General features: G+C 61.3%; 70 protein-coding genes and 3 pseudogenes. 26 read left to right on the top strand and 47 right to left on the bottom strand.

All coding sequences use genetic code 11. The annotated features are described in order from the left end of the window. Positions 1 to 95: 95 nt before the first annotated feature. From GWC77_RS14115 to GWC77_RS14050, 14 genes are all read right to left on the bottom strand, one after another. On the bottom strand, positions 96 to 620 hold the full coding sequence (locus GWC77_RS14115) for a hypothetical protein (RefSeq protein WP_173257713.1): 525 nt from the start codon (positions 618 to 620) through the stop codon (positions 96 to 98). Positions 621 to 692: 72 nt separating this feature from the next. Next, the gene (locus GWC77_RS14110) at positions 693 to 1,754 is read right to left on the bottom strand and encodes a DUF6708 domain-containing protein (RefSeq protein WP_173257711.1); all 1,062 of its coding nucleotides are present in this window, start codon (positions 1,752 to 1,754) and stop codon (positions 693 to 695) included. Positions 1,755 to 1,906: 152 nt separating this feature from the next. Continuing rightward, positions 1,907 to 2,998, bottom strand: a complete 1,092-nt coding sequence (locus GWC77_RS14105) for a DUF6708 domain-containing protein (RefSeq protein ID WP_173257709.1) — start codon at positions 2,996 to 2,998, stop codon at positions 1,907 to 1,909. 2 nt (positions 2,999 to 3,000) lie between these two features. Beyond that, positions 3,001 to 5,577 (bottom strand): T6SS effector BTH_I2691 family protein, encoded by a 2,577-nt coding sequence (locus GWC77_RS14100; protein ID WP_173257707.1) that lies wholly within the window; start codon positions 5,575 to 5,577, stop codon positions 3,001 to 3,003. Continuing rightward, complete coding sequence (locus GWC77_RS14095) at positions 5,574 to 6,344, bottom strand: DUF4123 domain-containing protein (RefSeq protein WP_254366959.1); 771 nt, start codon at positions 6,342 to 6,344, stop codon at positions 5,574 to 5,576. The genes GWC77_RS14100 and GWC77_RS14095 overlap by 4 nt, the downstream gene beginning before the upstream one ends. A 10-nt stretch (positions 6,345 to 6,354) precedes the next feature. After that, entirely contained in the window at positions 6,355 to 8,856 is a 2,502-nt protein-coding gene (locus GWC77_RS14090; protein WP_173257706.1) for a type VI secretion system Vgr family protein, read from the bottom strand. A gap of 177 nt (positions 8,857 to 9,033) precedes the next feature. Beyond that, a complete protein-coding gene (locus GWC77_RS14085; protein ID WP_173257704.1) occupies positions 9,034 to 10,671 on the bottom strand; it encodes an AMP-binding protein in 1,638 nt (545 codons plus the stop codon). Positions 10,672 to 10,686: 15 nt separating this feature from the next. After that, positions 10,687 to 11,082: a RidA family protein gene (locus GWC77_RS14080; RefSeq protein WP_173257702.1), complete on the bottom strand. Its 396-nt coding sequence runs from the start codon at positions 11,080 to 11,082 to the stop codon at positions 10,687 to 10,689. Continuing rightward, on the bottom strand, positions 11,079 to 11,534 hold the full coding sequence (locus GWC77_RS14075; RefSeq protein WP_173257700.1) for a thioesterase family protein: 456 nt from the start codon (positions 11,532 to 11,534) through the stop codon (positions 11,079 to 11,081). Before GWC77_RS14075 ends, GWC77_RS14080 begins: the two co-directional genes overlap by 4 nt. Beyond that, on the bottom strand, positions 11,531 to 12,715 hold the full coding sequence (locus GWC77_RS14070) for an acyl-CoA dehydrogenase family protein (protein ID WP_173257736.1): 1,185 nt from the start codon (positions 12,713 to 12,715) through the stop codon (positions 11,531 to 11,533). Before GWC77_RS14070 ends, GWC77_RS14075 begins: the two co-directional genes overlap by 4 nt. 25 nt (positions 12,716 to 12,740) lie before the next feature. After that, complete coding sequence (locus tag GWC77_RS14065; protein WP_173257698.1) at positions 12,741 to 13,598, bottom strand: enoyl-CoA hydratase family protein; 858 nt, start codon at positions 13,596 to 13,598, stop codon at positions 12,741 to 12,743. Between the two features lie 63 nt (positions 13,599 to 13,661). Further along, on the bottom strand, positions 13,662 to 14,213 hold the full coding sequence (locus GWC77_RS14060) for a MarR family winged helix-turn-helix transcriptional regulator (protein WP_367949049.1): 552 nt from the start codon (positions 14,211 to 14,213) through the stop codon (positions 13,662 to 13,664). Next, complete coding sequence (locus GWC77_RS14055) at positions 14,210 to 14,989, bottom strand: SDR family NAD(P)-dependent oxidoreductase (protein ID WP_173257696.1); 780 nt, start codon at positions 14,987 to 14,989, stop codon at positions 14,210 to 14,212. Before GWC77_RS14055 ends, GWC77_RS14060 begins: the two co-directional genes overlap by 4 nt. Beyond that, positions 14,986 to 17,328 carry a bifunctional salicylyl-CoA 5-hydroxylase/oxidoreductase gene (locus GWC77_RS14050; RefSeq protein ID WP_173257694.1) on the bottom strand — a complete coding sequence of 781 codons (2,343 nt, stop codon included), beginning with the start codon at positions 17,326 to 17,328 and terminating at the stop codon, positions 14,986 to 14,988. The genes GWC77_RS14055 and GWC77_RS14050 overlap by 4 nt, the downstream gene beginning before the upstream one ends. A gap of 329 nt (positions 17,329 to 17,657) precedes the next feature. Between GWC77_RS14050 and gnd the strand changes: the two genes are divergently transcribed. From gnd to tkt, 5 genes are read left to right on the top strand one after another with little or no spacing between them, the layout of a single operon-like run. Beyond that, positions 17,658 to 18,695, top strand: a complete 1,038-nt coding sequence (gene gnd, locus GWC77_RS14045; protein ID WP_173257692.1) for a phosphogluconate dehydrogenase (NAD(+)-dependent, decarboxylating) — start codon at positions 17,658 to 17,660, stop codon at positions 18,693 to 18,695. A gap of 43 nt (positions 18,696 to 18,738) precedes the next feature. After that, complete coding sequence (locus tag GWC77_RS14040; RefSeq protein ID WP_173257690.1) at positions 18,739 to 19,431, top strand: HAD family hydrolase; 693 nt, start codon at positions 18,739 to 18,741, stop codon at positions 19,429 to 19,431. 15 nt (positions 19,432 to 19,446) lie between these two features. Further along, positions 19,447 to 20,553 carry a transaldolase gene (tal, locus tag GWC77_RS14035; RefSeq protein WP_173257688.1) on the top strand — a complete coding sequence of 369 codons (1,107 nt, stop codon included), beginning with the start codon at positions 19,447 to 19,449 and terminating at the stop codon, positions 20,551 to 20,553. Then, positions 20,550 to 22,205 carry a glucose-6-phosphate isomerase gene (gene pgi / locus GWC77_RS14030; protein WP_367949048.1) on the top strand — a complete coding sequence of 552 codons (1,656 nt, stop codon included), beginning with the start codon at positions 20,550 to 20,552 and terminating at the stop codon, positions 22,203 to 22,205. Before tal ends, pgi begins: the two co-directional genes overlap by 4 nt. Before the next feature lie 43 nt (positions 22,206 to 22,248). Continuing rightward, a complete protein-coding gene (tkt, locus tag GWC77_RS14025; RefSeq protein WP_173257686.1) occupies positions 22,249 to 24,324 on the top strand; it encodes a transketolase in 2,076 nt (691 codons plus the stop codon). A gap of 43 nt (positions 24,325 to 24,367) precedes the next feature. Here tkt and GWC77_RS14020 read toward each other — a convergent pair whose 3' ends face one another. From GWC77_RS14020 to GWC77_RS14000, 5 genes are all read right to left on the bottom strand, one after another. Next, positions 24,368 to 26,101 (bottom strand): molybdopterin-dependent oxidoreductase, encoded by a 1,734-nt coding sequence (locus GWC77_RS14020; RefSeq protein WP_173257684.1) that lies wholly within the window; start codon positions 26,099 to 26,101, stop codon positions 24,368 to 24,370. 159 nt (positions 26,102 to 26,260) lie between these two features. Next, positions 26,261 to 26,578: a chaperone modulator CbpM gene (locus GWC77_RS14015; RefSeq protein WP_173257682.1), complete on the bottom strand. Its 318-nt coding sequence runs from the start codon at positions 26,576 to 26,578 to the stop codon at positions 26,261 to 26,263. Beyond that, positions 26,575 to 27,600, bottom strand: a complete 1,026-nt coding sequence (locus GWC77_RS14010) for a DnaJ C-terminal domain-containing protein (RefSeq protein ID WP_173257680.1) — start codon at positions 27,598 to 27,600, stop codon at positions 26,575 to 26,577. Before GWC77_RS14010 ends, GWC77_RS14015 begins: the two co-directional genes overlap by 4 nt. A gap of 188 nt (positions 27,601 to 27,788) precedes the next feature. Next, positions 27,789 to 28,064, bottom strand: a complete 276-nt coding sequence (locus GWC77_RS30105; protein WP_173257678.1) for a DUF2231 domain-containing protein — start codon at positions 28,062 to 28,064, stop codon at positions 27,789 to 27,791. Positions 28,065 to 28,131: 67 nt separating this feature from the next. Continuing rightward, on the bottom strand, positions 28,132 to 28,347 hold the full coding sequence (locus GWC77_RS14000) for a DUF2945 domain-containing protein (protein ID WP_173257676.1): 216 nt from the start codon (positions 28,345 to 28,347) through the stop codon (positions 28,132 to 28,134). Between the two features lie 309 nt (positions 28,348 to 28,656). Between GWC77_RS14000 and GWC77_RS13995 the strand changes: the two genes are divergently transcribed. The 4 genes and pseudogenes from GWC77_RS13995 (at position 28,657) to GWC77_RS13985 (ending at position 29,820) form a co-directional block, all read left to right on the top strand. Then, positions 28,657 to 29,034 (top strand): carboxymuconolactone decarboxylase family protein, encoded by a 378-nt coding sequence (locus GWC77_RS13995; protein WP_173257674.1) that lies wholly within the window; start codon positions 28,657 to 28,659, stop codon positions 29,032 to 29,034. Further along, positions 29,018 to 29,461 (top strand): hypothetical protein, encoded by a 444-nt coding sequence (locus tag GWC77_RS13990; RefSeq protein ID WP_173257672.1) that lies wholly within the window; start codon positions 29,018 to 29,020, stop codon positions 29,459 to 29,461. The genes GWC77_RS13995 and GWC77_RS13990 overlap by 17 nt, the downstream gene beginning before the upstream one ends. Next, a pseudogene (locus GWC77_RS29595) lies at positions 29,365 to 29,565 on the top strand (cytochrome c oxidase subunit I); the annotation flags it as partial. The gene GWC77_RS13990 and the pseudogene GWC77_RS29595, both read left to right, overlap by 97 nt. Positions 29,566 to 29,619: 54 nt before the next feature. After that, a complete protein-coding gene (locus GWC77_RS13985) occupies positions 29,620 to 29,820 on the top strand; it encodes a heavy-metal-associated domain-containing protein (protein ID WP_173257731.1) in 201 nt (66 codons plus the stop codon). A 491-nt stretch (positions 29,821 to 30,311) separates the two neighbouring features. Here the strand turns inward: GWC77_RS13985 and GWC77_RS13980 are convergent, their stop codons facing one another. The 9 genes and pseudogenes from GWC77_RS13980 to GWC77_RS29590 all read right to left on the bottom strand — a co-directional run. Continuing rightward, entirely contained in the window at positions 30,312 to 31,019 is a 708-nt protein-coding gene (locus GWC77_RS13980) for a succinate dehydrogenase iron-sulfur subunit (protein WP_173257729.1), read from the bottom strand. 120 nt (positions 31,020 to 31,139) lie between these two features. Next, on the bottom strand, positions 31,140 to 33,479 hold the full coding sequence (locus tag GWC77_RS13975) for a glycoside hydrolase family 15 protein (protein ID WP_173257670.1): 2,340 nt from the start codon (positions 33,477 to 33,479) through the stop codon (positions 31,140 to 31,142). 57 nt (positions 33,480 to 33,536) lie between these two features. Then, positions 33,537 to 33,818, bottom strand: coding sequence for a DUF6566 family protein (locus GWC77_RS13970; RefSeq protein ID WP_173257668.1), 282 nt, complete (start codon positions 33,816 to 33,818; stop codon positions 33,537 to 33,539). 478 nt (positions 33,819 to 34,296) lie between these two features. After that, positions 34,297 to 34,707 (bottom strand): ribonucleotide reductase subunit alpha, encoded by a 411-nt coding sequence (locus GWC77_RS13965; RefSeq protein WP_173257727.1) that lies wholly within the window; start codon positions 34,705 to 34,707, stop codon positions 34,297 to 34,299. A 146-nt stretch (positions 34,708 to 34,853) separates the two neighbouring features. Continuing rightward, positions 34,854 to 35,723 carry an ADP-polyphosphate phosphotransferase gene (locus GWC77_RS13960; protein WP_173257666.1) on the bottom strand — a complete coding sequence of 290 codons (870 nt, stop codon included), beginning with the start codon at positions 35,721 to 35,723 and terminating at the stop codon, positions 34,854 to 34,856. A 364-nt stretch (positions 35,724 to 36,087) separates the two neighbouring features. Further along, complete coding sequence (locus GWC77_RS13955; protein ID WP_173257665.1) at positions 36,088 to 36,276, bottom strand: CsbD family protein; 189 nt, start codon at positions 36,274 to 36,276, stop codon at positions 36,088 to 36,090. A gap of 322 nt (positions 36,277 to 36,598) precedes the next feature. Then, a complete protein-coding gene (locus tag GWC77_RS13950; RefSeq protein ID WP_173257663.1) occupies positions 36,599 to 36,994 on the bottom strand; it encodes a PRC-barrel domain-containing protein in 396 nt (131 codons plus the stop codon). 249 nt (positions 36,995 to 37,243) lie between these two features. Continuing rightward, on the bottom strand, positions 37,244 to 38,197 hold the full coding sequence (locus tag GWC77_RS13945; protein ID WP_254366958.1) for a hypothetical protein: 954 nt from the start codon (positions 38,195 to 38,197) through the stop codon (positions 37,244 to 37,246). Positions 38,198 to 38,321: 124 nt separating this feature from the next. After that, a pseudogene (locus GWC77_RS29590) lies at positions 38,322 to 38,438 on the bottom strand (PRC-barrel domain containing protein); the annotation flags it as partial. A 347-nt stretch (positions 38,439 to 38,785) separates the two neighbouring features. On the opposite strand from GWC77_RS29590, the gene GWC77_RS13940 reads away from it, so the two are divergent. From GWC77_RS13940 to mgtA, 5 genes are all read left to right on the top strand, one after another. Further along, positions 38,786 to 38,944, top strand: a complete 159-nt coding sequence (locus GWC77_RS13940) for a DUF3309 family protein (protein ID WP_173257661.1) — start codon at positions 38,786 to 38,788, stop codon at positions 38,942 to 38,944. A 153-nt stretch (positions 38,945 to 39,097) separates the two neighbouring features. After that, the gene (locus tag GWC77_RS13935) at positions 39,098 to 39,409 is read left to right on the top strand and encodes a BON domain-containing protein (protein WP_173257659.1); all 312 of its coding nucleotides are present in this window, start codon (positions 39,098 to 39,100) and stop codon (positions 39,407 to 39,409) included. Positions 39,410 to 39,566: 157 nt separating this feature from the next. Continuing rightward, the gene (locus GWC77_RS13930) at positions 39,567 to 40,631 is read left to right on the top strand and encodes a glycosyltransferase family 4 protein (RefSeq protein WP_173257657.1); all 1,065 of its coding nucleotides are present in this window, start codon (positions 39,567 to 39,569) and stop codon (positions 40,629 to 40,631) included. Positions 40,632 to 41,216: 585 nt separating this feature from the next. Beyond that, positions 41,217 to 42,227 carry a sensor histidine kinase gene (locus GWC77_RS13925; RefSeq protein WP_173257655.1) on the top strand — a complete coding sequence of 337 codons (1,011 nt, stop codon included), beginning with the start codon at positions 41,217 to 41,219 and terminating at the stop codon, positions 42,225 to 42,227. Between the two features lie 422 nt (positions 42,228 to 42,649). Next, positions 42,650 to 45,187, top strand: a complete 2,538-nt coding sequence (mgtA, locus tag GWC77_RS13920; protein WP_173257653.1) for a magnesium-translocating P-type ATPase — start codon at positions 42,650 to 42,652, stop codon at positions 45,185 to 45,187. 21 nt (positions 45,188 to 45,208) lie between these two features. Here the strand turns inward: mgtA and GWC77_RS13915 are convergent, their stop codons facing one another. Together GWC77_RS13915 and GWC77_RS13910 are read right to left on the bottom strand one after the other, a co-directional pair. Beyond that, complete coding sequence (locus GWC77_RS13915) at positions 45,209 to 48,883, bottom strand: autotransporter domain-containing protein (RefSeq protein ID WP_173257651.1); 3,675 nt, start codon at positions 48,881 to 48,883, stop codon at positions 45,209 to 45,211. A 228-nt stretch (positions 48,884 to 49,111) separates the two neighbouring features. After that, positions 49,112 to 50,647, bottom strand: a complete 1,536-nt coding sequence (locus GWC77_RS13910; RefSeq protein ID WP_173257649.1) for an ATP-binding protein — start codon at positions 50,645 to 50,647, stop codon at positions 49,112 to 49,114. A gap of 147 nt (positions 50,648 to 50,794) precedes the next feature. Here GWC77_RS13910 and GWC77_RS13905 point away from each other — a divergent pair, with 147 nt between their 5' ends. Then, positions 50,795 to 51,499 carry a YceH family protein gene (locus tag GWC77_RS13905; RefSeq protein ID WP_173257723.1) on the top strand — a complete coding sequence of 235 codons (705 nt, stop codon included), beginning with the start codon at positions 50,795 to 50,797 and terminating at the stop codon, positions 51,497 to 51,499. A gap of 21 nt (positions 51,500 to 51,520) precedes the next feature. Here the strand turns inward: GWC77_RS13905 and GWC77_RS13900 are convergent, their stop codons facing one another. After that, on the bottom strand, positions 51,521 to 52,780 hold the full coding sequence (locus tag GWC77_RS13900) for an MFS transporter (RefSeq protein WP_173257647.1): 1,260 nt from the start codon (positions 52,778 to 52,780) through the stop codon (positions 51,521 to 51,523). Between the two features lie 189 nt (positions 52,781 to 52,969). Here GWC77_RS13900 and GWC77_RS13895 point away from each other — a divergent pair, with 189 nt between their 5' ends. After that, a complete protein-coding gene (locus tag GWC77_RS13895) occupies positions 52,970 to 53,905 on the top strand; it encodes a CHAD domain-containing protein (protein WP_173257645.1) in 936 nt (311 codons plus the stop codon). Between the two features lie 41 nt (positions 53,906 to 53,946). On the opposite strand, the gene GWC77_RS13890 is transcribed toward GWC77_RS13895, so the two are convergent. Beyond that, positions 53,947 to 56,481, bottom strand: a complete 2,535-nt coding sequence (locus GWC77_RS13890) for a penicillin acylase family protein (RefSeq protein WP_254366957.1) — start codon at positions 56,479 to 56,481, stop codon at positions 53,947 to 53,949. Positions 56,482 to 56,826: 345 nt separating this feature from the next. Here GWC77_RS13890 and GWC77_RS13885 point away from each other — a divergent pair, with 345 nt between their 5' ends. From GWC77_RS13885 to GWC77_RS13870, 4 genes are all read left to right on the top strand, one after another. Beyond that, on the top strand, positions 56,827 to 58,086 hold the full coding sequence (locus tag GWC77_RS13885) for an ABC transporter substrate-binding protein (protein WP_173257643.1): 1,260 nt from the start codon (positions 56,827 to 56,829) through the stop codon (positions 58,084 to 58,086). Beyond that, complete coding sequence (locus GWC77_RS13880; RefSeq protein WP_173257641.1) at positions 58,083 to 61,040, top strand: EAL domain-containing protein; 2,958 nt, start codon at positions 58,083 to 58,085, stop codon at positions 61,038 to 61,040. The genes GWC77_RS13885 and GWC77_RS13880 overlap by 4 nt, the downstream gene beginning before the upstream one ends. Positions 61,041 to 61,134: 94 nt before the next feature. Next, complete coding sequence (locus tag GWC77_RS13875; RefSeq protein ID WP_173257639.1) at positions 61,135 to 61,779, top strand: DUF1326 domain-containing protein; 645 nt, start codon at positions 61,135 to 61,137, stop codon at positions 61,777 to 61,779. Continuing rightward, a complete protein-coding gene (locus GWC77_RS13870) occupies positions 61,776 to 62,567 on the top strand; it encodes a DUF2182 domain-containing protein (RefSeq protein WP_173257637.1) in 792 nt (263 codons plus the stop codon). The genes GWC77_RS13875 and GWC77_RS13870 overlap by 4 nt, the downstream gene beginning before the upstream one ends. Before the next feature lie 44 nt (positions 62,568 to 62,611). Here the strand turns inward: GWC77_RS13870 and GWC77_RS13865 are convergent, their stop codons facing one another. The 14 genes from GWC77_RS13865 to GWC77_RS13800 all read right to left on the bottom strand — a co-directional run bounded on the left by GWC77_RS13865 (position 62,612) and on the right by GWC77_RS13800 (position 81,430). Further along, positions 62,612 to 63,961, bottom strand: a complete 1,350-nt coding sequence (locus GWC77_RS13865; RefSeq protein ID WP_173257635.1) for a leucine-rich repeat-containing protein kinase family protein — start codon at positions 63,959 to 63,961, stop codon at positions 62,612 to 62,614. Between the two features lie 102 nt (positions 63,962 to 64,063). Next, positions 64,064 to 65,521: an aspartate/glutamate racemase family protein gene (locus tag GWC77_RS13860; protein WP_173257633.1), complete on the bottom strand. Its 1,458-nt coding sequence runs from the start codon at positions 65,519 to 65,521 to the stop codon at positions 64,064 to 64,066. Further along, positions 65,518 to 66,795 (bottom strand): dicarboxylate/amino acid:cation symporter, encoded by a 1,278-nt coding sequence (locus GWC77_RS13855; RefSeq protein ID WP_173257631.1) that lies wholly within the window; start codon positions 66,793 to 66,795, stop codon positions 65,518 to 65,520. The genes GWC77_RS13860 and GWC77_RS13855 overlap by 4 nt, the downstream gene beginning before the upstream one ends. Before the next feature lie 180 nt (positions 66,796 to 66,975). Beyond that, on the bottom strand, positions 66,976 to 67,890 hold the full coding sequence (locus GWC77_RS13850) for a LysR substrate-binding domain-containing protein (protein WP_173257628.1): 915 nt from the start codon (positions 67,888 to 67,890) through the stop codon (positions 66,976 to 66,978). A 103-nt stretch (positions 67,891 to 67,993) separates the two neighbouring features. Then, the gene (locus GWC77_RS13845) at positions 67,994 to 69,004 is read right to left on the bottom strand and encodes a hypothetical protein (protein WP_217283276.1); all 1,011 of its coding nucleotides are present in this window, start codon (positions 69,002 to 69,004) and stop codon (positions 67,994 to 67,996) included. A gap of 58 nt (positions 69,005 to 69,062) precedes the next feature. Further along, entirely contained in the window at positions 69,063 to 70,295 is a 1,233-nt protein-coding gene (locus GWC77_RS13840; RefSeq protein ID WP_254366956.1) for a S53 family peptidase, read from the bottom strand. An 86-nt stretch (positions 70,296 to 70,381) separates the two neighbouring features. Further along, complete coding sequence (locus GWC77_RS13835; RefSeq protein ID WP_173257624.1) at positions 70,382 to 72,520, bottom strand: hypothetical protein; 2,139 nt, start codon at positions 72,518 to 72,520, stop codon at positions 70,382 to 70,384. Between the two features lie 81 nt (positions 72,521 to 72,601). Continuing rightward, the gene (locus GWC77_RS13830; protein ID WP_173257622.1) at positions 72,602 to 73,381 is read right to left on the bottom strand and encodes a hypothetical protein; all 780 of its coding nucleotides are present in this window, start codon (positions 73,379 to 73,381) and stop codon (positions 72,602 to 72,604) included. A gap of 8 nt (positions 73,382 to 73,389) precedes the next feature. Beyond that, on the bottom strand, positions 73,390 to 74,352 hold the full coding sequence (locus GWC77_RS13825) for a YaiO family outer membrane beta-barrel protein (protein ID WP_173257620.1): 963 nt from the start codon (positions 74,350 to 74,352) through the stop codon (positions 73,390 to 73,392). Continuing rightward, the gene (locus GWC77_RS13820; RefSeq protein ID WP_173257619.1) at positions 74,343 to 75,152 is read right to left on the bottom strand and encodes a polymer-forming cytoskeletal protein; all 810 of its coding nucleotides are present in this window, start codon (positions 75,150 to 75,152) and stop codon (positions 74,343 to 74,345) included. Before GWC77_RS13820 ends, GWC77_RS13825 begins: the two co-directional genes overlap by 10 nt. Positions 75,153 to 75,155: 3 nt before the next feature. Next, entirely contained in the window at positions 75,156 to 76,808 is a 1,653-nt protein-coding gene (locus GWC77_RS13815; RefSeq protein WP_254366955.1) for a glycosyltransferase, read from the bottom strand. 29 nt (positions 76,809 to 76,837) lie between these two features. Further along, positions 76,838 to 78,052 (bottom strand): non-hydrolyzing UDP-N-acetylglucosamine 2-epimerase, encoded by a 1,215-nt coding sequence (wecB, locus tag GWC77_RS13810; protein ID WP_173257617.1) that lies wholly within the window; start codon positions 78,050 to 78,052, stop codon positions 76,838 to 76,840. A 573-nt stretch (positions 78,053 to 78,625) separates the two neighbouring features. Continuing rightward, on the bottom strand, positions 78,626 to 80,437 hold the full coding sequence (locus GWC77_RS13805) for a chloride channel protein (RefSeq protein WP_173257615.1): 1,812 nt from the start codon (positions 80,435 to 80,437) through the stop codon (positions 78,626 to 78,628). Between the two features lie 96 nt (positions 80,438 to 80,533). Beyond that, positions 80,534 to 81,430, bottom strand: coding sequence for a LysR family transcriptional regulator (locus GWC77_RS13800; protein ID WP_173257613.1), 897 nt, complete (start codon positions 81,428 to 81,430; stop codon positions 80,534 to 80,536). 149 nt (positions 81,431 to 81,579) lie between these two features. On the opposite strand from GWC77_RS13800, the gene GWC77_RS13795 reads away from it, so the two are divergent. Next, positions 81,580 to 83,031 (top strand): M20 family metallopeptidase, encoded by a 1,452-nt coding sequence (locus tag GWC77_RS13795; protein WP_173257611.1) that lies wholly within the window; start codon positions 81,580 to 81,582, stop codon positions 83,029 to 83,031. Continuing rightward, positions 83,028 to 84,338 carry an MFS transporter gene (locus GWC77_RS13790; RefSeq protein WP_173257609.1) on the top strand — a complete coding sequence of 437 codons (1,311 nt, stop codon included), beginning with the start codon at positions 83,028 to 83,030 and terminating at the stop codon, positions 84,336 to 84,338. The genes GWC77_RS13795 and GWC77_RS13790 overlap by 4 nt, the downstream gene beginning before the upstream one ends. Positions 84,339 to 84,807: 469 nt before the next feature. Here GWC77_RS13790 and GWC77_RS13785 read toward each other — a convergent pair whose 3' ends face one another. Further along, positions 84,808 to 85,533 (bottom strand): ABC transporter substrate-binding protein, encoded by a 726-nt coding sequence (locus GWC77_RS13785; RefSeq protein WP_173257607.1) that lies wholly within the window; start codon positions 85,531 to 85,533, stop codon positions 84,808 to 84,810. Between the two features lie 138 nt (positions 85,534 to 85,671). Between GWC77_RS13785 and GWC77_RS13780 the strand changes: the two genes are divergently transcribed. From GWC77_RS13780 to GWC77_RS13765, 4 genes and pseudogenes are all read left to right on the top strand, one after another. After that, complete coding sequence (locus GWC77_RS13780; RefSeq protein WP_173257605.1) at positions 85,672 to 87,477, top strand: methyl-accepting chemotaxis protein; 1,806 nt, start codon at positions 85,672 to 85,674, stop codon at positions 87,475 to 87,477. Between the two features lie 732 nt (positions 87,478 to 88,209). Continuing rightward, a complete protein-coding gene (locus tag GWC77_RS13775) occupies positions 88,210 to 88,947 on the top strand; it encodes a hypothetical protein (RefSeq protein WP_254366954.1) in 738 nt (245 codons plus the stop codon). Positions 88,948 to 89,245: 298 nt separating this feature from the next. After that, positions 89,246 to 90,103 carry an MBL fold metallo-hydrolase gene (locus GWC77_RS13770; RefSeq protein WP_173257603.1) on the top strand — a complete coding sequence of 286 codons (858 nt, stop codon included), beginning with the start codon at positions 89,246 to 89,248 and terminating at the stop codon, positions 90,101 to 90,103. A 158-nt stretch (positions 90,104 to 90,261) separates the two neighbouring features. Further along, positions 90,262 to 90,450: pseudogene (locus tag GWC77_RS13765) on the top strand (sugar O-acetyltransferase); the annotation flags it as partial. Between the last annotated feature and the right edge of the window lie 125 nt (positions 90,451 to 90,575).

The following is a 90,575-nucleotide window of genomic DNA, read 5'->3' as shown; positions in this document are numbered from 1 at the left end:
TCAGGCTGCCAAGCGCAAGGCGCGCGGCTACACGCGCTTCGAAACAATGCGAACCGTGCTGTTCCTCATCGCCGGCAAGCTAGATTTCTCCAGCTTCAACCCGCATGCCTCGTGAGCCGCTTTACCCACTGCATTTTCAAAAGAGCCATATATGGGCTATAGATTCTCGCCTTTTTCAAGCTCATTTCTTTCCGGAAGACGTTATCGGAGAAGCCAGAATCGACGGCTTCGACGATGAGTATGCGATGCAGATCGGCCTTTTGATTCTGCTCTCTTCCGACACCCTCCCGAATGTAGCGTTCCGCAAGTGCCTCAAATTGGGCCCGTGTCAGCAGATTGCTTTCGATCATCCATGCCAGCGCAGCCGCAGGGCCGCCTATGGCTGGCTGCTGGCCCTCTTTCGCAAAATCGGGACGATCGCCTAACCGCTTCTTTGCCTCTTCGTAGAGAGGCTGGTCGATCAGCTCAAGCGTCCAAAGCGTGTTGAGGCACGTGAGGTTATGCGAACCGCCGTTTGCAGTCGCGGCGCGACCAGCCGGATCGGATAAGTCATGAGCCATCTCGTCGGCAGCGCACAACTCTTGCACGCGGCCTGTCTCTCGATTGTTCTCGTCTGTCATCGTGACATTGGCCTATTTAAGTACCGGCGAAGCTGTGGGCCAATTGCCGTTTCAAATATGTTCGGCGTTGCATCATCGACCTGGACTAGTGAGCCAAGCTGCTGCGTGCAATCGCCCATCGGGCTCCCCGGACCATCCGTCAATAGTGCCTTTCGGATCGTTCGGATAATCCCCACGTCGCTGTGCGAGCACGGTCTCTGCCCACCCGACCGGCGTTCCGGGACGCGGCTCCGCATACGGGTCTTGGGGTGCCAGCGTGGAAATCTTTTCGACCGCCTCCGGCCAGACCGGGGCGCGACACGTTGCGTTGGCAAAGATGCGCATCGCAGTAAAAACCAGGATGAACGGCATCATGATGACGCGCCATAACACAGGAGCGCGCATGCCGACGCCATATAGCGAGAACAAGAACGATTCGCGCGGGGTCTCGTTCTGGGTATGGAACAGCAGGGGCTTGGGCAAGTTGTTTGGACCGTCGTTCATGTATTTGCACCAGTAGTTCCATTGCGCGAGCGCCAACTCGACTTCGACTGCGCCGACCCACTCTCGACCGATCGAAAACACCCGAGTCACGTTGCCTTTCTCGTCGACGGTGTAATGACGGATATGGTACACGGTGTTGAACTGGGTCACTTCCTTGTGCAAACAGAAAAGAGACTCCGCAGTCCACGGCGCTTCCCAAACGACATCGCCCTGACCCGACTTTGCAAAGAATCGCCGGGCGCGGATTGCGTACAGCTTGCGCGTTTCGCGATGGAACCTGATCGGCCGGTAACTTAGACCGAAGAACAGACCGCGGCCAAGCTTCCAGACAATCGTTGCAAACACGAGCGAGATAAATGCAGCAAAGATATCCCCCGCTACGCCCCCCGCGTACGGGTAACGGACGTTGGTGAGCCAGTAAACATATGGCCCGATTCCTATGAAAATAAACGCGAGAAAGACACCCGTGATGAACCAGTGTTTCTCCAGAAGCGAAGGTTCCGTCACATCCATGTACGTCGCATTGATCTTGAACACCGTGCCTGTATCCCATATGTCGGGACTAACGGGAAGGTCGGTCGACAGTCGGTGCTCCAGATCCCACTTCGGCACGGGAAGACCGACGCACTTTTTCAATAGTCGTTCGTCCATGCGTCAATTCCCTACCGCCGATTTGAATGCCGCCAATTCGGCGTTTTGTGAGTAGTGCTCGCCGTTGCTGGACGTGCAATTGCGACGTGCGCCAGAAAGAAGACGATCAAGGCAGGCGGGAACGGCCGAAAGAGCCTCCTCATTAATCATCGTTACACACGTGCCGCCGGGTGCGTCATATTGACACGAGGATTCTCGAGCCACGCTGTTGCGTGCGTCCTTCCATCGGGCTCGCCCATCCAGCCGTCAGCTCGTGCCTTCGGATCATTCGGATACTCGCCGCGCTGCTGAGCCAAGACGGTATCGCCCCAGCCGACTGGCGTGCCGGAGCGAGGCTCGGCGTACGGATCGTCGGAAGCGACGGCCGAAATTCGTTCGATCGCATCGGGCCAGACGGGATCGCGACAGGTCGCGTTGGCCAGTGTTCGCATGACCGTGAACACCAGGATCAGCGGCATCATCACCAAACGAATGACAACGGGAGCCCGCATTCCGAAGCTGTACATCGAGAAGAGGAACGACTCGCGCAGCGTCTCCCGCTGTGTGTGGAACAGCATCGGTTTGGGCAACCCATTAGGGCCATCGTTCATGTATGCGCACCAGTAGTTCCACTGTGCGAGCGCCATTTCGACTTGCAGTCTACCGGTCCATTCGCGGCCGATTGAGAACACACGCGTGACATTGCCGTGATCGTCTACCGTATAGTGCCGAATGTGAAAAATCGTGCCGAAGGATGTGATCTCGCGGTGGAGGCAGAAGATTGAATCTTGCGTCCAAGGTGCCTCCCAAACCACGTCACCCGCGCCAGCCTTCGCGAAGAAGCGTCGCGAGCGAATCGCATATAGCTTGCGGGTCTCACGATGAAAGCGAATCGGACGGTAGCGCAAGCCGAAGAACAGACCTCGCCCAAGCCTCCAAGCCATTCCGCCAAACAACACCACGAAGCATAGAGCCATCACATCGGCCACAAACAGATAAAACGCCGAGGAATCACCTGTGTGGGTGTAACTGTACATATAAGGGCCGTATAGGGCGGCCAAAAACAGAACGAACACACCCGTGATGAACCATTGCTTCTCTAGAAAGGACGGTTCAATTACATCCATAAAGACGGAATTGATGTTAAACGTCGAACCGAAGTCTTGAATGTCTGGGCTTACCGGTTGATCGGTCGCTAAGCGATGGGCTAGATCCCACTCCGGAACGGGTCTACCAATGCACTTCTTCATGACGCGTTCGTCCATTCTCAGTCTCCTGCGGCCGAGCTAAAAGCTTTGAGTTCTGCTTCGAGCGAAGCGTAGTGTTCCTCCTTGCTGAATTTGCAGCGGGAGACCCAGTCTTTGAGGGCAGACGCCTTGAAAAACGCGATCGCTATTCCGACCAGAATTGACAAGATCAGGGCTGGCCAGAAAAGTGGGAAACTGAAGAATGCGGCAGCGGCAATATATATGCCGAGAGCTCCGCTTGCGATGTAAAGAATGGAAAGCGCGTCTTCCTTATTGCGGTGTGCCTCGGGTGCATTTTTGAGAAGATCGAAGCCAGCTAATACAATGCCAGCGATCGCTCCCAGCCCCCGCCCGATCTTCGCCCCGAGTTCGGCCCATTCGCTGGCGCCAGCCCACTGTTTCATGATGAATGCCGATAACGGATGAGCTGGTGCCTTCGCCACGGTCTCCGACGCAGTTTCAACGACGGTTCCGACGATTGAAACCACGGCGCCGACTGCCTTGAGCCCGGTTTCCCCTTGATTGAACCGGTCACTGCCAGCCCAGTCCTTAGCCGCGAACGTAAGTGTCGCCATCTGAAAGATCACCGTCACGACACCGAGATTGAACTCTCGGGACGAATTGAGCCACTTCTTTGCAGCGTCCACACCAGGCACTGTGATGGCCTTGATCGCATCGGCGTCCAACTTTCCGTCCTTCACCAGGGCATCCACATCCATCTCATAGGCAACGATATTCGGATCGCGCGGTGGCGCGGCTTTTATGACCTGCTTACCGACTTGAGTCGCCGATGCTCGCTGGTCGGTACGATCGCCGTCCAGTTGGACGCCCGCTGCCCGGGCTTCCCGCAGGACCCAGTCTCGAATTGCAAGCTTGCTGACCTGCGACGGTTTGAGGCGAACGCCCGACTGCATCGCCAAACGAATGGTCACAAAACCGATCGCCGCGCCGCGTGCCGCACTCGTGAGTACGTCGACAATATGATTGGCGGTTGTCACGATGAGCCGATCCCGCAAGCTGGCCGCGTTACCTAGACTCTCGACCTTCTTGAACGCTTCCTTGTATAAGTTCAGGAAGTTCTCGTACTGGATATCGGAACCGTGTACCTGTGCATCCGCTGCTTTTATCATCGCGTCCTGATTGAACAGCAGGGCACGTACGTAGACATTTCGGACATTCGCGGCCTGGCCGTTCAGCCACTCATCTATCACTTTCTTGCATGGTTCGGTACCGGCGGCCGACCCAATTGCCTGTGCACATGACTCACTGTACGCGTAGCCGCTGCGAAGATCCTGCGGGTCGTGATTACCCGCCATCCATTCCGCAAGCAGCTTCGAATTGAGCCAGTCGGCATGCGCTTGCACTAGCGGCTGCCATTTCGGCTTGAACGCTTCGAGCGCTTGCTGATACTCCTGCGGGAAGCGTTTCAGTGCTTCCTCGTCCAAGACGCTGGTCCGCTTGCCATCCGGCCCGACCTTGGTCGACGCGTCTTCCCAAGCCTCGTTGGCTGAAGCCTCTATCGTTGCGGGAAGGTTGGCCATCCGCGCATCTTCTTCCTTCGCGGCTTGTTCAAAGCTACCGGTCTTGAAGACGCCTTTGACCAAACGATAAAGCCCGGTCAAATCGGCCATGGGCGGGGCGTTGTAATTTCCGACTCGCGAATTGAGGTCGTTGACACTTTGGGCCGTCTGAGACATTCGGTAAGACAGCCCAGTCGATGCCTTGGCGTCGGCGCGAATACCGGCTTCGGCTCGCTCCAGCAGCTGTGCCGAAATGTATTTCCAGTAGATCTGTTCGTCGAAGCCGTTGCTCAGATTCGGGACCGTCAATTCCGCGAGATCGTTCGCGATACCGACGGGATCGTTGACCGCGACGATGAAACCCTTCTTGAGTGGCGACTTCGCCATGGCATCGCCGATGCGCTTCGCGACGTTGCGTTGGCGCAAGCGCATTTCGTCCTTGGGCGCGCGATTACTAAAGCCGAACGCATCCTTCATTGCCTGGCCGTCCATCGCGAAATGCGCGACCTTCTCATGAGCGGCCTGAAATTCTCCGGTATCCGCGGCGCCCCCGGCGACCATCGCAGGGATATTGATGCACTGCATGTGCTGCTTGCGCCAGCCCGCGTCGCCGATCTTGTTGTGCACCAGATCCTTGGTCCAGCGGACGTTCGACCAACCGATCCAAAGATTGGTCGCTTCATCGCTATCGCTGCCGGGCGTGTGGTCGACGCTGACGCACCGACCCAGCGATTCGAAATCGGCTTCGCCGCGCGTGATGCAGCTTTGGGTGAGTGCATCCTTCGCACCAGGTGGCGGCGTCGTATCTGGCGGGAAGTACCATAGCGAGCCATCGTCGAGGACCATGTACGCACTTAGCCGCTTGCGCTTCTCATCGTAGGTGTACAGATAGCCTTGGCGCAGCGCACGCAACGTGTATTTGGCTGTGCCGATCGCCTGGGGAGCGCGTCTATCGATCTTGAAGTTGCCGGACAACGCCGGCGCTTTAGCGGCGCCTCGCGGGCAGGCAACTGCATATCGAACAGGGTAGATAAGCAGCGATTGTCGATCGCACAACGGGCATCCCTTGGTTGTCATCGTTTTGATCCCTGAATTTCGGCATCGAGCGCGAGGTCATTGCGTACGCGCTCCGACATGAACTCCACAAGTACATCGACATCTTCGGCTTCGTTGCTTAACGCCACGTCGGAAAACAACAGATCCAGGGCGGCGGGCAGCCGAGCAGCTTGCTCGACGGACATAGCGGGCAGACGGCGCAGGACCCGATCCGCAGCTTCGCTACGATTGACACGTCCCCATTGCTCCGCGCGGGGCCAGCCTGGCTGTCGATCGATCTCCTCAGCGCCGGTGCCAGCGCCCGTGACGCTCCAGCGGTGTCCCGCCCATGCGAACTGCCACAGCTTGACCGGCCCGAGCAACGCCTCCCGCTGCGTCGTATCGAGGATTGCAAGCGTCAACGTCAAGACACGGGGATCGTAGTAACGCCAAAACACCGATTTGCCGTTAGCTCCTGGGCCTACCAAGTAGCGTGCGACATGTGCGCTAACGGCATCGGCGTCGGCATCACTGTCGAGCCATGCGCACACCACGGGCGGGCGCTCGGCGTATATTTCCGCCATCCAGCACTCGGTAGCCAGCGCGCGCGCTTCGTCATCCAATGCGGCGACTTCGATCAACTGCGGCATCAGCTCTTCCCGGTGCGCGAGTGTGCGGTGTGTACACGTACGCATGTCCACCGCGGCCAGTGCGGGCACATGGACAAGCGTAGTGGGTTCGACGAGCAGAAAACCGTGCGTCAATGGTCCAGAAAACTTCGGGGCGGGCTGCAGTTGAGAAATCGTCATCGATGTCCCCTCAGGTTAGCGCGACCGATGCCTGACCGGTCTGCGCGGCAGCGCTTGCGACTTGTCCGCATAGATCGTTGCCCGGGAACTGTGACGGAACGCTCTCCGGCCCGACGCTGTCGTGACTACCCGCATGAATCCTGTTTTCGCCAGGCGTATAGCCGACGATACCTTTGGCGCTGACCTCGAGCTGACTGTTACCCGCCGTCAGCCGAATACCCTGCTTGGCGGTGATATTGATCCAATCCGTTGTACTGATGATCGCAACGACCTTCTTGGCGAGCAATTCGAGGTCGTCGTTTTGCGCTTGAATCTGGACTTTGCCACTGGCTGCAATGAGCTTCATGCCCAGCCGGTGGACGAACACCGAAAACTTGTCCGATACGCTCGCAAAAAGCGATTTGCCCGCGGCGATCGATACGTGCTGGCCAGCCGTAACCCCGACATGCTGGTCGCCCGCGAGATGCGCAGTCGCCGGCGTCGTCATCTCGAGACCGGCCGCCCCTGCAAGCAGCAGGTGCGGTTCGTTGAGTTCCGCGAAAGACCCGTTACCACCGCCTGAGCCCTTGATGCCATCCGTCTGCGATTTCAGTTCATCCGCGACCTGGCTTTGATCGGCGCCTGTGTCCTGGGCATCATGCTTCTGAGCGAGCTTGCCAAGCTGATCGTGCAATGTCTGCGCTTTCGCGAGACGCGTCAACGGCTCGCTCACGTCCGCGATGTGGGACTTACCCAGCGGGCGTCCCTCGGTACTCACCACCATACCTTGAGCCGTGCGGACAGCCCCGACTCCGTCGGTGCGCAACTCGAAGCCCTCGCCGCGCGCATCCTGCCGTCCCTGCCAGTCCTCGATACGCGTGATGCTGCCCAGCGACAATTGACTGGCCTTATGATCGCTGCGCAACTGCGTCTGAATCGCGCCCGCCGTATCGTCGAAAACCAGATGATTGCTGTTGCCTGCGCTCCGGTTGCCGCCATCGCCGAGCAACTCGCGGCTGCGAATGCCGGTCAATGCGCGTTGATGCGGCAACTGCCACGCCGGCGGGTTCGTCGCATTGCCGACCCGGCCCGTGATGATCGGATGGTCCGGATTGCCGTCGAGCCATTGAACGACCACTTCCGAGCCGATTCGCGGCAGCGCGGTCATGCCTTGGCCGCCGCCCGCCCAGCCGCTCGACACGCGGATCCAGGTTGTGTCCTGGCCCTCCCTGTCCCAGTGGAACCGTACAAGGCACCGTCCGTGCTCGTCGGTGAAGATGCTGTCGCCCTTCGCGTCGAGGACGGGTTGCGGCGCGACGACGGTCGCAGTCTGTGGCGCCAGGATGCGCGTATCGACGCTGTTGTATCCGGGCGCTGGCCGCCACCGCTGGTCGCGACGGACACAGACAAAGGCGTTCTCGTAAGTGGCCGGTGCGTTGACGCCTTGGAGATAGTTGTTCGTGGCGACGTGACGTGCAGAAACGATTAGGTATTCGTCTTCATGGCTTTTGCGGCTGATCATGCCGCCGAAGTGATCGGTCAACCGGAACCAGCGGCCCGGCATCACGAAGCGGCAGTGGCCGCGTGCCTCATACTGCCGTGCGTTCGCCCCGAAAGCGTCGATACGCCGCTGCGCCCATCGCTGGCCGTCGTCCGTATTGCGATACCCGTACGCGCCGGCGTACTCGTACCACTCCAACTTTGGATTGCCGCTGTTCTCCCATCCGTCGACCTGCGCATCGGTCACCCCGCCCGACTTGGCTGTGCGCCCGGGATCCTTGAAATCGGCCCGGGCGAGCGCGATGTGCGTCGACGTGATCGTCTGAACGGGCGACCACGACGTAATGCCATCCGCTTCCTGTGAGCCCGCCTCGCTCTGATAGCGAATTTCCGGTGTGCTTCCATCGATCGCCGGCTCGTTGCGCAGAGGATCGGACACGATGAGCTTGTGGGCTGCGGCTGTGTGTTCATACCAGTAGCACAGGCCGAGATGCTCCCAGCGGCGATGCACGTAATTGTGGTCGTGCTCCTCGAACTGGCACGCCATCTTCATCCGCGGGTCGTCCTCCCGAACCGTCCAGTCCCAGACCGCCCGGTAGCCATAATTCTGGAAGATCGCTTCGGTTTGACCGCGTATCGTCAAATCGCAGAACAACCGGTTGTTCTTGCGCAGCGTCAGATAGCGCAACCACGGGCCGACCTCGGCTTCGTAAAACGCAATTCCGCCATCCGTTTTGGTCAAGCGGAATGAAAATACAAAGCCGTTGAAATACCGAAAGCTACCGTCGTTGCGCAGCAATCGTGTGGACAGCAGCTTTCCAACGAAATCCTTCGGGTCCAGCTTTGCGTTGTCCGAAAGTATTTCGACAACGAATCTGAAATCGCGCGACAGGAATTCTTCCGCCTCGAGGCGATTCGCCAGCAAGACATCGTAGGGGGCGTCGCCATCGGGAAACGACAGCGTCAGAAATCGGTTGTTAAGCGCTCCCGCAGCGAGGGTCCGGAGGTCTTGAGCGGACAGGTCAGTATTCATTTTGTGTGCTGACAGATCGCCGATATTCAATAGTCGCGCGATTTTACACACAAACCTATTACGGAAGGTAGAACAGACAATCGATAAGCAGCATAAGGAGATTTTACCGAGCGCAAATGCGCACTCAGGTAATATTTCCTTCAATGCGGAGTCGCTGCTTAGTAGTGGTCTGCGCGTCTACATCGTCCGCAATGCAAATCGCTTCAACTTCCCTGTTTCGGTACGCGGCAATGCCTCGAGGAATCGAATGACGCGCGGATATTTATAAGGCGCGACGTGAGCTTTGACGAAGGCCTGTAATTCGGCGACGAGCGCATCGTTGGGTGTATAACCCGGTCTGATCACGACGAATGCCTTGACGATCTGTCCGCGTTCGTCGTCGGGCACGCCGATCACGCCGCATTCGGCAACGGCCTCGTGCTCGAGCAGCACGCTCTCCACCTCGGGCCCCGAGATGTTGTAGCCGGCGGAAACGATCATGTCGTCGGCGCGTGCCTGGTAGAACACATAGCCGTCCTCATCCAGATAGACCGCATCGCCGGGCAGATTCCAACCGTCGCGGACGAATTTCTTCTGCCTTTCGTCAGCCAGGTAACGGCAGCCGGTGGGCCCGCGCACGGCGAGCTTGCCGACCGTACCGCGCGGCAACGGCTGCATCGCGTCGTCGACGACGGCGATTTCATAGCCCGGCACGGCATTGCCGATAGCATGCTGGCGTATATCCTCGGGTGCGGACGAGATGAAAATATGGATCATTTCCGTGCCGCCGAGTCCATCAATCATCTCGATGCCTGTCGCCTGGCGCCAAAGCGCACGCGTGGCATCGGGTAGCGCTTCGCCGGCCGATACGGTCTTCGCGAGGCTCGACAGATCGAATCGCGCGACATGCGGCGCCATTTGCCGATAGAACGTCGGCGCGGTGAATACGATCGTCGCGCGAAAACGCTCTATCGCGCTCAACAGCGTCTCTGGCGTGAGCTTTTCGATGAGCACGGTCGATGCACCGGCGCGCAGCGGAAAGCAGAGCAGGCCGCCCAAACCGAATGTGAAGGCGAGCGGTGGCGTGCCGCAAAAGACGTCGTCGGCGCTCGGGCGCAGGACATGCCGCGGGAACAAATCGCACATTGCCAGCACATCGCGATGAAAATGCATGCAGCCCTTCGGCGCGCCCGTCGTGCCGCTCGTGAAGGCAATCAGGCAGACATCGTCGGCAGCCGTATCGCAGGCTTCGAAATGTGTAGGCATCGTGGCGGCCCGTGTGTCGAGCGACTCGGGCTCGTCACTATGAAACAGCATCACTTGCGTGAGATCGGCGGCGAAGTATTCGCCGCCGGGCTCGCGGCAACGTGCCAATTCCTCGGCGAGCCGTGCATCGCATAAGGCCGCGCCGATGCGCGCCTTATCGATGATCTGCTTCAATTCCTTCGCCCGTAAAAGCGGCATCGTCGGCACGACGACAAGCCCGGCTTTGAGACTGGCCAGGAACGCCGCGGCCATTTGCAGCGTATTGGGCCCGCGCAGCAGCACGCGATTGCCGGGCTGCAGCGCCAAATCGTCGACGAGCACGTGCGCCCAGCGATCGACCATCTCGCGAAGCTCGCGATAGGTCGTCGCCTGCGGTCGCCCGTCGACTTCCGACCAGATCGCCACGCGTTCACCGTGTCCGGCATCGATTGCGCCATCGAGCAAGACCGCGGCGCAATTGAAGCGCGCGGGATAGGCAAGTTCAGGATCGTCGAGCCGCATTTCGGGCCATTGATCGATCGGGGGCAGGTTGTCGCGGGCGAACGTATCGACATGTGCGGACGGTTCCATGGCATCCCTCCGGGATCAGTCGGGAATGACGGCGGTGGCTTCGATTTCGACCTTGGCCGCGTCTTCGATCAGCGCCGCCACCTGGACTGCGCTCATGGCGATGTCATAGTCGCCGATTACTTCGCGAAAGGCCCGGCCCACTTCCGGCAGCGACGCCAGATATTCGCGCTTGTCGGTCACGTACCATGTCATTCGCACGAGATGTTCCGGCCGGCCACCGGCCGCCTCGAGCACCGTGGCGACGTTGAGCAGCGCTTGACGCGCCTGCGTCGCGAACTCCGTCGAATGGAATTGTTCGTCGGCGTCCCAGCCGATCTGCCCGGCGATATAGACGGACGTGCCGCGCGCGGCTACTGCGTTGGCATAACCGCGCGGCTTCGGCCAGCCCGCCGGCAAGTAGGTGCGTTTCATGGCGAAGGAACCTCGAAGGTCAAAGGCGACGATGCGGCGCACTCGAGCGCAACGCGAATATCGTTGGGAATATCGATCGATTTGTGCGACTCGAGCGATGTGGTTACGAGGACTTGCTTCGAACGGAAGCGGACGCCGTCATCGCGAAGCGCGTCGATACCGAGGCAAATCGAACGCCCTCCGAGCGCATCGAGCGACAAGCGCATCGATAGGGATTCGCCCATGCGGCTCGGCCGGACGAACTCACATTCGAGCTTGACGATCGGCAGGCCGATACGGCGGGTTCCGATCATTGCCGCATAGTCGATACCGAGCCCATCGTTGAACCAATCCTCGACGAGCGCATTCGTAAGCGTCAGATACTGCGGAAAAAATACGATGCCGGCCGGATCGCAGTGCGCGAAGCGGATTTTTACCGGCCGCTCGAAGACGATACCACCAGGTAGGCTCATCGGTCGGCCTCGTTGCGTTCGGCGTAGCGGGCGAGAAGATCGCGCCCGACGATCAATTGCTGTACTTCTGTCGCGCCTTCGTAGATGCGCAGCGCGCGAATCTCGCGATAGAGCGTTTCTACAGTCGTTCCGCTTTGGACGCCTTGGCCGCCCCAGATCTGTACGGCCGCGTCGATGACTTGCTGTGCGCCCTCCGTGGCGTGCCACTTCGCCATCGCGGCTTCGCGCGTGACGCGTTTGCCGTGATCGCGCATCCAGGCCGCGCGGTAGACGAGCAGTGCGGCGCTATCGATCGTCAATGCCATATGCGCAAGTTTCGCCTGCGTCAACGGCAAACCGCCGAGCGTTTGTCCGAACAGATGCCGCGTGCTCGCGCGTTCCAGCGCCTCGGAGAGCGCCCGGCGGGCGAAGCCGAGTGCGGCTGCCGCGACCGAAGTGCGAAAGATGTCGAGCGTGCGCATGGCAAGCTTGAATCCTTCGCCCGGCGCGCCCAGCATGCAGTGTTTGGATACACGTACGCCCTCGAATGCCAGCCGTGCGAGCGGATGCGGCGCGATGACTTCGAGACGCTCGGCGATCGTGAGTCCGGGCGTATCGGCATCGACAACGAATGCGCTGATGCCATGCGCGCCCGGCGCCTCGCCTGTGCGCGCGAACACGACATAGAAGTCCGCAATGCCGCCGTTCGAAATCCAGGTCTTCTCGCCGTCGAGAACGTAGGCGTCGCCGTCATCGCGCGCGCTCAGCGCGAGCGCGGCCACATCCGAGCCGGACGCCGGCTCGGTCAACGCGAACGCGGCAATTGCCGTGCCGCTGGCGACGGCGGGCAGATACCGCTGTTTTTGTGCTTCGGTGCCCGCGAGCGTGATCGCGCCAGAGCCCAGCCCCTGCATGGCCAGCGCGAAGTCGGCGAGACCCGCATGCCGCGCCAACGTCTCGCGCAACAGACAGATCGCGCGTGTATCGATCTGCTCGCCTTCGCCGCCGTAGATGCGTCCGCCGATGCCGTAGCGCAACCACCCGGCCTCGCCCAGCATCCGGACGAGCCGGCGACATCCCTCGTCGACGCGTTCCCGTTCGTGCAACGACGGGCCGAGCGCGGGCAGATGCGCGTTGCACCAGGCATCTATTTCCGCGGCGAGCGCGCGATGCCGTGGTTCGAAGAACGGCCAGTCCAGCATGCTCGATTGGGAATCGGTCGCCACGTCAATCTCCCTTGAATTCCGGACGCGCTTTTGCCGCGAACGCGCGGTAAGCCCGCTCGAAATCTTGTGTGGCCATGCAAATTGCCTGTGCCTGGGCCTCCGCCTCGATGGCCTCGTCGACGCTCATGTTCCATTCCTGGTGCAACATTCGCTTCGTCACGCCGTGCGCGAACGTGGGGCCGCTCGCGAGCGTGCGCGCGAGCTCGCTTGCTTGCGCAACCAACTCGACGGGTTCGCACAGGCGGTTGTAAAAACCCCATGTAAAGGCTTCTTCGCCGCTCGCCGCCCGGCCCGTGAAAAGCAGCTCCGATGCACGGCCCTGACCGATGATGCGCGGCAGGATCGAGCAGGCGCCCATATCGCAGCCTGCTAGTCCGACACGTGTGAACAGGAAAGCGAGTTTGCTGCGCGCGGTGGCATAGCGCAGATCGGCCGCCATGGCGAGGATGGCTCCCGCTCCGGCGCATACGCCGTCGACGGCCGCTACGATCGGCTGCGGGCAGTGGCGCATGGCTTTCACGACGTCGCCCGTCATGCGCGTGAACATGAGCAGCTCGGGCACCGGCAAGCCGATCAATGGCCCGATGATTTCATGTACGTCACCGCCGGAGCAGAAGTTTTCCCCGGCACCGTGAATGACGATCGCTTTGACATCCGTTGCATAGGCGAGCTGGCGGAACAGATCGCGCAGTTCGGCGTACGAATCGAATGTGAGCGGGTTCTTGCGTTCTGGACGGTTCAGGACGATCGTGCCTACGCCGTCGCTAACGGACCAGTCGAAGTGGTGAGCCGCGTAGCCGGCGAGCCGGACGGCGTTGCCTGCGTGAAGCCGCGTGGCGGGTGAGGACGGATGAGTCATGGGCTTGAGTGGTTCGTTGGATCAGCGTTGAATGTCAGTGTCAGCCGTGAACAAGGCGCTGGCTCAGCGCTGAGTACTGTCGATCAAATGCGCTTTCAGTTTGGCTAGACGCTGATGCATCTTCGACTTCTCGTCACGGCCCAGGCCGCCCAACAGCTCCACGACCCATTGCTCGTGTGCCCGCGCCATCTTGTCGAAAGCGAGGCGTCCGGCGGGTGTGAGCCGCACGCTGAAGGCGCGACGGTCGTTCGGGTCCGCATCGCGCGCAACGAAGCCTTCGTTCTCGAGTTGATCGGTGATGCCCGTCACGTTGCCGCCGGTGACCATCAGGCGCCGCGATATTTCGCTCATCTTGAGTCCTTCGGGATGACGTTCGAGTTGGGCCATCAAGTCGAAGCGCGGCAGTGTCGTCCCGAATTCGTCGCGCAGTCGGCGTCGCAGCTCCGCTTGCACGAGGTTCGTGGTGGTCAGCAGCCTCAACCATAGCCGCAGGCTCATATGGCTGTCCGCACCCGTGCGGGCTTCCATGTCGACGACGTTGTCGCCGCGCGTCGGCTTCGGTGTTTGCGCCGGTTGAGGGGCGTCTTTTTTTGCAGGGCGGGCAGGGCGGTTCACATCACTTCTCCACCGGCGATCGAAATCGATTGGCCGGTCATGGCTGACGATTCAGGTTGTACAAGCCAAAGCACGGCGTGTGCGACTTGTTCCGGTGACACGAAACGCTGCTGTGGGTTGGCACGCTCGAGCGCGGCGCGTGCTTCGTCCATGCTTCGGCCCGTCTTGGCGACGACTTGATCGAGCGCGCCGCGCAGCAGTTCGGTTTCGGTATAACCAGGGCATACCGCGTTGACCGTTATGCCTTTCGTCGCCACTTCGAGCGCGAGCGAGCGCGTCAGGCCGATGACGCCATGCTTGGCCGCGCAGTACGCGGCCACATAGGGGTAGCCGATCTGCCCTGCTGTGCTGGCCACGTTGACGATGCGGCCATATCGCCGTTCGAGCATGGCGGGCATCACCGCCTGCGTGCACAGGAAGACCCCTGTCAGGTTGACCTCGAGCATGCGGTTCCACAGCGTCAGATCGGTCGCCGTGAAGGGCGAGGCTTGCGCCTGACCGGCGTTGTTGATCAGGATATCGACCGGCCCCATCGCTTGCGCTGCTGCGGCAAATGCTTGCGCGACCTCGTCCGGTTTCGTCACATCCATCGTGACGCAGCCAACATCGTCAAAGGCGGCGAGCTGTTCGCGTTGCGCGGCAAGCTTCGTGGCATGGCGGCCCGTCAGCGTGACGCGGACGCCCGCTTGTGCGAGTGCGCGCGCAATCGCTGCGCCGATGCCGCTGCCGCCGCCCGTTACTACGGCGTGCTTGCCGCTGAGCGAGTGTTCGTTCATTGCGTCTCCGATGTCGACGAGGATGAGACTTGAGCGCGCTCGCGTTCGGCGTTGCGCTCGAGCTGAGCTTTCGCGGCCGTGTATTGCTTCGGCCAGGCGATGTCGAAGTAGCCGATTCTTGCTGCTTCGGTAAGCGTCCAGGCCGGGTTCGCCAAATGTGGCCGCGCGATGGCGCACAAATCGGCGCGGCCGGCCGCGATGATGCTGTTCGCATGATCGGCTTCCGAAATCGCGCCGACCGCGATCGTCGGGATGCCGGCCTCATTGCGGATGCGATCTGAAAACGGCGTCTGATACATGCGTCCGTAGATCGGCTTTTCGAGCTTGCTGACCTGTCCCGACGAGACGTCGATCATGTCCGCGCCTGCCGTCTTGAATGCGCGCGCGATCTGTACCGCATCGTCCGGCGTGGTACCGCCTGCGACCCAGTCGTGCGCCGAGATGCGCACCGAAATGGGTTTGCTCTGAGGCCATACACGGCGCATGGCGGCGAACACCTGGAGCGGATAGCGCAGCCGATGTTCAAGCGAGCCGCCGTATTCGTCGGTGCGCCGGTTCGTCAGGGGCGAAATGAAGCTGGAAAGAAAGTAGCCGTGCGCGCAGTGCAGTTCGAGCCAATCGAAGCCCGCTTCATCGGCCATCTTTGCCGCCTGCACGAACTGGTTTTCGATTTCGCGCAGGTCGTCGCGGGTGGCTTCGCGCGACCATTGGCTGATGCCTGCCAGATATTGCTGCGGTGAGGCGGAAACGATCGGCCAGTTACCTTTGTCGAGCGGCTGGTCGATGCCGTCCCAGCTGACGCGCGTCGATGCTTTGGCGCCCGCATGGCCGAGCTGCATGCCGATTTTCGCGTCGCTTGCGCTATGGACGAAATCGACGATGCGCTGCCACGCTTGCCGATGTTCGCTCGTATACATGCCCGGACATCCGGGTGTAATCCGGCCTTCGGCACTGACGCACGTCATTTCGGTCATCACCAGTGCCGCGCCGCCCATGGCGCGGGCGCCGAGATGCGTCAGATGGTAGTCGCCGACAGTGCCATCGACTGCCGAGTATTGCGCCATCGGCGAAACGACGATGCGGTTTTTGAGGTGCACGCCGCGCACAGCGAAGGGCGTGAACATCGGGGGAGTCGATCGCGTTTTGACGGGTTGGGGTGCACCCGCGCGCGTGGCCAGCCAGTTTTCGAAGGTGGCCACGTAATGCGCGTCGCGGGCGCGCAGGTTTTCATGCGAGATGCGCTGCGATCGCGTCAGCAGCGAATAGGCGAATTGTTCGGGTTCGAACGCGGCGTATCGGTCGACATGCTCGAACCATTCCGTCGAATTGCGGGCGGCGTTCTGCAGCCGCAGGACATCGACGCTGCGTATGCGTTTGTAACGGTCCAGTGCGGCGGCCAGATCGTCCGGGTGAGCATCGATGCTGTTGGCGAGTTCGATCGCGTCTTCCAGCGCGAGCTTCGTGCCCGAGCCGATGGAAAAGTGTGCTGTATGGGCGGCGTCGCCCATCAAGACGACGGGCGTCGAGCCGCCAGCGGGACGTGGCTTGACGTAAACCCACTCGCGATTGACGACGCGCGGAAAGCGGATCCATTGCGAGGAGCCGCGCAAGTGTGTCGCGTTCGAGATCAGGGAATTACCGTCGAGATACTTCGCGAAAAGACGCTCGCAAAACGCAATGCCTTGTTCCTTGCTCATCTCCTCGAGGCCAGCGGCGCGCCACACGCGCTCGGGCGCTTCGACGATGAATGTCGAGGTGTCCTGATCGAATCGATAGGCATGCGCCTGAAACCAACCCCATTCCGTTTCTTCGAACGCGAACGTGAAGGCGTCGAAGCGCTTTTTCGTGCCTAGCCAGACGAAGCGGCAGTCGCGAAGGTCGATATCGGGTTGGTACGTCGAGGCGTACTTCTGTCGGATGACGCTATTGGCACCGTCGGACGCGATGATGAGGTCGGCGTCGTAGCGATCATCGTCCGTCACGTTCGTTTCGAACACGAGTTCGACACCGAGCGCCTCGCAGCGGGCTTGAAGGATATTGAGCAGACGTTTGCGACCGATGCCGCAGAACCCGTGACCCGACGAACGGATGGTCCGGCCGCGGAAGTTGATTTCGATGTCGTCCCAATGATTGAACGCATCGAGAATCATATCCGCGCTCGTCGGGTCCGCCGCGCGCAGATTGCCGAGCGTTTGATCGGAGAACACTACCCCCCAGCCGAAGGTGTCGTACGGGCGGTTACGCTCGATGACCGATACATGGTGCGCGGGGTTGCGCAGTTTCATCAGGAGGCCGAAGTAGAGGCCGGCTGGGCCCCCTCCGATACAGACGATGCGCATGTTCGATCCTCCTTGGCGATGGAGGAAATTTAGGTTGGAATAGTTTAGATGTCAAGTAAAGCGCATCGGGGCATAGTCGGGCGGAGGGACCTTCATGCGAAATAATAAAGTCCGTGTTGGAAGAAAAAGTCTGTCTTGGGGACGGATGGGCGATGCGTCGCTACGGCCGAGGACTAGATGACCGCCGAGCGCTATGCTTCTCTGCGAGGATTCGTGATCCTTGCCAATAGTCGTCTATATTTAAGCAAGATCGCGCGCGCGAACTGCCTGTTTCGCGTCGCGTTTTCCGCTTGCCGGTCTCGGAGAGGTGTCGCATTAAGGAGGGCAACATGCAGCTCGGCATGATTGGATTGGGACGCATGGGATCCGATATGGTGCGGCGCCTCATCAGGGGCGGCCACGAATGCGTCGTCTACGATGCCCAGCCGGCAGCCATCCAGAAGCTTCTGCAGCATGGGGTCGTGGGTGCGTCTTCACTAGGAGACCTGACCGCACGACTGGCGAAGCCGCGCGCAGTCTGGTTGATGGTGCCCGCGGCGGTGGTCGATTCGACGCTGGGGGGGCTGACGCCGCTTCTCGAATCCGGCGACGTGATCATCGATGGCGGCAACTCGTGGTACCAGGACGATATCCGGCGCGCAGCGGCATTGGCGCCGCGAGAGATTCACTACGTGGATGTCGGGACGAGCGGCGGTGTCGCTGGGCTCGATCGTGGCTATTGCCTGATGATCGGCGGCGAAAAGAATGTCGTGCAGCATCTTGCGCCGATCTTTGCCACGCTGGCCCCCGGCGTCGACGCGGCGCCGCCCACGCCCGGACGCCAGAAGGGCGGCAGCACTGCTGAGCAGGGCTATCTGCACTGTGGTCCGCAAGGTGCAGGCCACTTCGTCAAAATGGTCCACAACGGGATCGAATACGGCCTGATGGCGGCGTATGCCGAAGGGCTCAACATCCTGCACCATGCCGATGCCGGCAAGCGGGCGCGCGACGCGGATGCCGAGACGACGCCGTTGCGCAGCCCCGAGCACTATCAGTACGAACTGGACCTGTCCGAGATTACGGAAGTCTGGCGCCGTGGCAGCGTCATCGGCTCGTGGTTGCTGGATCTCATCGCCACGACATTTCTGAATGACCCCCGACTGAAAAACTTCGAGGGGCGAGTGTCGGATTCCGGCGAGGGGCGCTGGACGCTCTCCGCTGCCGTCGACGAAGGCGTGCCGGCACCGGTCCTCAGCGCTGCGCTCTATCAGCGCTTCAGTTCGCGCGGCGCAGCGGATTTTGCCAACAAGGTGTTGTCTGCCATGCGGCATGATTTCGGCGGGCACGTGGAAAAGACGGCTGATCAACCGGATAAGCAGCAAGGATGAGCCGATGCCCACACCGCAATCCCGGCGCGGAGGAGGCGACTCGATGAGCGCGCCCGATGAAGTGGTGTTTCTACTTGATTGCGACAACACCCTGCTCGACAACGATCGCGTACAGGAGGATCTTCGCGCGCATCTCACGCGCGAGTTTGGTTCCGGGAACAGCGACCGATACTGGGAAATCTTCGAAATCCTGCGCTCCGAGTTGGGTTACGCGGACTACCTGGGTGCGTTGCAACGCTTTCGGCTGGAAAATCTGAGCGATACGCGGCTGCTATTCATGTCCTCGTTCCTGATCGACTACCCGTTTGCAGGTGTGCTATACCCTGGCGCGCTTGACGCCATCCGGCATCTTCGGAGCCGGGGGTTGACCGTGGTTCTTTCCGATGGCGATGTGGTATTTCAGCCGCGCAAGATCGAGCGCTCCGGCCTATGGGCGGCTGTCGATGGCCATGTGTTGATCTATATCCATAAGGAAATGCAACTGGATGCAGTTGCGCGGCGTTACCCGGCCCGGCGCTACGTGATGATCGACGACAAATTGCGCATTCTGGCGGCGATGAAAAAGACATGGAAAGACCGCCTGACAACGGTCTTCCCACGCCAGGGACGTTACGCGCTGGACCCCGCGAATCTCGCCGCATATCCGCCGGCCGACATCACGATCGAGCGCATCGGCGAGCTGGCCGATGCTGATCTGGCCGCGCTGTTCGGCAACGACACTGCGGGCAACGCGTAACAGGAGGAGGCATCGATGAAGCCGACCCGACAACTGCATGACCTCGGCCAAAGCCTTTGGCTCGATAACATCACGCGCGCTCTGCTGACGGACGGCACGCTGCAGCGCTATATCAGCGAGCTCTCAGTGACCGGGTTGACGTCCAACCCGACGATTTTTGATAAAGCCATCACGGAGGCGGATTTCTATGACGCCGCCATCCGGCAACTGACGGCTGAAGGGAAATCAGGAGAGGCGCTGTTTTTTGAATTGGCGCTCGAGGATCTGACCGAGGCCGCCGACCTGTTCCGTCCTATTCACGACAGCACCGATGGAGTTGACGGCTGGGTGTCGCTGGAAGTGTCTCCTTTGCTGGCACACGATACGGCCGGCACCATCGACGCGGCTGCGCAACTGCATCGAGCCGCGCAGCGTCCCAATCTGTTCATCAAGATTCCGGGCACGCCCGAAGGCGTTCCCGCGATCGAGGCGTCGATCTTCGCCGGCGTGCCGGTGAATGTCACGCTGCTGTTTTCGCGCGAGCAATACCTCGCCGCAGCGCAAGCGTACATGCGCGGCATCGAGCGGCGGATCGCCGCGGGACTCGATCCGCACGTCGGTTCCGTCGCGTCGATTTTTGTCAGCCGCTGGGATGTCGCGGTGAAGGACAAGGTCCCCTCACAACTTCGCAACCGCCTCGGGATTGCAATCGCCAAACGCGCGTATCAAGCGTACTGCGAGTTGCTGGCGTCGCCCCGCTGGCAGCAACTCGCAATTGCCGGCGCCCGGCCGCAGCGCCTGCTCTGGGCCAGCACCGGCACCAAGGATCCGGACGCGGCCGACACGCTCTATATCGAGTCGCTCGCGGCCCCTGACACGATCAACACCATGCCCGACAAAACCCTGCACGCCTTCGCCGATCATGGCGAACTGAAGGGCGTATTGCCGGTCGATGGCGGCGACGCCGAGGACGTGCTCGCCGAATTCGAGCGAGCCGGTGTCGACGATGCGGCGCTTGCCGCCCAACTCCAGCGTGAAGGAGCGGAAGCGTTCGACAAGTCGTGGAAAGATCTCATCGGCCGCATCGCCGCGAAGAGCGCCATGCTGGGAAAGGGCGATCCAACGCGTGCGGGACAATCGTGACCACGAAACGCGCCGCTGTGCCTGAGCCGCTGACTGAGCGGCCAGCGTGGAAGGCGCTGGCGGAGCATTACCGGAAGGTGCGTCATCTCCATCTGCGGCAGCTCTTCGCCGACGACCCCCTGCGCGGCGAGCGCCTGAGAGTCGAAGCCGCCGGTCTTTACTTCGACTACTCGAAGAACCGGGTGACCGACGAGACGATCGCGCTCCTCGTGCAGCTGGCCAGCGAATGCAGTCTTGCGCAGCGGATCGACGCCATGTTCAGCGGCGCACCGATCAACGTGACCGAGCGACGGGCTGCGCTCCATGTCGCGCTACGGGCGCCGGAAAACGAGCATATTCTTGTCGACGGCGTCGATGTTGTGCCCGAAGTGCACGCGGTTCTCGGCCGCATGGCCGCCTTCTGCGAAAGCGTCAGGAGCGGCCGCTGGCGCGGTCACACGGATCGGCCCATTCGCAACGTCGTCAATATCGGGATCGGAGGTTCCGATCTCGGCCCGGCGATGGCTTACGAAGCGCTGCGTCATTACAGCCAGCGCGACATGACATTGCGCTTCATCTCGAACGTCGACGGCACGGACTTTGCCGAAGCCACCCGCGATCTCAATCCCGAGGAGACACTGTTTGTCGTCTGTTCGAAAACCTTCACGACGCAGGAGACCCTGACCAACGCTCGCCTCGCCCGCGCCTGGAGCCTGCGCAAGCTGGTTGACGAGCGCGCGATACGCCGGCACTTTGTCGCGGTGTCCACCAACGCCGAGGGCGTCGCCAGTTTCGGCATCGACACCGCCAACATGTTCGGCTTCTGGGACTGGGTGGGCGGCCGCTACTCGATGGATTCCGCGGTGGGGCTGTCGACGATGCTCGCGATCGGACCGCAGCACTTTCGCGCCATGCTAGCTGGCTTTCATGCGATGGACCAGCATTTCCGGAGCGCGCCGTTCGAGCGCAACCTGCCTGTGTTGATGGGGCTGCTTGCGATCTGGCACAGCAATTTCTTCGGCGCACAGACAGTCGCGGTGCTGCCCTACGAGCAATATCTGAAGCGCTTTCCCGCCTATCTGCAGCAGTTGACGATGGAGAGCAACGGCAAGCACGTCACGCTCGATGGCGCGCGCACCAGGTATCAGACAGGCCCCATCTACTGGGGGGAGCCGGGCACCAACGGCCAGCATTCGTTCTACCAGCTCATTCACCAGGGGACCCGCTTCATTCCCTGCGACTTCATCGGCTTCTGCCAGAGCCTGAACCCGCTCGGCGATACGCATGACCTGCTGATGGCGAACCTGTTCGCGCAGACCGAAGCATTGGCGTTCGGCAAGACGCAAGCCGAAGTCGAAGCCGAACGGACGCCGCGCTGGCTCGTACCGCATCGCGTCTTCGAGGGCAATCACCCGACCAGCACTATTCTCGCCGAACGCCTGACCCCGGAAGCGCTGGGGCAGCTCATCGCGCTTTATGAACACAGCGTCTTTACCCAAGGGACAATATGGAATATCGACTCTTTCGATCAGTGGGGTGTCGAGCTGGGCAAGGTGCTGGCGCAACGCATCGCTCCCGAGCTCCAGAGCCCAGACGAGTCCGGGTTTGCGCACGACAGCTCGACCAACGCGCTGATCCGGCGCTACCGCTCTTTGCGCGAGGAGCCGTCATGAGCCTCGGCCGTGCCTCGTTTCGCCAGCAACCAGGAGAGCATGCATGAGACCCGCGGTTTCCGCCCCGATTACGGCTGCGAAGCTGGACGCTCTGTGCGTCGACACGCTGCGTTTTCTGTCCGTCGATGCTGTGCAGAAGGCCGACAGCGGACATCCTGGTCTGCCACTCGGCGCGGCGCCGATGGCCTACGTGCTATGGACCCGCTTTCTCAAACACAACCCGGCAAATCCGGCGTGGCTCGACCGCGATCGCTTTGTGCTGTCTGCCGGCCACGGCTCGATGCTGCTATATAGCCTGCTGCACATGACCGGCTACGATCTATCCCTCGAACAGATCAAACAGTTTCGCCAATGGGGAAGTCTCACGCCCGGCCACCCGGAGCGCGGCCTTACACCCGGTGTCGAAACGACCACCGGGCCGCTCGGTCAGGGCTTCGCCAACGGGGTCGGCATGGCGATGGCTGAGACACATCTCGCCGCACGCTACAATCGCCCGGGCTTCGACATCGTCGACCACTTCACTTACGGCATCGTCAGCGACGGCGATCTGATGGAAGGCGTCGCGTCCGAAGCGGCTTCGCTCGCCGGCCATTTGCAGCTCGGCAAGCTGATCTACCTCTACGACGACAATCAGGTCACGCTTTCTGCGGGCACGGATATCACGTTTTCCGAAGATCGCGCGCGACGTTTCGAGGCTTATGGTTGGCATATCCAGGCCATCGACGACGGCAACGATCTTGCCGCCATCGAGCAGGCGCTGGATAGTGCACGCGCTGAAACGCGCCGCCCCTCGCTGATCCTCGTGCGCACGCATCTCGGCTACGGTTCGCCGAACCGGCAGGACACCTACAAGGCACACGGCTCGCCGCTCGGCGAGGAAGAGGTGCGCCTGACAAAACAGAACCTTGGCTGGCCGACCGAGCCGGCGTTTTATATTCCCGAGGCCGCACAGGCACATTTTCGTCGCGCGCTGGAAGAGGGACTGCACAAAGAGACTGAGTGGAACACCCGTTTCTCCGCCTATACGCAAGCGTTTCCCGAACTCGCGGACGAATTGCTGAACGCGATGCGTGGTGAATTGCCGGCCGGCTGGGACCGGGACATTCCGCTCTTTCCCGCCGACGCCAAAGGCATCTCCACGCGGGTCGCATCGGGCAAGGTGATGAACGCGATCGCGTCGCATTTGCCGTCGCTGATCGGTGGCTCCGCGGATCTCGATCCGTCCACGTTTACCGCACTGTCCGGCCTCGGCGACTTCGAAGCCCCCGGCGCCAGTGCCCGCGACCGGCAAGGTTCGGAGGGAGGCGGCTGGAGTCGTGCCGGCCGCAATCTGCACTTCGGCGTGCGCGAGCATGGCATGGGTGCGATCCTGAACGGTCTGGCCGCTCACGGCGGGACCATCCCGTTCGGCGCGACGTTTCTGATTTTTTCGGACTACATGCGCCCGCCGATCCGGCTCGCCGCGCTCATGCATCTGCGCGTGATCTATGTGTTCACGCACGACAGTCTGGCGCTCGGCGAGGACGGCTCGACGCACCAGCCTGTCGAGCAGCTCGCCAGCCTGCGGGCCGTGCCGAACCTCAACGTCATTCGCCCCGCCGACGCCAACGAAACGGCCGTAGCCTGGCGCGTCGCACTGGAAACGCGTGATCGGCCAACCGCGCTCGTCCTGACGCGCCAGAGCGTGCCGACTTTCGACCGGACCCAGTTCGCTGCCGCCGACGGCCTGCGACGTGGCGGCTACATCCTCGCGGACGCGCCCGGCGGCACGCCGGCGTTGATTCTGATCGCCACCGGCTCGGAAGTCGCGCTTGCAATGGCCGCGCGCGAGCGTCTGTCGGCGCAGAACATAGCGGTGCGCGTAGTCTCGCTGCCGTGCTGGACGCTGTTCGATGCGCAGCCACAATCGTACCGGGATACAGTGCTGCCGCCCTCGGTCAGCGCCCGGCTGGCGGTGGAGGCCGGCGTGCCGCAAGGCTGGCATCGCTATGTCGGCGAACGCGGCGAGGTGCTCGGCATGGAGCGTTTCGGCGCGTCGGCTCCGGCCGATGTCCTGTTGCGCGAGTATGGTTTCACCACGGACAACGTCTGCGCACGTGCGCTGGCGCTGCCCCGTTAGCGATGGAAGGCGAACGCGCGTGTGATCTGTCCATGCAGATTTCTCAGATCGGCACTCGGTAGCCGTAGAATTCGTGATCCTCGTTGTAGCCGCCTTCACCCGCGCCGAGGTCGGCGAAATCATGCACGAACTCGATCGCTGCAATCCACTTGACCATCTTGAAGCCGAGTTCGTTCTCGCAGCGCAGCCGCAACGGCGCGCCATGCAGCACGCTAAGGGGCGCGCCGTTCATCTCGTAGGCGAGGATGGTCAGCTCGTGCCGCATGTTGGCGATGCTGTGCACGTCGTAGTAGCGTCCACCGTCGCCGCCATCGGCCAATGAATAGAACACCGCGTAGCAGGCATCGGTGGTCGGTTTCACCAGATCGAGGAGATGACGCATCGGAACCCCGCCCCACCGGGCGACCCCGGACCATCCCTGAATGCAGAAATGCGTGGTGATCTGTTCCTGCTTCGGCATGGCCTTCAGCTCGGCGTATGAGAACTCTGCCGGCTGTTCGACCAGCCCATCGATTCTCAGCCGGTAATGCGCAAAACTGTCCTTCACGAGCTCGTCGAACTCGGACGACGCCGGCATCGTCCCGTTGGGCCAGAAGTACGGCGAAATGTCCTGTTCGGTAAGCTGGCTCGTCGGATCCCACCACTGCGTCACGCTATTGAACGGCCGGGCCAGGAACGCTCCGATCTGCTGAACCAGGCGCGCATGACGGAGCGTGAACGGAGACGCCAGCCACCAGGTGACGGCGACAAGCGCCATGGCCGGGAGGAAGACCAGCACGCCGCTCCAGGAGTCGCCGTTCACGCCCGCGAACATCATGTTCAGATTAACCCGGGCATCGGTGATGAACACCAGCGTCACATGCGCGAGGATGTAGAACAGAAACCAGCACAGCGCGATGAAATGGATCGAACGGGCCCGCTGCCGGTTTAACGCCCGGCCGACCCAGCCGAGCCGGTTGGAGATCGCCGGGCTCTGCATGAAGCCGGTCACGATGGAGGTGGGCGCGGCGATGAACACCGTGATGAAATAGGTGATCTGTTGCAGGCTGTTGTAGCGCAGCCAGCTGTGATCGGCGGGGAACGTGAGCGACAGGTACTGAAGGGCGGTCGAGGCTGCGTTGGGAATCACTTCCCATGTTGTCGGCACCAGCCGCTGCCACTGGCCGGTCGTGAACAGCAGCGCGTAGAAGACGATGCCGTTGATCATCCACAACAGCGTGATCGAAAAATGCCACCATCGGGCAAGGCCGATGGAGTGACGGATTCCAGGAATACCGAGCCACGCGGGAAGCGTGACCGAATCGTCCTTCGCAGTCCACACCCGGCCGGCGGGCACGGCCTTCTGGAAGCGAAACCATTCCGTGCCGGGCGTGCAGTCGCGTTTCCAGTACAAGCGCGGATGATCGGCGAGAATCTGGAGTCCGGCGCGAATAATGAACGCCATGAAGAAGAGGTTCAGGAAATGCTGCAGCCTGAGCCACGCGGGGAATCCCGTGACGACAGCCACTGCGGATGGCGGGATACCCGGGTAGCGCACGAGGAATTCCTGCACCGCCGGGACTTGCCGCAGTGCCTGTGCGATAGCCACGCCGATAACCAGTAGTACGAAAGCAATCGGCAATGCCCACAGCACGTTGACCCAGCGCTGACCGATCCGGATCCGGGGAACCACGCCCGCTTGCGGCGGTAGCCAGCGATTCAGGCGAACCCGGTCGTCCGCGGGACTCAGACTTGCCTCCACCGGATCATGTGGCGGTGCCGGGTGAATGTGTGACATCGCCTCTCCTTCTTGCAGTCTCGCAACCCGTGCTCCGTCAGTCGCGCCTCAACCGCCGTAATTCAGATTAGCCGGCCAGCCCAACCATGTCTTGGCCGCATAACCTGGGCCTTGATGTCCGGCTCGCCTTTGAGCCGATGAGAAACGCGAAAAACACGCTCAGCGAGCGGACGAGCGCCTGGAACGCGCCCGCAACGCGTTGATTTCATCGAGCAGGTCGAGCGCGAGCGCAATGCCGGGTGCGTTGATCTCGAGATCCTGTGCGAGCCGGCGGGCGGTTCGCACGCGGCGCAGTGCAGCACCACTGAAGCGCCATTCCAGCGGCGTGGTGCCTTGCGGCTCAATGGCGCCTTCTGCGATCCATAACGTCAGCTGCTCTTCGGACGCGCCGCTCGCCCGGCACAATTCAACGAGCGTGAACTCGACGTCTTCCTCGACAATTTCACCTTCCACGAAGACCGTCACCGACTCTTTCATGGTCGATCACCCGTAAAATGCGCGCGCGGATCGAAGTGGAACGCCTGCCGCATCGCTTCGTAGGCCGCCCGCGCGCTGTCGCTGTCGGCCGGTGGCAGCACGATCGTCAATATCACGTACAGGTCGCCCGGCGTCTTCGCCGGAATGCCCTTCCCCTTGAGGCGCAGCCGCCGGCCGCTGGCCGATCCCGCTGGCACGGTCAGCTCGACCGAGCCATCAGGTGTAGGAACGGTTACTTGGGCGCCGAGTGCGGCCTCCCAGGGCGCGACCGGTACATCTAGCGAAACATCGCGTCCGTCGACACGAAAACGCGGATCCTCGCGGAAGGCGATTTCCAGATACAGGTCACCGGCTGGCCCATGTCCCAGGCCGGCGCCGCCCTGACCGGCAAGGCGCAGGTGCTGCCCAGCCCGCACGCCCTTGGGAATGCCGACGTTCAGCGTACGCTGTTGCAGCATGACATGGCCCTGCGCATCGAGGACCGGCATTTGCAGCGAAATGGAGCGCTGCGCGCCGTGATAGGCGTCCACCAGATCGATCGCGACTTTGGCGTGATGGTCCTGTCCGTGGATCGGGCGCTGCGTGCCACGATAGGCAGCATCCAGATCGTCCTCGGTGGCGCCGCCCCGATCGGGGGCCGCGCCATGCCTTTTCGTTTGCCGCGAATCGCTGCCCGCTCGCGCACCGCCGAACATCGCTTCGAAGAATTCGCTGAAATCCGCATTCGTGCTGGTCCCGTTGCCTGCGCCGCTGAACTCGAAGCCCTCGTCCCAGTCGGGCGGCGGCTGAAAATCCTGGCCGTTCTGCCACTGGCGGCCCAAACGATCATAGGCTGCGCGCTTCTCCGTATCCTTGAGGACCTGATAGGCCTCGCCCAGTTCCTTGAAACGGTCCTCGCCGTCAGCCTGCTGGGTGACGTCCGGATGATATTTGCGCGCGAGCTTGCGATACGCGCGCCGGACCTCGTCCTGCGTCGCGGTGCGTGGCAGTCCGAGAACCTCGTAGTAGTCCCTGTATTTCATCCCACAGTCCGCCTGACCCCGAGTCGCGCAGCCATCGCGCTTGCGTTGGCCTTTGCCCGGGACGGTTGTGCTTCCTTCAGTCCACTGTACTCGCATGCCGCCAGTCTGTCGCGGCGATCATCCGCTCGAATTCGCGATGCGCGGCAGGGTCTCACCCGCCACTTCTCAGGACAGATTTGGCAGTGACGCTATTCCCGTCCCTCGACACCGACTCCGTAGACATGCACCATCTGGCCGCCAAGCCAGCCTGAAACAAAGAGCAGTGCGACCCCGACAATCGAAAGCAGAACTGGCGCGCTCAGGCCCGGACTCACGCTCGCGGGGCTCCGCTTGCGCAGCCAGATATTGATCGCATACAGCACGACGACCGTGAGTTCTCGATGGGCGAAGCGGATTGCGGCATCTGCGGTCCCTTGTCCCTGCGCGCATGCCTCACGGTAAGGAACCCGGAATGGCCAATGCACACAGGCTTGCAGCGATAGGGTTTCACGTTCGTTGGCGCCTCATCTGTACGGTAGCAGTCAACGCCTCTCAGGAAGCCATCTTTTTCAGCGCGCCACCTTTGTGCATCGCGATGTGGTCGGTCTTCTCACTCCTGATCTCGTACTGTGGATCGTCCACACTGGCGTGATGGGTGTATCCGTTGTAGTCGGTGTCTCTCGTATGCACCTTGATGATCTTGCCGCTGACATGGCCGGCCTCCGAATTCCACGTCACGTGATCGCCAACCTTGAATCTCGTAGTCATGATGGATGCCCTCCGTTCGGTACCGCGTGCAATGCACTGATGTGAGGACACGCCGGCACTGCCCTGCATTCAACTCACACTTTCATATTGCCCTCTGTGCTTCACTATAGGTCATGTTGTGACATAGTTTAAATTCAATGGAATTGCCGAAGTTCATGATGCACAAGAGACGAGGGCGTCGTACGCATCTGGCGACGCTGGATGAGTTCATCGCGGGGACAGCACCGTGCGGCACGCTTTGTGCGTGCATCGGCTTCACGGCTTATAGCGAGGTGGCGCCGTCATTGAACCAGCATGGGGAGCCAAGCCATGGACAAAGCAATGTATCCGCCGTCGGACCCCGGAATCACAGCAAGGCGCAAGCAACTGGCGCCCGGACCGCTCGCCGCATTCAAGGCATTCAGCGACAGCGTCTTCGCCGACGGCGCGCTGCCCGCGAAGACGAAACAGCTGATTGCCCTTGCCGTCGCCCATGTCACCCAGTGCCCGTATTGCATACGCGGCCACACGGTGGCCGCCCTGAAAAGCGGCGCGACCGAACAGGAGATCATGGAGGCCATCTGGGTCGCGGCCGAGATGCGTGCCGGCGCGGCGTATGCGCATTCGGCATTGGCACTCGACACGATGGCAGAGAAGTCGAGTACGAATCCGAATCCGGACGAGGCGCCCCATGCCCACGGTCATTGAGCGCCTGCAGGCCGAACATGGCAGGCTGGGACGGCTGGTGCAACTGCTCGACGGCGAGCGGTCGCTACGCACCGATCCGGACGCCCCGCACATCGCGCTGCTGGTGGATACGCTTTACTATCTGACACGCTTTCCCGATGTCACCCATCACGCGATCGAGGATCGCATTACGGAGACGCTGCGGGGCAAGAATGCGTTGCCCGACGGGATTGCGCGGGAAATCAAGGCGCAACACGCGACACTGATTTCGCAGGGTCACGAACTTCTCCGGGATCTCGAAGCGGCGGCCCGTGAAGAAAACATGTCACAGGAACTGGTCGAAATCCACGGTCGTCTCTACGCGGAAAGGGATTCAATTGAATTGCCGAAGTTCATGATGCAATCCTGTTTTTCGTTGCATTGCCGGCCTATCGCGGCACTGGCCTAGCAACGGCCGCCGATAAACCCTGGGACGGCGCCCAGGGGCTCGAATGGACGGTGCCGAGTCCGGCGCCGTTCCATACGTTCGGGATACCGCCACAGGTTGAATAGCCGCGGGCAGGCCGATAACCAGAATCGAGGTAGCAGAGCATGCAATTCGAACATATGGAATTCGAGATGGAAAAGATGACCGGTGATGTCGACGCACCGACGCTTGCCCGGGCCATCCGCGCGGTCGACCCTGACGCGAAGGTCGATGTCGACGTTGATGCCGGAATCGTAAAGATCGACTCGTGGATGATGGCCGAGGAATTCCTGGTTGCGTTCGAGGACGCCGGCTACAAGGCGAAGATCAGCAAAGGTTGAACCGGGGATCGGGACGGGTAGTGTCGGATGTGCTGAGTTGTCCGACTCAAGTAGGACGCCGCGTCGGACATCGAAAGACGCATCCTCGGGCCCTAATCGCAGTCGAGACCATCATTGAGGCTCCATCATGCAAACCTCTCGTGAAGTTGAGCGCGCGGCCCGTCAGCGCGCAGATCACATTGAAGCCCTGATCGACGAGGCCGGGGCGGAGAGTTTCCCGGCAAGCGATCCTCCCGCCGTCCATCCTGAACCCAGGCCGGTCACGACGAACGCGGCGACCGGTATTGAGACGACGGGAACACCGTTATAGCTGCGAGAAACGCGTACGTTCGCGGTCGACATCGTCGCACTTAATCAGGCCTGACGTGTCGGTGCTGACGCCGCCAGGAAATAGATGGGCCGCGAAGCCCACGTCACGTCTATCGCCTTTGGCTCGCGAGTTGTCACCCTTGGCATTGCCATATCAGCCTCCCTACGTCAGTTTGTGACACTCAGATTGCTCTGCGCGCAAGCATGCTGCGAATCTCCGCGATTGCCTTTGCCGGATTCAGGCCTTTGGGGCAGACATCCGTGCAATTCAGAATCATCCGGCAGCGCTGAAGACGGTACGGATCATCGAGATTGTCGAGCCGCTCAGCCGTGCCCTCGTCGCGGGAATCGACCAGAAAGCGATAGGCTTGCAGGAGCCCGGCAGGACCGACGTATTTATCTGGATTCCACCAGTACGATGGGCACGCGCTGGAACAGCACGCGCACAAGATGCACTCGTAGAGACCGTCGAGCTGGTCGCGTTCCTCGGGCGTCTGGTGCCTTTCCCGCTCGGGCGGTGGAGTGTCGTTGATCAGATAAGGCTTGATCGAATGGTACTGCTTGAAGAACCCGGTCATGTCCACGATAAGGTCGCGAACGACCGGCAATCCGGGCAGCGGACGCAAAACTGTGTGGCGGGGAAGGTCATTAAGGTTGGTGATGCAGGCGAGCCCGTTCTTGCCGTTGATGTTCATCGCATCTGAGCCGCACACGCCCTCGCGACACGAGCGCCGAAAGCTTAACGTCTCGTCCTGTGCCTTGAGCTGGATAAGTACATCGAGCAGCATCCGGTCAGACGCGGTTACGTCTATCTCGTACGTTTGCATGTACGGCTTGGAATCCCGGTCCGGATCGTAGCGGAAAATTTCAAAGGTTCTTGTGTCACTCACGATGTTCCTCCTCTGTGGAACCGATCTCGTATGCGGCGCGCGTTGTTCCCTACGTCGATCCATTCCTTGCCACCGCAGACCGACCGCATTGCGATACACATTGAATATCGATTGCGTGTTTCATGATCGCGATACTCCCGTTTTGGCATCTCCCAGAAGAACGTGAAAGTCGGCGCCGGCCCAGCGTTGGGACTGAGGGAAATAGAAAGTGAAATCAACGACTGAATGACCGGCAACGTCGGCACGATCGAATCGGACGCTGTGTATCGAAAACGCTCGCACCTGCGAAGGTCTATCAGCAACCTCGCACCACCCGTCGAACCCATAGTGCAGCCAGAAGGGCTCCAGATTTTCGATGAGCAGCGCTCGGCCCGCGGGCAGTGCATCGAACGGCTGCGCTTGACGCCAATGCCAGGTCGCCGCTTCGGGCCGCTGGGCGTGGTAGCGCCGTTCAACGCTCGAAAGCAGTTCGATCGGGCGCCTTTGATGCCGTGCAATCAGCAACTTGAGAAATTCGGCATGTGCCCACACGAGCGGCATGGCGCTGCCGGTCGGCTTGCCAGGCTCGAGGCCGCGCTCGGGTATCGGATCGGCGTCCCACACCTGTTCCGGAATCAGGCCAATTGCTCCGGTCATGCGCGTCATCATCTCGAGGTAGGGCAACGGATCGATTCCCTGCATCAGATCGAGATGTGCTCGCTCGCCGGTCAGCAGGGGCCACAAGCGCCCGACGCCTGTACCATCGAATGGTGCGCCGTCTTCGTGTTCGCCGTAACCATCGCCGTTATAACGCCGGTAAGCGATGCCGTGCGGCGTCTGGACACCCAGTATGCCGTCGATGACTTTCACCGAGTTCAGAATTCGCCGATCGCGTGCATCCCGCAATCCGAGACGAACCAGGTAGAGGCATTCCATACCGATGAGCGCGACAGCGGGCGCGCTGCTGCCTCCCCGATTGGCGATGTCGATTCGACCTCGCAATCCGCCCTTGCATAGCGGTGGCGCAATTCGAACGTAGTAACCGTCGATGCCAAACGCCCCATAAAATGTTCGGTTCTCGACGTAAGTCCAGTCTTCGAGCCGTTCATTCCAATAGTCCGCGAGCGAGAGGACGTACGCGTTCTCTTCTCTCGGCAAATGTTCGGCCGCGCAGACCAGTGCCACGATCTCGATGCCGAGCGTGAACGGCGAAATGCCAGCGTTTTCTTCCCAGCGGTCCTGGGGACTGCCAGGACCATTGCGCGCGATGTAGCCAACGGCACGTGCAATCATTTCGGTCCAGCCTGTCAGTCCGCCCATCGCACCGCCCCCGGCCAGCTTGGCCGCAAGCAGTACAGGAAAGCCCACTTCATCGAGCTGGACGCCGGTCCAGAACGGCCGTCCGTCAGGATAGCTGTTCTGATTCCAACTTCCGTCTGCTCGTTGCGTTGCAATCAGGTAGTCAAGCGTGTGCCGGGTATCTTCCACACAGCCGATCGCTAGCAGCGCGAGGGCGGCTTCGGCGGCGTCGCGCGTCCAGACGAGGTGATACCCGCCGATACTGTCGCTCGTGTTACCCCATGGAATGCTCAGGCTGGCGATCAGCGCGCCGGGATACGTCCGTCCCTCATGAGCTTTCAGCACCGTGGCGGAAAGGTAAGCCTCGTAGCGAACCGGCTCCGGCGTTTCGGGAATAGCGATTTCGGTGGCCCACGCTTGCCAGCCTGCGGCGCACGAATGCTGCACGGCATCGAACCCCTCGGAAAGGCTCGATCGCACGAGCGTGCAAGCGCCTTCCGGCGTCTCGGCAAAACCGAGCGCAAGCACGCCTGTGGAGGCAGCCAGTTCCCCCATCAGGGCTACGTTGCCGTTCACTGCCTCCGCGAAGGTCCAGTCCATGCGCGCATGGTTGGCGAAGTCTTGCCAACCATCGGAATACCCAACGTATCCAGCACTTGCACGTGAGAAGCCGCAATCGGCGGCAAGTTGAAGTGCAACGCTGTCCTTCCATGCCACGAGACCGTCTGCTACCCGCGCATTGTTATGCAGACCGCTGCCGCCTAGGTGGGGCGCGAGCAGGGCATAGAGCTTGATGTCGGTTCCGGTGAGCCGGAAGGCGACGAGCATCACGTCACGAATCGGGTCCGGCGACAGGTTTAGCTCGAGGCGATACCCGTCGCCTTCATGCACAATCCGCGGCAGAGGAATGCAAGGGCTCGGGAGCGATAGCCGGTATCGACCGGCGCGCTTCAGTTCGTGCCAGCCGCCCGGACCGGCGACGATGAAGCCCAGGTCTCGCACTTGAGGTTCGCCGGCCGATGGCCAGTAGACCTCGTTGAGGATGCCATGGCCGATCGACGCCCATACCCGGCTATGGCCTAGCGCGGTCGTCACGAGGTCCTTCGCGCTCGAGGTCCAGGTAGGTGCAATCCCAGGCCAGCCGGGAGCAGCACCCGAAACATCTGCTGCCTGCGTGTCCATGTTGGAGTCGATGAGTCTGAAAAGCTTCACCTCTTGAGCGACTGATGCAAGTCCCCGTCAAGCGGCGCGTTCGCGCAAAGCTGGCGGTTTCTCCAGCACGCCGCTATCGATCAGCTTCACAGCGTATTCCAATGCATCCCGTCGTGCCTCGCCCTCGGACAGCCAACGTTCAGCGAAGAATGGCAGATGCCAATCGGCCAGTACCTCACTGCCTCTCTCGATCCTGATAGTCGCAATGTACCCGTCGGGCACCGCGTCGCGTGCCGTGATGCGGCGAACGGGAAAGGTGCCGATGCGGATTACCCGTTCCTTCCAAGTGTCCTGAGTCACCGCCTGCATTTGAACCTCCTTCCTCGGCTAGCCGGCCAGCTCTTACGCCCCTACCACAGCCGTTTTGCATTCCGGCGTGAGCAACAGGGGTCGCGCACTGGCGAACTCAGCCGGTTGGAGATGCAGGTCGGGGCGATGAAAGGTGCTGAATAACTGCCCCCTGCATTGATGGACCGATGTGGATCGGCAGATCGCCGTGCCGTAGCGGCTGGGCACCCGTGCGGTGTAGGCGGGAGTGTCCTTACCTTACCTTGACGGAACGAGAGAACATTGCCTTAGATCAAGATGTCGAATATATGTCATATTGTGATATTAATTGCCAGTGACCGTCGGGGCTTGATATTGCGGAACGGCCTTTCGCGTTTCCCGAGAGTGGTCCTGCCGGAGCCGGCCGGACGATAGCGTATCGAGCATCCTCACTGGCGAAATGTTTGCGCCGTGAAGCACCGTCATTCGGCGATCCGATTCTGCGAGTAGGGACATCCGTTCACGACGGACCAAATAGCACGGGCTGACCATGTGCATCGAACGGAATGAACGAACCGATGGACCCGGCCTTGATCGATTCCACCATCCTGTTCAACGGCGCTTCGGCGTCTTCAGACCGCGGCACACATCCGTTGTTGCCCGAGAGTGCTGCGACGAAGACTATTGTCCAGTCCTGAAGCACCCGTTGGGATTCTTCGAGCAGATCGCTGAACGTGCCGAGTTCTTCGAGCGTTTTGTCCAAGCACATCAGTGGCGTTAAGGCGCCGCCCTTACCAGCTTCGAAGCGGGCCCGCTGTTCAGGCGTACAGTCGTCGGGCAACTCAACCCTGGTAAATACGAATAACAAACGCTGAGGTTCGGGTTGTTGCCGCGCGACGCGAATCAGGTCATCAAAACTCGAGATACTCATCATCAATCGTCCATGTGGGTCGTGTCGGTAGGGCACTCTATGTCGGCCGTTCATTCGGTGATTGCGGAGCTGTTCCGTCGATGCGCCAAAGCGTCCGTCATGTCCGTTATCCGTTAAGAATTGTCGACTCTCGAAACGCAAGGACATCAAATTTCGAGGCGTCTGCGAATTGCCTGCAGTTCCCGTCGCCGGCTTGCTGTCGATTTGGGGTAAGTCAGCTTAAGAGACTCGAGTGCGTCCAGTATGATCTGAGATACGATCAACCGCGTGTTCTTCTTGTCGTCGGCGGGCACGACGTACCACGGGGCGCAACGGGTACTCGTTGCGGCGAGGCATTGCTCGTATGCCTTCCTGTACTGGTTCCAGAACTTGCGCTCCTCGATATCCGCTGCACTGAATTTCCAGTTCTTGTCCGGATCGTCGATGCGGTCCAGAAAGCGCCTGCGTTGTTCCGCCTTGGAGAGGTGAAGGAAGAACTTTATGATGCGCGTGCCATTTTTCTCGAGGTGGCGCTCCAGATCCACGATCGACCGATACCGGTCGTGCCAGATCGCTTGCTTGTCGAGCGACGCACTCGGCAGCCCTTCGCCAAGCAAAATCTCCGGATGGACGCGGACGATTAGAACTTCCTCATAGTACGACCGGTTGAAGATGCCAATTTGCCCGCGCGCTGGCAAATCCCGTGTGGTGCGCCAGAGAAAATCGTGTTCAAGCTCGGTGGGCGTGGGATGCTTGAAGCTGAAAACCTGGCAACCCTGCGGATTCACGCCCGACATCACATGTTTGATTGCACCGTCCTTGCCGGCCGCGTCCATGGCCTGGAAGATCAGCAGGAGTGCATGGCGGTTCGATGCGTAGAATCGCTGCTGCATCGAACTCAGTCGTGCCACGTGCTCGGTGAGCAGTTCCTTGTAGTGCTCTTTTGAGGTGTACAGGGGATCCACCCTGGTTGGCCATTTTCCAAGACTGACTTCATTGCCCTCTAGCACACGAAAATCTTCCGATCTGGTTTTCATCTCGATCCTGTTCACGGTCGAAGTCACATCAGTCGTCGCCAATCTATCGCGAGCCCTCATATCAACAGAAACAACATGACGTACTACGTGATCCTCAGGTGGGCGAACACGCGAATATTCAGCCCGTCGAGCACGACCGCAAAAACCACCGTTGCCAGGCGAAGATAAAGCGCGCAGGCAAGCAGCATCGCAATGACGCCGCTGCTGAGCGAGATTGCGCACGACAAGCAATACCGACTTCTGCTGCGAACTCACCACGTGTGCAGTGCGGACCAGTTCCGCCCGTGCAGTCGTAGCGAATATCGTGCGCCGACCGGATGCCGCAGCTTCGCGGCATCGCCCTGTCATATGACCTCCGCAGCGATCAATGGGCCTTCTTCACCTGTGCCTTGATCGCTGCCTTGGCGTCGCCGAGCTTCTTTTGCGCGCCTCCGACTGCCTGCTGAACATCGCCCTTGATTTCCTGCTTCGTGTCGCCCGTGGCACGGCCAACCGCCTCGTTGATCTTACCCTTGACCTGTTCTGCGACACCCTTGACTTGATTCTTGTTCATGATGAACGCTCCGTTCGCAACCGCTCGTTGAATGACCCGCCGTCCGCCGCGATCGACAACTCGATGCGATGCACGCGAGCTGGCTGGACTTGAAAGACAGCAATCGCCCGCAGTCATGTGGGCGTAAAAACACGCTTGACTCGAGTCATGTGTCGTAATGGCACGTATGCAGGCTTCGATCGCATGCGCACCCAAGAACGCTGCGGCGATCTTCTACCTTCGTCGTCAGCCGTACCGGCTCCCTGCGCACGAAGACATCAACAATCGACGTGCCCGCAGGACCTTGCCGACAGCATCTCGCGGGGGCTAGCCGTGTTGCCGGTCATGGTGTTGGTGTTGCGTACTTGAATTCTGACATCGCTTTCAGCGAGTCGCTCGTCAAACCCCGCAATCGAAACTGCTTGTCGACGATTTGCAGATCGCTGAAGGGCACCGCAATGAGATGTCTTCCCACGCCCAGAAATCCACCTATCGACAGAATCGCATAGGTGACACTATCTTTTGGACTAACGATCAAGTCGTCGATCTTACCGATCTTGTTTTTGTTTTCATCGTACACAGGCGCGCCCAGCATTTTCGATGCTCGATAGCCAGACGCCAACTGGACTACGTCAGTCCGGTTCGCCGTAATCGACTGTGCCGTTCCTTGTGCATGCGCGGTGGCGGAGGAGAGCACGATTGCCATCGCCACAGTGGGAATAGCAAGCGCGAATTTCATGGAAACCTCGCTATGAACGTGGATGCTTCCAACGAAGTATTGTCCAACAATCCAACTCGCCGTTGATAAACATCAACGTTAGTCCGGAAAGAATTGTTCCAACGAATTGCCCCTTTCACCGGATCGGTGCCCTCGCCGCATGCCCCCACAGCCAGGCATTGACCCGTACGGGGCAGAAGCCATTGCGTTAGATCAAACCGATGCCGCTTTGACTGCAGGCTGAACAGATTGCTCGGCTAAGGCTGCCCCCTATTTCCCGAGCGCCTGCCCTGTCTGCTGGCGCTGGTATTCGTCGAATTTCATCCGCATGTACTCTTGTCGATCCATTTCGTGCAGTTGCAGCGGATATCGTTCGTTTGCGTCGAACCAGTTGGTCAGGCGTTGCACCAGTTGCTTGTCGGGCGGGGCGGACAACGCGCCGAGATAGGCATCGACCGCCAGGTAGTAACGCATGGTGTTGCGCTCCATAAGGCCGCGCATCCCGCCGATATATTCCGGCCGGGCAGCGGACGGATCGACAATCTCGGTGAAGCCGACCTTGCCGTGAGCAAAGGCGGTCAGATAAGCTTTCATGGCAAGACGTCCGATCGCTCCATAGCTATAGGCATACGTGAGATGCAGGAACGTACGGCCGCCGCCAAGCTCTACCGCTTCGACAACGATCTGATAATCCCGGGTGCCCAATGGTCCACGGTCCGCATGGAGCTTCACCTGCAAGTATCCCGGGCCGGCGGTCACCGCGTCGTATTCGAACTGCACCACGTACGTCGTGCCGAGTTCTTCGGCAACTTCCTTCTTGCTGACGTTGACGACCAAAGTATTGCCGCTCTCACCGCTGGTAGCATGACAGTACTTGATATTGGGGTGCAGAATCATGACGTCGCACCAGTTCTTCGAGCCTTGCGTCGGATCGCCGAACACCGCGTTCAAGGTCGCGAACGGATAAGCCATCACCGCGTAGACTTCCCCCTTGAGCGTGGACGGCGACTCCTCCGAAATCAGAGACAACGGACGCTCAAACTGATTGTGCTCAAGCCGGGGCATTAACTTCTGGTACATCTCGCGCAGGTTGGCCGCGTCGTCCGCGCCGTTGGCCGGCGCGCCCGGGCATGGCAAACAGCACGCCACGAGCACCGACGCCATGAGCGCCGCCTTGCGTAGCCTGCGGCTCGCTGGGACTGCGGCAGATGCATGCATGAACATGCTTCGGCTCCTGACGGCAGACGGATAGTGCTGATCGATCGCAACATACTTCGTTCGTCAGCGTCGCTGGCACATGTCCCGGTGCGTTGCGGCTCGCATGCCGGCGTCACGCCAGATAGCGGTGATCTCGGATCGTTCCGATCTTGTGCTTGTTGTCATCGTACACAGCGGCAGCTAGCATCTTCGATGCTCGATAGCCGGAAGCCAACTGAACCACGTCGGTCCGGCTCGCCGTTATTGAGCCAGCGCAACTTTCATGACAACCGCGTTCAGTTCGTGAACGTTGCCATCAAAGTATTGGCTACCGGCCTTGTTCGCCATTGACGCACGTCAAAGTTGCGCCGCTAAGGGCCTATCTGGCGAATTGGCACTTTCACCGGAGGCTGCGATCGCTGCATTCCTCCCAGCCCGGCATTGACCCACGTCGGACGTTCTCATTGCCTTAGATCAAACGGTCCCCATTTTGAGCGCACTACAAAAACATGGGTGTTCGGCAACATACCCTGCCGCCCCCATCTGTGAAGATGGCTCGTAAAGACGCGCCGTTTATGTGGTATTCCGAAATCGGGCCAGTCAAGGAGAAACAACATGTCGCTGGGAACAATTCTTCTGATCGTTTTGGTGCTGCTGCTCATCGGAGTGATTCCGACCTGGCCACACAGCAGGGGATGGGGTTACGGACCGAGCGGCATTCTCGGTGTCATCCTCGTCGTGGTCGTCGTCCTGCTTCTGCTCGGCAGGCTGTGAGCGCGTCGATGTCGTCGAGTCACGCCGCGATGCGCCTGCCCCGGCCGTGATCGCGGACCTTGGATCGGCCGCACCGCAGAATGTGCCACACGTTTGCCAGCGCCTATCGAGCCGAGTTGGCGCGCCAACCCGCGTTTACCGAAGGAGCAAGAAATGACAAAACGCAATCGCATTTACGCATTCTTCATGATGTTTCTGCTGACGTTTTTCCTCGGCTGCGCGGGTTCGCGCACCCATGAAGCAACCGGCGAATACCTCGACGACTCCGTCATCACCACCAAGGTGAAGGCGGCCATGCTGAATGAGCCGTCGCTAAAATCCGCCGAGATCAATGTGGAGACGTTCAAGGGTGTCGTGCAACTGAGTGGCTTTGTCCGCTCGCAGGCCGATATCGATACGGCCGTCGAGGTGGCTCATCGCGTCGGAGGCGTCAAATCCGTCAAGAACGCGATGCGGATCAAGTGACGGGGCGATCGGTCGGACAGCGTCCCGGGTGTCCGAGACGCTGTAGGAAGACGAGCGAATAGATTACCAAGAAAGATGGGCAGATACTGTCTGCGGTCCTGCCCCCCCACGGTTCGCGCTGAATGTCGTTGATTGGCGCGAGAAGGAACCGTAGTCGATGCGTATCGCACAGATCGCTCCGCTGTACGAAGCCGTTCCGCCGAAACTCTATGGCGGAACAGAACGCGTGGTGTCCTACCTCACGGAAGCGCTGGTCGATCTCGGCCACGACGTCACCCTGTTCGCCAGCGGTGACTCGAAAACGACCGCCCATCTTGAACCGGCATGGCCGCAGGCGCTACGCCTCGACCCGACGATGAGTGACACTTTTGCCCCGCATCTCGTGTTGCTTGAAAAGGTGCGCCGCGTCGCTCACGAGTTCGACGTATTGCACTTTCATCTCAGTTACCTGCCTTACCCCTTCTTTTCTGAATCTCGTGTGCCGTTTCTGTCGACGCTGCATGGTCGCCTCGATCTACCTGAACTGGAACCGGTGTTCCATTTGTTCCCACATGTGCCGCTGGTATCCATTTCGAATGCCCAACGCTTGCCGTTACCGCTGGCAAACTGGCTCGCCACGATCCATCATGGCCTGCCCGACAGTCTGCTGACACCGCAACCCGAAACGCAACCAGGATATCTCGCGTTTCTCGGTCGCATCTGTCCGGAGAAGCGCCCCGATCTAGCCATTGAGATCGCGGCGCGCGCCGGTCTGCCGCTAAAAGTTGCCGCCAAGGTGGACAAAGCCGATCAAGCGTACTTCACGACCGTGATCGAGCCTTTGCTGTCGAAACCGCATGTCGAATTCGTCGGGGAGATCGACGAAGCGCAGAAGCGCGCATTTCTGTCAGGCGCCAAGGCGTTGTTGTTTCCGATCGATTGGCCGGAGCCATTTGGCTTGGTGTTGATAGAGGCACTGGCGTGCGGGACCCCGGTTATCGCGTTCAACCGCGGCTCGGTGCCCGAGGTGATCGAACACGGTGTAACGGGCTACATCGTCGAGGATGTTCCTGGGGCCGTCGATGCCCTGACGCGACTCGATGTGCTCTCGCGCCCGGTCATCCGCGAGCATTTCTCCAGCCGGTTCAGTGCACGATTGATGGCACAGCGTTACGTGGACGTTTATGTGCGGCTTCTCCACGCGGCCTCCCGTTATGGGAGCACAACGCGCATCATGCGTTGAAAGATTTATTGGCGCAGGTCATCGATGCGCAGTGATCGATCGCTAAGCTCCAATCATCGCATCGCGTATCATGTTAGCCATAGCAACTCATCGGCCAGAGCATGGCGATCACGGGAGGTCTCTCGGCCGTGACAGATTGCACGGCGATCAATGTTGGCGCTTGTCCTCGTCGCCACGTCCGCCGCCGCGCAATCGGCGGCGTCGGGCAGTGCCAGCACGACGACTTCGAGTGCGCAGCACGATACCAGTCATAAGCAAAGAAACCGCGCCGACGTTGTCGAGCAACGCATCAGCGACATGCACGCTCAATTGAAGATCAAGAGACCTTCATGACACCGCTGCCCGCCTAAACTTGCGAGGCGCATTTCAACGCTTTATGCGGGTGGCGCCTCGGACCGCTACCGTACAGACTCATTTCGGCTCATGTGAGAGCTTGAACGCGGATCGCTGCGAGTGCACGCCGCCTTAACAGGCGGCTCTCGCAGATCGATTTGTCACAGGATAGTCTTATCTGCACGACGTGGCCATTGCATATGCTGCAAGACATCCGCTGCACATAACCGCATAGTCTGCATCGGAATCGACGTGCGTGACTGGTGGTCAACCTTCTTGCAGGCCCGCATCATGAACACTCCAACCGTCGAATGCACGGGATCTAAGCAAGGCGCCTATTCGCTTCGAGCGCATTATTCCTGCAAGACGAGCTGCGATGCTGGGACAAGGAAGCTCAATGGATTCGAACCGTGCGATGAAACCGGGCATGGGCTCTCGCTTTCGTATCAGGATTGCTCGACTTGCTGGACCGATATCCCGACCAAACCGGGGTACGTGCGCTTTAGCATGTTCTTTGCATCGGGAAAGATTTGGCGGGATGCGCTGGAGCGCGATCGTCCGAAGCAATCCGAGCATCTGGGCGAACAACCTGATTCGGCCATCGAATCGACCCGCGAGGAAGAGAAGAAACGTATTGCCCGCGAGTTGCATGACGAACTTGGACAGCAGCTTAGCGCTCTGAAGATGGACTTGGCGGCGCTCGAGGCGGAGCTCCGCGTAGGTGGCACTCAGAAATCAGTCATCTTGCGTATCGGCGAATTGCACCGTGCAATCGATAGGGCGATTTCATCGGTCAGACGAGTCGCGGCGGGTCTGCGACCGGCCGTGCTGGACGATCTGGGATTGCTTCCCGCGCTCGAGTGGCTCGTCGATGACTTCCGCAAGAGTTCGGGCATTTATGCGACGCTGCAGGACCATACGAGCGATATGGAATTCAACGATCCGGCAAGCACGGCGCTCTTCCGAATCGTGCAGGAAGCGCTGACTAATGTAACCCGGCATGCGAAGGATGCAACCGAGGTCAAGGTGGAACTCGCGCGTCATGGGAGCGTTTGTGTGCAGACCATAAGCGATAACGGTATAGCAACCGCGACTGACTATCGCAACACTTCGGATGCGTATCCATCTGGACTCTCCGGCATCCGGGAGCGCGTTCGCCAGTTGGGAGGTACGGTGAGCATGGGAAGGTCGCTCATGCACGATGGTTTCAGTATTGTGGTGTCGGTTCCTGTTCATGCGGTCATACGCGGTCGAGCTCGCTGACCTCGCTTCGTGCAGCGCAACCGGCGATGGACGTTCAATTCACGATCCCGGCAATCAAACTTCCGACCGCCCGACACACCGAGCAAGCTCAACATGCCCACGGATGCGCCTTCGAAGGTTCCGAGGCAGCGCGGCCATCTTCTTGAGCGAGCCGAAGTGCTGGGCAACAAGAACGACGGTAATAAACCCCAACACTCCCATCAGATCATCCAAAGCGAGAGCGCCCAGGCCGCGTGAAGCCGCACCGACTATACCGACGTATTGTGCACGAGGATATGGCGCAGCAGTCATAGGTATGTCGGGGAGTCAATCGGCATGAACTGGCCCAGGCGGACCGCCACGGCCTCTCGTGCTAACGTGTTGACCTCCGCCCGTCCTTGTTCGCCTGGCCGAACGCGCAGTTGCCGCAGAAGGTATACCCAATGGATCGTCCGGAATCCCACTTTTGGAACCAGCCTTTTGCCGCACTCCAGGCACGTTTGGCATCATCGCCGGAGGGCTTAAGCCAGTCGGACGCACGCCAAAGGGCAATGCGGCTCGGCCCCAATATACTGCGATCGCGCGGTGAACGCTCCCAAGTGCTGCAGTATCTGAGTCACTTCAGAAACCCGCTGGTGATGATCCTGCTCGCCGCCAGTGCCGTGTCGGCGCTAACTGGCGAGGTCACCGGATTCGTGGTCATATGGCTCATCGTTCTTGTTAGCGTGACCCTCGATTTCGTTCAAGAGTATCGGGCCGGGCGAGCTGCGGAACAGCTCAAACAAACGGTTGCCGTTCGCGCTAACGTGATACGCGATGGACATCCGCAGGACATGCCGATCGCCACGCTGGTTCCTGGCGATGTCGTTCTGCTTGCCGCTGGCGATCTCATGCCGGCAGATTGCCGCTTGATCGAGGCCAAGGATTTCTTTGTCAACCAGGCATTGCTGACGGGCGAATCCTACCCAGTTGAGAAGCACGCAGCCGATCTTGCCGAGCCGACGGGCGACCTCAGCCAGGCTGCGAACGCTGTCTTCATGGGAACATCCGTGATCAGCGGGATGGCAAAGGCGATGGTGTGCCAGATTGGTGCGAATACAGCCGTTGGCAATGTCGCGGATTCGCTCGTGGCCAAGGCTCCGCCGACGGCTTTTGAGTTGGGTACGCACAGTTTCGGCATGTTGATCATGCGCTTGACCGTGCTGCTGGTGCTTTTTGTGTTTCTGGTCAATGCGCTGTTCCATCGCCCCTTCCTGGAGTCGTTTCTCTTCGCTATCGCGCTTGCGGTTGGGTTGACGCCGGAACTTCTACCGATGGTGGTGACGGTAACGCTCTCGCGCGGCGCACTGCGCATGGCCCGGCAACACGTCATCGTAAAGCAGCTCGCAGCGATTCATAATCTCGGCAGCATGGACGTCCTGTGCACCGACAAGACCGGCACGCTGACCGAGGCACGCATCCATTTGGAACGACATCTGGATGCGCAAGGGCGAGATAGCGAGCAGGTGCTGCAGTTGGCTTACCTCAATAGCTATTTTGAAACCGGCCTCAAAAGCCCTTTGGACGCCGCCATTCTCGAGCACAAGGAGATCGAGGTCGGCCATTGGCGCAAGATCGACGAGGTGCCGTTCGATTTCGAGCGCAGGCGTGTCTCGGTGTTGCTTGACGATGCTCAGCAGCGGTTGCTGGTGGTCAAGGGGGCGCCGGAGGATATTCTCAAACTTTCCACGCAATACGCACGTGGCGAGGCGCTCGGGACGCAGCCTCTGGACGAAGCCGCGCTGGCGACCATCCAAGCATTGCACGACAGTCTTGGGCAAGAAGGCTTCAAAGTGCTTGGCATCGCGTGGCGATCGGTCGCGCCGGACTACCCGCACGCGGTACTGAGTGATGAAACCGAGCTGATCTTCGCCGGCTTTGCGGCCTTCCTCGATCCCCCTAAGCCCAGCGCGGCCAAAGCGCTCAAAGACTTGGCGGAAATCGGCGTGCAAGTCAAGATCGTCACCGGTGATAGCGAGCTGGTCACCCGACACGTGTTTACACAACTTGGCATGCCAGTCGCGGGGGTGCTCACCGGCAACGAGATCCAGCAAATGGACGACACCGCGCTGGCGGCGCAGATAAAGAAGGCCAACCTGTTTTGCCGGGTCACGCCGGCGCAGAAAAACCGCGTCATCCTGAGCCTGAAAGCGCGAGGGCATACCGTCGGCTATCTTGGCGATGGTATCAATGACGCACCCTCGCTTCATTCCGCGGATATCGGCATCTCGGTCGATAGCGCAGTAGACGTGGCCAAGGCGGCGGCGGCGATGATCTTGCTGAGGCAGGACTTGAACGTATTGCGTGCTGGCGTGCTGGAAGGCCGACGGACCTTCGCCAACATCATGAAGTACATCATGATGGGAACCAGCTCGAATTTCGGCAACATGTTCAGCATGGCGGGTGCAACGATGTTTCTCGCCTTCTTGCCGATGCTGCCGGCGCAGATTCTGCTCAATAATCTGCTTTACGATGTTTCGGAGCTGCCTATTCCGATGGATAACGTGGATGACGATTTCCTTACCCATCCCAAGCATTGGGATACGAAGTTCATTCGCAATTTCATGTGGGTGGTCGGCCCAGTGAGTTCGGTCTTCGATTTCTTGACGTTTTTCATCATGCTGAAGGCGTTCAATGCGGGCGAGGCGCTTTTTCATACTGGCTGGTTCATTGAGTCGATTGCCACCCAGGTATTGGTGATATTTATCATTAGAACCCAGGGCAGCCCATTCAAGAGCCGGCCAAGTCGTGTATTGACAATTACTTCGCTCGCGGTCGTGCTAATCGCGGGCGCATTGCCGTTCATGCCGTTTGCTGCGCTTCTCGGATTCGTCGCGCCGCCGCCTCAGTTCTTCCTGATTTTGCTGGCGATGCTGCTCTGCTATTTATTCGCGGTGGAATGGATGAAGCGATTGTTCTACCGCCATTTCGCGGTACATTGATCCGACACAACACCACTGCGCTCAGAACCGGTAGTCGAACCTCGCATAAGCGGACCGCGCCGATGCGTGTCCCACGTTCAGGAGCGCGTCCACGCCAACGGCCACCGCAATGGCCTTTGTCGGGTGGAACCCGACGCTTGCGCCTGTCGTCAGCAAAGCGCGCGGCAAGTCGGTGCCCGGCGCCGAGAACGTCGTCCCGTCTTGCGATGTCACTGCCAAAGCGCGACTGCGGCTCATCGTCTCATAGGCGTAACCCACGCGCCATTGCACGTCGATCGGCTTGATTGCATCGCCGAACGACTTGTCGATCGCCAGCGAGACGAACGGCTGAAGGCTTCGCGCATTGTCGGAATCGACCGATAGATTCTGCCCTTGCGCGCCGCTCTCGCCAAAGCCGTTCCCGCGGAAGTATGCAAAGCGCAGTCCGGCGCGCGGCGTCACCGTCAGGCCGCCCACCGACATCGGCACGCCCGCCTGCAGCGCAGCCGTGAATTCATTGCCGTAGTGATCGCCCTCGGCCGTACCGATCGTGCCGAACGGGCGCTTCTGCGAGAGGAAGTCGAGCCCGTATCCGAGCGTTGCAGCCACGTCGATGGGCCCGAACGAGCGAGCGCCATACAGCGCTACGCGCAGCGTGTCCGCGGCGCTCGAATCGCCGGTCACCGATTCGTCTATCGACGTATGCGAATAACCGGCTGCAACGCCGATCGTGTACGGCCCTTCTCGGCGGTCCAAGCCAGCGAGAAAGCCATACTCCCGCGCGAGGAATCCCGGTCGGCCGTTCGTGCCCGAAACGTTCGTGCTCGTTCCCGTAGCCGAAATCCAGCTGCCGCTGGTCGACGCTGCTGCGCCGCCGGCGCCCGCGCTTCGGCCCAAGCGGCCGAGCAGCGCCTCGTTGACTGATTGCGCGCGGCCCAGCGCCGACGTGCCCTCGGTCGTGTAGATCGTCGTATCTTGCGGCGCGACGACGATCGCCCCGCTTCCGCCCGGCGTGTTGGACGCCGCCGCCGCCAACGCAAGGTCCACTTCGTTCGCGCCATAGGCAAGCGACTGCTGCAGCGAGCCGAGGTCGGCGCCGACGGACGTCGTGCTCGTCACGTTCGAGAAAGTGCCATGCACACCATTCGTGGCCGTGAGCAGCGCATAGCGACGGGCCGTATAAGTACCGGGATCGTAGACGATCTGCAAGACGCCGTTCAGCGTCGCTGTACCGCCCACCCTCAATTGCGAGCCTTGAGTGGGGCTCACTTCGATGGAGAGCGTCCCATTCGCCGCCTGCGCATAGTCGCCGCCCACGGTCAATGTTCCGATCGAGCCGCCCGGCGCCACGACACCGCTGTTCGCGACGTTGCCGGCAACTGTCCCATGGCCGCGCAATGTGGCATTTGCCGCGACTTGCACGTTGCCGCCCAGCAGCGCGGACGGATTGGCGGCATCGCCTACTTCCAGCGTACCGGCAGCCACCGTCGTCGTTCCGGAGAAGGCGTTGCTTGCGCCGTCGAGCGTGAGCATGCCCGTTCCCTGCTTGATGAACGCTCCGGTACCGGACAAAGCGCCGCTGAAAGTCCGATCGGTTGCGTCGCCGACGGTCAGCGAGCTCGCGCCGAGCGCCACGTTCGAGCCCGCAGCGCCGCTCAACGCGGCGATCTGCTGGCTGCCGGCGGCCGACAGATCGAGCGTGGCAGCCGCCGACGCCAGCGTCACCGACGTTGCCGATGACAGCGTGCCAGTACCCGTCAATGCGAGCGTACCGCCGTTGATCGTCGTGGCCCCGGTGTATCCGTTCGCCGATGTCAGCGTCAGGGCGCCGCCGTCCAAAGTGAGGCCCCCCGTGCCCGCGATCGAACCGCCGAAAGTGCCAGAACCGTTGGTGACGGTGAGCGTCTTGCTGCCGAGCGCCACCGTGCCTGTTCCCGAGACAGTGGCGATCGTCGCGCCGTTCGTCGTCGCGGAGATGTCCAGCGTGCCGTTGTCGGCTACGCCACTGGACGCGGAGATGTCTCCCGAGCCCGAGAGCGCGAGCGTGCCGCTGCCGATGGTCGTCGCGCCCCGGTACGTGTTGGTGCCCGTGAGCGTCATGGCTCCGCCGCTGACGGTCAAGCCGCCCGTGCCACCGATCGCGCCGCTGAACGTGCCCGTGCCATTCGTGATCGTCAACGTTCGAGCGCCGAGCGTGACGACGCCCGAGCCCGTCAGGCTCGCAATCGACGCGCCGCTGGTCGTACCGGAGATATCGAACAGCCCGTTGTCGGCCACGCCGCTCGATGCGGCGATGCTGCCGCCCCCGCTCAGCGCGAGTTGGCCGCCGCTGGCAATCGTGGTGCTGCCCGTATAGCTATTGGCGGCGCTCATGGTGATGGGGACGTTCGCGCCGGAAACGGCGACGCTGCCCGCGCCCGTGACAACGCCGGAAACGGTCAGCGGCGCCGTCCTGGCGTCGAACGTGACCGCCGATGCGGCGTCGGTCAGCACGACCGATGGTGTGAGCGACAGCCCGGTGTTTTGCGCGCTAATCTTGGCGGTCGCACCGGCATCGAGCGTGATGGCGCCATTCAGTACCGAGCCCGTCAAGAGTTGGAGGATATTGCCCGTGCCGCCGAACTCGATCGACGATGCGTTCGAGCCGCCGGTGGTCCCGCCGCTAATGGTGCCGGCGTTGACGATGACCGCACTGCCGTATGTCACGACGCCAGCACCGGCCGCCGCGCCGCCGCTAGCGCCGCCCGCAATAGTGCCGACGTTCTCTAGCACGGTGCTCGCGCCGACTAATCGAACCCCTGCGCCGCTATCGCCGGCAGCATTGCCCGTCGCGGATGTGCCGACGCCCGCGCTGCCCCCGATACCCCCGGTCACGTTCCCGGTATTGACGAAGAGAGTGCCTCCCCCGAGCGCGACCATGCCGTCGCCGCCGCCTCCGCCGCCCCCGCCGAATCCTGTCGCCCCGCCGCCACCGCCTGCGCCTCCGGCGCCGCCGACAATGGCGCCGTTGTTGGTGATCGACGCTGCGCCGAGCGTGGAAATGACACCTGCGCCACCTCCGCCGCCGCCTCCGCCGTTCGAGACGACCGCCGACGCGCCGGCGCCGCCCGCGCCACCCGCGCCGCCGGTAACCGTGGCGCCCGGATTGACGGTCAGATCCGTGCCGGTAAAGAAGAGGTCTGCCGCGCCGCCCCCGCCGCCGCTCCCGAAGTTGGTCCCGAGTGAGCCCGGCGAGCCCGCGTTACCGGATTCCGAAACGTTGATTGCGATCGCTCCACTGACCGCGCCGCCGCTGACCCCACCCGCGCCGCCCAAGCCGTCCATCGTCGCCGCACCGGCGCCGCCCGAGCCGTTGGTGGCGCCGGTGCCCACCAGTACATCGGTCGCGCCGGTCCCCGAATTGAAGGTGCTCGCTCCCCCGCCGTCGCCATTGCCTGCGCCACCGCTGCCGGTGCGTGCGGGCACGCCTGAGCCGCCTGCCGCGCTACATGCGGTGGTTGAGGTCGCCGAACACGTCACGGCCGACACGGGAAGCGACATACCAACAAAACTCGCCGCCATGGCAATGGAGGGGATCGCCCGCCGTGTCGCGCGACGCGAGCCACGACGTCGAACGCGTACGCTGCTCGCGCCGCCGCGCGACGCAACGGCGAGTTCGGACGCGACTTGCAACATGCGCCGGACAGGGTTCCAAACGAGTCGATAAATGCGGTTCATTATTTTTATTCCCGAAAGCAGGCCAACCGTGTTTTGAATAGAGCGGGTGGTGGCACTGCAAAGCGTCATTGTTTTAAGGCCCCAGGGGCCTGCGCCACTTTCTGAGATATCGGATATCGCCGGTGCAATCGTTATGCGCGGCGAATATAGCATGCGTGAATGACGGCGGCATACGCAGCCCGCAGCGCGTTCGGGCCTCGCCCCTCGCGCGAAGCGCGTTGTCCGACCTTACTGCCTCGCTCGCAGCGCTTTCGCGAGATCGGCCAGTCGATAGGGCTTCGGCACGAACGTCACGTCGCTCAATTGGCCGTTATCGTCCTGAAGCGGAGCGGGCAGGTACCCCGATGTCAGCACCATCCTGATCATCGGATACTGCGACCGGACCTGACGCGCAAGATCGAGCCCGCTAATGCCGTGGGGCATCGAAATATCGCTGACGACAACGCCGATGTCTGTGCGATCCCTGAGGATTTCCACCGCCTCGGATGCGCTGCTCGCCGGCACCACCTCGTACCCGATGCTCACCAGCAGCTCCGACGCCAAGCCCAACACGTCGGGCTCATCCTCGACCAGCAGAACGGTCTCGGCCTTCGGTGCGGAGGGCACCTTCACCGGTGCCGCCGGCTCCGCGGCCGGCAGATAGAGTTCGACTCGCGTGCCCTTGCCCAATTCGCTCGACAGTTGGACGTCGCCGCCCGATTGCGCGATGAAGCCGTACACCTGGCTGAGCCCGAGCCCCGTCCCCTTGCCGGCCTGCTTCGTTGTAAAAAACGGCTCGAACGCTTGCGCCAGCACATCGCTGTCCATGCCTGTCCCTGTGTCTGTGACCGAGATGCGGACGTAGCGACCGGCAGGCAGTGCCGGGGTCACCCCCGTGCCCGATTCGACTATCTGCGTGCGAATCGTGATCGTGCCGCCGTCAGGCATGGCATCGACCGCGTTGACGACGAGATTGAGCAACGCCGCCTCGAAACGCGCTGCATCGACAATTGCCAGGGCTGGCTGGGCGTCAAGAGAATACTCCAGACGAATGTTGCGATTGCCAGCCCGTGAAAGCATCGGCGCGAAATCGCGAATCAGTGCGTTCAACTCGTGCAACTGCGCCTGCAGCGGCTGTTGCCGCGCGAACGAAAGCAACTGCTGAGTGAGCGATGCGCCGCGGTCGATCGCCCGTCGCATCCCCTCGATCATCTTCCTGTCGATCGGCGTGCGCGACTGGATCGCCAGTACTTCAAGACCGTTGGAAAGCACCGCGAGCAGGTTGTTGAAATCGTGCGCGACGCCGCCCGTCAAGCGCCCGATCGCCTCCATCTTCTGCGACTGGAACAGCGCGGCGTTCGCTTTCTCGAGCGCCAGCGCCGCTTCCTTGCGCTCGGTGATGTCGCGCGTCACTTTTGCGAATCCGACGAGAGAACCGTCATCGTCCCGGATGGCATCTACCACGACGTGCGCCCAAAAGCGGCTACCGTCTTTGCGAACCCGCCATCCTTCGCGTTCGGCGCGGCCTTCGCGTGCCGCGGTGGCCAGAATCTGCGCGGGCACGCCGGCCGCCTTGTCCTCGTCGGTGTAAAAACGCGAGAAATGCTCGCCAACGATTTCCAACTGCTTGTACCCTTTGATCCGTTCCGCCCCGACATTCCAGCTGGTCACGACGCCCGCTGGCGAAAGCATGAAAATCGCGTAGTCCGTGACGCCTTGCACCAGAATTCGGAACTGCTCCTCCGTTTCCCGCGTCGCGTCCTGCCTGCTGTCTGTCTGGCTCATGTTGGCTAATCCAGTGTCGGTGAAGGCATCGCTCTCGAGCAGATTCTACCGCTCGCATTCGCAAAGCTGCCCTCGGCAAACGATCTACAATTGGGTCCCTCGGGCCGGTCGCGAAGCATGCGCACGCATGGCGTCCCGGCGCTGTCCATGTTTACTACCCGCACCTGTCCCATGACCCAAACCCTGCGCGACCTCACTGCCCTAGAAGCCCGTGTCCTCGGCGTCCTGGTCGAAAAGCAGCACACCGTCCCGGACACCTACCCGCTGTCGCTGAACGCGTTGACGGCGGGCTGCAACCAAAAGACTGCGCGTTCGCCCGTCATGAACGTCACCGAATCCGAAGTCCAGACCGCTATCGATGGTCTAAAGCGTTTGAGCCTCGTCATGGAAGCGAGCAGTAGCCGAGTCACGCGGTACGAACACAACATGAATCGCGTCCTCGGCATACCAAGTCAAGCGGCCGCTCTGCTGACCATTCTGCTCCTGCGCGGCCCGCAAACGGCTGCCGAATTGCGACTGAACGCAGCACGTCTGCACGGTTTCGCGGACAACTCCTCGGTCGAGGCGTTCCTCGACGAACTCGCCGCACGCACGCCAGCGCTGGCCATCAAGCTGCCTTGTGCCCCCGGCGAACGCGGAAACCGCTGGATGCATCTGCTGTGCGGCGAGGTGAACATCGACGAAATGGCCGGCGCGCGCGAATTCACCGAATCCTCGATCCCATCCTCCGAGTTCGAGGCGTTGAGAGCCGAACAAAAGCGCCTGGCCAACGAAGTCACCCAACTGCGGGCACTCGTGGAGCGCATGGCAGCCGAGTTGGGCATGCCGATCGACGACCCGGCACACGATTGAATTCCCGTCGCCGAGGCTTGCTCATCGCTGAAACAACGCAGAGACGTCGATGTCCGGGATTCGCTCGAGTTCGTCGCGGCGGCTGTCGCACGCTCGACGGATCGTCGCCCCCGGTAAGACCCACACCATCAGCGAAACGGCCGCGAGGCTTCCCAGTATCACGAACGCCGTCGGAAAACCGAGGCGGCTGGCAAGCCATCCGCCCAGCAGCGGACTCAGGCAGCCGCCGACGGCCTCGACGGTGAACAGCGCGCCCTGGCCCAGATTGACCCGCCCGCTACCGTGTAACAAGTGGACGACCAGCGCCGGTACCGCGACGCTTTGCAGCCCGGAGCCCACGCCATCCAGAATCTGGACCGGCGCAATGCCCCAGGGTGTCGTCAGCCATGCGGCGGTCAGTGCTCTGACCGGCAGCGTGACGAGCGTCGCTAGAATGACCCACCAGAATCCCCAGCGCCGGATGGCGCGATACGCATACACAGCGGCGATCAACATCACCACTTGCGAAATGACGAGATTGGCCGCGGTGAGCTGGCTTGCGAGGCTGTGGTGATCGGCCGCAACGGCAAGACTGTATAGCGGCAGCATCGCGGAGTTGCCTAGGCTGAATGCGGCCAGCGCGATGGCAAGTAGCCGCAGCGGCCGGTTCTGCAACAGAACGCGCACGCTTTGCGCACGCGCTTGCGAGCGATCTTTGTCGTCGGCGTGCGCGAGGCCGCGTGCATAGTGCCGATGGACCGCGCGCGAGGGAATCAGAAGCGCCGATACGATGCACGCAACGCCGAAGACGGCACTGAGCACGAACACATACGAAATACCAAAGCGCCATCCGGCCACACCGGAGAACACGGCTGCCGCGATGTTGCCGGCGTGGTTCGCTACTTGGTTGCGGCCGTATTGCAGATCGAAGTTCTTTCGGCCGACCATCCCGAGTGTCAAGCCGGTCAGCGTTGGCCCCATGACTGAACCCGCAACGGCGGTCGCGATCTGCGCCGACGCGATCGGCCAATACGCGCGCGAGAGCCAGATCACGATCGCGGCGACGATCGTCAGGGCGCTGGCACCCACGACGAGAGCACGCCGATGGGAGATGGCATCGACAAGTGCACCCGCGGGTGTCGTGACGAGCATCGCGACGATCGCGCCCATCGTCAAGACGGAGCCGATCGTATCGGGGCGCCACCCGTGTTCCTGCAGATAAATGCCGAGGAACGGGCCGGCACCCGCCTGGACATCGGCTGCAAAGAAACTGACCGCGAGTAGTGGGATTGTCGGCTTCACTCAAACGATGGGGTTGTGGCGTTACCCCGGTGGAGCATCTATCGTGCCCGCTCGATGGCCCGAACGAATCGGCCGGTACATGGAGTCGCCGCGCTGGCCGCCCGCGGGCTCAATGGCTTCCGGACTAAACTACCGGCAACGGCAAGAATCGCTAACCACCGCCGCCGGTGCGCGGTCTGAGCGAAAGCCATGGAACGGGAGCTTCGCGTGAAGGAACAGAGCCGGGCCGTACATGCGCTTCCTGTCAAGCTCAAGAAAAACGATACGGTCGAGGGCGCGTTTCGGCGCGTTGCCCAGAATTGCCTCGCACAGGTCCACGGTAACGAACGGGGCGTCGTGTCGGGTCACGATCCTTCGAGCGTTCATCAAATGCGCGTGGGCCTGCGGCGTTTGCGTTCCGCATTCGATCTTTTCGAGGGTGTGGTTCCGACGCCATCTTTCTTGCAGGAAGAACTGCGATGGATCGCGGGGGAACTCGGTGCCGCTCGCGACTGGGACGTCATGCTCAATTCGACGCTGCGCATGGCGTTCGCCGGTGCCCCAGGCGATACCGACACGGGTGCGGTGAGGCAAGCGGCCGCGGATATCGGTAAGCTCAATCGCGCGGCTGCGGCGGCGGCAGTCGACTCCGCACGCTACACGCAGCTCGTCACCGAATTGACGCGTTGGGTCGATCAGGCGGGGTGGCGCGACGAAATGGACGGCGACCAGCTCGCCGCACTCGATCGATCGATCGAGGCATTCGCCAGCGAGACGCTGCGCAGGCGCCATCGAAAGCTGATCAAGCGTGGCCGGCACCTGCCGGACCTCGATGCGCAGCGGCGTCACCGCGCGCGCATTGCCGCGAAGAAACTGCGGTATGCCACGGAGTTCTTTGGTTCACTGTATCCGAAGGAGGTGGTGCGCCATTACCTGGAGGCGCTCGGCAAGCTTCAGGACGACCTCGGCTGGCGCAACGATGCGGCGGTGGGAGAGGCCCTCCTCAAAGCACTGGCATCGGACCACGAGCAGACCGCGGCAGGTGTGGCGTATGCGAGAGGCTATCTCGCGTCGCGCGTTGCGGCGGATCACGATTCGCTGAAGAAGTTGTGGAAGCGCTTTCGTCGCTTGTCGCCGCCGCACTGACGCCTGCCGGGCGCTTCAGCTGCGTCTTTCGAATCGAACGGTCATCGAGTCTGTGTAGTCGTCAGCACGAGTCGATGCTCGGCCGGACCGGGCAGCAACGCCTCCGCTTCACCGCGGACCCATGCGCGGTGGCCTGCGAGAAAGTACGGCGACATCGGGTTGCCCGATTGACCGCCGGGCATCTCGAAGAGCGCATCGCGCTCATGCCCGGGCGATATCACGAACCGTTCCGACGCGCCGAACGACGGCGCCTGCACGCGCGGCATATTCGCGTCGCCGGGCAGCGGCTCGCGCGGAGCCATCAGCAGGCCGCGCAGCATCGGCAGCCACGTGGGAATCATCCGCGCGAACGGATGCCCAATCGCCGCGCGGTTGCGCTCGCCCCAGCGCGCATCGGCAAGCCGTGTGCCGTCGCGGGTGACGACCTCGATACTGCGATCGATCCGGTCGAGCACGAATGTGTGCCAGTCGGCAACGCCAGGCGGGAGCCACGCATGATGCTGCGCGAGCGCTTCCATGACCGCGAGCGAGCGCGAGGTCGCGAGCCGATAGCCAAAATTCGGATCGCGCTTGGCGAGCGTCTCGTCGAGGCGGCCGAACCATGCGTCGTACATCGCCGCATGGAGCGCGCGAAGCAGCGTGTAGCCCACCGCGCCGGCATCGGCACGGCCGTTCCATTGCTCGAGCAGGCGTCGATACTCGGCGCGCTGCGGGTGGCCGGCGAGCGCGTTCGCATCGAGTGCGTCGAGGGCGATGCGGCGCCATCGCTCGATCCAGAGCGCGCGATCGTCGATCTGCAGAGCGAGCAGGTCGCGCTCGGCGAAATGCTCGCGCGCAAACAGCGCGTTGCGGATTTGCGTTGCGCGGGCACCGACGTCGCTGCCTGCGTCGCCGATCAACGATTGCGCGGCGCCGCTCAATTGTCGGCTGTTCGCGGTCCATAGCCGCGCTGCATGCGGGTCGATGCGGCGCGGATAGTCGCTCGGATCGAGGTAGCCGTCCCACCCGCGGTACGCATTCGCGCGCACCGGTAAATCCGGCAAAGAGGGCGCTGCGGATGGCGCGGATTCAGATGATGCAACGGCCCGGCGCGGCAACGGCCCGGCGAGCGTCCAGCCGATATGCCCGGCAGCGTCCGCCACGACGATGTTCTGCGTAGGGATTCCGCACGCCGCGGCGGCAGCCAGCGCCGTCGGCACGTCGTCCGCATCGGCGAGCCGGCCGAGACCGAGGTTCACCGCGCGCGCGTCGTGCGCGGCCCAGCGGATCGCGTAGCTGTGCCCATCTGCCTTCAACATCGGCCCCCAGCGCGTATCGGCGACATCGAGTTCGGCGGCCGGCGCGCCGCGCACGTCGATCCGTTCGCGATATACCCGCGCGCGCTCCCAATCGCCGGTCGGTGTCCGGTAGCGCAGCGGGTCGTGCGGATCGACGTCGAGTTCGACGACGTCGATGAAGTTGCCGTAGCTGTTCGTGAAGCCCCATGCGATGCGGCCGTTGCTGCCGGCGACGATGCCCGGCGTGCCGGGCAGGCTGACGCCGGTCAATTGACGAAGTACGCCGTTTCGGTCGGGCGCGCGCAGCACGACGCGGTACCAGATATTCGGCAGCGACAGGCCGAGATGCATATCGTTGGCGACGATCGCCCGGCCGTCGAAGCTTGCGTTCCGATCGATCGCCCAGCTGTTGCTGCCGATCATGGAGGAGTCCAAGCCCGGTGCACCGGGATCGAGCGCAGCCGTGCGTAGTGGCGCCGCACGCAGCCAGTCAGGTGCGGGCGGTGGTGTCGGCAACGCGGCATCGGGCGCCGGCATCGAGTCGAGCGGCGCGTCCCAGTGGCTCGAGGTTGGCAGCAGAAATCGCAGCAGATCGGGCGACACCCGCTCGCTCAGTGCCGCGCGGGCCAGCGTGCGACGGAGTTCGCCGTACTGCAGATCGAAGTACATCGCGTAGACGACCAGCAGCGTGTCTTCGGCACGCCACGATTGCGGCTGGCTGCTCAGCAGCCAGTACTCGAATGGCCGGCTCCGCAGCGATGCGAGCCCGTCGTTGACGCCTGCCGCGTAGCGTTCGAGCAGCGCGCGCGAGTTGGCGTCGAGCGCTGTGGCAATCTCGTGCGCACGGGCGCGGAACCGGTGTAACCGGTGAGTGCGGTCGAGTTCCACCGCGGCCGGCCCGATCAGTGCGGCGAGTTCGCCGGCCGCAACGCGGCGTAGCAGGTCCATTTGAAAGAAGCGATCTTGCGCATGGGCGAAGCCGGTGGCGTAGGCGAGATCGGCGGAGCTGCCCGCGCTGATCGTCGGCACGCCGAGCGCGTCGCGCTCGATCGTGGCCTCGTGGCTGAGCGCGGGCGCCGGGCGCGTACCGTCGAGCGAGGGCAGGCCCGCACGCAAGAGCGCGCGTCCGCCGACGCCCGCCAGCGCGAGCAGCGCCAAGCCGAGCAACACCGCGACGATAGCGGCGCGGAGCATTCGGGCGGGCCTGCGCGGCCGTGCGACGCCAGGTGGCATGCCTTCAAGGTCCGGCTCGCTGGCGCGCTTCACGACGTCGTCGGTCGTATAGCCCCTCTCTTTCATTAACGATGTTTCCTCTTTTGACACTCATGGCGTGGCGACCCGCGTGAACGTATCACGATTCGTCGAAACCTCGTGAGGCCAAGGCTCGCGCTTGTCGGGGGCATGGCGCTCCTACCGTTCACAGGAGTAGGCAAGGTAAGCAATCGGAATGCCGCGCGGCGATCGTCGAGCGGACCGATGCCTAAAGGTTCACCGATTGTTGCCGATATGCGGTTAACGCCTCGTTTGCCTCGCCGGCCGCCATGAACTTACTCACGCAGTCCAACCGTTGCCAGCATTCAGCGCTGGCAGACCCAAAGGCGATCTGAAGTGCGACAAATCGGTATTGCCCTCGGCGTGTCCGCCATGGCTGCACTGCTTCTGGTAGCGCTGTGCGGCTGCCGGCAGCGGACGTCTGTGTCGCCGAGCGTGCCGAGACCGGCCGCCACGACCCTCACCGCGTTGATCTGGGCGCCTGACTGGCCCCAGCAAATGCTTCAGATCGCGGCCGAGTTCATGCGGCTGAACCCGGATATCCGCGTGAACGTACAGTTCATGATTGGCGACACGGTCGAGGACAATATCAAGCCGCGAATCGCATCGGGCAATCTGCCCGATGTCGTCAGTGTCAACCCTAATGCCTATGCGGCCGAGCTGGCCGACGAGGGGGTGCTTGCCGATGTCCGCTCGACCGCGGCGTGGGCCAACATGCTCGGTCCGTTGAAGGAGGATTGGACCAGCCGCCAGGGTAAGGACTTCGGCATATCCGGCGGCGTGGCGACGACGCCGATCTATTACAACAAGGCCATATTCGCAAAAGCCGGAATCAAGGCTTTGCCGACGGATTTCCGAGCGTTCCTGCTGGTCTGCGAGCAGCTCAAGCGCGCAGGGTTCGTACCGATCATGCTCAACGGCGGGTTTCCGAACATGCTCGGGAACGGTCCGTTCGCTTCAGGCTTCGCCAACGATGTCGCGGCACGTGAGAGCGGCTGGAAGCGGAAGATGGGCGACGGCTCGCTCGATCTGAATACGCCAGAGGTGGCCGACATCTTTGCCAAGATGCTGCTGTTGGCCGACCGCGGATACGTGCAGAAAGGATTCATGGCCACCGATTACGATGGCGGCATCCAGCTTTTCAAGCAGGGCAAGGTCGCGATGGTCTTGCATGGCAGCTGGGCAGCCGGGCTGCTCCTGCACGGGAACCCGTTCAAAGTCGGCGTTTTTATCCCACCCTGGAACGCGCCCGGCAAGCTCGTCGTGCCCGTAATGGGCAGTGAAACCGGATTTGCGGTCTGCGAAACCCCGCGCAAGGCTGCCGCCATGCGTTTTCTCGAATTCATCGCCGGAAAGGGTTTTTCCATTCTCCAACGAAAGCGTCACAACATTCCGCCGTTCGAACATGTGACGGGACCGATCGTGACGGATCAGATCATGATCGACTACACCAACAGGGTCGGCCGTTTTCCCGTGACTTCGAGCCCCTACTATTCGGTGCTGCCGTCGAACTCGATCGAGGAGTTGCATCGGCTGATGCAGGATGTGCTACTCGGAAAGACGACGGCCGCGCAAGCGGCGACGCTTCTCGACCAGTCGGTCAAGAATCAGGCAACGATGCACTACAAATGAACCCAATCATCGTTCCGTTGCGACGCATGTTCGCCTACCTTTCGCTGGACGTACTGCGCCGCGTCGAGATCCGCTACCGGCTGATGACGGCATTCGTCCTGCTTTCACTGCTGCCTTTGCTGATTTCGGGCTACATCTCGTATGCCGAATCCACGGCCGCAATCAAGGAGAAGGCGGAGATTTTTTCGAAGGAGGCGGTCAGACAGGTATCGAAGAATATCGAATTGGAGATGGCGCAGATCGAGACCGAAAGCACTCATCTCATGCTGTCGGACAGGGTTCAGGACAGCCTCGTGAAAGCCGTCAGCGGTTCCGCGAAAGAACAGAGCGAGGCGCGGGAGCAGGTCACGAAGCTGTTGCTGGAGCGCTATGGCTCGATGGATTTCATCAACCAGAAGTACCTGCTCGACAATCGCGACCGCATCATGGACACGCAGGCATTCGCGCTGCTGACCCACGACGTGATGCACCTGGTGGAGCGCGCCCGCGGCCTGAATGGACGCCCATACTGGGGCAGCCATGATGTCGGCAGCGGCCGCCGGGATCTCGCCATGGCGCGAGCCATTATCGGTAAAAACGGCAATCGCCAGATCGGCACTCTGGTTCTCATCATTCGTCCCGAACACTTCTCGGCGATCTTCAATGAATTCGCCGTAGGCAGCGGGACCCAGATTTGCGTTTTCGATGCCGGCGACAATCGCATCGTTCTGCGCGCGGGCGGAGGCTCGAGCGACCTCGGAGGGCTGGCCCCGCCCGAACTGGTCACGAAAATGGCCAGCCGGGGATCGAATCGCAGCTCGAACGGTTTCATCGATTTCGCAGGCAACAGTGGCGGCCACTACCTTGCCACGTACACCGGAATTCCCGGGACTTCGTGGTTTGTCATCAGTGCGATTGCCGAACAAAAGCTGACCGCAGAGGCGCAATCGGCTCGCAACGAAATCATACTGGTCGGCATATCGGGTCTTTTGCTTTCGATTTTTCTTGCCTACTTCATTTCGCACAGCATTACTAGCCCGCTGAACGAGCTCGTACGCAAGATGGACGATACGGGCAACGAGGCAGGGGCGGGCGCCGACGCGTTGGTGCACGCAAGCGGCGATGCGCGTCGCGTCGACGAACTGGGAAGATTGGCGCAGCGATTCGAACGAATGAGTGCCGCGATCGGCCAGAAAATACAGAAGATCAACGAAATCAACGCGTCTCTCGAGGAGACCGTCGCCGAAAGAACGGTGGCGCTGACGAGGCGGGAGCGGGCTTTTCGGACCCTCATCGAAAACTCGCCCGATACGATAACTCGCTACGACCGGGATTTCCGCCGCACGTACGCCAATCCGGCCTTTTGCGCGATGGCCGGATGCACGCTCGAAGAGGCGCTCAACAAGCGGCCCTCCGAATTTCCGGGTGGCCCGGACACGCTGCGCTACGAATACAAGATCGGCGAAGCGATTTCGACCGGGAAAAGGACGCAATTCGAACTGAAATGGAAGGGCGAGAATGGGCGGGAGCAATGCTCGCATATTTCCCTGACGCCGGAAATCGACTCCTCGGGCAACGTCAGTTCCGTGCTTGCCATCGGCCGCGATCTGTCGGACCGCATGGTGTTCGAGGAAACCATCTGGAAGCAAGCCAATTTCGATGCATTGACCCGATTGCCCAATCGTCAGATGTTTCATAACCGCTTGGAGCACGAGGCGCGGTTATCCGAAAGTTGCGGCAAGCAAATGGCATTGATGTTGATCGATCTCGATCGCTTCAAGGAGGTCAACGACTCCCTCGGACACGACAAAGGGGATGTTTTGCTGATCGAAGCCGCCCGGCGAATCAGCTCGTGTGTCCGGGAGTCGGATACGGTCGCCCGTCTTGGCGGCGACGAATTCACGATCATTTTGCCTAGACTGGACGATACGGCAAGTGTCGGAGAGATTGCTGGCGCGATCATCGAGAAGCTGGTCGAGCCGTTCGATCTGGGTTCGGACGAGGCTTTCATTTCGGCGAGCATCGGCGTGACGATCTATCCCGACGATGCCGCCCAGCTCGACGTGCTGTTCAAGAACGTCGATCAGGCCATGTACGCGGCTAAAAATGCCGGGCGCAACCGCGTCGGCTACTTCACGCCCGATTTGCGCGTCGCCGCGCAAAGGCGCCTTCGCTTGACGAGCGATCTACGGGCCGCGATCCAGGGCAATCAGTTCCAGGTCTACTATCAGCCGATCGTCGATCTCGCGACGGGGGAGATCCGCAAGGCGGAGGCGCTGATCCGCTGGCTGCATCCCGAGCGCGGGATGGTGAGCCCTCATGACTTCATTCCGTTGGCCGAAGAAACGGGCCTCATCGTCGCGATCGGCGATTGGGTCTTCAAACAGGCGGTGCAGTTCGCACGGCAATGGCGCGACCGCTTCGACCCGGCGTTTCAGATCAGCGTCAACATGTCGCCCGTGCAAATTCGGCAAGACGGCCAGGTTTGCGCCCACTGGTCGGATTATCTTGCGCAGGAAGGCCTGCCCGGCGAAAGCATCGCCGTTGAAATCACCGAGGGTCTCTTGCTCGATGCCGAGCTCAACGAAAAGCTCTTGACCTTCCGCGACGCCGGAATCCGGGTGTCGATCGACGACTTCGGCACCGGCTATTCGTCATTGGCTTATCTGAAGCGGTTCGATATCGATTACCTGAAGATCGATCGGTCGTTCGTGCATAACGTTGGATTCGACGGCAACAATCAGGCGCTTTGCGAGGCCATGGTAGTACTGGCGCACAAGCTGGGATTGAAAGTCATTGCGGAAGGCGTGGAGACAACGGAGCAACGCGACTTTCTGCGCGCCATCGGGTGCGATTTCGCCCAGGGTTACCTGTATTCGCAGCCCGTTGCGCCCGAGCATTTCGAAGTGCTCGTTTGGCCGACCTGCGGCGACGCGGCGGGCGTCGGACGGCTGCTTACGGAGTGGCCGATGTAATCGGTGTTGTGACCTTGACTTCATCCCGCGGGGAACTAGATTCCAACCAGCTACTCGAGCTTCTCGTCGCTCGAGAGAAGGAAGGGGGGCGATCATGATCCCGTGGGAAATCGAAGGTACCGAATTAATCAGCTGCAATTGTTCATACGGTTGCCCTTGCCAGTTCAGCGCAACGCCAACTCATGGCTTTTGCGAAGCGATGGGGGCCATTTCCATCAGCAGCGGTTATTACGGCGACGTGCGTCTTAACGGCGTCAAGATCGCGGTGGTTTTTCAGTGGCCGGGACCCATTCACGAGGGTAAGGGGAAATGCCAGCCGGTCGTCGACGAGCAGGCGAGCCCCGAGCAACGCGAAGCGATTCTGAAGATCATGACGGGGCAGGACACCGAACCGTTTGCAACGATGTTCTCGGTCTATGCTTCGACGCTCGAGCAGGCATTCGATCCGATCTTCACGCAGATCGAGTTCGACGTGGATGTCGATGCCAGGCGTGGGCGCGTTCATGTCGACGGGGTATTCGATCTCGTTGGGGAGCCGATTCGCAATATCGTGACCGGCGCCGAGCATCGCGCCCGGATCGATCTACCGCAAGGTTTCGAGTATGAGCTGGCCGAGATCGGCTCGGGCACGGGCCGCTCCCAGGGCAATATCGCGCTCGATATCAAGGGCACTTACGCGCAGTTCGCGCGGCTGCACATGAACAACAAGGGCTTGATCCGGCATCGCGCTGCCGCATGAGCCGTATCGACGATCTGCTTCGGCGCGAGCGCGCCATTACCGCGTTCGGCTTGATCGCGGTCGTCGCGTTGTCGTGGTCCTATCTCTGGTCTGGCGCGGGCATGGGCATGTCCGCGCTGCGCATGACCTCGATCGCACTGTTTCCCCATCTCTTGACCGATCGATCGGGCAGCATGGATCCGTCCTTGCCGACCGCGATTCTCATGTGGTGGACGATGATGATCGCGATGATGACGCCCAGTGCCGCGCCGCTCGTCCTGTTGTATCGACGCGTATTACGGCACTACGGCGCTGCCGGGATGGGTACGGCAGTGCCTTCGCTCATGCTGTTGGCCGGCTATCTGGCGACGTGGCTCGGATTCTCGATCGGCATGGCGTTGCTGCAGAGCATTTTGCAGCCGACAGGGCTCATGTCCGACATGATGCTTTGGTCACGGAGTGCGTTGTTTTCGGCGATCGTGCTGGTTGCTGCGGGGCTTTATCAATTCTCGCCATTCAAACGTGCCTGTCTCGCGCAATGCCGGTCACCGGTGAATTTCCTCATGGCGCATTGGCGCCCCGGTGTCTTGGGCAGTTTGATGCTCGGGATGCGCCATGGCGCTTATTGCGTGGGGTGCTGCTGGATGCTGATGGCGCTGCTGTTCGTTGGCGGAGTCATGAATCTCGTCTGGATTGCTGCGCTGTCGTTTTTGGTGTTCGTGGAAAAGCTGTTGCCTGGCGGCGAGTACGTGGGACGCGCGCTGGGTGCAGTGTTGATCGTTTGGGCGGGGGTGACGTTGGTGGTGTGAGTCGCCCGATTTGGCCAGGTTTGCCGCGAAGCCGAGGCTTCGCTTCATTCCTCCATGCACGAAGCACACGCCCAGCGCTGTAATTCGGAAACGATGGCCTCGAACGAAGGCCGGCTCGCGGCGTCTTCGCTCAGACACGCCGCAGCGAGCACTTCGAGTCCGCTCGCCAGAGGCGCCGTTCGCTCGGTGCAGCACGCGATCAGCTCTTCGAGCAAATACCCGAATGCCCGTACCTCCAGCCGTTGCAACGCCGACCCAAGTCTTCGATCCGTGGTGTCGTACAACGACGCCGCCCCAAAGTCCCCCAACAACGCGCGCCCGCCACCGCGGTGCAAGATGTTGTGGGCATAGAGATCGCCATGCATGATCCCGCGCTCATGCAGATGTCGAGCAGCCGACGCAATGCCATAGGCGATACCGCAGGCCCCAGCCAGATCGAACCGCGCATCGGCCGGATAGATGTCGCGCGTGCAGGAATCAAGGCTCGGCGGCCCCGCCAGATTGGCGAACGCAGGATCGATCAGCTCCATGACCAGCCCGTGCTGGCCCATGGGGTGGCCCGCTACCCTACCGAGCACAGGAATCAGGTTCGCGTGGCGTCCCGCATGAATGCAGGCGGCCATCTCGCGGTCCGGCAAACCGTCGCTCGTGACCGCGCCTTTGAAAAGCTTCACCGCGACCGATCGCGCATCGCGCTCTTCGCCATGAACAAGCAGCTTGGCGCGATAAATGATGCCCGACGCGCCTTCGCCGAGCTTTTCATCGAGAACGAGCGATTCCCATCGAATATCGGCGATCGTCGTTTCGGCCGAGGCCGCTGTTTCGAGCGATGCGCCGAACGGGTTGCCGGCGTAGGCCAGCCACGACAGGCGCGGCAAGTCGGCGAGCCATTCGGGTAGCGCTGCCAGCCGATTCGCCGAAAGACGCAGCAGTTCGAGCCGGGTGCAGGCAGCCATTTCGCCTGGCAACGCGCTAAGCCGGTTACCGGCAAGCATCAACTTTTGCAGCAGCGAACACTGTCCAAGTTCGGCTGGCAGCACTTCGACCTCGTTGTCCGTCAGGATCAGCCAGCGCAGCTTGCGCGGCAGCGATTCGGCCGAAACGCGGCGTATCCGATTCGCCTTGAAGCCGACCATGCCGAGTTGCCGGCATTCGCCAAGGACATCGGGCAACTCGGTGAAGCAGTTATTCGAGGCGAAAAGGATGCGCAGTTTCGTTAGCCGGGGCAAATCGTCGGGCAGCGTCGACAGTGCATTTCCCGAAAGATCGAGGACTTCCAGCGTCTCGGCAAGCGAGAAAATTTCGCGCGGGAACTCGGTCAACCCGCAAGCAAGCTTGAGCTCCCGGGTTCCGATGAGTTGTCCGGCCTGCAGTTGTTCAAGAGAGGCGTTCACTATGGAAAGCGGTATCCGAAAAGCGGGGGATGGATCGGCGCAACGCCGCCCATTCTACTATCGGACGATGGGCCTTCGCCCCCGGCGGCGCGGTTGCCAGCCTCAATCGGCAAGCCTTCCCGCATAGGCAATGCAGCGCCGGGCGAGTACCTCCGTGGGATCCACGAGTTGCGCGCGCCGCCCCGCGCGGCCGATGAATACTCCGCTGGGCACCAGCAACGGAAGCTCGGTGCATCCGAGGATCATGACTTCGATGCCGGCTTCGAGCAGCCCCTCGATGGCCGCGCGAATGTCGTCCTGACATTGACCGGTCGTAAAGCCCGCTTTCACCCCGTTCTCGCCGTAGATGGCGGCCATCACGCGCGCCTGGAGTGCCGGCTCGGGCGCAACCTGATTCAACTCACCCGCCGCGAGCGCCGCCCGATAGACACCGCTTTCAATCGTGCCCGAGGTGGCCAGCACGCCGATATTGCGCACAGAGGGAAACGTCTCGCGCAGATAGTCGGTCGTGACACTGAGCATGTTCACGATCGGTATCCCCAGATACGGCTCGATTCGATCGACGAACGCGTGGGCGGTGTTGCAAGGAATCGCAATGATGTCCGCTCCCCCGTCTTCGAGCTTTTTGCATGTCGCATACAGAGAAACGGTCGGGTCGGCGCCGTCGCCGATCAGGTTCGCCGTCCGGTCCGGAATCTGCGGGTTGTGCTCGACCAGCAGCTTGATATGGTCTTGATCGCGCGAGGCCGGCGTATGGCGGACGATCTTGTTCAGGAAATCGACGGTGGCGGCCGGCCCAACGCCACCGACCACCCCAACCTTGAACATCGGCGATGGTGAATCGAGGCATCCCGACACGATGTATTGCGCATACGCCATGTTGGAATCGATGACCGGTACGTTGCCGGGCGCGATCGAATCCGCGAGAAGCGGAATCTCCGTCATGCCGGGCACGATGACCTCCGCCCCTTGGTCCGCGAGGTCCTGGCATGCACGGCGCAGCAGTTCGGCCGGATATCCGCGCAGATTGCCGCGCTTGATGCCGTCACGTCCGTAGACGGCTTGCGTGACGAGATCGATACCCTCGTGCAACCGGGGATGCAGCACTTCGAACCGCGGGGCGGCGAAGTATCGTTCGAACAACCGATGTTCGCGCGAGTAGTCGGATGCCAGCACCCCGATACGCCGGGCACGGGGGTACTTGTTCTGTACATGACTGCGGACAGCCTCGACGATGTTGGCGATCCGCAGATTCGTGTTCTCGTTCAGCTCGTCGATGAACGTATGACTAAGAAAGCATGGCAGTACGATCGTCGTCACGCCGCGTTTTTCGAAATCGCGAATCATGTCGAAGATATAGAGCTTACGTGCGGTCGTCGCGGCACTGCCTGTGCCGGAACACCGGAACGGATACTGCTCGAATATCGCGTCGGCATGATCCGCGTCGGACGATGCGGGCGTTGCTTGCGCAAGCTTGAAGAAAACGTCGGCGCTGGCCAGCGGGCCCAGGCCGCCGATGACCCCATACTTACGTCGCCTTTCCGGCATTCGAGCGATCATCGTATTTCCGCCGCGCGCCGATCGAATTGTGCTTCGTCCGATGTGCTGGGACGCGCCTTTTCCCATTTTGCGATGACGGCCGTTGCAACGCTATTGCCAATGACGTTGGTCATGGTCCGGCCCATGTCGAGCACCTGGTCGATGGCGAGAACCATCGCCACGCCGGCGGCAGGCAGATGGAAAAGCGGCGCAACCGCGGCCACGACGACCACCGATCCGCGCGGCACGCTCGCCATGCCTTTACTGCTCAGCATGAGAATCAGCAACATGAAGATCTGCTGCGAGAGCGGCATCTGAATGCCGAACGCTTGAGCAATGAAAATGGCCGCGAACGCCTGATACATCATCGAGCCATCGAGATTGAATGCGTAGCCCAGCGGGAGCGTGAAGCCGACCACCTTTTTATCGACGCCGAATTTCTCGAGTTGCTCGGTCAGGGCCGGGTACGCTGCTTCGCTGCTGGCCGTCGAGAATGCGAGCATCGCCGGCTCGCGTACCGCTTTGAGCAGAGCTCCGATACGCCGTCCGAGAAAGAGATAACCGAGGCCGATCAGAATGGCCCAGAGAGCGAACAGCCCCAGATAGAACGAGCCGATAAGCTTGCCGTAGGTATAGAGCACGTCGAGACCGCGTAGCGTGACTGCTGAAGCGATGGCCCCGAAGACGCCGAATGGCGCGGCGCGCATGACGTAATCGGTCAGTCGCAACATGACGGGGACCATTCCGTCGATCGCCTGGATGACGATGGCAACGCGGGAATCGCGCTTCAGCGCGCCCAGCGCGAGACCGAGAAAAATCGCGAATACGAGGATTTGCAAGATATCGTTGCGCGCCATCGCGTCGACGAGGCTCGTCGGGAACGCGTGCGTAATCACGTCTTTGGCGTTCAGTGCCGATGTGTTGAGCCCGGTGCTGACTTCTCCCGCGCCCGCGATCAGGTGAAGACCGGCACCCGGCTGCAATGCGTTGGCCATCAGGAGTCCGAGACTCAGCGAGACCAGGGAGGCGCAGACGAACCAGCCGATCGAGCGCAGGCCGATGCGGCCGACATCCTGACCGCCGTCCATACCGGCGAGCCCGGATACGAGCGTGGTAAAGACGAGCGGCGCAATGATCATCTTGATCAGCCGAAGAAAAATGTCGGTGACGATCGAGAAATATCCGGCGACGGCCTTCAGCGTGGCCGCATCCGAAAAGCCCGTATGACAAAGATAGCCAGCGATGACGCCGAGCAGCATGCCGGCTGCGATGCTGAGGGTAAGTCGATTTTTCATGGGTCCGTCCGTGGTTGGCGCGGCAGCGTCGCAGGACGACCGGCTCGCGCGGAGAAGACTGAGCGGACGCTGGGCCAAGGCGTCGCGTTCAGCACACGAACGGATGGTAGGCGGGTCAAAAAAGCCGGCGATGCGGCTCCGACATGCGCCTATGCGGAATTCGCATAAGCCGGGAAAGCCCTATCCGAGGGCAGCGGCTCCAGCACGCAGATGGTGCCAAAGCGTATCGAGAAACTCGCTTCGGTTCGACGAGTCCCGGTAGACGCGCAATTCGATCTGCAGATGCCAGGCGGTGCCTCCGGCCGGCACGAGGTCCCCGGCCGCGAGCTCAGTGGTAATGGCGCTCTTGGGCAGCCAGGCCACGCCTTCGCCTTCGACGACGAGTTTCTTGAGTACTTCGGCCATGTCGGACTCGTAATGCAGCTGCAGCGCCGGTGCGTCCGGCGCCCTCGCGAGCAGGACCGCCAGGCAACGCCCGAAGTAGCTCGTATTCGTGTACGAAATGAGGGGAAGCGGCTGTTTTTTCGTGCCGGGCAGCCGAAAAAGCGGTGCAAGGCGCGCGTTCGGTCGGCTGATCGGCATCAGCGTATCGATCCCGACGGTCACGTGCTCGTACCGTGCGGGATCGAGGTGCAGCGGCAGCTCCGGATGATGATAGGCGAACATGAGTTCGCAATTGCCGTTGACGAGCATCAGTATCGAATCATGGACATTCGTGGGAATGACGCGTGCCCGCACATCGCCGAGGCGGGCGGACAGCGCCTTGAGCCAAGCCGGCAGAAAGTTGAGCGCGATCGTATGGCCGGCCGCGATTTGCAGGCTTTTACCCGCGATGCGCTGTTCGGTGCGGATGATCGCCCGCGTATCGAACAGCTTGGCGAGAATGTCGTCGGCCACTTCGCGAAACAGCTGCCCGGCCGGTGTCAGGACAGGCGGAAAGCTGCTGCGATCGATCAGCTCCGCGCCCACCCATTGTTCGAGAGACTGGATGCGGCGGCTGAAACCCGACTGCGTCACATTGCGGAACTCGGCCGCCCGCGAGAAGCTTTGATATTGCGCGAGGGCGATGAAGTCCTCGATCCACTTGATTTCCATGGCTGCGTGTCGGCGCGGGAGGGGCGGGAGGGCCGCTTGGTGCGAAGGTTCTCATTATGCACAGGTTCCCCCCCAGTCAACGGTGGCCACGGGCGGTGACGCATCACGCGCTGAACGGCATGCAGCACTGAGCCGGCGCGAGCGGGTCGCTCAACTGGGCTTCGAACGAAGTGAAGAGCGCCTCTTCGAGTACGTTCCAGTGCGCTCCGTGCCGAAATGGCGCGGAGTGCGCATGCCAGCAGGAAACGGCGGCCTTATCGCCGAATTTCTGTGAAGCCAGCGCGACCAAGCCCCACGGATAGTCATGTGCCGGCAAGTCGAGCCATGCCTGGCAATTTTGCTTCATCCAGGTTGAATAGAACGCGGCGCTGGTGTGTCCGGGGACGCCGATATCGGAGAGGATCGGAAATATCTGCGCGACAGCCGTTGGATAAAAAGATTGGTCGGCCAGATGCTGCGTGCTGGGCTCGTACTTCCCCGAAGACCAGAAGACCTTGACGATGGCGCTCGATAGCCGGTCCGCCTGGCTTCGCCACTTGCCTGCCCCGCGGGCATCCCCGATGCGCGCGCGATAGGCGCTCAATGTCCGCATCGCGTCGTGGACTTCGACGTTATCCATCAGCAACGCGACGTGCAGGGTCGTCGATATTTGATAAACGCCTGTCTTCGGATCGTACAGGCGTGCCAAATAAGTGGCCGACTTGTCCAGGCTCGACTGCCAATTGGGCGGCATTTTTGGAGATGGCGAATAGCGGGCCAGCAGTTCGATCCATAGCGCGAGTGCCGAATCGTCGGCATCGGCATGCGCGCATGACGCGATGTTTCCGTTGCGCTCGCAAAAGCGGTCGAACGTTCCATCGGCGTTTTGCCGTGGCATCAACCATTCGATCCATTTGAGCGCGGCGCTTCGCACATCGGCGTGCGCGGCGTCGGCACTGATCAGTGCCTTGGCTGCGAAATACGGATCCACGACATCGCCATGCAGTAACACGGTGATAGCACCGTCGGGCCGCTGGTAGCCGAGCAGGAAGGGCTCGGCCGCGGGCGCCGGCGCGCTGAGCAGGCACGAGGACACGATAGAGGCTAGGCCAGTCCGCGCGAGTCGGAGCCACATCCGCCCGTTCGAGCAGTCTGAGGCGCGTGCCGCCAGCGGCGGCGGAAGGTCAAAGTATTTATGGCGCATTGATCAAGGTCCCGACGAGGTTGTTGGCAATGGGGCTGCCAAGTCCGGTGACGTAGTCGTATCCCGGCACAGCAGTGCATAACGCTCCGCACGAACCGTTGGTACCCGAGAGGATGTCGTGGTAATTCGTTGCGGATGCGGTAGCCCCAGCGCCGTACACCATTCCATTGATGGTGCTCACGGCGTTCAGGGTCGTTTTTCCATTGGCGACGCGTACCGCGTTCGCGATCGCGAGCAGGCCTGACCATTGCGGCGCCCCGGCGCTCGTGCCGCCAACGACGAACCAACCGGTTTGCCCTTGATAGCCGTAGGCGTCGTACACTGCGAAGCCCGATGCCGGGTCCGCGCTATATGCGACATCCGGCACGCCTCGCGCACCGATCGAATCGCCTGGAATGCCGTAGCTCGACTGATAAGCGGGTTCTGCCTCATAGGCGCTTTGTCCTCCGCCGCTTCCGGACCACGCTTTTTCTCCGAGGTAGTTTCCGCTGGCGTCGGCGCTGATCGAGGTTCCCCCTACGGCGAGCACGTAGGGCGATGCAGCGGGGTAATCGACCGTGGCGCCTCCGTCGCCCGATGCGGCGACGAACGAGACACCGTTGGCATTGATGAACTGCCCGTCATACTGCGTTTCGGACAGAAACTCGGGCCCGCCCCAACTCATCGCCACGATGTTGGCGCCCGCACCGCTCGGCTTCGGTGCTACCGCCATCGCGACGGCACTCATGAGGTCCTGGAAGCTGTTGGATGCCGCTTCGATCAGCACGATCTTCGCTTGTGGGGCGATTGCGTGCGCCCATTCGACATCGAGGGAGCTTTCGAGCGCCCAGCCCGGATCCGCTCGAAGACGGTGCCCGCTGACGCCGCTGTATAGCTTGGAGAAACAGCCGTTCCCGGTCGTGCATGCCGGCAAACCGAACGTGTTGTCGAACACCTTCAGGCTCGACTCGGCGTCGGGATTGTCATATGCGTCGACGATCGCGATCACCTGGCCGCTGCCTTGGCCGACTTGGGGTAGTTGGTCGATGCCGTAGAAGTGGCGAATCTGCTGCGGCGATAGACCCTTCGGCCCTTGCGTCGTATTGCCGTGCACATGAAACGGCGGCCGGGCGTAGCCGACGGGCGGACGAGCAGATTGTTGCGCGAGCACCGGTTGAGAGCCGAAGAAGACGGCCGCACAACCGATCAAAATCGACGAAACGCGCCGGAACGAGCTTTGCATGGGGCAGCCTCCGAAGATTGCCGACACGAGGTGGCGCGCTCCCGCCATATAACAGCGGGAGCATGCCAGTGAGTGAACGTACGCGCTCAGGGAGCCTTGGCGCTCGTAAAGGTCAATGACGTTCCGGCTCCGGCGATCACGAGCCAGTTCGTCGCATCGGTGGCCACGACGGTTGCGGAACCGCTCGTGACGATGGGCAGCAGGTAGGCGGACTTCGGCAGAAGCCACGTCATGTCCTGAAGTCCAGCTGGATTGGAAGCATTGAACGACCAAGCGACTCCGTTGTCGGTTGCCGCCCAGGTCGTCTGCAGGCGGCGCTTGCCGAACTGCGCGAGATCGTCGAACTTGTACCACTTGAATTGGCCCGCGGCGGCAAGCTGATTGGCGTACGTGAATATGCTCGCAAGCGTGTTCGTATAGAAGATTGCGCCCTGCGGATGCATGTACACCATTCTCGTCGTGCGGTTCGTCACGTTGAAGTTCATCAGCGAGAGGTACCAGTTGGTGACATCGGTAGTCGGTACGTTGTACTGCTGGAACTCGTCGAACGTCGCGTACACGCCAAACGGCGAGACGGGAATTGCCCAGATATTGGGCGTCAGCAACGCACCGTTACGATAGGCGCGCGTCGGTCCCATCCCCGTATGCCCCGTGAAGTAGTAGCTCGAGTAGCCGTTGTTTTGCAGCCAGGCGATGGCCCACGTCGGCGCGTTGCCCTCCGGCGCGGCCCACTCGATGTCGGGCGTGCCGTCCACCTTTTGCATGGCGGAGTGATTGAGCACGAGGTATTGCTCGAATGTGCTCTCGTTGGTCTCGCTGGCGTTGAAGCCCCAGTAATCGTGCATCCACCCGCCTTGGCTGCCGACGTTGTGCCCCAGCTTGATCAGGTAGTGCATCAGGTTTTGTGCCGACGAGTTATTGAGAATATTGATTCCCAACCCGTCGCCGAAGGCCGCGCTATCCGGGCCGGCCGTGACCGAAATGGTAAATGGGCCGTTCTTCCATACGTTGTAGTTTTTCAGTTGCTGCGCAGGCTGAATGGCATCCTTCTCGCAGAAGTGCCAGTCGATGATCATGCCGCCCAGGCCTTTCGGCTGCAGCGACAGCATGGGCATGTGCAGGAGGTCGACAGCGAAGTAATTCAACATGCCGTGCAGCGGCATCCCGTCCGTCTGTCCCTCCAGATAGGAGAGCGGCATGTTGACGAAAAGCACCCCGCCGTTGCCATATTGTTGATAACCTGCCACGAGCCCGAAATTCGGCGAAGTCAACAGCGTCGTGCCGTTGTAGGTCCCTTGCGTGACGAAGCTCGGGTAGGTCAGGAACCCATAGACGTAGCCGGAGATCCCTTCGAGCACGTCTGCCGTCGCGGCGGTACTCGCCAACGGCGCTGCAACGTTGAGCGTCGTCGTAGTCGTAGTCGTCGTCGATGTAGCCGAATAGGTGCCGTGCTTGACCGACGGACCGGTTTTCACTGCGCCGAGATTCAAGCTCGTCGCGCTCAGCGTTCCGGTCGAAGTCGTCCGGTAGTTGAAATAGGCCTGGTGGTTATACCCTGTCAGCCCGCCGGGGTTCGTTGGGCTCGGCTGGAGGTACAACGGTTGTGTGGATGTCTGCAAAGACGGCGTGCTGCTCGTCGAGGTCGAAGTCGCTGTCATCGTCGTCGCGGCTGCTGTGGTGCCGGTGCCGTTCCAGGTCATGGATTTCCCCGGCGGGACCAGCAGCGTACGCAACGTGCTGCCCATCCCCGTCACGGGTCCGAGGCCGATCATGTTGCCGAGAAGCGAGTCGTAGAGCACGTAATTGACGCCTGCCATGTCGCTGAATCTCGACTGCGGTATCGGGTAAAAGCCGGCCGCGTTCAGGACGCCGAAGTCATAGACCAGCATGACCTTGCCGCCGTTGAGCGCATAGTTGTGAATCGCGCTGACGAGCGTGTCGTCGGCAGTGGTATGGATCTGATCGGGCAAGATCAGTCCTTTGTACTGCTGAGGCAACGATGCGACGGTCTGCTCGAATGCAGTGTCGTTGATCAGCGTGATTTGCACGCCGTCTTCGGATGCCGCATCGAGCCATGCGGATACTCGAGGATCGGGCAGCGCGAAGTTGTCAGGCAATAGCAGCAGCAACTGATTCGTTGCAGCGTTGGCGGGGCCGGCCGAAACCAGCAAGCAGAGCGCGAGCGCGTACAGCAGGCGCCGGATGAAGACCGATATGCTGAACATGAACATCTCCTTGACTAGTTCGACCAATTGCCATCCCGCACTGACGTGCTGAGTGTGCGGCCGGGGAATACTTGCGGCGATTCACCTTCGAAACCCTGCGCGCCCACCAACTTGCCGATTCACGCCGGGCCAGCTCGCGCAGTAGCTGTACAGGCCCAGCAGGAGGCCGAGCAGCAGCGGCGCCCCCAGAACAAAAAAACAAAGCGGAACAAAAAGCAAAGACCCGTAGAAAACGATGGAGGCGTGAAGCGCAAAGAAAAAAGGTGCGATCGCAACGAAGTAGCTGACTATCAAAAGCGTGGCGAGCGCCTTTTGCGTCAACGTGAAATTCAGCGTGTAGTACGTCAATGACATCGTAATCGGGAGGATCTTTATTCCGATCATTTGCGTCAGGACCATCTCGCGCATATGTTCTTGCGCGGAGTACGGAAAGCCGTTCGACGATGGCAGGAAGTAGATGCAAACGGCGAACTGGACTGCCGCGAGTGCACGTACGAGGTAAGCGATGGGAAGCCATCGTTCCTTGTGCACGAAAGTCGCCCCGAACGCACCCATGCAGGCGAGCGCCGTGACCAGCAAGAGCACTTTCCCGGGGTATCGACCGGCCCATTGCAGCACGACCGCGGGCGAGGCAAGCCAGGCACCCTTGTCGCGAATGTCGTCGATCCTCATCGGTACGTTGACCCAGCGGCTTGCATACGCGAAGGCGGTGGACCAATACTGCAGGACCGACGGCCACGTGTAAGCCAGCACCCCATACGACGCGGGCAACAGCAACAGCGACGACATCAACCAATGCCGCGGCGACGCCAGGGCGCTCACGGAACGATCGTATTCGCTGCTGCCTTCCAATGACTTCATGGCTGCTCTCACCAGGAATGGAACAGGCTGATTTCAAAACCGCGCCGGCTGTAGTACGGGTTGTGATAAGCGTTGAACTCGAGTTGCGCCCCCCACGTCTTGGTGATCCAGTAGCGCCATTGCACGTCGATTTCGTTACTGCGGAAGTCCACGATCTGGTTGGCCGCGCCAATGGCTTGATAGGCCTCACGCCCGAACGAGCCGCGGATACCGAGAACGCTTTTGCCGATCGTGCCGTACGAAACCGCGGCGTAGTAGGCGGGTGCCTTGACGGAGCCAGGCGCATCGACGTTGTAGTTCATGCCGATCTCGCCGATCAGCTTCGGCGTTGCATACCAGATGACGCCGGCGTGATAGAGCTGATCTCGATGCCCGCTGCGATTCCAGGCGTAACCCGCACCCAGCGATAGCACCAGGTTGCGTTGCGGCAGTACCTTCCTGTTCAGCGACAGGTCCACGCGCTCGCTCGGCAAGATCGTGCCCGACGTCGTGCCGGAAAAGCCGATTGCGCCAAACCAGTCCGCATCGAAATCGCGCACGTAATTGACGGCGCCGAATGTCGTACTTTGGCCGAAGCGGCGCAACTGGGACAGCTCGCCGGTGACTGTCTGGTTGCCGAATTGATGCAGGCCGCGCAAGCGGACGCCATACCAATCCCCGTAATTGTTGGTGACGTACGCCCTCGAGTAGCCGAGGTCCAATTCCGACCGGCTCGCGCTCGGCGGCGCGACGTGCTCGGTGACGGCCTTGGATAGTTCTCCCTCGCTCGGCCGGTTCGGCACGTCTGCGAGCAACGGCGCAGATGTGCCATTGCTCGCAGCGGAAGCGGCCTTGTCGTTGGCCAACGCATCCGCGGCCTGCTGCTCGAGAGACTGCGCACATGTCATCGATGACGCCGTGAGGAAAAACACAGCGGCGACTGTGTCCCGCACGCGCCCCGACCCGGTCGATTTCGTTTTTGTTAGTTGCATTCCCGCCCCCCGCCGCCTGAAACATCGAACGCCGTGCTCGCTATACTCGCTTCGTCGAACCGGCCGGCCCGTTCTGCAATCAATTGGCCGAAAACACAGACTCCGCCTCGAATGCCGATTTCGGAGGCGCATACGCTGACGGCATTGTCGGCGCGACCGATCCAGGCGCGATCGATCCATAGCGGACCGTCGACACTGAGCACACCGTCCACTACGCAATCGCGGCGCAGCCGCGCTTCGCGCCGGGCAAACACGGCGCCGCGCACCATGGCGCCGGCGCCTACTTCGATGCTGCCTGCCTTGATGCTGCCTCGAACGAGGCTCGACTCGCCAATATGGAGCGACCCGTTGACGACCAGATCGGCCTCCACGAGCGCGTGGGCGGGCAGTCGCAGATTGCCGAAAACCAAATAGCGCGACATTCCGGCGCGGTGCCGAATCCCAGCCAGCAGGCGGGTCATCGAGACCGCATCGAGTTGGTCTGCGCGATGCTCGGCTGGCGGATCGCGGGGTATACCGAAGACGATCGGCATCCCGTGCAGATGCCGAAAACGGCAGGCGCTGCGCACTCGCATCGTCGATGTCGCGACGACGCCTATTAAATCCTCGCGATCGGAATCGATGTGCGGTACGTACACCCTGCCTTCGGTGCACGATGTCAACCGCGATGCATCGATCGGCAAATCCTCGTCGATCGCCAACGGCGCGACGTCGCGCGACGCGCACAACTCCACGATGAGCGGAATGAACGGCAAAACGAACAAGCCGACGAGAACCAGTACAAACAGAAGCGCGTTCACCGCTCACCTCGCTTTTGAAGGTTTGCGGAAGCGCTCGGTCTTGTCCCATCGCAGTTCGCGCTTGAGCAGCGCGTCGAGCACGAGCCCCGACAGCGCCGAGAGCACACATGCGATGGTCACGCCGAATCCGATTACATTGAGCGGCATCAACCTGAGCCGCGTCGAATGACCGTCAAGACGTGTCGCCACGACAATTTCGAAAAAAACGCCGAAGTTTCCGAACGTATTGAACGTGAACAGCGCGAGTAGCCACGCCAGCGACGACGCGAACGACATTTGTTCGGCGCCGAACAGATAGAGGAAGATTGCATCGACCCAACCGACAAGCAGCATGGCGGGCATCGCGTACACGCCCAGCAGTAGCGCACCATCGATTCGGCGCACCAGAGGCACTGTGTGATTGAGAAGCAAAGGAGCGAGGCAGCGAAACATCGTCTGGTTGTGCCCCTTGGCCCAACGCTTCAATTGGCGGGCGCGCACATCCCATCGCTCCGGCACTTCCTCGTAGCACTCGGCATGATTCAAATAGACCGTCTGCCATCCGGCCAGCAATAGCCGGTACGTCATGTCAGTGTCTTCCGCTAGCGTGTCGTCGCGCCATCCCCCCACCTCTTCGAGGGCGCTTTTGCGCAGTCCGCCGACCGTCCCACCATATTGCGGGACCAGCCCGAGATTCATTCTCGCTTGCTGATTGACCTGATAGCCTCCGGCCCGCTCGAGATCGAGCAGCCGCGTCAGCAGATTTTGATTCGCGTTGTGAGGGACGACACGGCCCATGACCGCGCCCACCTCCGGGTCGAAAAACGGAGCGACCAGTTCCTTCAAAAGCCCTGGTCTTGGCAGATAGTCGGCATCGAATACGATCAGGATGTCGCCGTTCATGAAACGGAGCGCATCTTTCAGTGCGGCGGCCTTGCCCCCTTTTCCGTCGACGCGGTGAAACGGTTGAATCATGTCCGGAGCCCGCGCCTGTACTTCGTCTATCAACGCGCGCGTGTTGTCGGTGGAGCGGTCGTTGACCGGAACGATCGTCAACCGGTCGCGCGGATAGGTTGTCTTGAGCAGCGCTTCGAGGCAATCGACAATGACGGATTCCTCGTTGTGCGCGGCCACGAAGACGGTCAGCGCCGGCCAGGGCCCGTTGACGATCGAACGGTAAATGGCGCTTTGCCGCGTGAACAGCCGGTTCAGGCTGAATACGTAGTGACGCACGGTATAGACGATCAACAACATCACCACCAGCACCAGAATGGCGTCCGCCGATACGACCCATATGCCGCGGACGCCATTTCCGGATTCGCGCGGCGGTGAAGTCGAGAAAGGTGGCGTGGTCGGAGACAGTCGCAGCTGACCTTCGTCCACGGTCGATATGTCGTTCGCCGCGATCTCCACCATGGCACTCCGATCGGCGCTGGCCGATAAGCGCGGGTGCTCGGCGGTTTGCGCCGTGGCCGATTGAAGTCGATGCTGAGCGACAGACTGAGCGACAGGCTCCGAATGCGCGTCGGGCTGAAGCGCGAGCGATAAGGCCGACGCCAGCGCCACGTTCATCGACAGACGACACACCGCCTCGATGCCCCGAATGCTGTTCCCCCGGCGCTTGCCGTACCACCAGGCGCCCCGGCGAAGCTTCGACGACCCATCGCTCTCGATCATGACAGTCTCGCTCGCATTGAGCGCCGCGATCAGGCGGAGCGCAGAGCGTGCAGTCCCAAGGCAATAGGGTTGACGGGCGGGCTCAGCGAGCTCATGACGTTCTGTGCCGCCGAGGGCCTGGCCGGCAAGGTGAGCAACGCGTCGACGATTCTTTCGCTCGCATGGCCGTCTCCATAGGGGTTGGTCGCATGCGCCATCGCATCGTATTGGATGCGATCGTCGAGCAGGCTGCTGACCTCGGCGACGACGCGCTCCGTCTGCGTGCCGACGAGCCGCGCCGTGCCAGCCTCGACGGCCTCCGGGCGCTCGGTCGTTTCGCGCGTGACGAGTACCGGCTTGCCGAGCGCTGGGGCTTCTTCCTGGATGCCGCCGGAATCCGTGATGATGAGGTGGGCGCGCGACATCAGAAAGACGAATGGCAAGTAGTCCTGCGGCTCGATCAGGAACACGTTCGAGACGCCGTGCAGTATGGCGTGCACCGGTTCCTGCACCTTCGGGTTCAAATGAACGGGATAGACCAGTTGAACGTCGTCGTACTTGAGCGCGATCTGGCGCAGTGCCTCACAAAATTGCTTGAAGGGTTCGCCGAAGCTTTCGCGCCGATGTCCTGTCACTAGAATCAGGCGGCGGGCGGGATCGAGAAACGGATAGCGCGAAGCCACGCGTTCGACGAGCTCGCGGTCATGCTCGAGCTTGTCCGTGATCTGCAGCAGCGCGTCGATCACGGTATTGCCCGTCATCACGACATGCGATGCCGGCGCGCCTTCACTGAACAAGTTGTGTTTCGCGTGCTCCGTCGGGGCGAACAGCCATGACGCCACGGCGTCGGTCACGCGCCGATTCAGTTCCTCGGGCCACGGCGACCAGATGTTGCCCGTGCGCAAGCCCGCCTCCACGTGACCGACGGGAATATAGCGATAAAACGCGGCCAAGCTCGCGGCGAGCGTCGTCGTCGTATCGCCATGAACGAGCACGACGTCGGGCTTCCAGTGGTCATAAATGGCGCCGATCGACTGCAGGATGTCGGAAGTGAGGGTGCCAAGCGTTTGACCGTCGCGCATCAGATTCAGGTCGAAGTCCGGCACGATCTCGAACAACTGCAGTACCTGATCCAACATTTGCCGGTGCTGAGCCGTTACGCACACTTTTGCTTCGACGCCGCACTGAGCCGCCAAAACTCGCACGAGCGGCGCCATTTTGATTGCTTCCGGGCGTGTGCCGAACACCGTCAATACCTTGTTCATTTCCGTCCTCGTTTGGCGTATTACGGCTGGTGAGAGCGACGATTTGCGTGGCGATCAGCACATGCACGCCGACATATATCGACCGCTGCGAACTGGGTATCGTGTCTCTCGGCTCAAGCAGCAAAGCGGAAGACGCGAAATGCCGAGAAAAAGAAAGCCGCGAAATTTAAGCGGCCATGGATGCCCGCGCGACCGACGGTATCGATAACGCATATCTCTCTCCTTCCCCGTGAGACCTGGGTCAGAACGGTGGCGGGCTTGGGTTGGCCGGCGAATGCAATACGGCGGCATCGAGACGCAATCGCCGATTCGTAGGTTTTAAGCGAAATTGGTTATTTAAACTGAATCGGATCGAAGGCGGATCGTTGTTAGGCAGGAGTCTACGTTAGCTGGAATCGAACCTTATGTAAGATAGCCAACACTTGAGCGAGGAAAAATGATGCATCGCATAGTGCGAATAAAGCAGATTAATAAGGCGGCTGGTTCATTGTCATATATGAAGAATTGATATTTATCGGATTTTTAATTCGCAATTGCTGTTTAAGCTGATCTTTGCCCGCCGCCGGGAGATATTCAGCGGCTCGTATCGGCGTGTTCGCGCGGTGCTTCCTGCCGCCTGTTGGTCGGCGCGAAGAGGGTGCTTCGCGGAATCCAGACGCGGCGGAATTGCTCGACTTCGCGTTCCTCGGAGAACACGGTCGATGAAGGCTTGACCAGATCGTGCCGCGATACGATGCCGACGAGACGAAGCGATCTTTCGTCTTCGACCACCGGCACGCGTGCAAGGCCCGTAATCGCAAGGCGAGCCGCCACGTTCCTGCAGGTCTCGCCCGGCAGCGCGATCTCGGGCCGTTCATGCGCGAAGAAGCTGCCGATCGGCTTGTCCGATTGACCCGGTGCGATTCGATCGAGCAGCACGCGATCGACCATGCCCACGAGCGTCCCCGAGGCGACCACGGGGTACGCGCGATACTTCTGAGTCGGCCCGAAGTAGCGATGCAGGACATCGGCCAATGTTGTGCTCGCATCGATCGTTTCGACGGCGCGGGTCATGACTTCTTCGACGTAATGTCGTTCGAGCGGATCGATGCTGTATTCGCGATAGATGTGGTACCCGCGGCGGGCGATCTTCTCCGTCAAGATCGAGCGGCGCATGAGCAGGACGGTAAAGCCGTAGGCCACCGCGGCGGCGGCGAGCAACGGCAGCAGCGCGTTTGCATCGCCCGTGAGCTCGAACGCGAAGATGGCTGCCATCACGGGTGCGCGCATCATGCCGCCGAGCGCCGCGGCCATGAAGATGAGCGGCCAGACAGCGGGGTCGCCGCCGGGCATATACGGGCCGACTATCGCGCCGACGCCCGCGCCCATCATCAGCAACGGTGCGAGGACGCCGCCCGATGTGCCCGAAGCGAGCGCAATGACCCAGATGATGGCTTTGACGAGGACGATGGCGATCACGACGTGGATGGCCAGATGATTTTGCAGCAGGTCGCCGATGACGTCGTATCCGACACCAAGTGTGCGCGGCTGAAAATAGCCACCGATGCCGACCGCGACCGCACCCAGTGCGGGCCACCACATCCAATGGATGGGAAGCTTGCCGAACATATCCTCGACTTTATAGAGCCAGGTCGACAACCCCCACGACAATGCGCCGGCGATAAGTCCCGCGACGGCGGACGAGAGCAGGCCGATCGGGCCGAGCGGTAACGTCTGGAGCGGAAACAACGGGCCGGTGCCCAGCAGAAGCGGCCGCGTGAAGCCGGCCACGGCACATGCGATGGCGACCGGCAAGAGGCTGCGAGGGCGCAATTCGAACAGTAGCAGTTCGATGGCGAGCAGCACCGCGGCGACCGGTGTGCCGAATACGGCCGTCATGCCGGCCACCGCACCCGCCACGAGCAGCGCCTTGCGTTCGGCGCTCGACAGATGGAAGTATTGCGCCACCAGCGAGCCGATCGCGCCGCCGGTCATGATGATCGGGCCTTCGGCGCCGAATGGGCCGCCGCTGCCGATCGCGATAGCCGAAGCAAGCGGCTTCAGAACGGCCACTTTCGGAGACATCTTGCTCTTGCCGAACAGGATCGCCTCGATGGCTTCGGGGATGCCGTGCCCACGAATCTGCTCGGACCCGAACCGGGCGATGAGGCCGACCAGCAGCCCGCCGACGACCGGTGCCGCAATGACGAACAGCCCCAGCGTATTGCCGGCAGGAGACAGATTCGCCGTCGAAATCGTCTGGAAAAAGAAGAGATTCGAAAAGAAGCGGATCAGATGCAGCAAAAAGTCGGCGGCGAGCGTGCTCAGCACGCCGCCAACGGCGGCAATCGCGCTGATGCGCAGCAGTCGTACATCGGTTGCGAAATCGCCTTTGTGCTCGCTCATGGTTCCTTTGCCTGTACCGCGGATCGGTCGCGTAAAGGGCGTATTTATATCATAACGTGATGCAATATGCCGCACATGGAGACGGCTGGTCGTCAATCAGCCCTCCGCGACCATTTCAACGATCGTTGCCAGCAGCCCCTTCACGACGGCGGGCAGGCGCCTTTCGCGCATCGTCGTCACTTGCAGCATGCGCTGGTTCAATACCGGTTCGTCGATCGGCCGCGAAACGAGCGAAGCTCTGCTCCTCACGCCTTTGAGCGCGATGGCGCTCCCCAGCGTGACCGCACCGGCAAGGACCGCGAACATATGCAAAGCCGCCGAGTTATTGCTGCTCAGCACCGGTTCGATCCGAATGCCGCGCATGGAACACGCCAGGTCGAACAGCTGCCGCACGGTGGTTCCGCGTTCGAGCAGTGCGACGGGGTATCCCTGAAGTTCGGCGAGCGTCAGCGATGAATGCGCTGCAAGCGGGTGGCGCGGCTCGAGCAGCGCGCACACGGGCACCTGCGCCGAATAGACGATGTTCAGCGCCGACGTGCTACCGCTCGAAAATGCAATGCCGATATCGGCCTCGCCGACCGCGACCCAATGCTCCACTTGTGCCGGTGTTCCCGAGCGTAGCGCATACCGTGCATTCGGCGCCGCCTCGCGATGATGCGCGAGCGCGGCGGGCAGCAGCGAACGCGTGAAGCCTTCCGTGCACGCGATCCGCACGAGTTTGCCGCCGCGCGCCTCGCCCGCCGAAATCTCGCCGAGCACCGCATCGGCTTCCAGTAACGTTCTGCGCGCGTGCTCAGCCAGCAACTCGCCGGCTTCCGTCAGCACCATGCCGCGCGGCATGCGTTCGAAGAGCGGGGCACCCACATCGTGTTCGAGCTTGCTGATCTGCCGGCTGATCGCGGACACCGCCACATGCAGATTGTCCGACGCGGCCGCGAGCGAGCCCGTACGGGCTACCTCGACGAAGTAGCGAAGCGCGATTCCGTGCAGCATGGCTCGGGGTCCCCGTTGCGTTGCCTTTTCGGCAACTGTAGTCGACAAATTTGAGATTGTTGCGAATTTTTGGCGTTTTTAATCTTTCGCTATTGAGTCCGAATCCCGGAATCCCTTTTCCCATCCCGCTGATTGGCCACGGAGGCCGTTTGACTACAAGCCACATTCCACGGAACGTTCGTCGGGAGGCGATCGACCAGGCGTTCGCGGTCTACGATTCGGGCCAGTTGCTCGAAGATCTTGCGCGCCGTGTCGGATTTCGGACCGAGAGCCAGAACCCGGCGAGAGCGGATGAATTGCGCGCCTATCTGACCGACGAGATGACGCCCACGCTCGAGCGTCTCGGCTTTAACTGCCGAGTGGCCGAAAACCCTGTAGCCGCAAACGCGCCGTTTCTGATTGCCGAACGCATCGAGGACCCGGCGCTGCCGACTGTGCTGTTATACGGCCACGGCGATGTCGTGCGCGGTTACGACGAGCAATGGCGCGCGGGCCTGGCCCCATGGCAAGTGACCGTGGAGGGCGACCGATGGTACGGCCGTGGCACGGCGGACAACAAGGGCCAGCACACGATCAACTTTGCGGCACTGGACGTGGTGCTCGCTGCGCGCGACGGCAAGCTCGGCTACAACGTGAAGGTCATCTTCGAAACAGGCGAGGAGATCGGCTCGCCGGGTCTCGGGGAATTCTGCGCCCAAGAGCGTGCCGCGCTCGCGGCCGACGTGTTCATCGCATCGGATGGCCCGCGCGTGAGCGCTGAGCGCCCGACCGTGTTTCTCGGTTCGCGCGGCGACATCAACTTCGATCTGACGGTCGACTTGCGCGAAGGCGCACACCACTCGGGCAACTGGGGCGGTGTACTGCGCAATCCCGCCATCGTGCTTGCGCATGCGATTGCGAGCCTCGTCGACAAGCGTGGCGCGATCGTCGTCGAGGGGCTGCGCCCGCCGCCCGTGTCCGATGCCGTGCGCCGCGCGCTCACCGACATCGAGCTCGGCGGCGATGACGATGGCCCGCGGATCGATCCGGACTGGGGCGAACCGGGGCTGACGCCGACCGAGCGCGTCATTGCGTGGAATGCGCTCGAGGTCCTCGCTTTCAAGGCCGGCAATCCGGACGCGCCCGTCAATGCCATCCCGCCCGTTGCTCGCGCGACCTGTCAATTGCGCTATGTGGTCGGCACCGACAGTGCCAATGCGGCCCGCTATCTCGAGGCCCATTTCGCGCGCCATGGTTTTTCGGAGGTCGAGGTATCGGTGGAGCGGATTGCGGCCGCGACCCGGCTCGATCCGGACGATCCGTGGGTCGATTGGGTCCTTTCGTCGATGCGGGTCACGGCCGGCAAGAAACCCGCGCTACTGCCGAACCTTGGCGGCACCGTGCCGAACGACGTGTTCGCCGACACGCTCGGCTTGCCGACGCTCTGGATACCGCATTCGTATCCCGCGTGCGCACAGCATGCGCCGAACGAGCATCTGCTCGGCTCGGTCGCGCGCGAAGCGCTGGGCGTGATGGCGGGCGTCTGGTGGGATCTCGGCGACGATGCAAGGCGCATCGTCGAGCTTCGTGCATCGTCGGTCAACCATCGAGTGTCGGCATGAGTCACCTTCCCGTTTCTTCTCCGGCCTTGCGCAAGCCATTGACCCTGACGCAAATCGTCGTTGCGACGTCGGCCGGCAATGCGCTCGAATGGTTCGATATCGCAATCTATGCGTTCTTTGCCATCTATATCGGCAAGAACTTTTTCCCGACGACGAATGAAACGGCCTCGATGTTGTTGACGTTCGGTTCGTTCGGCGCGTCTTATCTCGTGCGCCCGCTCGGTGGCGTCGTGTTGGGCGCTTATGCCGACAAGCGTGGCCGCAAAGCGGCACTGATGGCCTCAGTGGGCCTGATGATGGTGGGGACCGCCATCGTCGCGCTGATTCCCGGTTACGATCGGATCGGTCTGGCCGCGCCTCTCGGTGTATTCGCGGCGAGACTCATCCAGGGGTTTTCGGCAGGCGGCGAGTTTGGCGCATCGACGGCGATGCTCGTAGAGCATGCGCCGCACCGGCGTGGCTTTCTTGCAAGCTGGCAATTCGCCACGCAGGGTCTCGCGACGCTGCTCGCCGCCACGTTCGGTTTTGCGCTCGCCCGGCTGCTGCCGCATGCCGAGCTCGAATCATGGGGTTGGCGGGTTCCGTTTTTCTTCGGGCTTCTCATCGGGCCGCTCGGGCTTTATCTGCGCCGCTTCCTCGAAGACGCGCCCGCTTTTACCGAGGCCGCACGCACGCAAACACCCGTGCGCGATGTGATCATGCGGCAAAAGGGGATGGTGCTGGTCGCTGCCGGCGCGCTGGCCGTCTCGACTTCGGTCAACTATCTGCTGCAATACCTGCCGACGTTTGCGATCCGCCAACTGCACATGCCTGCATCGACGGGTTTCGCCGCGACGATGATGGGCGGGATCATTCTGACCTGCGTTACGCCGCTGGCAGGGCATGTGTCGGACCGGATCGGCAGGCTCAAGCAGATGGTGACGGTAGGGATCGTGCTCGTCGTAACGGTTTATCCCGCATTCTCGTATGCGGTCGAGCATGGTTCCGCGGTCGCGCTGTTTGGGCTCGTCATCTGGCTCGCACTGTTGAAGTCGATCTATTTCGGCGCGCTGCCGGCTTTGATGTCGGAGATCTTTCCGGCGGCGACGCGCTCGACGGGCATGTCGATCGGCTACAACATCGGTGTGACCGTGTTCGGTGGCTTCACGCCTGCGATCGTCACGTGGCTCGTCAGTGTGACGGCGAACCGCAGTGCGCCGGGCTTCTATCTGATGGCGACCGCGATGATCAGTCTTGCCGCGCTTGCATCGGTGAGCCGCGCAAAGCCGACGCGTGTGGATAGCCGGCTGGTAGCGAAGCGGGGCTGAGGTTTTCGTACGAGGTCGACGCGGCGCGTCACCTGGCAAACTACGCTGGCAACGACGCGACTTCGCTCGCGAGCGGTGCTGTAGCGATTGGCCCGGTATTCTCTGGCGACGATTTTATAGAGCGAGGCCGCGACATGGTACCTGTTTCGACATCTGTGGCGCTGCGTTACGATGAACCTGTGTGCCAGGACGCAGAACGTGCCCGCGCGGCCGGTTTTGGATCGCTAGTGGGCGTTACGTGGGGGCAATTGGACGAGAGCTTGAGAGGATTACGAGAGCATGCCGGGACGAGGCCGCATAAGGCCGTTCCAAAGCTGCCGCGCGAGGTCGATCAGCAGCTATTGGACGCGCGAGCCATCGCGCGTGGCGCTCATCCGGCGGACATTATCGGCGACGAAGGGATAGACGACAGCGCGCGAATTGAAAGTCTTTATGAGGTGGGACGCTTATACGGCCGGTGTTGATGGGCTTAAGCCGCTGGAGCAACTGACGCGCCGACAATGCCATGCCTTCGAAGTGCGTCGGCCACGAACCCCGACGCTTTCATTTCCTTGACGAATTCGCCGAGCGCGAGCGCCGCGGCTTCGCCACGGCTCTTCGGCACGCCCATTGCCTGCTGAATGACCATGAACCGTTCGCCGAGCAGCCGAAGTCCCGCGATTTGCCTGGCGTCGGCTTCCAACTGCTGCTTGACGCCGGCGGCGACTTCGAGGCCTTGCTCGAGGAACGTTGGTACGACGGCCGGCGACGTCGGCGCGCGAACGATTTGCGCCGCTTTCAACTCGCGCGTCAAAAACAAGTCATAAGCGCTACCTTTGCCGACGACCACGCGATTGTTCGGCTGGTCCACCTCGTCATTGGTTTGGATCGGCGAATCGCTGCGTACGAGGTAAAAGCCTTCGATCAATACATAAGGCGCCGTGAACGCGATTTTCTCGCCGCGTAATGGATCGACCGCGAAAAAACCGAAATCCGCGCGCTCCTCACCGACTGCCTGAACCGATTTGCCTGCCGAGTCGAATACGACGAGTTCGAGCTCGATCCCCAGCCTATCTGCGAATGCACGCGCGAGATCGATCGATACGCCGAATGGCTCGCCGGTTTCCGGGTCGGCGTTGGCCAGAATCGGATTGCCGAGATTGATCGATGCGCGCAGCTTGCCTGTTGGCGCGAGAGCGTCGACGTCGATTTTCATGAATGCTCCTGCTCGAATGGGCGCGTTCGGCCGCGCGATGCTCAAGTCTAGCGCGTTGCGGCCGTTAAACGGGGGAGGTAACAACTGTCGCAAGCTTCGTCCACTCCCTAAAGCGACGCCAGGAGAAACAACAAGATCATGCTCGCATCGATTCGTGCCCGAATTCTGGCGGCTTGCGTCGCCATTGTCGTCGTAGCGCTGGCCGTGACCGGCGGCGTAGCCTATGTCGTCGTCAAGCAGCACAATGACGCGGCGATCGACCAGAACCTCAAGTCCATCCTGTCCGGGCATGCGCTCGCGATCGACGAATGGATCGCCGGTCGCGCCAAGCAGACCCAAGCCCTTGCCGATACGATGACGATCGGCGAAGGCGATCCGCTGCCCGCGCTGAAGCTGCTCGCCAAATCGGGCGGCTTCGAGGTCATGACGCTCGGGCTGCCGGACAAGACGGCATTCTCGAACGTGCCGCTCAAGCCCGGCTACGATCCGACCGCGCGTCCGTGGTACAAGCAGGCGATCGCCGAGGGACACCTGGTCGTGACGGCGCTCTACAAAGACGCATCGAACGGCAAGCCCGCGTTTGCATTTGCGGTACCCATCGTCCGTGACGGAAACGTGAAAGGCGTGATGGCGGCCAGCCTCTATATGGAGAGCGTGAGCAGCATCGTGACATCGGTGCATCCCACTCCCTCCAGCTTTGCCTTTCTCGTCGACAAGACCGGTCAAGTGATCGCATCGGCCAAGACCGATCTGATCATGAAGCCCGCTACAGGCTTGTCGCCGAGCCTGACGCCCGAGGCGCTCAAAGCGCTCGAATCGGCTTCCGCGCCGGTTGCGGTGGATATCGGCGGCGCAACGGAGCTGCTGCGGGCGCAGCCGATCGCCGGCACCGATTGGTCTCTCGTGCTTGCGCTCGACAAGTCGGATGTCACGGCCGGCATGCATGCGGTGGCAACGACCACGCTCATTGCGATCATCGTCGTTGCCGCTATCGCAGCGGCGCTGGTCGGTATGCTGACGAACGCCGCGTTCAAGCGCGTGCTGCTCGTGCGCGATGCGCTCACCGATGTTGCCAGTGGCAGCGGTGATCTGACGATGCGATTGCCGACGGCGGGCAACGATGAAGCGGCGCAAATCGCACATGCGTTCAATCTCTTTGCCGAGAAAATCAGCACGATCCTGCTCCAGATTCGCGAGAGTAGCCAATCGGTCAATGTCGCGAGCGCGGAAATCGCGCAGGGCAACCAGGATTTGTCGAGCCGCACGGAGCTCGCCGCTTCGAGCTTGCAGGAAACCGCGGCCGCGCTCGAAGAAATCGCGGGCACCGCGCGCAACTCGGCCGATGCGGTCACACAAGTGAGCCAGCTTGCGGCTTCGGCCTCGGGCGTGGCCACGCGCGGCGGTGAAGTCGTCGGGGAGGTCGTCTCGACGATGGACGAAATCACCAAAGCCTCGGACAAGATGGCCGACATCATCGGCGTCATCGACGGCATCGCGTTCCAGACCAACATCCTTGCGCTCAACGCGGCGGTCGAGGCTGCGCGGGCCAGCGAGCACGGGCGAGGCTTCGCCGTCGTTGCCGCAGAGGTGCGTGCACTCGCGCAACGCAGCGCGCAGGCCGCCAAGGAGATCAAGGAGCTGATTCACTCGTCCGTCGAGAAGATCGAGACCGGGTCGCAACTCGTACAGACGGCCGGTGCGACGATGAACGAAATTGTGGAGAGCGTGCGCGGTATTACCGGCGTCATCGACGAGATCACCGTTGCCACGACCGAACAGAGCACAGGGCTCAGTCAGGTCAATCAGGCGCTTTCGCAGCTCGATCATTCGACGCAGCAAAATGCGGCACTCGTCGAAGAGTCTGCCGCGGCGGCGGAGCAGTTGCGCGAGCAGGCGGCCAAGCTTGCACAGGCAGTGGGGGAGTTTAAGTTGGCGCGGGGGTGAACGAGGGATGGCGCAAATTGGGCATCCCGAGTGTCGAGATTTCAAAAGATTCCATGAAAGCGGACTATTGGGATCGACGGCTCGCCGAGGTAGAGGTAGCAAGGCTATTGACGCCGCGCTTCTCGACTTGCCGTACGAGCGTCCGTTTGGAACGTGGCGGTCGGAGATTCGACGTTGTCGAACAGTCGTTGGGCGATGGGGCGACTGCTGCAGCTCACAATGGGCCGCAGTCGGCCCACAACCGGACGGTCGACACCGGCAGGTAGATCGTTAACAATCGCGGCTACAGATTCGCTCCGGCCATCTACAGATGAAAGTATCGCGAGATTTCGGAATCGTTGTCCGACGAGCCGCACTCACGGCCAAGAATGTCGATCTCTCGGCGGTTATGGTCGAATTCAATTTTCGGACATACTTTGACGAATCAAACAATCTGATTTCGATTGGCCCGTTTTTCGGCGGAGATGCGGCAGACGCGTGCTCGAGATCTTTGGAAGAGCTCGGGCTCGCGCACATCGACGATTTCTTCATATTCGAAGCATTCGTGCCTGACTGGTGTTCGGTCGAAGTATTCTGAAACACAGTCGCCGACGAAGTTCTTCTGAACGGCCGATAGCAGCCCGTCTATCGCGCATCTCCAGAACAGCCATTCACGAGGATTTTGACCGTCAGAGCATTGCTATACTGGTGGTGAATATTCCACACGACTGAAAGGCGCGCTCAATAGAAATCATGAAAAACCTTGCCCAAGATTTACTCGCACATACTGCGGTTTTGCTGGGTTCCACAATGATTTCGTGCGCCGCGACCGCCGCGGATGCACAACGCGAACCGACGGCCGTCCTCAACTCGCTGGCGGACCGCATTTACGTTGTGGGGGAGACGACCGGCAAAGTCGACGATATGGTCGTAGCCGAAGCAAACGCGGCCAAGGAAATCCGCGAGTACATAGCGGGAGGCTCGACCGAAGGACTTATCGCAAGAGGAAGAGGCGAGCAATCCCCTCTCGTGGCCGCCGCCTACATGGGCTACCCAAACGTTGTAGCCGCGCTGCTCACCTCCAGTCTCGTAAGGGCTCATATCGACGACGCCGATGAAATGGGTGTGACACCGTGGATCGCCGCGAATTTGTCTATGAGGCAGAGTTTGTGGGCATGCAATCCTGCAGTAGTCGACAATCCGTTCAAGTTAGTGCCGATGTTAGTTACACAGCCTTACTACACATCTAATCCCACCCCGCCGTATAAGAAAACGCGTGAGCTTCTGGAAGAAGCAGGAGCATCGTCCGACATAGCTAAGGCAAAGGAGGTATGGCTCGCGAACTGCAAGAACGAAACAGAAGAGACAAGAGCCAAGGTGGAAGCCAGCACTGATATGCAACAGGCTGTTCAAGAGCTTGGAGCGGCCGGTTTGACCTCCCTGATGATCAAGCCTCGAAAGAAGGCCGCAGAAGCGGAGGACAAGCAGTGAGCGGTCCCGCCGGGCACTATTTGATGGGGATGAACTATCCACTGCGTATATACACCTGCAGGACCCGTTATTCATCCGCACACCGGGCGGCATGGCGCCGACGCCGCAAGCCGATGCGCTCATTGGTCCGGGGCGGCCCGGCGGACTAGATTCAGTGCAATGACGGCCAGTCAAGAGGTGAAGTGCCACGAAGCTCCAGCCTCCGCCTTCCCCGCGCTGCTCCGGTCATGTCTGGACGGTTGAAAGGTCTATCATGGGAACTGTGAGGTCGCCATGCGTTGTCAGCACCGAGCATCGAATGAAGCCGCCACGTAATACCGACTCTGTGCCAGGGGACTGGTACATCGACACAGCGTGCATCAATTGCGGTGCATCGCGTCACGTCGCGCCCGGGCTAATTGCTGAACGAAACGATAAAAGCGTCTTCGTTCGACAGCCCGTCACGTCGGATGACCAGCTTGCCGCTTGGCGTGCGGTGTTTGTATGTCCTACGGCATCGGTACGCAGCGAAACGAAGCAGCCTCGCCCGAACGTCGCGATCTTTCCGCAGCAGATCATATCGGGTGTATGGCGCTGCGGATTCAACGCTCGGTCTTCGTTTGGCGCACATTCTTATTTTGTCGCGCGCCCGGACGGCAATCTGCTAATCGACTCGCCGCGGTATGCGGCCGAACTGGTGAATTGGTTTGATGCTTCGGGTGGCATTGCGCACATCCTCCTGTCGCATCGTGATGACGTCGCAGACGCAGACAAATACGCGCGCCGTTTCGGAGCGCGTGTCTGGATCCACCGCCATGACAGCTCGGCTGCGCCCTATGCCACGGATCTGCTCGACGACGGATCGGCACTGAGTATCGCGGCCGGCGTGCGCGCAATTTCGACGCCCGGCCACACTCGGGGTAGCGTTGTATACCTGCTCGAGGATCGCGTGCTCTTCTCGGGTGATTCACTTGCCTGGAGCCCACGCGAGCAAGACCTCGTCGCGTTCAGGGACGCGTGCTGGTACTCATGGACCGAGCTCGCCGAATCGCTCGGCAAGCTGGCCGCGTATCGTTTCGAATGGCTGCTTCCCGGTCACGGCTGGCTGGCGCACGTGCCGGCCAAGGAAATGAGTGCTCGCTTGCTCGCGTTGGTTGCACGCATGCGCAATGGTTGAAAGCGCCGGAACAGATCCTTCCGCATGAGGCGATTCGAATCCGTCAGCTTCTAGCCCTGCAATGAGGTGGCAAGACTCGGCCAGCTACGGTCAATCGACAAGGAGGCGCGGATCATCGACAATCGAACGGACCGTTTGGCTATCGAAGGAAAGAACGAATGGCGAATGATGACCGCACCATAATAATTCGCAGGAGAACGCCGGAATCAGCGGCCATGTCAGCAAACATCAAACGAGCGATGGCGATCACCGCCGCTCTCAATCGGTTGACATTCCATGATGCGGATGCAGTCCGTGCCTTGTTCAGCGATCTCATCGGCAAGAAGGTGGACGACAGCTTTTTACTGGCTCTTTTGAAAATGCAGTGGGTAACGCGGCTCACGAGGCATGCGGGTTGAAGCTGGAGAAATCTAGCTTGCCGGCGATGAGGAACAGCACGGTTCGCATTGTTTCGAAGCGCGTGTAGCCGCGC

The organism is Paraburkholderia sp. NMBU_R16, assembly GCF_013282575.1.
GTDB lineage: Bacteria > Pseudomonadota > Gammaproteobacteria > Burkholderiales > Burkholderiaceae > Trinickia.
The sequence above is the reverse complement of the archived record's forward strand: the minus strand, read 5'-3'. Positions and strand labels throughout refer to the sequence as shown.

Coding starts and splice junctions, on each gene's coding strand:
- GWC77_RS14115 (WP_173257713.1), bottom strand. CDS start 620: ATGACAGACGAGAACAATCGAGAGACAGGCCGCGTGCAAGAGTTGTGC.
- GWC77_RS14110 (WP_173257711.1), bottom strand. CDS start 1,754: ATGGACGAACGACTATTGAAAAAGTGCGTCGGTCTTCCCGTGCCGAAG.
- GWC77_RS14105 (WP_173257709.1), bottom strand. CDS start 2,998: ATGGACGAACGCGTCATGAAGAAGTGCATTGGTAGACCCGTTCCGGAG.
- GWC77_RS14100 (WP_173257707.1), bottom strand. CDS start 5,577: ATGACAACCAAGGGATGCCCGTTGTGCGATCGACAATCGCTGCTTATC.
- GWC77_RS14095 (WP_254366959.1), bottom strand. CDS start 6,344: ATGACGATTTCTCAACTGCAGCCCGCCCCGAAGTTTTCTGGACCATTG.
- GWC77_RS14090 (WP_173257706.1), bottom strand. CDS start 8,856: ATGAATACTGACCTGTCCGCTCAAGACCTCCGGACCCTCGCTGCGGGA.
- GWC77_RS14085 (WP_173257704.1), bottom strand. CDS start 10,671: ATGGAACCGTCCGCACATGTCGATACGTTCGCCCGCGACAACCTGCCC.
- GWC77_RS14080 (WP_173257702.1), bottom strand. CDS start 11,082: ATGAAACGCACCTACTTGCCGGCGGGCTGGCCGAAGCCGCGCGGTTAT.
- GWC77_RS14075 (WP_173257700.1), bottom strand. CDS start 11,534: ATGAGCCTACCTGGTGGTATCGTCTTCGAGCGGCCGGTAAAAATCCGC.
- GWC77_RS14070 (WP_173257736.1), bottom strand. CDS start 12,715: ATGCTGGACTGGCCGTTCTTCGAACCACGGCATCGCGCGCTCGCCGCG.
- GWC77_RS14065 (WP_173257698.1), bottom strand. CDS start 13,598: ATGACTCATCCGTCCTCACCCGCCACGCGGCTTCACGCAGGCAACGCC.
- GWC77_RS14055 (WP_173257696.1), bottom strand. CDS start 14,989: ATGAACGAACACTCGCTCAGCGGCAAGCACGCCGTAGTAACGGGCGGC.
- GWC77_RS14050 (WP_173257694.1), bottom strand. CDS start 17,328: ATGCGCATCGTCTGTATCGGAGGGGGCCCAGCCGGCCTCTACTTCGGC.
- gnd (WP_173257692.1), top strand. CDS start 17,658: ATGCAGCTCGGCATGATTGGATTGGGACGCATGGGATCCGATATGGTG.
- GWC77_RS14040 (WP_173257690.1), top strand. CDS start 18,739: ATGAGCGCGCCCGATGAAGTGGTGTTTCTACTTGATTGCGACAACACC.
- tal (WP_173257688.1), top strand. CDS start 19,447: ATGAAGCCGACCCGACAACTGCATGACCTCGGCCAAAGCCTTTGGCTC.
- tkt (WP_173257686.1), top strand. CDS start 22,249: ATGAGACCCGCGGTTTCCGCCCCGATTACGGCTGCGAAGCTGGACGCT.
- GWC77_RS14020 (WP_173257684.1), bottom strand. CDS start 26,101: ATGTCACACATTCACCCGGCACCGCCACATGATCCGGTGGAGGCAAGT.
- GWC77_RS14015 (WP_173257682.1), bottom strand. CDS start 26,578: ATGAAAGAGTCGGTGACGGTCTTCGTGGAAGGTGAAATTGTCGAGGAA.
- GWC77_RS14010 (WP_173257680.1), bottom strand. CDS start 27,600: ATGAAATACAGGGACTACTACGAGGTTCTCGGACTGCCACGCACCGCG.
- GWC77_RS14000 (WP_173257676.1), bottom strand. CDS start 28,347: ATGACTACGAGATTCAAGGTTGGCGATCACGTGACGTGGAATTCGGAG.
- GWC77_RS13995 (WP_173257674.1), top strand. CDS start 28,657: ATGGACAAAGCAATGTATCCGCCGTCGGACCCCGGAATCACAGCAAGG.
- GWC77_RS13990 (WP_173257672.1), top strand. CDS start 29,018: ATGCCCACGGTCATTGAGCGCCTGCAGGCCGAACATGGCAGGCTGGGA.
- GWC77_RS13985 (WP_173257731.1), top strand. CDS start 29,620: ATGGAATTCGAGATGGAAAAGATGACCGGTGATGTCGACGCACCGACG.
- GWC77_RS13975 (WP_173257670.1), bottom strand. CDS start 33,479: ATGGACACGCAGGCAGCAGATGTTTCGGGTGCTGCTCCCGGCTGGCCT.
- GWC77_RS13970 (WP_173257668.1), bottom strand. CDS start 33,818: ATGCAGGCGGTGACTCAGGACACTTGGAAGGAACGGGTAATCCGCATC.
- GWC77_RS13965 (WP_173257727.1), bottom strand. CDS start 34,707: ATGAGTATCTCGAGTTTTGATGACCTGATTCGCGTCGCGCGGCAACAA.
- GWC77_RS13960 (WP_173257666.1), bottom strand. CDS start 35,723: ATGAAAACCAGATCGGAAGATTTTCGTGTGCTAGAGGGCAATGAAGTC.
- GWC77_RS13955 (WP_173257665.1), bottom strand. CDS start 36,276: ATGAACAAGAATCAAGTCAAGGGTGTCGCAGAACAGGTCAAGGGTAAG.
- GWC77_RS13950 (WP_173257663.1), bottom strand. CDS start 36,994: ATGAAATTCGCGCTTGCTATTCCCACTGTGGCGATGGCAATCGTGCTC.
- GWC77_RS13945 (WP_254366958.1), bottom strand. CDS start 38,197: ATGTTCATGCATGCATCTGCCGCAGTCCCAGCGAGCCGCAGGCTACGC.
- GWC77_RS13940 (WP_173257661.1), top strand. CDS start 38,786: ATGTCGCTGGGAACAATTCTTCTGATCGTTTTGGTGCTGCTGCTCATC.
- GWC77_RS13935 (WP_173257659.1), top strand. CDS start 39,098: ATGACAAAACGCAATCGCATTTACGCATTCTTCATGATGTTTCTGCTG.
- GWC77_RS13930 (WP_173257657.1), top strand. CDS start 39,567: ATGCGTATCGCACAGATCGCTCCGCTGTACGAAGCCGTTCCGCCGAAA.
- mgtA (WP_173257653.1), top strand. CDS start 42,650: ATGGATCGTCCGGAATCCCACTTTTGGAACCAGCCTTTTGCCGCACTC.
- GWC77_RS13915 (WP_173257651.1), bottom strand. CDS start 48,883: ATGAACCGCATTTATCGACTCGTTTGGAACCCTGTCCGGCGCATGTTG.
- GWC77_RS13910 (WP_173257649.1), bottom strand. CDS start 50,647: ATGAGCCAGACAGACAGCAGGCAGGACGCGACGCGGGAAACGGAGGAG.
- GWC77_RS13905 (WP_173257723.1), top strand. CDS start 50,795: ATGTTTACTACCCGCACCTGTCCCATGACCCAAACCCTGCGCGACCTC.
- GWC77_RS13895 (WP_173257645.1), top strand. CDS start 52,970: ATGGAACGGGAGCTTCGCGTGAAGGAACAGAGCCGGGCCGTACATGCG.
- GWC77_RS13890 (WP_254366957.1), bottom strand. CDS start 56,481: ATGAAAGAGAGGGGCTATACGACCGACGACGTCGTGAAGCGCGCCAGC.
- GWC77_RS13885 (WP_173257643.1), top strand. CDS start 56,827: ATGGCTGCACTGCTTCTGGTAGCGCTGTGCGGCTGCCGGCAGCGGACG.
- GWC77_RS13880 (WP_173257641.1), top strand. CDS start 58,083: ATGAACCCAATCATCGTTCCGTTGCGACGCATGTTCGCCTACCTTTCG.
- GWC77_RS13875 (WP_173257639.1), top strand. CDS start 61,135: ATGATCCCGTGGGAAATCGAAGGTACCGAATTAATCAGCTGCAATTGT.
- GWC77_RS13870 (WP_173257637.1), top strand. CDS start 61,776: ATGAGCCGTATCGACGATCTGCTTCGGCGCGAGCGCGCCATTACCGCG.
- GWC77_RS13860 (WP_173257633.1), bottom strand. CDS start 65,521: ATGATCGCTCGAATGCCGGAAAGGCGACGTAAGTATGGGGTCATCGGC.
- GWC77_RS13855 (WP_173257631.1), bottom strand. CDS start 66,795: ATGAAAAATCGACTTACCCTCAGCATCGCAGCCGGCATGCTGCTCGGC.
- GWC77_RS13850 (WP_173257628.1), bottom strand. CDS start 67,890: ATGGAAATCAAGTGGATCGAGGACTTCATCGCCCTCGCGCAATATCAA.
- GWC77_RS13845 (WP_217283276.1), bottom strand. CDS start 69,004: ATGTGGCTCCGACTCGCGCGGACTGGCCTAGCCTCTATCGTGTCCTCG.
- GWC77_RS13840 (WP_254366956.1), bottom strand. CDS start 70,295: ATGCAAAGCTCGTTCCGGCGCGTTTCGTCGATTTTGATCGGTTGTGCG.
- GWC77_RS13835 (WP_173257624.1), bottom strand. CDS start 72,520: ATGTTCAGCATATCGGTCTTCATCCGGCGCCTGCTGTACGCGCTCGCG.
- GWC77_RS13830 (WP_173257622.1), bottom strand. CDS start 73,381: ATGAAGTCATTGGAAGGCAGCAGCGAATACGATCGTTCCGTGAGCGCC.
- GWC77_RS13825 (WP_173257620.1), bottom strand. CDS start 74,352: ATGCAACTAACAAAAACGAAATCGACCGGGTCGGGGCGCGTGCGGGAC.
- GWC77_RS13815 (WP_254366955.1), bottom strand. CDS start 76,808: ATGATCGAGAGCGATGGGTCGTCGAAGCTTCGCCGGGGCGCCTGGTGG.
- wecB (WP_173257617.1), bottom strand. CDS start 78,052: ATGAACAAGGTATTGACGGTGTTCGGCACACGCCCGGAAGCAATCAAA.
- GWC77_RS13805 (WP_173257615.1), bottom strand. CDS start 80,437: ATGAGCGAGCACAAAGGCGATTTCGCAACCGATGTACGACTGCTGCGC.
- GWC77_RS13800 (WP_173257613.1), bottom strand. CDS start 81,430: ATGCTGCACGGAATCGCGCTTCGCTACTTCGTCGAGGTAGCCCGTACG.
- GWC77_RS13790 (WP_173257609.1), top strand. CDS start 83,028: ATGAGTCACCTTCCCGTTTCTTCTCCGGCCTTGCGCAAGCCATTGACC.
- GWC77_RS13785 (WP_173257607.1), bottom strand. CDS start 85,533: ATGAAAATCGACGTCGACGCTCTCGCGCCAACAGGCAAGCTGCGCGCA.
- GWC77_RS13780 (WP_173257605.1), top strand. CDS start 85,672: ATGCTCGCATCGATTCGTGCCCGAATTCTGGCGGCTTGCGTCGCCATT.
- GWC77_RS13775 (WP_254366954.1), top strand. CDS start 88,210: ATGAAAAACCTTGCCCAAGATTTACTCGCACATACTGCGGTTTTGCTG.
- GWC77_RS13770 (WP_173257603.1), top strand. CDS start 89,246: ATGAAGCCGCCACGTAATACCGACTCTGTGCCAGGGGACTGGTACATC.